114 protein-coding genes and 1 riboswitch (1 of these 115 only partly in view) are annotated in these 112833 nt (G+C 59.9%); of the genes, 70 read left to right on the top strand and 44 right to left on the bottom strand.

What is annotated here, in order from left to right; translation table 11 throughout:
• From AC13RC_RS22070 to AC13RC_RS22055, 4 genes are all read left to right on the top strand, one after another.
• Positions 1-810 carry the final stretch of an efflux RND transporter permease subunit gene (locus AC13RC_RS22070; protein WP_488558400.1) on the top strand. The gene continues 2388 nt to the left of window position 1, outside the view, so the window shows 810 of its 3198 coding nt (coding positions 2389-3198); its start codon lies beyond the left edge, outside the window; it ends in the stop codon at positions 808-810.
• 275 nt (positions 811-1085) lie between these two features.
• Positions 1086-1970 carry an NAD(P)-dependent oxidoreductase gene (locus AC13RC_RS22065; protein ID WP_183813199.1) on the top strand — a complete coding sequence of 295 codons (885 nt, stop codon included), beginning with the start codon at positions 1086-1088 and terminating at the stop codon, positions 1968-1970.
• A 7-nt stretch (positions 1971-1977) separates the two neighbouring features.
• The gene (locus AC13RC_RS22060; protein ID WP_488558466.1) at positions 1978-3762 is read left to right on the top strand and encodes an IlvD/Edd family dehydratase; all 1785 of its coding nucleotides are present in this window, start codon (positions 1978-1980) and stop codon (positions 3760-3762) included.
• 145 nt (positions 3763-3907) lie between these two features.
• On the top strand, positions 3908-5740 hold the full coding sequence (locus tag AC13RC_RS22055) for a bifunctional diguanylate cyclase/phosphodiesterase (RefSeq protein WP_488558399.1): 1833 nt from the start codon (positions 3908-3910) through the stop codon (positions 5738-5740).
• Here AC13RC_RS22055 and AC13RC_RS22050 read toward each other — a convergent pair.
• On the bottom strand, positions 5703-6725 hold the full coding sequence (locus tag AC13RC_RS22050; RefSeq protein ID WP_488558398.1) for a YeiH family protein: 1023 nt from the start codon (positions 6723-6725) through the stop codon (positions 5703-5705). The two genes, AC13RC_RS22055 and AC13RC_RS22050, sit on opposite strands and share 38 nt — an antisense overlap.
• A gap of 115 nt (positions 6726-6840) precedes the next feature.
• Here AC13RC_RS22050 and AC13RC_RS22045 point away from each other — a divergent pair, with 115 nt between their 5' ends.
• The gene (locus AC13RC_RS22045) at positions 6841-7722 is read left to right on the top strand and encodes a LysR substrate-binding domain-containing protein (protein ID WP_488558397.1); all 882 of its coding nucleotides are present in this window, start codon (positions 6841-6843) and stop codon (positions 7720-7722) included.
• Between the two features lie 16 nt (positions 7723-7738).
• Here the strand turns inward: AC13RC_RS22045 and AC13RC_RS22040 are convergent, their stop codons facing one another.
• Entirely contained in the window at positions 7739-8548 is an 810-nt protein-coding gene (locus AC13RC_RS22040) for a DeoR/GlpR family DNA-binding transcription regulator (RefSeq protein WP_488558396.1), read from the bottom strand.
• A gap of 312 nt (positions 8549-8860) precedes the next feature.
• On the opposite strand from AC13RC_RS22040, the gene AC13RC_RS22035 reads away from it, so the two are divergent.
• Positions 8861-9739, top strand: a complete 879-nt coding sequence (locus AC13RC_RS22035) for a phosphotransferase (protein ID WP_488558395.1) — start codon at positions 8861-8863, stop codon at positions 9737-9739.
• A gap of 9 nt (positions 9740-9748) precedes the next feature.
• On the top strand, positions 9749-12196 hold the full coding sequence (locus tag AC13RC_RS22030) for a GcvT family protein (RefSeq protein ID WP_488558394.1): 2448 nt from the start codon (positions 9749-9751) through the stop codon (positions 12194-12196).
• A 12-nt stretch (positions 12197-12208) separates the two neighbouring features.
• Here the strand turns inward: AC13RC_RS22030 and AC13RC_RS22025 are convergent, their stop codons facing one another.
• Positions 12209-12748: a P-loop NTPase family protein gene (locus AC13RC_RS22025; RefSeq protein WP_488558393.1), complete on the bottom strand. Its 540-nt coding sequence runs from the start codon at positions 12746-12748 to the stop codon at positions 12209-12211.
• 229 nt (positions 12749-12977) lie between these two features.
• Here AC13RC_RS22025 and ung point away from each other — a divergent pair, with 229 nt between their 5' ends.
• Positions 12978-13679: a uracil-DNA glycosylase gene (ung, locus tag AC13RC_RS22020; RefSeq protein ID WP_488558392.1), complete on the top strand. Its 702-nt coding sequence runs from the start codon at positions 12978-12980 to the stop codon at positions 13677-13679.
• Here ung and AC13RC_RS22015 read toward each other — a convergent pair.
• Both AC13RC_RS22015 and AC13RC_RS22010 read right to left on the bottom strand, forming a co-directional pair.
• Entirely contained in the window at positions 13673-14083 is a 411-nt protein-coding gene (locus tag AC13RC_RS22015) for a type II toxin-antitoxin system VapC family toxin (RefSeq protein WP_113351623.1), read from the bottom strand. The two genes, ung and AC13RC_RS22015, sit on opposite strands and share 7 nt — an antisense overlap.
• Entirely contained in the window at positions 14083-14337 is a 255-nt protein-coding gene (locus AC13RC_RS22010) for a type II toxin-antitoxin system Phd/YefM family antitoxin (protein ID WP_113351622.1), read from the bottom strand. Before AC13RC_RS22010 ends, AC13RC_RS22015 begins: the two co-directional genes overlap by 1 nt.
• Positions 14338-14559: 222 nt before the next feature.
• Here AC13RC_RS22010 and AC13RC_RS22005 point away from each other — a divergent pair, with 222 nt between their 5' ends.
• Together AC13RC_RS22005 and AC13RC_RS22000 are read left to right on the top strand one after the other, a co-directional pair.
• Entirely contained in the window at positions 14560-15492 is a 933-nt protein-coding gene (locus AC13RC_RS22005) for a VOC family protein (RefSeq protein ID WP_113330273.1), read from the top strand.
• A gap of 15 nt (positions 15493-15507) precedes the next feature.
• Positions 15508-16119, top strand: a complete 612-nt coding sequence (locus tag AC13RC_RS22000) for an alpha/beta hydrolase (protein ID WP_488558391.1) — start codon at positions 15508-15510, stop codon at positions 16117-16119.
• A 50-nt stretch (positions 16120-16169) separates the two neighbouring features.
• On the opposite strand, the gene AC13RC_RS21995 is transcribed toward AC13RC_RS22000, so the two are convergent.
• Positions 16170-16595: a hypothetical protein gene (locus AC13RC_RS21995; RefSeq protein ID WP_183813214.1), complete on the bottom strand. Its 426-nt coding sequence runs from the start codon at positions 16593-16595 to the stop codon at positions 16170-16172.
• Positions 16596-16841: 246 nt separating this feature from the next.
• Here AC13RC_RS21995 and AC13RC_RS21990 point away from each other — a divergent pair, with 246 nt between their 5' ends.
• From AC13RC_RS21990 to rutF, 5 genes are all read left to right on the top strand, one after another.
• Entirely contained in the window at positions 16842-17738 is an 897-nt protein-coding gene (locus tag AC13RC_RS21990; protein ID WP_113330429.1) for a DMT family transporter, read from the top strand.
• 61 nt (positions 17739-17799) lie between these two features.
• On the top strand, positions 17800-18189 hold the full coding sequence (locus AC13RC_RS21985; RefSeq protein WP_488558390.1) for a RidA family protein: 390 nt from the start codon (positions 17800-17802) through the stop codon (positions 18187-18189).
• A complete protein-coding gene (locus AC13RC_RS21980; protein ID WP_488558389.1) occupies positions 18189-18695 on the top strand; it encodes a VOC family protein in 507 nt (168 codons plus the stop codon). The genes AC13RC_RS21985 and AC13RC_RS21980 overlap by 1 nt, the downstream gene beginning before the upstream one ends.
• Before the next feature lie 120 nt (positions 18696-18815).
• Positions 18816-19544: a class I SAM-dependent methyltransferase gene (locus AC13RC_RS21975; RefSeq protein ID WP_488558388.1), complete on the top strand. Its 729-nt coding sequence runs from the start codon at positions 18816-18818 to the stop codon at positions 19542-19544.
• 181 nt (positions 19545-19725) lie between these two features.
• A complete protein-coding gene (gene rutF / locus AC13RC_RS21970) occupies positions 19726-20265 on the top strand; it encodes an NADH-dependent FMN reductase RutF (RefSeq protein ID WP_113330267.1) in 540 nt (179 codons plus the stop codon).
• A 74-nt stretch (positions 20266-20339) separates the two neighbouring features.
• Here rutF and AC13RC_RS21965 read toward each other — a convergent pair whose 3' ends face one another.
• Genes AC13RC_RS21965 through AC13RC_RS21955 form a run of 3 tightly spaced genes read right to left on the bottom strand, consistent with a single transcriptional unit; the run spans position 20340 to position 23459 of the window.
• Positions 20340-21113 (bottom strand): alpha/beta fold hydrolase, encoded by a 774-nt coding sequence (locus tag AC13RC_RS21965; RefSeq protein WP_488558387.1) that lies wholly within the window; start codon positions 21111-21113, stop codon positions 20340-20342.
• Positions 21114-21117: 4 nt separating this feature from the next.
• Entirely contained in the window at positions 21118-22122 is a 1005-nt protein-coding gene (locus tag AC13RC_RS21960; protein WP_113420436.1) for an NAD-dependent epimerase, read from the bottom strand.
• 14 nt (positions 22123-22136) lie between these two features.
• Positions 22137-23459, bottom strand: a complete 1323-nt coding sequence (locus AC13RC_RS21955) for a UDP-glucose dehydrogenase family protein (protein ID WP_113395477.1) — start codon at positions 23457-23459, stop codon at positions 22137-22139.
• A gap of 327 nt (positions 23460-23786) precedes the next feature.
• Between AC13RC_RS21955 and AC13RC_RS21950 the strand changes: the two genes are divergently transcribed.
• The 4 genes from AC13RC_RS21950 (at position 23787) to AC13RC_RS21935 (ending at position 29557) form a co-directional block, all read left to right on the top strand.
• The gene (locus tag AC13RC_RS21950; RefSeq protein WP_488558386.1) at positions 23787-24644 is read left to right on the top strand and encodes a GNAT family N-acetyltransferase; all 858 of its coding nucleotides are present in this window, start codon (positions 23787-23789) and stop codon (positions 24642-24644) included.
• A gap of 190 nt (positions 24645-24834) precedes the next feature.
• On the top strand, positions 24835-25632 hold the full coding sequence (locus AC13RC_RS21945; protein WP_488558385.1) for a class I SAM-dependent DNA methyltransferase: 798 nt from the start codon (positions 24835-24837) through the stop codon (positions 25630-25632).
• Between the two features lie 204 nt (positions 25633-25836).
• The gene (locus tag AC13RC_RS21940; protein WP_112720775.1) at positions 25837-27132 is read left to right on the top strand and encodes an adenylosuccinate synthase; all 1296 of its coding nucleotides are present in this window, start codon (positions 25837-25839) and stop codon (positions 27130-27132) included.
• A 61-nt stretch (positions 27133-27193) separates the two neighbouring features.
• Positions 27194-29557, top strand: coding sequence for a hypothetical protein (locus AC13RC_RS21935; RefSeq protein ID WP_488558384.1), 2364 nt, complete (start codon positions 27194-27196; stop codon positions 29555-29557).
• An 81-nt stretch (positions 29558-29638) separates the two neighbouring features.
• Here the strand turns inward: AC13RC_RS21935 and rpoH are convergent, their stop codons facing one another.
• Positions 29639-30547 carry an RNA polymerase sigma factor RpoH gene (gene rpoH / locus AC13RC_RS21930; protein WP_069611726.1) on the bottom strand — a complete coding sequence of 303 codons (909 nt, stop codon included), beginning with the start codon at positions 30545-30547 and terminating at the stop codon, positions 29639-29641.
• A 366-nt stretch (positions 30548-30913) separates the two neighbouring features.
• Complete coding sequence (locus AC13RC_RS21925) at positions 30914-31939, bottom strand: RluA family pseudouridine synthase (RefSeq protein ID WP_145316287.1); 1026 nt, start codon at positions 31937-31939, stop codon at positions 30914-30916.
• Positions 31940-31988: 49 nt separating this feature from the next.
• On the opposite strand from AC13RC_RS21925, the gene AC13RC_RS21920 reads away from it, so the two are divergent.
• Positions 31989-32366: a hypothetical protein gene (locus AC13RC_RS21920; protein WP_113389067.1), complete on the top strand. Its 378-nt coding sequence runs from the start codon at positions 31989-31991 to the stop codon at positions 32364-32366.
• A gap of 10 nt (positions 32367-32376) precedes the next feature.
• Positions 32377-33207 carry a TrmH family RNA methyltransferase gene (locus AC13RC_RS21915; RefSeq protein ID WP_113389306.1) on the top strand — a complete coding sequence of 277 codons (831 nt, stop codon included), beginning with the start codon at positions 32377-32379 and terminating at the stop codon, positions 33205-33207.
• A gap of 19 nt (positions 33208-33226) precedes the next feature.
• Here the strand turns inward: AC13RC_RS21915 and AC13RC_RS21910 are convergent, their stop codons facing one another.
• Both AC13RC_RS21910 and AC13RC_RS21905 read right to left on the bottom strand, forming a co-directional pair.
• Positions 33227-34438 carry a hypothetical protein gene (locus AC13RC_RS21910; protein WP_488558383.1) on the bottom strand — a complete coding sequence of 404 codons (1212 nt, stop codon included), beginning with the start codon at positions 34436-34438 and terminating at the stop codon, positions 33227-33229.
• Positions 34439-34625: 187 nt separating this feature from the next.
• Positions 34626-35237 (bottom strand): DUF1134 domain-containing protein, encoded by a 612-nt coding sequence (locus AC13RC_RS21905; RefSeq protein ID WP_113330258.1) that lies wholly within the window; start codon positions 35235-35237, stop codon positions 34626-34628.
• A gap of 303 nt (positions 35238-35540) precedes the next feature.
• Here AC13RC_RS21905 and chpT point away from each other — a divergent pair, with 303 nt between their 5' ends.
• Both chpT and AC13RC_RS21895 read left to right on the top strand, forming a co-directional pair.
• Positions 35541-36197, top strand: coding sequence for a histidine phosphotransferase ChpT (gene chpT / locus AC13RC_RS21900; RefSeq protein ID WP_113351612.1), 657 nt, complete (start codon positions 35541-35543; stop codon positions 36195-36197).
• 201 nt (positions 36198-36398) lie between these two features.
• Positions 36399-36761, top strand: a complete 363-nt coding sequence (locus AC13RC_RS21895; RefSeq protein ID WP_112334930.1) for a response regulator — start codon at positions 36399-36401, stop codon at positions 36759-36761.
• Positions 36762-36897: 136 nt separating this feature from the next.
• Here the strand turns inward: AC13RC_RS21895 and ctrA are convergent, their stop codons facing one another.
• Positions 36898-37599: a response regulator transcription factor CtrA gene (gene ctrA / locus AC13RC_RS21890; RefSeq protein ID WP_069611718.1), complete on the bottom strand. Its 702-nt coding sequence runs from the start codon at positions 37597-37599 to the stop codon at positions 36898-36900.
• Between the two features lie 441 nt (positions 37600-38040).
• On the opposite strand from ctrA, the gene AC13RC_RS21885 reads away from it, so the two are divergent.
• A complete protein-coding gene (locus AC13RC_RS21885; protein WP_075851407.1) occupies positions 38041-38397 on the top strand; it encodes a flagellar export protein FliJ in 357 nt (118 codons plus the stop codon).
• A 242-nt stretch (positions 38398-38639) separates the two neighbouring features.
• On the opposite strand, the gene AC13RC_RS21880 is transcribed toward AC13RC_RS21885, so the two are convergent.
• The 3 genes from AC13RC_RS21880 to cysQ all read right to left on the bottom strand — a co-directional run bounded on the left by AC13RC_RS21880 (position 38640) and on the right by cysQ (position 40536).
• Complete coding sequence (locus AC13RC_RS21880; RefSeq protein ID WP_113395470.1) at positions 38640-38921, bottom strand: GNAT family N-acetyltransferase; 282 nt, start codon at positions 38919-38921, stop codon at positions 38640-38642.
• 243 nt (positions 38922-39164) lie between these two features.
• Entirely contained in the window at positions 39165-39440 is a 276-nt protein-coding gene (sciP, locus tag AC13RC_RS21875; protein ID WP_004107124.1) for a CtrA inhibitor SciP, read from the bottom strand.
• A 301-nt stretch (positions 39441-39741) separates the two neighbouring features.
• Positions 39742-40536: a 3'(2'),5'-bisphosphate nucleotidase CysQ gene (cysQ, locus tag AC13RC_RS21870; RefSeq protein ID WP_488558382.1), complete on the bottom strand. Its 795-nt coding sequence runs from the start codon at positions 40534-40536 to the stop codon at positions 39742-39744.
• Positions 40537-40865: 329 nt separating this feature from the next.
• Here cysQ and AC13RC_RS21865 point away from each other — a divergent pair, with 329 nt between their 5' ends.
• From AC13RC_RS21865 to ureG, 24 genes are all read left to right on the top strand, one after another.
• Positions 40866-42119: a sarcosine oxidase subunit beta family protein gene (locus tag AC13RC_RS21865; RefSeq protein WP_113330426.1), complete on the top strand. Its 1254-nt coding sequence runs from the start codon at positions 40866-40868 to the stop codon at positions 42117-42119.
• Positions 42120-42132: 13 nt separating this feature from the next.
• Positions 42133-42411 carry a sarcosine oxidase subunit delta gene (locus tag AC13RC_RS21860; RefSeq protein WP_113389063.1) on the top strand — a complete coding sequence of 93 codons (279 nt, stop codon included), beginning with the start codon at positions 42133-42135 and terminating at the stop codon, positions 42409-42411.
• Positions 42408-45365: a sarcosine oxidase subunit alpha family protein gene (locus tag AC13RC_RS21855; RefSeq protein WP_488558381.1), complete on the top strand. Its 2958-nt coding sequence runs from the start codon at positions 42408-42410 to the stop codon at positions 45363-45365. Before AC13RC_RS21860 ends, AC13RC_RS21855 begins: the two co-directional genes overlap by 4 nt.
• Positions 45366-45372: 7 nt before the next feature.
• Entirely contained in the window at positions 45373-45927 is a 555-nt protein-coding gene (locus AC13RC_RS21850; protein WP_488558380.1) for a sarcosine oxidase subunit gamma, read from the top strand.
• Positions 45928-46145: 218 nt separating this feature from the next.
• Entirely contained in the window at positions 46146-48572 is a 2427-nt protein-coding gene (locus AC13RC_RS21845; RefSeq protein WP_488558379.1) for a GcvT family protein, read from the top strand.
• A 307-nt stretch (positions 48573-48879) separates the two neighbouring features.
• On the top strand, positions 48880-49782 hold the full coding sequence (locus AC13RC_RS21840; protein ID WP_069611711.1) for a branched-chain amino acid ABC transporter permease: 903 nt from the start codon (positions 48880-48882) through the stop codon (positions 49780-49782).
• Positions 49783-49786: 4 nt separating this feature from the next.
• Positions 49787-51211 (top strand): high-affinity branched-chain amino acid ABC transporter permease LivM, encoded by a 1425-nt coding sequence (gene livM, locus AC13RC_RS21835; protein ID WP_113330250.1) that lies wholly within the window; start codon positions 49787-49789, stop codon positions 51209-51211.
• Complete coding sequence (locus AC13RC_RS21830; RefSeq protein ID WP_069611709.1) at positions 51211-52083, top strand: ABC transporter ATP-binding protein; 873 nt, start codon at positions 51211-51213, stop codon at positions 52081-52083. The genes livM and AC13RC_RS21830 overlap by 1 nt, the downstream gene beginning before the upstream one ends.
• Entirely contained in the window at positions 52083-52811 is a 729-nt protein-coding gene (locus AC13RC_RS21825) for an ABC transporter ATP-binding protein (RefSeq protein WP_069611708.1), read from the top strand. The genes AC13RC_RS21830 and AC13RC_RS21825 overlap by 1 nt, the downstream gene beginning before the upstream one ends.
• 24 nt (positions 52812-52835) lie before the next feature.
• Entirely contained in the window at positions 52836-53189 is a 354-nt protein-coding gene (locus AC13RC_RS21820; RefSeq protein ID WP_095435603.1) for a DUF6867 family protein, read from the top strand.
• Positions 53190-53375: 186 nt separating this feature from the next.
• Positions 53376-54497 carry a branched-chain amino acid ABC transporter substrate-binding protein gene (locus tag AC13RC_RS21815; RefSeq protein WP_095435602.1) on the top strand — a complete coding sequence of 374 codons (1122 nt, stop codon included), beginning with the start codon at positions 53376-53378 and terminating at the stop codon, positions 54495-54497.
• A gap of 146 nt (positions 54498-54643) precedes the next feature.
• Positions 54644-55612, top strand: a complete 969-nt coding sequence (locus AC13RC_RS21810; RefSeq protein WP_488558378.1) for a 2-hydroxyacid dehydrogenase — start codon at positions 54644-54646, stop codon at positions 55610-55612.
• 121 nt (positions 55613-55733) lie between these two features.
• The gene (locus AC13RC_RS21805; protein ID WP_113351606.1) at positions 55734-56429 is read left to right on the top strand and encodes a class I SAM-dependent methyltransferase; all 696 of its coding nucleotides are present in this window, start codon (positions 55734-55736) and stop codon (positions 56427-56429) included.
• A gap of 225 nt (positions 56430-56654) precedes the next feature.
• Positions 56655-57476, top strand: coding sequence for an urease accessory protein UreD (locus AC13RC_RS21800; RefSeq protein ID WP_488558377.1), 822 nt, complete (start codon positions 56655-56657; stop codon positions 57474-57476).
• A gap of 31 nt (positions 57477-57507) precedes the next feature.
• Positions 57508-57810 carry an urease subunit gamma gene (locus AC13RC_RS21795; RefSeq protein ID WP_092712060.1) on the top strand — a complete coding sequence of 101 codons (303 nt, stop codon included), beginning with the start codon at positions 57508-57510 and terminating at the stop codon, positions 57808-57810.
• Positions 57811-57817: 7 nt separating this feature from the next.
• Positions 57818-58072, top strand: coding sequence for a DUF1272 domain-containing protein (locus AC13RC_RS21790; RefSeq protein ID WP_488558376.1), 255 nt, complete (start codon positions 57818-57820; stop codon positions 58070-58072).
• Between the two features lie 10 nt (positions 58073-58082).
• Positions 58083-58388, top strand: coding sequence for an urease subunit beta (locus AC13RC_RS21785; RefSeq protein ID WP_112503616.1), 306 nt, complete (start codon positions 58083-58085; stop codon positions 58386-58388).
• Positions 58389-58404: 16 nt separating this feature from the next.
• On the top strand, positions 58405-58836 hold the full coding sequence (locus AC13RC_RS21780) for a lysozyme inhibitor LprI family protein (protein WP_488558375.1): 432 nt from the start codon (positions 58405-58407) through the stop codon (positions 58834-58836).
• A 17-nt stretch (positions 58837-58853) separates the two neighbouring features.
• Positions 58854-59477, top strand: coding sequence for a Urease operon accessory protein (locus AC13RC_RS21775; RefSeq protein ID WP_113330245.1), 624 nt, complete (start codon positions 58854-58856; stop codon positions 59475-59477).
• A 3-nt stretch (positions 59478-59480) separates the two neighbouring features.
• Positions 59481-61193, top strand: coding sequence for an urease subunit alpha (gene ureC / locus AC13RC_RS21770; protein WP_113330244.1), 1713 nt, complete (start codon positions 59481-59483; stop codon positions 61191-61193).
• A 272-nt stretch (positions 61194-61465) separates the two neighbouring features.
• Positions 61466-62326: a GGDEF domain-containing protein gene (locus AC13RC_RS21765; protein ID WP_113395461.1), complete on the top strand. Its 861-nt coding sequence runs from the start codon at positions 61466-61468 to the stop codon at positions 62324-62326.
• A gap of 78 nt (positions 62327-62404) precedes the next feature.
• The gene (gene ureE / locus AC13RC_RS21760) at positions 62405-62920 is read left to right on the top strand and encodes an urease accessory protein UreE (protein WP_113389054.1); all 516 of its coding nucleotides are present in this window, start codon (positions 62405-62407) and stop codon (positions 62918-62920) included.
• Between the two features lie 6 nt (positions 62921-62926).
• Complete coding sequence (locus AC13RC_RS21755) at positions 62927-63613, top strand: urease accessory protein UreF (protein ID WP_488558374.1); 687 nt, start codon at positions 62927-62929, stop codon at positions 63611-63613.
• 106 nt (positions 63614-63719) lie between these two features.
• Positions 63720-64331: an urease accessory protein UreG gene (gene ureG / locus AC13RC_RS21750; RefSeq protein ID WP_145316311.1), complete on the top strand. Its 612-nt coding sequence runs from the start codon at positions 63720-63722 to the stop codon at positions 64329-64331.
• 37 nt (positions 64332-64368) lie between these two features.
• Here ureG and AC13RC_RS21745 read toward each other — a convergent pair whose 3' ends face one another.
• From AC13RC_RS21745 to AC13RC_RS21715, 7 genes are all read right to left on the bottom strand, one after another.
• Positions 64369-67713: an efflux RND transporter permease subunit gene (locus AC13RC_RS21745; RefSeq protein ID WP_488558373.1), complete on the bottom strand. Its 3345-nt coding sequence runs from the start codon at positions 67711-67713 to the stop codon at positions 64369-64371.
• Between the two features lie 14 nt (positions 67714-67727).
• Positions 67728-68918, bottom strand: coding sequence for an efflux RND transporter periplasmic adaptor subunit (locus tag AC13RC_RS21740; protein ID WP_113389052.1), 1191 nt, complete (start codon positions 68916-68918; stop codon positions 67728-67730).
• Between the two features lie 394 nt (positions 68919-69312).
• Complete coding sequence (locus AC13RC_RS21735) at positions 69313-70281, bottom strand: ABC transporter substrate-binding protein (RefSeq protein ID WP_113330237.1); 969 nt, start codon at positions 70279-70281, stop codon at positions 69313-69315.
• A 55-nt stretch (positions 70282-70336) separates the two neighbouring features.
• A complete protein-coding gene (locus tag AC13RC_RS21730; protein ID WP_113389051.1) occupies positions 70337-71470 on the bottom strand; it encodes an ABC transporter permease in 1134 nt (377 codons plus the stop codon).
• Positions 71467-72354: an ABC transporter permease gene (locus AC13RC_RS21725; RefSeq protein ID WP_113330235.1), complete on the bottom strand. Its 888-nt coding sequence runs from the start codon at positions 72352-72354 to the stop codon at positions 71467-71469. Before AC13RC_RS21725 ends, AC13RC_RS21730 begins: the two co-directional genes overlap by 4 nt.
• Positions 72355-72356: 2 nt before the next feature.
• Positions 72357-72692, bottom strand: coding sequence for a hypothetical protein (locus AC13RC_RS21720; RefSeq protein ID WP_113330234.1), 336 nt, complete (start codon positions 72690-72692; stop codon positions 72357-72359).
• Positions 72693-72998: 306 nt separating this feature from the next.
• Positions 72999-73790 (bottom strand): ABC transporter ATP-binding protein, encoded by a 792-nt coding sequence (locus AC13RC_RS21715; protein ID WP_488493457.1) that lies wholly within the window; start codon positions 73788-73790, stop codon positions 72999-73001.
• Positions 73791-73914: 124 nt separating this feature from the next.
• Here AC13RC_RS21715 and AC13RC_RS21710 point away from each other — a divergent pair, with 124 nt between their 5' ends.
• Positions 73915-74328: a cupin domain-containing protein gene (locus tag AC13RC_RS21710; protein ID WP_113389049.1), complete on the top strand. Its 414-nt coding sequence runs from the start codon at positions 73915-73917 to the stop codon at positions 74326-74328.
• Positions 74329-74463: 135 nt separating this feature from the next.
• On the opposite strand, the gene hydA is transcribed toward AC13RC_RS21710, so the two are convergent.
• Together hydA and AC13RC_RS21700 are read right to left on the bottom strand one after the other, a co-directional pair.
• The gene (gene hydA / locus AC13RC_RS21705) at positions 74464-75918 is read right to left on the bottom strand and encodes a dihydropyrimidinase (protein ID WP_488558372.1); all 1455 of its coding nucleotides are present in this window, start codon (positions 75916-75918) and stop codon (positions 74464-74466) included.
• 48 nt (positions 75919-75966) lie between these two features.
• A complete protein-coding gene (locus AC13RC_RS21700; RefSeq protein ID WP_113389047.1) occupies positions 75967-77220 on the bottom strand; it encodes a Zn-dependent hydrolase in 1254 nt (417 codons plus the stop codon).
• A 307-nt stretch (positions 77221-77527) separates the two neighbouring features.
• Here AC13RC_RS21700 and AC13RC_RS21695 point away from each other — a divergent pair, with 307 nt between their 5' ends.
• On the top strand, positions 77528-78172 hold the full coding sequence (locus tag AC13RC_RS21695; protein WP_113330229.1) for a TetR family transcriptional regulator C-terminal domain-containing protein: 645 nt from the start codon (positions 77528-77530) through the stop codon (positions 78170-78172).
• Between the two features lie 92 nt (positions 78173-78264).
• Here AC13RC_RS21695 and preA read toward each other — a convergent pair whose 3' ends face one another.
• The 4 genes from preA to AC13RC_RS21675 form a co-directional block, all read right to left on the bottom strand.
• A complete protein-coding gene (gene preA, locus AC13RC_RS21690) occupies positions 78265-79578 on the bottom strand; it encodes an NAD-dependent dihydropyrimidine dehydrogenase subunit PreA (protein WP_488558371.1) in 1314 nt (437 codons plus the stop codon).
• Between the two features lie 13 nt (positions 79579-79591).
• Positions 79592-80950, bottom strand: coding sequence for an NAD(P)-dependent oxidoreductase (locus tag AC13RC_RS21685; protein WP_488558370.1), 1359 nt, complete (start codon positions 80948-80950; stop codon positions 79592-79594).
• A gap of 478 nt (positions 80951-81428) precedes the next feature.
• A complete protein-coding gene (locus AC13RC_RS21680; protein WP_113395452.1) occupies positions 81429-82460 on the bottom strand; it encodes a sensor histidine kinase in 1032 nt (343 codons plus the stop codon).
• Positions 82461-82607: 147 nt separating this feature from the next.
• On the bottom strand, positions 82608-83402 hold the full coding sequence (locus AC13RC_RS21675) for a response regulator (RefSeq protein ID WP_069611680.1): 795 nt from the start codon (positions 83400-83402) through the stop codon (positions 82608-82610).
• 261 nt (positions 83403-83663) lie between these two features.
• On the opposite strand from AC13RC_RS21675, the gene AC13RC_RS21670 reads away from it, so the two are divergent.
• Both AC13RC_RS21670 and AC13RC_RS21665 read left to right on the top strand, forming a co-directional pair.
• Positions 83664-83870, top strand: a complete 207-nt coding sequence (locus AC13RC_RS21670; RefSeq protein ID WP_113395451.1) for a NepR family anti-sigma factor — start codon at positions 83664-83666, stop codon at positions 83868-83870.
• Positions 83871-83881: 11 nt separating this feature from the next.
• Entirely contained in the window at positions 83882-84433 is a 552-nt protein-coding gene (locus tag AC13RC_RS21665) for an RNA polymerase sigma factor (RefSeq protein WP_004107036.1), read from the top strand.
• Positions 84434-84578: 145 nt separating this feature from the next.
• Here AC13RC_RS21665 and AC13RC_RS21660 read toward each other — a convergent pair whose 3' ends face one another.
• The 7 genes from AC13RC_RS21660 to hemP all read right to left on the bottom strand — a co-directional run bounded on the left by AC13RC_RS21660 (position 84579) and on the right by hemP (position 89592).
• A complete protein-coding gene (locus AC13RC_RS21660; protein ID WP_113330224.1) occupies positions 84579-84983 on the bottom strand; it encodes a hypothetical protein in 405 nt (134 codons plus the stop codon).
• 9 nt (positions 84984-84992) lie between these two features.
• Entirely contained in the window at positions 84993-85343 is a 351-nt protein-coding gene (locus tag AC13RC_RS21655) for a glycine zipper domain-containing protein (protein WP_113330223.1), read from the bottom strand.
• A 156-nt stretch (positions 85344-85499) separates the two neighbouring features.
• Positions 85500-86291: a heme ABC transporter ATP-binding protein gene (locus AC13RC_RS21650; RefSeq protein WP_488558369.1), complete on the bottom strand. Its 792-nt coding sequence runs from the start codon at positions 86289-86291 to the stop codon at positions 85500-85502.
• Positions 86292-86298: 7 nt separating this feature from the next.
• Positions 86299-87390 (bottom strand): FecCD family ABC transporter permease, encoded by a 1092-nt coding sequence (locus AC13RC_RS21645; RefSeq protein ID WP_488558465.1) that lies wholly within the window; start codon positions 87388-87390, stop codon positions 86299-86301.
• A gap of 19 nt (positions 87391-87409) precedes the next feature.
• A complete protein-coding gene (locus AC13RC_RS21640; RefSeq protein WP_488558368.1) occupies positions 87410-88345 on the bottom strand; it encodes a heme/hemin ABC transporter substrate-binding protein in 936 nt (311 codons plus the stop codon).
• An 8-nt stretch (positions 88346-88353) separates the two neighbouring features.
• Positions 88354-89409: a hemin-degrading factor gene (locus AC13RC_RS21635; RefSeq protein WP_488558367.1), complete on the bottom strand. Its 1056-nt coding sequence runs from the start codon at positions 89407-89409 to the stop codon at positions 88354-88356.
• Between the two features lie 9 nt (positions 89410-89418).
• Complete coding sequence (gene hemP / locus AC13RC_RS21630; RefSeq protein WP_047629363.1) at positions 89419-89592, bottom strand: hemin uptake protein HemP; 174 nt, start codon at positions 89590-89592, stop codon at positions 89419-89421.
• Positions 89593-89784: 192 nt separating this feature from the next.
• Here hemP and AC13RC_RS21625 point away from each other — a divergent pair, with 192 nt between their 5' ends.
• From AC13RC_RS21625 to hmuQ, 5 genes are all read left to right on the top strand, one after another.
• Positions 89785-90240, top strand: a complete 456-nt coding sequence (locus AC13RC_RS21625; protein WP_488558366.1) for a hypothetical protein — start codon at positions 89785-89787, stop codon at positions 90238-90240.
• 55 nt (positions 90241-90295) lie between these two features.
• Complete coding sequence (locus AC13RC_RS21620; RefSeq protein WP_488558365.1) at positions 90296-91492, top strand: TonB family protein; 1197 nt, start codon at positions 90296-90298, stop codon at positions 91490-91492.
• 121 nt (positions 91493-91613) lie between these two features.
• On the top strand, positions 91614-92003 hold the full coding sequence (locus AC13RC_RS21615) for a DUF2325 domain-containing protein (protein WP_488558364.1): 390 nt from the start codon (positions 91614-91616) through the stop codon (positions 92001-92003).
• Positions 92000-92278, top strand: coding sequence for a hypothetical protein (locus AC13RC_RS21610; RefSeq protein WP_113330216.1), 279 nt, complete (start codon positions 92000-92002; stop codon positions 92276-92278). The genes AC13RC_RS21615 and AC13RC_RS21610 overlap by 4 nt, the downstream gene beginning before the upstream one ends.
• An 18-nt stretch (positions 92279-92296) precedes the next feature.
• Entirely contained in the window at positions 92297-92611 is a 315-nt protein-coding gene (gene hmuQ, locus AC13RC_RS21605) for a heme-degrading protein HmuQ (protein ID WP_113395443.1), read from the top strand.
• Positions 92612-92645: 34 nt separating this feature from the next.
• Here the strand turns inward: hmuQ and AC13RC_RS21600 are convergent, their stop codons facing one another.
• The 3 genes from AC13RC_RS21600 to AC13RC_RS21590 all read right to left on the bottom strand — a co-directional run bounded on the left by AC13RC_RS21600 (position 92646) and on the right by AC13RC_RS21590 (position 94553).
• The gene (locus AC13RC_RS21600; RefSeq protein ID WP_113351720.1) at positions 92646-93023 is read right to left on the bottom strand and encodes a DUF423 domain-containing protein; all 378 of its coding nucleotides are present in this window, start codon (positions 93021-93023) and stop codon (positions 92646-92648) included.
• A gap of 7 nt (positions 93024-93030) precedes the next feature.
• The gene (locus AC13RC_RS21595) at positions 93031-93420 is read right to left on the bottom strand and encodes a group II truncated hemoglobin (protein ID WP_113351721.1); all 390 of its coding nucleotides are present in this window, start codon (positions 93418-93420) and stop codon (positions 93031-93033) included.
• Between the two features lie 89 nt (positions 93421-93509).
• The gene (locus tag AC13RC_RS21590) at positions 93510-94553 is read right to left on the bottom strand and encodes a substrate-binding domain-containing protein (protein WP_488558363.1); all 1044 of its coding nucleotides are present in this window, start codon (positions 94551-94553) and stop codon (positions 93510-93512) included.
• 135 nt (positions 94554-94688) lie between these two features.
• Between AC13RC_RS21590 and AC13RC_RS21585 the strand changes: the two genes are divergently transcribed.
• From AC13RC_RS21585 to olsC, 13 genes are all read left to right on the top strand, one after another.
• Complete coding sequence (locus AC13RC_RS21585; protein ID WP_488558362.1) at positions 94689-95732, top strand: Gfo/Idh/MocA family protein; 1044 nt, start codon at positions 94689-94691, stop codon at positions 95730-95732.
• Between the two features lie 4 nt (positions 95733-95736).
• The gene (locus tag AC13RC_RS21580; RefSeq protein WP_285201973.1) at positions 95737-96630 is read left to right on the top strand and encodes a sugar phosphate isomerase/epimerase family protein; all 894 of its coding nucleotides are present in this window, start codon (positions 95737-95739) and stop codon (positions 96628-96630) included.
• Between the two features lie 236 nt (positions 96631-96866).
• A complete protein-coding gene (locus tag AC13RC_RS21575; RefSeq protein WP_488558361.1) occupies positions 96867-98135 on the top strand; it encodes an ABC transporter substrate-binding protein in 1269 nt (422 codons plus the stop codon).
• Between the two features lie 71 nt (positions 98136-98206).
• Positions 98207-99112, top strand: a complete 906-nt coding sequence (locus tag AC13RC_RS21570) for a carbohydrate ABC transporter permease (RefSeq protein WP_113330209.1) — start codon at positions 98207-98209, stop codon at positions 99110-99112.
• Position 99113: 1 nt separating this feature from the next.
• Positions 99114-99989, top strand: coding sequence for a carbohydrate ABC transporter permease (locus AC13RC_RS21565; protein ID WP_113395439.1), 876 nt, complete (start codon positions 99114-99116; stop codon positions 99987-99989).
• Positions 99990-100081: 92 nt separating this feature from the next.
• On the top strand, positions 100082-101170 hold the full coding sequence (locus tag AC13RC_RS21560) for an ABC transporter ATP-binding protein (protein WP_113330207.1): 1089 nt from the start codon (positions 100082-100084) through the stop codon (positions 101168-101170).
• 95 nt (positions 101171-101265) lie between these two features.
• Positions 101266-101829: a TetR/AcrR family transcriptional regulator gene (locus AC13RC_RS21555; protein WP_488558360.1), complete on the top strand. Its 564-nt coding sequence runs from the start codon at positions 101266-101268 to the stop codon at positions 101827-101829.
• Between the two features lie 19 nt (positions 101830-101848).
• Positions 101849-102190 carry a DMT family transporter gene (locus AC13RC_RS21550; RefSeq protein ID WP_113330205.1) on the top strand — a complete coding sequence of 114 codons (342 nt, stop codon included), beginning with the start codon at positions 101849-101851 and terminating at the stop codon, positions 102188-102190.
• Between the two features lie 164 nt (positions 102191-102354).
• Positions 102355-103140, top strand: coding sequence for a ThuA domain-containing protein (locus AC13RC_RS21545; protein ID WP_488558359.1), 786 nt, complete (start codon positions 102355-102357; stop codon positions 103138-103140).
• Between the two features lie 8 nt (positions 103141-103148).
• Positions 103149-104192, top strand: a complete 1044-nt coding sequence (locus AC13RC_RS21540; RefSeq protein ID WP_113389033.1) for a Gfo/Idh/MocA family protein — start codon at positions 103149-103151, stop codon at positions 104190-104192.
• Positions 104193-104233: 41 nt separating this feature from the next.
• The gene (locus AC13RC_RS21535; protein ID WP_488558358.1) at positions 104234-105061 is read left to right on the top strand and encodes a class I SAM-dependent methyltransferase; all 828 of its coding nucleotides are present in this window, start codon (positions 104234-104236) and stop codon (positions 105059-105061) included.
• Positions 105062-105104: 43 nt separating this feature from the next.
• Positions 105105-105193: riboswitch (Fluoride riboswitch) on the top strand.
• Between the two features lie 212 nt (positions 105194-105405).
• Entirely contained in the window at positions 105406-105795 is a 390-nt protein-coding gene (gene crcB / locus AC13RC_RS21530) for a fluoride efflux transporter CrcB (protein ID WP_113389031.1), read from the top strand.
• Between the two features lie 299 nt (positions 105796-106094).
• The gene (olsC, locus tag AC13RC_RS21525) at positions 106095-106940 is read left to right on the top strand and encodes an ornithine lipid ester-linked acyl 2-hydroxylase OlsC (RefSeq protein ID WP_113330200.1); all 846 of its coding nucleotides are present in this window, start codon (positions 106095-106097) and stop codon (positions 106938-106940) included.
• An 80-nt stretch (positions 106941-107020) separates the two neighbouring features.
• On the opposite strand, the gene AC13RC_RS21520 is transcribed toward olsC, so the two are convergent.
• The 4 genes from AC13RC_RS21520 to AC13RC_RS21505 form a co-directional block, all read right to left on the bottom strand.
• Positions 107021-108739 (bottom strand): flotillin family protein, encoded by a 1719-nt coding sequence (locus AC13RC_RS21520; protein ID WP_488558357.1) that lies wholly within the window; start codon positions 108737-108739, stop codon positions 107021-107023.
• Positions 108736-109389, bottom strand: a complete 654-nt coding sequence (locus AC13RC_RS21515; protein ID WP_488558356.1) for an OB-fold-containig protein — start codon at positions 109387-109389, stop codon at positions 108736-108738. Before AC13RC_RS21515 ends, AC13RC_RS21520 begins: the two co-directional genes overlap by 4 nt.
• A gap of 3 nt (positions 109390-109392) precedes the next feature.
• Entirely contained in the window at positions 109393-110538 is a 1146-nt protein-coding gene (locus tag AC13RC_RS21510; protein ID WP_488558355.1) for a PspA/IM30 family protein, read from the bottom strand.
• Between the two features lie 248 nt (positions 110539-110786).
• Positions 110787-112833, bottom strand: a 2047-nt coding sequence (locus AC13RC_RS21505) for a transketolase C-terminal domain-containing protein (protein WP_488558354.1), incomplete at its 5' end; no start/stop codon positions are given.

The raw sequence follows: 112833 nt of genomic DNA, 5'->3' as shown, positions 1-112833 counted from the left end.
AAGGTTCGTTCGGCATCGGGTCAGATGATCCCGCTTTCAGCCCTGCTGAAGGTCGATGCCACGACCGGTCCGGAACGCACGAACCGCTATAACGGCTTCCTGGCAGCCGACATCAATGGTGGTCCGGCGCCCGGGTTCTCGTCGGGTCAGGCACAGGCGGCGATCGAGAAGATCCTGCACGAGACGCTGCCGCCCGGCATCGACTTCGAATGGACTGATTTGACCTACCAGCAGATCCTGGCGGGCAATTCCAGCGTCGTCGTCTTCCCGCTGGCGCTGCTCCTGGTCTTCCTCGTATTGGCTGCCCAATATGAGAGCCTGACCTTGCCGCTTGCCATCATCATGATCGTGCCGATGGGCGTCTTGGCGGCGCTGACCGGCGTCTGGCTCACGGGTGGAGACAACAATATCTTCACCCAGATCGGCCTGGTGGTGCTGGTCGGCCTGTCGGCAAAGAACGCCATCCTGATCGTGGAATTCGCCCGCGAGCTGGAATTCGAGGGCCGCACGCCGGTCCAGGCCGCGATCGAAGCCAGTCGCCTGCGCCTGCGCCCGATCCTGATGACCTCCATGGCCTTCATCATGGGTGTCGTGCCGCTGGTCACCTCGACCGGTGCCGGTGCCGAAATGCGCGCTGCCATGGGTGTCGCGGTGTTTGCCGGCATGATCGGCGTGACCTTCTTCGGCATCTTCATGACGCCCGTGTTCTACGTGCTGACCCGTCGACTGACGGGCAACCGTCCGCTGAAGCAGCATCCGCACAATGACAACGAGCATTCGGCGGAGGTACTCCCGATCGCCGCCGAATAGGGGCCGTGCCGAACCGACCTCCAGTCCTCGACAGGCCAGGGGCGGGACCATAAGGTCCCGCCTTTTCTTATCTACCGGCCTATTGCGAATTCAGTGCCGAAGAATTTTCGGTCGGGCCACCGATTTTCTTTGCATGCTGGCACCATAGGTTTATCAAGCTCTTGGATGATTTGATTGACGTACATCGGGCATGAGGAGCGGCCCGTTGGCGCAAGGACCCAAAGGGCGATAGCATATAGTCTCGGGGCTGGTGCGCCGCATTCGGAGGATAGTTTATGGGCGGCAGGAAGATCGCTTTTCTCGGCACGGGATTGATGGGTGCGCCGATGGCGCGGCGTCTGCTGGCGGCCGGGTTTGCCGTGACCGTCTGGAATCGCGATCGCAGCAAGGCGGAACCTCTGGCTGCCGACGGCGCAACCGTCGCAGATACGGCGGTGGAGGCGGCGCGAGGCGCCGCGGTGCTTTTCACAATGCTGACGAATGGCGGAGCTGTCGGCGAAGTCCTGTTCGGCAGCGGCGTGGCCGATGTGCTGGAGGCTGGCGCGATCGTTATCGACAACAGCTCGATATCGCCGGCCGTTGCCCGCGAACATGCCTTCAAACTCGCCGAGCGCGGTATCCGACACATCGATGCGCCGGTCTCCGGTGGCGTGGTCGGGGCGGCCGCCGGAACGCTCGCGATCATGGCTGGTGGCGATGCCGGCGTCATCGACAGCGTGCGCGATATCATGGCGCCTCTCGGGCGCGTAACCCGTGTCGGTCCGAGCGGGACAGGCCAGCTCGCAAAGCTCGGCAATCAGCAGATCGTCGCCGTGACCATCGGGGCCGTCGCGGAAGCGATGCTGCTGGTCGAGGCCGGCGGCGGTTCGCGCGAGGCATTTCGTGACGCTATTCGCGGCGGGTTCGCCGAAAGCCGGATTTTGGAACTGCATGGCCAGCGCATGATCGAGCGCAACTTCGAGCCCGGCGGCACCGCCCGCAACCAGCTGAAGGACCTCGATACGGTGCTGGCGGCGGCGCAGAACCTGTCGCTTCATCTGCCGCTGACCGAAGCCGTTCGAGCGGAGTTTGCCGAATTCGTCGAAAACGGCGGTGGCGAGCAGGATCACAGCGGCCTGCTGCAGCATCTGGAAGACAAGAATGCCCGAGGAAAGGCTTGAGGAAGAGATGAGCGATAAGGGTGCATCCAAGCGTCGTCTGCGTTCGCAGGACTGGTTCGACAATCCGGATCATATCGATATGACGGCGCTCTATCTCGAGCGCTTCATGAATTACGGCATCACGCCGGAGGAATTGCGGTCCGGCAAGCCGATCATCGGCATTGCCCAGAGCGGCAGCGATCTGACGCCCTGCAACCGCCATCACCTCGATCTTGCCAAGCGCGTGCGCGACGGGATTCGCGATGCCGGCGGTATTCCGATCGAATTTCCGACCCATCCGATCTTCGAGAACTGCAAGCGGCCGACGGCTGCGCTCGACCGCAATCTCGCCTATCTCGGCCTTGTCGAAGTGCTCTATGGCTATCCGCTCGATGGCGTCGTGCTGACGACCGGCTGCGACAAGACCACGCCATCGGCATTGATGGCGGCCTCGACAGTCAATATTCCGGCGATCGTTCTCTCCGGCGGTCCGATGCTCGATGGCTGGCATGAGGGTGAACTTGCCGGCTCCGGCACGGTGATCTGGCGTTCGCGCCGCAAACTGGCGGCAGGCGAGATCAACGAGGAGGAATTCATGGAAGCCTCGCTCGCCTCGGCGCCCTCGATCGGCCATTGCAACACCATGGGGACTGCCTCGACCATGAACGCCATGGCGGAAGCGCTTGGCATGTCGCTGACCGGCTGTGCCGCCATTCCCGGCGCCTATCGCGAGCGCGGCCAGATGGCCTATCGCACAGGCCGGCGGGCGGTCGAGCTGGTGCTGGAGGATATCAAGCCTTCGGACGTGCTGACGCGTGAGGCTTTCCTCAATGCCATAAGGGTCAATTCAGCCATCGGCGGCTCGACCAATGCGCAGCCGCATCTCGCCGCTATGGCCAAGCATGCCGGCGTCGAGCTTTACCCCGACGACTGGCAGGTGCACGGCTTCGACATTCCGCTGCTCGCCAATGTCCAGCCGGCGGGCGCCTATCTCGGCGAGCGCTTCCATCGCGCCGGCGGTGTTCCGGCCATCATGTGGGAGCTGCTGCAGACCGGCAAGCTGGATGGTAGCTGTCCGACGGTGACAGGCAGGACGATGGCGGAGAATTTGAAGGGCCGGGAGGCGACGGATCGAGAGGTCATTCGTCCCTTCGCCGAGCCGCTGAAGGAGCGCGCCGGCTTCCTGGTGCTCAAAGGCAATCTGTTCGATTTCGCCATCATGAAGATGAGCGTCGTTTCAGAGGAGTTCCGCAGCCGCTATTTGCAGGAGCCTGGCCACGAAGGCGTGTTCGAGGGCAGGGCAGTCGTTTTCGACGGCTCCGAGGATTATCACAAGCGCATCAACGATCCCGCTCTCGGCATCGACGAAAAGACCATTCTCGTCATTCGCGGCGCCGGGCCGATCGGCTGGCCGGGATCGGCCGAAGTTGTCAACATGCAGCCACCGGATCATCTTCTTAAAAGGGGCATCAAGAGCTTGCCGACGATCGGCGACGGGCGTCAATCTGGCACGGCCGACAGCCCCTCCATTTTGAATGCCTCGCCGGAAAGTGCGGCCGGTGGCGGGCTTGCCTGGCTCAGGACCGGCGATATCATCCGCATCGATTTCAATCAGGGGCGCTGCGACATGCAGGTGGACGAGGCGGAGATTGCGCGTCGTAAAGGCGATGGCATTCCAGTGATGCCGCCGGATGCGACGCCGTGGCAGCGCATCTATCGTCGTTCGGTCACGCAGCTTTCCGACGGAGCCGTGCTGGATGGCGCCGCCGATTTTCGCGACATCGCTGCCAATCCGCCGCGGCATAACCATTGACAGGCGTCGGCCGCTGGCAAGGATTGCAGTGCTGCTGTTAATTTGGGTAGCTTGCGCAGCCATTAAAGTTCGCGAAAGGGAGTAGTGCAACTATAATTGGCTGCGGTTAGTTAGTCTCTTCAGTTTCCGAACGGGGTGGTGCTCTTTGGCAGAGACGACATCAGGACGAAGCGAAGAAGAGTTCCAGGACCTTTTAAGGAGGCTGGAGCTGGCGCTCGAGGCGTCTCAAATCGGTGTCTGGCAGCATAATGTCAACGAGCAGGAGCTGCTCTGGGACTCGCAGATGCACAAGCTCTACGGGACCGGACTTCACGAGCATAGGGTTTCCTCCGACGTCTGGATGAATGCGCTGCATCCGGAGGATATCGAAGGGGCCGTCCACGACTTCGATGTCGCGTTGGCCAGGAAGGGTTTCTATAATTCTCAATTCCGCATCATCCTGCCCGGAGGCGAGGTGCGTCATCTGCGCTCGCGCGCACATTATTATGAGGATGCCGAAGGGGCGCCTTCTTTCATCGGCGCGGAATGGGACGTCACCGCCGACGTCCTGCTCAATCGCGAGCTGAGTGGTCAAAAAGCTATCGCCGAAGCGCGTGCCGTTGCATTGGAGCACAGTCGGGCGCGAATAGAACATGCTGCCGATCACGATTATCTCACGGGCCTTCCGAACCGCCGCTATTTCGACCGGCGTCTGGCCGAGTTGCGCAACGATGCGTCTATTGGGAATCTTGCAATCCTCCATATCGATCTCGATGGGTTCAAGGAGATCAACGACAAATGGGGCCATGCGGCCGGTGATGCCACATTGCAAAGCGCCGCCGCCCGCATTTCCGGAGCGATAACTGCCAACGACATTGTTGCCCGCATCGGCGGTGACGAGTTCGTGGCCGTGCTAGTCAATATCGCCAGTGTCGAAAGGCTTCAGGCAATCGCCGGCGATATTCTATCGCGATTGCGCCGCGAAGTGCGTTTCGGCAACGAGATGCTGAAGATCGGCGCGTCCATCGGCGTGGCGATGGGCCAGACGAGTGGCGCAGGCAATCTCCTGGCAGAATCCGACGTCGCCCTTTTTCAGGCCAAGAAACTCGGCCGCAACCGGGTGGAGTTCTTCACGCCACAGCTCCAGTCCGATCTGCATGCAGAACGCCGCCTGGCCGATGAGTTGCGATTGGCGCCGGTGCTGCGGCAGATCGAGCCCTTCTATCAGATTCAAGTGGATGCGCAGAGCCGCCGCATCGTCGGACTGGAGGCGCTGGCACGCTGGCGGCATCCGGGAAGGGGATTGCTAAGCCCCGTAGCCTTCCTCAAGGTCGCCGATGAATATGGATTTACCGCGGAGATCGATGCGGCCGTGCTGAAGCGCGCACTGGCGGATCGGGCAGCCTGGGTTTCGCAGGGTCTTTCACCGCCGCGCATCGCTGTCAATATCTCCGGTCGCCGGCTTGCCGATCCCGACCTGATCGACGGATTGAGGGCGCTCAGAATACCGCGCCACGCCATCGCCTTCGAGCTGGTGGAGACCATTTTCCTGGATGAACCCGACGAGGCGGTGCTTGCCAATATCGCCGGCATCAAGGAGATGGGAATCGATATCGAGATCGACGATTTCGGTTCCGGTCATGCCTCGCTGATTGGCCTCGTCAAACTCAAACCGAAGCGGCTGAAGATAGATCGGCAATTGGTGACTGCGGTTACGGTGTCCGAGGAGCAGCGTCGTCTTGTCGGCTCTATCATCGAAATCGCACGCACATTGAATGTCGAGGTGGTCGCCGAAGGGGTCGAGACCGAGGATCACGCGCTCGTTCTGGCCGAGGTCGGCTGCGATGAACTTCAGGGCTATGCTATCGGCTATCCTTCTTCCGAAAGCGAGACTGCAGCATTGCTGAAATCGGCCGAGGCGTCGAGCTCGGGGCGGTCTTCAGTCAGCGTTGCCGCACATGCTACTGAAGCTGTAGGGCGAGGATCAGACAATAGCTGATGGCGCCCAGCGTCAACAGCGATAGTGTCGCTGCCGCGATCACCCGGCCGCCGGCGTGGGCGACGGAGCGGATGCTGACCGACAGGCCCAGCGCTGCCATGGCGATGACGGTCAGAATACCGGAAACAGTTTCCATCGGTGTCACCAGCATATCCGGGATCAGCCCGAAGGAGCGTAGCGTCATCAATCCCAGGAAGCCGCAGATGAACCAGGGGACCAGAGAATGGTGATGGCCGCTGCTTTCATCGCTGCCTGAGGCTTCAGCCTTGGTGAGGATGCCGAGCAGGAAGATAACCGGGCCGAGCATCAGGACACGGACGAGCTTGACGAGCGTGCCGGTCTGGACAGCGAGCAGGCCGACGGGCGCGGTCGCCGCCAAGACCTGCGGCACGGCATAAACCGTCAGTCCAGCAAGTGTCCCGTATTGCGGTACGCTCATGCCGAAGTGGAAATAGAAAAGCGGCAGCAGGAACACGGCGACAATGCCGAGGACGGCGGTGAAGGCAAGCGCTGCGGCAATCTCCTGCGAGTCGGCCTCGATCACGGGCGCAACGGCCACGATCGCCGAATTGCCGCAGATCGAGTTGCCGCAGGCGATCAAGGTTGCGAGCTTCGGCGGCAGGCCGAGCGCCCGACCGATGAGATAGGTGGCGGCGATCGACAGCACGACGACGAGGGCGATGCCGGCGATCAGCCAGACGCCGGCGCCGCGGATCGCCGAAAGGCTGATGGAGGCGCCGAGAAGCACGATGGCGATTTCCAGAAGGAACTTGGCGCTGAAATCGACACCCGGCTTCATGGCCGGCTTCAGCGGCTTGATCGTGCAGACGGCGATGCCGAGCGCAATGGCAAGCACCAGGCTTTCGATCCACCGGCCACCGAGGAGACCCACTTCAACATGTTCCGCAGCATAGGCCACAAGGGCTACGGCCGAGGTGAGGGCCAGGCCGGGAAGGATCTCGTTTGCGCGTTGAGCGATGGACATGGGTGCCGTCATTCGTTTCTTGTGATTTGGTGACGGCTGGAAAGTCTCATCTGCCGATGTCGACATCCATCGAATATTATCCTATGTTTTATTCGATAAATTAGAATGATTTCCCATGACCTTCGAACAGCTCGCCATTTTCGTCGCCGTCGCGGAGCGAGAGCATCTGACCAATGCCGCCGAAGCGATCCATCTGACGCCATCCGCCGTCAGCTCCGCGATCAAGAACCTTGAGGCCTATTACGGAGTGGAGCTGTTTCATCGCGTCGGCCGTCGGATCGAGCTGACGGAGACGGGACGATCCTTCCTCGGAGAAGCAAGAGCGACGCTCGCACGCGTACGTTCGGCGGAACTGATGCTGTCCGAACTCGGCGGATTGCAGCGCGGTAGGCTCAGTCTCTGCGCAAGCCAGACCATCGCCAGCTATTGGCTACCGCCCTTGCTGATGCGGTTTCGCCGCGATTATCCCGGTATCGAGCTGGATCTGACGATAGGCAATACCCGTACCGTCACCGAAGCGGTTATCGATGGTGCGGCCGAGCTCGGTTTCATCGAGGGGGAAGTGGATGCGCCGGCGCTGTCGATGAAGATCGTCGCACAGGATGCGCTTGTGATCGTCGTGCCGCCACACCATCCCTGGGCGGATGGGCGGCGATTGTCGGCGGCCGATCTTGCTGCGGACACCTCCTGGGTGATGCGGGAGGAGGGCTCGGGTACGCGTTCCGAATTCGAGAATACGGTTGCCAAGCTCGGGGCTTCGCCGCAAGCCCTCAGGGTGGCGCTGGTCCTTCCCTCGAATGAAGCTGTGCTGTCCGCAGTCTGCGCCGGGCAAAGTGCTGCTGCCGTTTCCAGTGCTGCGGCCAAAGCCTATCTCGGGCAGGGATTGCTGGTTCAGGCAAAATTCGATCTGCCCCCTCGCAGCTTCCGCCTGCTGCGCCACAAGGAGCGCCATGCGAGCAAAGCCGCGCAGACGCTTGAGGCGATGTGCAAGGGCTGAGAACCCGGCGAACTCGCTATCGCCGCTCATCCCGTTGCCGGTTGGCGATGACAAGTTCGATTTCGTTGCGCTCCAGCATGGCGCGAATGTCTGCCGGCGGCTGTTCGTCCGTAACCAGAACATTGAAGTTTTCCGGTTCACTCAGAACGATCGGCGCGCTGCGCCCGAACTTGGCACTATCAGCAACGACGATGCGGTTTTCGGCGCGGCTAGCTGCCTCCCGCGAATATTCCGCTTCTTCCAGATCGTGCAGCATGAAGCCCGAGGCGGCGTTGATGGCGCCGACCGAGAGGATGGCGTGGCGCACATTGAAGCGGCGCAGGAAATTGGCCGCTTCCATGCCGAAGGTGCCGCCATCATGGCCGCGCAGTTCACCGCCGGCGAAGAAGACGCGATTGCTGTTGCGGGTCGCGAGCGCATGGGCGACAGCGACCGCATTGGTGACGACGAAGAGGTTCTGATGCTTCTGCAGCGCGACGGCGATGAAGGCGGTGGTCGAGCCGACATCGAGGAAGAGCGCATCACCATCCTCGATCATCGCGGCGACCGAGGCGGCGATCATCCGCTTGGCTTCGGCATTCTCGTTCATGCGCAGATGCAGCGGCGGCTCGATCATCGAGTCCTTGATATGGACCCCGCCATGCACCTTGGTCACAAGGCCGTTGGCTTCCAGGCTGCGGATGTTTCGGCGGATGGTTTCTTCAGAAACGCCGAGCCGTTCGGCCAGAAATTGTATACGGCTTGCGCCTCCTGCCAGACGCAGCTCTTCCAGTATTTCGCGCTCGCGATGATTGGAGTGAAGCGGTGGCTGGGATATGCCCGACATGGTTCCTGATCCTGTTATGGGTTTTGATCCCAAACTTGCGTGGCTTTCGACTGGCCGGTTCCGTTGCCGCCGGAGGCGTTAATGCACGCAACCTCAATCTGGTTGCTTCGCGCCTGAGTTTTTAAGACAAATCTCACCTACGGTGAAGCGCAGTCTTTAGGATATCCATAGCTCATCCGATTGGAGACGACTCTTCGATTCCAACAAAAAACCAAATATTCGTTTCATTTTGTGGGGAAGTTCTTGACAGCTTTACGTTTGTGAGGAACTTTTCAGATCGGAAAGATGCTCAGCAGCAGGACCGGAGGGGGAATGACTGCGACGGCGGAAGACAGGATACATTCTCTCAGCATCTGGCGCGGGCCGATCGACATCGAACCGCTGGTGGGCGGCATTACCAATCGCAACTATCTGGTTGGCGATAATGGTCGCCGCTTCGTCGTGCGGCTTGGATCGGACATTCCGGTTCATCACATCAGCCGCACCAACGAAGTGGCCGCAAGCAGGGCGGCCCATGCAGCCGGTCTTTCACCTGCTGTGATCCATCATGAGCCCGGCATACTGGTGCTGGACTATATCGACGCAAGCCCGCTATCGGCCGATGATATAAGAAAGCCGGCCATGATGAGCCGGGTCGTGCCGCTCGTCCGGTCCTGCCATCGGGACGTCGCCAGGCATTTTCGCGGACCGGCGGCCATCTTCTGGGTCTTTCACGTGGTCAGGGACTATGCGGCTCTCCTGGAGACTGGCGACAGTCGCCACAAGCCGAGGCTGCGTTCCTTTCTTGAGATCGCCGAGCGGCTCGAACGCGAAGCCGGTCCTTTCGAAATCGCCTTCGGACACAACGATCTGCTAGCGGCGAATTTTCTCGATGATGGCAAGCGGCTCTGGCTGATCGATTGGGATTATGCCGGCTTCAACACGCCGCTTTTCGATCTTGGTGGCCTTGCCTCCAACAATGAATTTTCCGAGGCGCAGGAAGAGGCGATGCTGGAGGCCTATTTCGAGGCTTCTGTCAGCGATGATCTGCGCCGGCGCTATCAGGCGATGAAATGCGCCTCACTCCTGCGCGAGACGATGTGGAGCATGGTTTCGGAAATCCATTCCGACATCGAATTCGATTATTCTTCCTATACAGCTGAAAACCTGCGGCGGTTCGAGAGCGCCTGGCAGGATTTTCGCAATTCTTGAGGTGACGTCATGAAGGAACTGCCGGCTACAGCAAAGACCGTCGTCATCGGCGGCGGCATCATCGGCTGCTCGACCGCCTACCATCTCGGCAAGCTCGGCTTCACCGATACCGTGCTTCTGGAGCGCAAGAAGCTGACCTCGGGCACGACCTTCCACGCCGCCGGCCTTGTCGGCCAGCTGCGCACCAGCGCCAATATCACGCAGATGCTCGGCTATTCCGTGGATCTCTATAAGAAGCTCGAGGCGGAGACGGGGCTTGCCACCGGCTGGAAGATGAATGGCGGGTTGCGGCTTGCCTGCAATGAGGAGCGCTGGACGGAGGTGAAGCGGCAGGCGACGACGGCGCAATCCTTCGGCCTGCAAATGCACCTGCTGACGCCGCAGGAGGCGCGCGATCTCTGGCCGCTGATGGATGTCGACGACCTCGTCGGCGCCGCCTTCCTGCCGACGGACGGACAGGCCAATCCTTCCGATATCACCCAGGCGCTGGCAAAGGGCGCCCGCATGAGCGGCGTGTCGATCTTCGAGGATACCGAAGTTCTCGATCTGGAGATCGACAAGGGCCGGATCCGTGCCGTCATCACCGAGAAAGGCCGTATCGAATGCGAGCGCGTCGTCGTCTGCGCCGGGCAATGGACTCGGACCTTTGCCGGCCGCTTCGGCGTCAACGTGCCGCTCGTCTCCGTCGAGCATCAATATCTCATCACCGAATCCTTCGGCGTGCCTTCCAACCTGCCGACGCTGCGCGATCCGGACCGGCTGACCTACTATAAGGAGGAGGTCGGCGGGCTTGTCATGGGCGGCTATGAGCCCAATCCCATCCCCTGGGCGCTCGACGGTATTCCGAAAGATTTCCACTACACGCTGCTCGACAGCAATTTCGACCATTTCGAGCAGACCATGGAGCAGGCGCTGGTGCGCGTGCCGGCGCTGCAGACGGCCGGCGTCAAGCAGCTGCTTTGTGGGCCGGAGAGCTTTACCCCGGACGGCAATTACATTCTCGGCGAGGCACCGGAGCTGAGGAATTTCTTCGTCGGCGCCGGCTTCAACGCCTTCGGCATCGCCTCTGCCGGCGGTGCCGGTATGGCGCTTGCCGAATGGGTCGCCAAGGGCGAGCCACCTTACGATCTCTGGCCGGTTGATATCAGGCGCTTCGGCCGCCCGCATTTCGACACTGATTGGGTACGCACGCGCACGCTGGAAGCCTATGGCAAGCACTACACCATGGCCTGGCCTTTCGAGGAGCATTCGAGCGGCCGCCCCTGCCGCAAGTCGCCGCTCTACGATCGGCTGAAGGCGCAGGGCGCCTGCTTCGGGGAGAAACTCGGCTGGGAGCGGCCGAACTGGTTTGCCGATCTCTTTGCCGGCGAGGAGCCGAAGGACGAATACACGTATGGACGGCAGAACTGGTTCGATGCCGTCGGCCGGGAGCACAGGGCAGTGCGCGAAGCGGCCGTCATCTTCGACCAGACCTCCTTCGCCAAATTCGTCCTGAAGGGCAGGGATGCCGAGGCGGCAATCTCATGGATCGCTTCCAATGATGTCGCCAAGCCTGTCGGCGCCCTGACCTATACTCAGATGTTGAACGACCGCGGCGGCATCGAATGCGACGTTACCGTTGCCCGCACCGCCGAGAACGAATTCTACATCACGACAGGCACCGGCTTCGCCACCCATGATTTCGATTGGATCGCCCGCAATATTCCATCCGAGATGCATGCGGAGCTGGTGGATGTGACCTCCGCCTATTCCGTGCTGTCGCTGATGGGGCCGAAGTCACGCGAGATATTGCAGGCCGTGACCTCGGCCGACGTTTCGAACGCCGCATTCCCCTTCGGCAAGGTGAAGACCGTCGGCATCGCCGGCTGCCCCGTCCGGGCGCTGCGCATCACCTATGTCGGCGAACTCGGCTATGAGCTGCATGTGCCGGTGGAATATGCCACGACCGTTTATGACGTGCTGATGGCCGCCGGCCGCGAGCACGGCCTCGTCAATGCCGGCTATCGCGCCATCGAGAGCTGCAGGCTGGAGAAGGGCTATCGCGCCTGGGGCTCGGATATTGGGCCGGATCACACGCCCGTTGAAGCCGGGCTTGCCTGGGCGGTGAAGACGAAGAAGGACATCGCATTCCGTGGGCGCGAGGCGATCGAGCGGCAGTTAGCCTCTGGCGTCAAGAAGATGCTTGCCTGCTTCGTACCCGACGATCCCGAAATCGTGCTTCTCGGCCGCGAGACGATCTATCGCGACGGCCGGCGCGTCGGCTGGCTATCGAGCGGCGGCTACGGCTACACGATCGGAAAGGCAATCGGCTACGGCTATGTCCGCGACCCCGGCGGCGTAACGGAGGATTTCGTGCTTTCGGGGCGTTACGAGCTGGATGTCGCGCAGAGCCGCGTGCCTTGCCAGGTGTCGCTGAAGCCGCTTTATGATCCGCGGATGGAGCGGATCAAGGGGTGATTGATATGAGGCCTATCGCCTGCTCGGCAGATCCCAGGCCTGATAAAGGTTATTCAGAGCCTTCGCCGTATGGCATTCTACCGTTGGCAACCCGGATTCCTGTAAGATTTTTGCGTATTTGGCGCCGCTGTTGCGGGTCTTCACGAGTATCCAGTGAATCATCTCCCATTTGATGCTGTCCTTGGCGCCTTCGAGATGCCCTGCTCGATCTGAGCGGTTGATCAGGGTCCGCTTGAGATAGCGGGAAAAGCGCAGCCAATGATTGGAGGTGATGAGGATCGCGCCGGTAGCGCGGGCGAAGCGCTGTGGCATGAGGCGCGTATAATTGCCTTCCATGATCCACTGGTCGCCAAGAATTGCCACGTCGTGAAGCGCAGCGAATTCCACTTCAGAGCGCTGTTGCCAATCGGTATGAGGCAGATGATGGAGCTGATCGAGATGTACCGTCGGAAAACCCAACTTATTGGAAAGGGCGACCGCCAGGGTTGATTTGCCGGCATTGGAAGGGCCGAGCACAACGATGCGCTCGCCAAGGGAATGCAAGGGAAGCATGAGACACCGGTCAGAAAATTGGGATGGCTTCCATTGGCGGAAGTGAGCGGCCTTGTCAACGCTGGCGTGTCCTGCTGCTATTATACGTCATTTACGAGATAAGCCCGGAGGCAGGCTGCGCTATCTTCCAAAACCTGTGATCTCCCCATCCCAGCCCCCGCCATTTTCTTGACACGCCTGCTCTTTCATCCTCAATCGGCATGCTGACAACTGACGGAGGCCGGAGACGATGGCGGAAGCGAGCATCAAGCTGGAGGAGAGCTGGAAAGAGGCGCTGTCTTCGGAGTTCGAAAGCCCCTACATGCAGCAGCTCAAATCTTTTCTCGTTGAGGAGAAGCAGCGCGGCAAGGTGATCTTTCCCCGTGGCAGCGAATATTTCCGGGCGCTTGATCTGACGCCGCTCGACGAGGTGCAGGTCGTCATTCTCGGGCAGGATCCCTATCACGGTTTCGGGCAGGCGCATGGGCTCTGCTTCAGCGTGCGCCCCGGCGTGCGCATTCCGCCATCGCTGGTCAATATCTACAAGGAGCTGGAGACGGATCTCGGCATTCCGCCGGCTCGCCACGGCTTTCTGGAGAGCTGGGCGAAGCAGGGCGTCCTGCTGCTCAACAGCGTGCTGACGGTGGAGGAATCGCAGGCCGCATCACATCAAGGCAAGGGGTGGGAGCGCTTCACCGATGCGGTCATCCGCAGAGTCAACGACGAATGCGATGGCGTCGTCTTCATGCTCTGGGGCTCCTACGCACAGAAGAAGGCTGCTTTTGTCGATACCGAGCGCCACCTGGTGCTGAAGGCGGCACATCCGTCGCCGCTCTCGGCCCATAACGGCTTCCTCGGCTGCCGGCATTTCTCCAAGGCCAATGCCTATCTGGTCGCGCATGGCCGGGATCCGATCGATTGGGCGCTGCCGAGCAATCCGGATGCTCAGTAAGGCGTTTGATCCCAGGGATTGACGATTGAAGCGCCGGTGTCGTCGAAATCGCCGATGTTGCGAGTAACGACGATAAGGTCATGAACGATCGCCGTTGCTGCGATGAGCCCATCGGCGTCACCACGCGGTCGTTGTGCTGCGATACGTCCCCATTCGACCGCAATCTGATCGGTAATGGGAAGAATGCGATTGCGGTGGTCGTGCCGGAGCTTGCGCAACCATTCCTCCAGATGAGTTGCGGTACGCGGGTCCGATCTTCGCTTGAGCGCAATCCCGCGCATGATCTCTCCAAGTGTGATGACACTCAGATAAATGGTGGAGGGATCGACTGAGCGCAGCCACGCAATCGCTTGGGAATTACCGCGCCGGATTTCCGAGACGACATTGGTATCCACGAGATACATCAGAAAAGAACATCCCGGCTTGGCGTTTTATCTCGCTTAGATACGGCTTCGGCCATTTCGTCGTCCCAAACCGGCCCTGACAGCAAGTCATCGGCAAGGCTCGGTTTGCCAGCCAGAAGTGCATCGTAGTCTTCGGCAGACAGAACGACCGCCGCGGGCTCGCCGCGCAAGGTGACGATTTGCGGCCCTTCGCTGCGTGCTTTCTGTACGACTTTGGAAAACTGGTTCTTTGCATCCTGCAATGGCCAATTCATCGAAATCCTCGCTAGCTAGACTGTCTAGCTTAAGAGTAATGCTGCTCTTGTTTAGAATCAAGAGATGAGGGCGACATGGTCTTGGTGTGAACGATCAGAATTTATTGTTCACTCATTGAAGACAATCCGTTTGGCTATTCGGGACTATCGAAACGCGGCCGACAAGACCATCTTCTGCCCATGAGAAACGCCTGCCGGTGCAGGCGAGCAAAGGGGTTAGAGATGCTCAACCAGATCAAAGGTCTTCACCACGTTACCTCGATGGCGGAAGACGCCCGGACTAACAACAAGTTCTTCACCGATACGCTCGGCCTTCGCCGCGTTAAGAAGACCGTGAATTTCGACGCTCCCGATGTCTATCACCTCTACTATGGTGACGAGATTGGCACGCCCGGCACGATCATGACCTACTTCCCGTTCCCGAAGATGGCGCGCGGTCGCCCGGGTACCGGCGAAGTCGGGAATACGGTCTATTCCATTCCCGAAGGTTCCATCGGCTACTGGACCGAACGGCTTGGCCAGCGCGGCGTCGAGGGCCTGAAGACCGACGAATCCTTCGGCCAGAAGCGCCTGCATTTTGCCGGTCCGGATGGCGATGGCTTCGCGCTTGTCGAGGTTAAGGATGACAAGCGTCAGCCCTGGACTCATGGCGGCGTCGATGCCGAGCATGCCATCCGAGGCTTCCACTCCGTCGCTATGCGGCTCAGGGACGAAGGTGCCACGGCCGAGTTGTTGAAGTACATGGGTTACGAGGTGGTCGATACGCATGACGGCATCAAGCGGCTTGCCATTCCCGGCGGCAACGGCGCTGATTATGTTGACCTCGAAACCATGCCGAATATCAACCGGGCGCTGCCGGGTGCCGGCTCCGTCCACCATGTCGCCTTCGCGGTCGAAAACCGCGCAAAGCAGCTGGAAGTGCGCAAGGCGCTGATGGATACGGGTTATCAGGTGACGCCGGTCATCGACCGCGATTACTTCTGGGCAATCTACTTCCGCACACCAGGCGGCGTGCTGTTCGAAGTCGCCACCAATGAACCCGGCTTCGATCGTGACGAGGATACGGCCCATCTCGGCGAAGCGCTGAAGCTGCCGGAACAGCATGCGCATCTGCGTGGGCTGATCGAACAGCATCTCGAACCGTTGGAAGGCTAAGCCAGGAGAGATATCATGACCGATACGACTTATGTGCACCGGCTGAAGGCCGGTGCACCCGGAAAGCCTATCTTCTTTACCTTCCATGGTACCGGCGGCGACGAAAACCAGTTCTTCAATTTCGCCACTCGCCTATTGCCGGACGCTACCATCGTCTCGCCGCGCGGCGATGTCTCGGAATATGGCGCAGCGCGCTTCTTTCGCCGAACGGGCGAGGGCGTCTATGACATGGCCGATCTTGCCCGCGCCACGGAAAAGATGGCAACCTATGTCTCGGAGCTGGCGGCGGAATACGGCGCATCGCAGGTACTTGGACTGGGCTTTTCCAACGGTGCGAACATCCTTGCCAATGTTCTGATCGAGCATGGCAATCTTTTCGACGCGGCCGTGCTGATGCATCCGCTGATCCCGTTCCAGCCGCAGGATAATGCAAGGCTGGAGGGCAAGCGCGTGCTGATTACCGCAGGCGAGCGCGATCCGATCGCACCCGCTCCAGTCACCAAGGCGCTTGCCGATTACTTTACGCGGCAGAATGCCGAGGTCACGCTCGAATGGCATCCAGGCGGCCACGATATCAGGCCCAACGAAATCGAGGCAATCCGCAGTTTCCTAGCGCTCTACGCTTAGGACCTGCGCAAAACACCGGCTGCGCGGCAGAGACTTTGCTGCGCAGCCTGCTATTTGCCGATCAGGCGCATCATCGCCTTCGCTTGAGAGGCAGCCGCGAGTTTTCCCTTCTGGTCGATATAGTCCGTTCCGCAGAAGCGGTTGAGATTGGCAAAATCCATACTGTCCGGTTGGGCATGCCTTGTTTCGACAATGACCATGCGCCAGGCGCAACCGAGCATCTTGTCGGGTTGGATTGCCTGATCGCAGCCTGTGCTCAGGCATAAAGCGACATGTTTCTGCGCTCGATACCCGCCTGCTATGGCTTCCTCGTAATCGGCCTTCCAGCTATCGCGTGTATGTTCGCAGCGCGCCGGATCGCTGCTCTGGCTGCATTGCACCGTCTTGTCGACATAGGTTTGCGCCGGCGGCCATAGCGGACCGTCGACCAGGCTGACGCAGCCGCACGCAAACAAGGTGGCCGACAGCAGGCGCAATTTGATTCTCCTTCGCCAAAGTCGTCAGAATCGTAGAACGATCGTGAGGATGTGCAAGATCGATATGATCCTACCAATACGAATGGGTAGGTAGATGTCTTTCGATTACGCCGGAGCATGTAGCGTGACCTTCCTGCAACCCTTGCCATCTTCCGGCGTCCGCGACACGCGACGGCGCAAGCTTTGCTTGTAGGCATCATTGCCGCCCGCTAATGCTCTGCCGCTATAGGGCGGGGGGATTCCATCGTGACGCTGGCGGAACAGCAGCAATACAGGCTGGGCGTGGCCTATGTGGCGCTTTCGGCGCTCGCCTGGTCGACGTCCGGTCTCTTCGTGCGGGCGATCCACGCCGATCTGATGACCATTCTCTTTTGCCGTGGCATCGTCTCTGGCCTCGGCGTCTTCGCGCTGTTTTTCTATATCGAGCGCCGCAACGCTTTTCGCATCCTGCGTTCCATGGGTGGTCCTTCGCTGGCGGCGACGATCTTTTCCACCGCATCCATGATCAGCGGCATCGGCTCGATCTATTACACGTCGGTCGCCGATGCCATGGTCATCTATGCAACCGTGCCCTTTGTAACCGCGGGCGTCGCCTTCCTCTTCATCCGCGAGCGTCCAAATTTGCGGACGCTGATTGCGAGTGGCATTGCTTTTATCGGCGTGCTCGTCATGCTTTCCGGCCATGCGAGCGATGGCGGCAGCTGGCTCGGCAAGGGGCTTGCTGCCATCATGACGCTGACCGTCGCCTGCCTTGCCGTCGTCATGCGCCAGCATCGCGATGTGCCGATGCTACCGGCCATGGCGCTTTCCGCCTGGCTGTGTTCCTCCATTACCTTCTGGTTCGCCTCGCCCCTTTCGATCTCCGGCCAGGATCTTGGCCTGATCATCGCCTTCGGCATCATCCAGAACGCCATGGGTCTCAGCCTCTATACATTCGGCTCGCGGCTAGTGCCGGCCTCGGATGCGGCGCTGCTGACGGCGCTTGAGGTGCCGCTGACGCCACTCTGGGTCTGGATGGTGTTCGCCGAGCGTCCTTCGACGGCGACGCTCATCGGCGGGCCGATCGTGCTTGCCGCATTGTTCGGACATATCTTGTTGGAAATACGGCGAAATCGGGTGGTGACATCAACACGGACGCACTGACCGTCTTGCCCCTTTCGTCTCAAAATGCTGAAATCGGCCCAGTCATCAGGAGTCGGAATCGATGAAAAAGGTCTTCAATCCCGCATCCGTCCGCCGCCCTTTCGGCAATTACAATCACGGCCTGCTGGTGCCGCCGGGCGCCAGCCTGCTGGTCACATCCGGCCAGCTCGGCATTGGTGCTGACGATCGCATTCCGCCTGACGTCACCGGCCAGGCCGAGCTGTGTTTCAAGGCGATTGGCGCTATCCTCGAGGAGGCGGGCATGGGGTTTGCCGACGTCATCCGCGTCGGTGGTTTCGTGACCACGCGCGAGGATTTTCCCGCCTACATGGCCGTGCGCGATCGCTATGTCCAGACTCCCGCGCCGGTCTCTACGCTGCTGATCGTCGGCGGGTTTACGCGGTCCGAGTTCCTGGTCGAGGTCGAGGTCACGGCAGCCAAGGTGATGTGATGATGATCGGTCATCTCGAGCATTCGGTCGATCCGTCAATCCCCCGCATTCTGGGACTTTATGAGACGCATCTAACGGTTGCCGATCTCCAGCGCTCCATCGCCTTCTATCGCGACGTTCTGAAGCTGGAGGTCGGGACCGTCATCGAGAGCAGGAATGTCGCCTTCCTTTGGATCGACGATAAACGGATGGGCATGTTGGGCCTTTGGGAAACGGGCAGCTCCCCGCTCAAGATGCGCCTTCATATTGCCTTCAGAACCTCTCTCGCTGATGTACTCGGCTCCGCCGCCGCATTGAAGGCTCGTGGCATTCAACCGAAGGGGTTCAATGGCGAGCCGCTCGATGAACCCGTTGTTCTAGGTTGGATGCCGGCCGTCTCGCAATATTTTTCGGATCCCGACGGGCATTCGATCGAATTCATCCATGTGCTTGAGGAGGCGGCCGAACCAGATTTCGGTGTAAAGCCCTATTCGGAATGGTTGTCGCGACCGAAACCGTTAGCATGACAGGCGCTGAACGAGGCTTCCTCATCATCGGCTTCTGCCGGCTCCCTTGTTGTCTATGTGAAGAAATGCCACCGATATTGCCGATCCAATGCATGTTGCGGAGAGGCAAGGAAGACAAATATGACACAAAATATCTACGACGATCCGGGCTTCTTCGAGGGCTATAGCCGCCTTCAGCGTTCCATCAACGGGTTGGCGGGTGCGGCCGAATGGCCGGCGATCCGTGCCTTGATGCCGGACATGAAGGGCCTCGACGTCGTGGATCTCGGCTGTGGTTTCGGATGGTTCTGCCGTTGGGCGGCCGAGCAGGGAGCGGCCAGCGTATTGGGGCTCGACGTCTCGGAAAAAATGCTGGAACGCGCGCGAACGGAAACGGCGGATGCGCGGGTTCGCTACGATCGGGCCGATCTTGAAAGGCTAGAGCTTCCCAAGGCGAGCTTCGATCTGGTCTACAGTTCGCTCGCCTTCCACTATATCGAGGATTTCGCCGGCCTTTTGGCGACCATCCGCCAAGCACTCAAACCGGACGGGCGTCTGATCTTTTCGATCGAGCATCCAATCTATATGGCGCCGCGACGGCCGGAATGGCTCGATGATGCCGAGGGTGGCAAGATCTGGCCGCTCAATGCCTATCAGATCGAGGGACCGCGGTTGACGAACTGGCTCGCCGAGGGCGTCATCAAGCAGCATCGCACGATGGGCACGACGCTCAACCTCCTGATCAAGTCCGGCTTCATCATCGCCCATGTCGAAGAGTGGTCGCCGAGTGATGACGACCTCACCGCGCATCCCGATTGGGCAATCGAGCGCGAGCGGCCGATGTTTCTCCTGATCTCCACCCGGACCTGAGGCATGCTTCAGCATGCCGTGACGGCCTAGAAGGCTGAGCCGATCTATTTTTCTTTTTGTTGATAGATTTTATAGAAAATTAATTGCTCGCAGAAGACTGCTTCCGCAAAATGTCGTTTCTTGAGGCGCATCCTCCCCATCGATAATGTGAGGCTGTCGGCGCGATTTAGGGAAGAGTGCGATGAACATGAAAACGTCCGTGGCAATCGAGAAGGCGGTGCCTGTCGCCGATCCCGACATTGCGCGCACCGAGTTTCGCAATGCCATGGCGCGGATGGCGGCGGCGGTGAACATCGTCACGACCAATGGTCCGGCCGGGCTTGCCGGCTTCGCGGCGACCGCCGTCTGCAGCGTCACGGACAGCCCGCCGACCCTGCTCGTCTGCCTCAATCGCGGCGCTTCCGTTCATCCCGCCGTCACGCAAAATGGCGTGCTCTGTGTCAATGTCCTGTCGGAAGCACATCAGGATCTATCGCGGCTTTTCGGCGGCAAGACCCCGGTTGCCGAACGCTTTGCTGCGGCCGCATGGTCGGAACTCTCGACCGGCGCTCCGGTGCTGGAAGATGCTCTTGTCTCGTTCGATTGTCGCATCGTCCGTCAGGCCGACGGCGGCACGCATGACATCCTACTCTGCGAAGTCGATGCCATCCGTCAACGTGACGAGGGACAGGGGCTTATCTATTTTGACCGGGCCTATCATCCTGCGGGTCAGGCTGAATAGGCTAGTTGTCCAAGCCTCTTCCGAAATTATCCACGCCGCCAAGGTCTTCGTCGTCTTGCGGCGAACAGGTCCGTTCACGCCAGAAAGTCTTCGATCGCCTTTAAGACCAGAGCAGGATGCTCTCGGTGCGGCACATGCCCGGTATCCGGCATGATATAGACCGGACCACGCCCGGCGGCGATCCGGCGCGGATGGGCTTCGGAGCCATATTCGTCGCGGTCTCCATGAATGGCGAGCACCGGACAATGAAGCTTTTCAAGTGCCGGATCGAGCGACCAGCCGGCGCGTTCGGGAGCGAGCCAGGTGTCGATCCAGGCGTGCAGCACCCACTCGGCCTTGCTGCCGTGATATTTGGCAAGCCGGGCGAAGGTTTCGGCCGATTTGAATTCCTGCTGCGCGGTCCGGATGCCCTGAAGGGTCTTTTCCTCCACGAAAGCTTGGGCGGCAATGGTGATCACGGCGTGGCAGCTTTCGCCAAATCTTGCCCCCGTCTCCACCGCCATGCCGCCCCCGACGCTGTGCCCGCAGGCGACGAAGTCCCGAATGGACAATTGCTCGCAAAGAAGCGGTACGAAACGCTTGGCTTCCGATGCAATAAAATCCTGCGTCAGAAGATCGTCGCGAGCATCGGACCGGCCAAAGCCTAGCCGATCATAAGCGATGACCCGGCGACCAAGGGAATGGGCGAGTTGTTCCGGGAAATCCCGCCAGAGCGTGATGCATCCGAGGGAATCGTGAAACAGGATGATCGGTTGCTGCGATCTCAGGACGGTTGGCGTCCATGATTTGGCGTAGAGGCGCCCGCCGGAACTCTCGATCCAATGGCCCGTTTCAGCGATCTCTGCCATTTGGTCAGTAATTTTCCTGATACCACTCGACGAAGCGCTTTACGCCTTCATCGACTTCGATCTGCGGCTTGAATCCCGTCAGCGCCACCAGGAGATCCGGCACGGCATAGGTGTTGTGGACGTCTCCGGGCTGCATGGGCAGCATCTTGCGGATCGCCTGCTTGCCGAGCATCGTCTCGATCGTCTCGACGAATGTCATCAGCCCGACGGGCTGGCCGCCGCCGATATTGACGATCCGGAAAGGGGCATTCTTCGACAGGGTGTCGATGACCGTTTCCGACACGATCCGGTTTTCCTCTGACGGCACGACACCGATGAGACGCACGATGCCTTCGACGAGATCGTCGATATAGGTGAAATCACGGCTCATCTTGCCTTCGCCGTAGATCTCGATCGGCCTGTCGTTCCTGATGGCATCGACGAACTTGAACAGCGCCATGTCGGGGCGGCCCCAGGGGCCGTAGACGGTGAAGAAGCGGAAAGCGGTCGTGGGCACGTTGAAGAGATGGGCGTAGCTGTGCGCCATCAGCTCCATGCTCTTCTTGGTCGCCGCATAGATCGTCATCTGCTCGTCGGCCTTGTCGCTTTCGGCAAAGGGGATCTTCTCGTTGGCGCCGTAGACGGAAGAGGTCGATGCCAACAGCAGGTGCTTCGGCTGCAGGTTTCTTGCCAGTTCCAGAATGTTGAACGAACCGACAAGGTTGGAATCGACGTAGGAACGCGGATTTTCGAGGCTGTAGCGGACGCCCGCCTGGGCGGCGAGGTGGACGATCACGTCGGGCTCGGCGAGTTCGGCGGCATGATCCAGCGCTGCCTTGTCCTCCAACATGCCTGTTACGGCCTTGAAACCATTGGAACGCGCGAGGATGGCGGTGCGCTTCTCCTTGAGCCGAACATCGTAATAGGGCGTCATCCCGTCGAAGCCGACGACAAAATGGCCCTCGTCGAGCAGGCGCTTGGCAAGGTGGAATCCGATGAAGCCGGCAGTGCCGGTGATGAGATAACGCATGATCCCGCCCTTACTTACAATGTTGCGTCGCTGGAAGGTCTGCCGACGCTCGTATAGGCAAAGCCGTGCTTTGTGACCTCGTCATGGCGGTAGATGTTTCTAAGGTCGACGAGAACAGGCGCCTTCATGACGGATTTCAGCCGGGCAAAATCCAGCGCGCGAAACTGGTTCCATTCCGTCACGATGACGAGCGCGTCTGCGTCGCGCGCGGCGCTATAGGCATCCTCGGCATAGGCAATGTTGTCGATGACCAGGCGTGCATTGTCCATGCCTTCGGGATCGTAGCCCGTCACGGTGGCGCCGGCATCCTGCAGTGTCTGGATGATCGAGATCGCCGGGCTGTCGCGCATATCGTCGGTGTTCGGCTTGAAGGTCAGGCCGAGGACCGCGATCGCCTTGCCCCTGATATCGCCGCCCATGGCCGCGATTACCTTGCGGCCCATGGCGCGCTTGCGGTTGTCGTTGATCGACACGGTGGTTTCGATCAGGCGCACGGGGCTATCGTAATCCTGCGCCGTCTTGGCAAGCGCCAGCGTATCCTTCGGGAAACACGAGCCGCCGTAACCTGGTCCGGCGTGCAGGAACTTCGAGCCGATGCGGCCGTCGAGGCCGATGCCGCGCGAGACCTCTTGCACATTGGCGCCGACCTTTTCGCAGAGATCGGCCATCTCGTTGATGAAGGTGATCTTCATGGCGAGGAAGGCGTTGGCCGCGTATTTGATCAGCTCGGACGTGCGGCGGGAGGTGAAGAGCAGCGGCGCCTGGTTGAGGTAGAGCGGCCGGTAGACTTCGGTCATGACGCCGCGGGCGCGCTCGTCATTTAGGCCGATGACAATGCGGTCGGGACGCTTGAAATCCTCGATGGCGGCACCTTCGCGCAGGAATTCCGGATTGGAGACGATGGCGACATCTGCTTGCGGATTGGTTTCGCGCACAATGCGCTCCACTTCGTCGCCGGTACCGACCGGTACGGTCGATTTGGTGACGATGACCGTGAAGCCCTTGACGTGCTCGGCGATCTCGCGGGCGGCGGCATAGACGTAGGAGAGGTCGGCATGGCCGTCGCCGCGTCGCGAAGGGGTGCCGACCGCGATGAAGACGACGTCGCTTGCAGCAACGCTCGCCTCCACTTCCGTCGTGAAGGAGAGACGTCCGGCGCGGACATTGTCTGCCACGAGCTGCTCCAGGCCCGGCTCGAAAATCGGTATTTCGCCGCGCCGCAATGCCTCGATCTTGCTCGTGTCCTTGTCGACGCAAATGACATCATGGCCGAAATCGGCAAAGCAAACACCTGACACAAGCCCCACATAACCCGAGCCGATCATCGTGATGCGCATGAAATCTCAATCCTTTTGCTGGCGCCGGGCTTCGCATGAAAACGCAAAGGCGGCTAGGGCGATTGTCTGCGCTTATACACAGGATCGCAGGTGACGCCTATATGCGATGCTGGGTTTAGGAGGATTGCGACAGAAGTGTCACAAAAGCTTGGTTGATTTCCTGCCGTCCTATTCGCGTGATCGCCTTGTTTTCCAAGTGAAACGAAGCCTTTGCACTTTAAGCTTATCCTCCCATTGCTTGTGATTGGCAGCATGTTGTCACATGATGAATTTGGGCGCGGTCGTTCCATAGGGGCGGCGGTGTAGTGGGCGGTTCGGGACTATTGCATGAAATCGACTTTTGCCGTGCGGACAATGCGGGCTGGCGAGCTGGAGCTTGCTCTGGAATGGGCTCGGCAAGAAGGCTGGAATCCCGGTATTGACGATGCGCCCGCTTTCTGGGAGGCAGACCCTACCGGTTTTCTGATCGGCGCCATCGGCGAGGTGCCTGTCGGTTGTATATCGGTCGTTCGTTATGGTGAGGCCTTCGCTTTTCTTGGTCTTTACATACTGCATCCGGAGTTGCGTGGGCGGGGATACGGCAAGCAGCTCTGGAACAAGGGCATGATGCTTGCCGGCAATCGCATTGTCGGGCTGGATGGGGTCGTCGCGCAGCAGGAAAACTACCGGCGGCACGGTTTCGAGACGGCCTATCGGACACTGAGGTATGGCGGCATCCCCAAAGTGCCTGAGGTGGACGAACAGCAGGCAAGGCAGGTGATGCCGGTCGTGGACGGCAAGCTCGAAGCGCTGGTGCATTATGATGCGGAAATCTTCCCCGGGCTGCGTCATTCCTTCATCCGGGCCTGGTGCGGTGCTCCCGAAAGGCGTGCATCCTTCATCGTCGGTGGTGGCAGCCGGGTTCGCGGCTACGGCACGATCCGCCGCTGTTTCGAGGGTTACAAGATCGGTCCGCTTTTCGCCAACAAGCCGGAGGTTGCGCTTGCGTTGATGAGCAAGCTGCTTGCCAAGACCAATGGGCAGCCTGTGTATCTTGATGTGCCGGTCGATAATGCTCAGGCGATCAGGCTTGCGGAGGATTGCGGTCTGTCTCCGGTGTTCGAGACGGCGCGCATGTATCGCGGCAAGGCACCGGAAATCCCGCTCGATCGCGTGTTCGGTGTCACCACGCTCGAGCTCGGCTAGATCTGGCTCGTCCGACTGCTGGGAGCAGGCGGCAACATTAACGTTAACAAACGAATAACGGTCCCGCCGGAGGTTTAATCAACCTTAACGGCTGCTTCTTCGACCCAGCCGCTATATAAGTCCTGCGGGGGCGCCAAGGGGAAGTTGAACAATGATTGTTCATTTTCTGTTGGAGTCGGCTATGCATGTCATGGAAAGTATTAACCGGCAGACCTGGCGTAATCCCTGGGCCTTGCGCGACTATCGCCGCAGCAGCGGCTATCTCAACGAAGGCGAGCGTGCCGCCTTTGCTATCGCTGCCCCGCAGACGGGCAGGGGACGCATTCTTGATATCGGTGTCGGCGGGGGCCGCACCGCGCAGCTCTTGCGGGATGTCGCCAGCGACTACATAGGCATTGATTACACGCCGGAGATGGTCGCGCTCTGCCGAAAGAACCATCCAGACTTTCGGTTCGAGCATAGGGATGCACGCGATCTCTCGGCATTCCGAGATGCCAGTTTCGATATGGTCGTCTTCAGCTATAACGGCATCGATTCCGTCGATGCGGCAGGGAGGCTAGCCATCCTGAACGAGGTGGCGCGCGTTCTTGTTTCCGGCGGTGCTTTCGTCTTTTCGACGTTCCATCGCGGCTGGGGTGGCTTCGATCATCGCATCGACTATCGCCGGCTGGAATGGACATCCAATCCGGTGCGGCTCGGTTTGCGAACCCTGCGCTATGTCGAGGGCCGCATTTCCGGCACGCTGCGCCAGCGTCGGCTCAGACCGCTCGAAGAGCGAGATGGCGAACATGCGATCCTGCTGCATGGCGCCCATGATTTCGGTGTCATGGTCTATGCGACGACGCCGGCGCAGGTCCAGTCGCAATTGGCTGAGGCCGGTTTTGCCATACCGGTGCTGCTCCTCGATCTCGATGGCAAACCGATCGGTGCGGTGGCGTCGTCAGAGCATGAATATTTCCATGTCGTCGCTCACAAGCCGGGCCTTTGACAGGCAAGGCAATCGGCCAGATAAGGGTAATCTGGAGGCCCTGTCTGGCCGATGGCCGGGAAAATTCCTGTTGGAGGCGCTGATTCGTCATGCAAAAAGCCGAATCTCCTGAGACAACAGGGTCGCTTTCCCAAAAACAAAGCTTTATAGATGCGCGGGTTTGAGCAAGGCGCGCCGCCGCGCGCAGGAAGCGGGAATGGATAAATGACGAATGTTGTAGTGATCGGCTCGCAATGGGGTGACGAAGGCAAGGGCAAGATTGTCGACTGGCTTTCGGAACGCGCCGATGTGATTGTACGCTTTCAGGGCGGCCATAATGCCGGTCATACGCTTGTCGTCGATGGCGTCAGCTACAAGCTCGCGCTTTTGCCTTCCGGCCTTGTGCGCGGCAAGCTCAGCGTCATCGGCAACGGCGTCGTGGTCGATCCCCATCACTTCGTCGCCGAAGTGGAAAAGCTGCGCGCCCAGGGCGTTGCCGTTACGCCTGACGTGCTTCGCATCGCCGAGAATGCGCCCTTGATCCTGTCGCTGCATCGCGATCTGGATGCCATGCGCGAAGATGCCGCTTCCAATAGCGGCACGAAGATCGGCACCACGCGCCGCGGCATCGGCCCGGCCTATGAGGACAAGGTCGGCCGCCGCGCCATTCGCGTCATCGACCTTGCCGAGCCGGAAACGCTGCCGGCCAAGATCGACCGGCTGCTGACGCATCACAACGCGCTGCGCCGCGGCATGGGCGTCGACGAAATCTCCTTTGACGCCCTGCATGAGGAGCTGAGCTCTGTTGCAGAACATATTCTTCCCTATATCGACCAGGTCTGGCGGTTGCTCGATGAGCAGCGCAAGGCCGGTGCCCGCATCCTCTTCGAAGGTGCGCAGGGTGCATTGCTGGACAATGACCACGGCACTTATCCGTTCGTGACCTCGTCCAACACGGTTGCCGGCCAGGCGGCCGCCGGTTCGGGCCTCGGTCCGACGGCGCTCGGCTATGTGCTTGGCATCACCAAGGCCTATACGACCCGCGTCGGCGAGGGGCCGTTCCCCTGTGAATTGCATGACGAGATCGGCAAGCACCTGTCGACGGTCGGCCGCGAAGTGGGCGTCAATACCGGCCGTCCGCGCCGTTGCGGTTGGTTCGACGCCGTGCTGGTGCGCCAGACGGTGAAGACCTCGGGGATCACGGGGATCGCGCTCACCAAGCTCGACGTTCTCGATGGCTTGGACGAGCTGAAGATCTGCGTCGGCTACAAGCTCGACGGCAAGGAAATCGATTACCTGCCGGCAAGTCAGGCCGCGCAGGCCCGCGTCGAGCCGATCTACATCACGCTCGAGGGCTGGAAGGAATCGACCGTCGGCGCTCGTAAGTGGGCCGATCTGCCGGCGCAGGCGATCAAATATGTGCGTCAGGTGGAAGAGCTGATCGGTGCGCCCGTGGCGCTGCTTTCGACCAGCCCGGAGCGCGAGGACACCATACTTGTGACTGACCCCTTTGAGGGCTAAAGTTGCGTATCTATGACGAATCCCGGCCCGGCTGCACACCGGGCATCATGAGAAAGTACTGATGGCGGATTTTGTAGCAGTTATTCGACGGGCCGTTGACGGCCTGACGGACAATACTCCCGAGATGCGGGTCAAGGTTTACGATCGAGCTCGTGGTGCCGTGCAACGGCAGCTCGAGAGCATGAAGCCGCGCCCGCCCGAGGAAATGCTGCGCCGCCAGCTCGACAAGCTTGAGGCCGCGATCGTCGAGGTCGAGGCCGAACATGCAGAGGCCCTGCCGGGCGGCGAGGAGCCGCCGGTTGCCGAAGCGCCCGTGCCGCACGAAGAGGCCGCTGCCGAGTCCGTTCAGGACCATCATGCGAGCGAGGAAGTACATGCGGAAGAGCCTGCGCCGGCTCCCGCCGAGGCGCGTGCCTCTGAAGAACTCAGCGTCGCGCAAGCCGAGCACGAGCAGCATGCCTATGAGGAACCGGCCGCACCTGCCGAGCCGGATCATGCGCATGAGCACCAGCCGGCAGAGGAATGGCGGGAACCGCATCACGAAGAGGAGCCCTATGCTCCGGCCGCTGAACATGCCGGCGTCGAACACCATGCCGAAGTTCACGAGGAGCCGGCTCCTGAGCCGGTTTATCATGAAGAGCCGAAGGGTGATGGCAACGAGCCCCAGCCAGAAGAGGCACCGGCAGTCACTGCCGAGCCTGCCCCCGCGCCGCGCGTGCCGCTGCCGGCTGACGATGTCATAAGCCAGGTTGAGCAGATCTGGGCGGAGGTGGATGCTCCGGCTTCCCATGCTGCGTCCCAGCCGTCCGCCTCCCGCTACAACGAGCCGGTCATGCCGGCCGCAGCCTTTGCGGAAACACCCTTCGGTCAGCCCGTCGAGGGACCTGTCAACGCGAAGGCGGCAGCCACCAATACCGGCTTTGCCTGGGACGCGGATGTTTTCGAGGAAATGCAGCCCGCACCGGCTGCTCCCAAGCCGGCGCAGCAGTCGGCTCCGCAGATGCCGGAAAATGCCTTCGACGATGTCGATCTCTTTGCGGATGTGCATCCGTCCAGGAAGCCGGCGTCCGAGGCCGATGCCGCCAATGACGGCTGGCGCGAGCTCAAGGAGCTTGCGGGTTTCGACAAGCGTGCTGAAGACGAACGAGCCGGCGGCGCTGCTGTTTCGCCCGATCTCGATCAGGCGATGGCAGCGAAGCTACAGGGCCGCAGCTTCCGCATGGAGCCGAAGCGCCGTCGTATCAATGTCACCGGCATCATCGTCACACTCGTCGGCCTCGCAGTCGTCGGAGGCGGCGGTTACGCAGCCTGGCTGAATCGCGATGCGCTCAACAACATGGTGACGAAGCTCGTCAGTTCCGCTCCGAAGAATGCGACACCTGCGACTTCGGATACGGCAAGCAGCAATGCACCGAGCAACGGCAAAGCTGCAGCTGCCGCCCAGCAGGCGGCTGCGCCGCAGCAGACCAACACGGCCGCTCAGCAGCCGGCAGGCGCCGGCAATACGGATGTTGCGGCTTTGGGCAGCGACCCGAATACGGTCAATACGAAGTTCACGCAGCGTCTTCTGGCCAATGGCACGGAAGAGGACGAAGGGCCGGCTCCGAATGGGCAGCCCGGCGTCGTGGAAGGCAAGTCCGTAGCCGAGCAGAATGTTGCCTCTGCAGCACCTGCCGCCGCGGCAACGCAGCCGGCCGCCAACAATGCCGGCACCGCTGCTCCGCAGACCCAGGCGCCCGCAACTGCGGCGCCGAATACGCCATCCGCCTCGACGGATCAGCAGGCACCCGCTGCCAACCAGCAGCAACAGGCGACTGCCAACCAGCCGCCGCCCGTGACGCAGCAGACCGCTCCGGCAACCGATGGGCAGAAGGTTTTCCTTTATGAGGAGCGCCTCGGCCAGACGTCGCCCACGGCTTTCCAGGGCACGGTCACCTGGTCGCTACAGGAAGGCAAGGGGTCTGACGGCCGGCCTGAGCCTTCGGTGCAAGGTCTCATCACCGTCCCGGATCGCGGCTTGACCGCGACGATCACGGTATCGCGGAATTCGGACTCCTCGCTTCCGGCGAGCCATCTGATCGAGCTTGCCTTCCAGGTGCCGCCGAATTTCGAAGGTGGGGCGATCGATAACGTCCAGCGCGTTGCGTTGAAGGCGACCGAGCAGGATCGCGGCGATGCGTTGATCGCGGTACCGGCCAAAGTGACCGACGATGTCTACATGGTCGCGCTCAATGATTTCCCGGATGCACGCAAGACCAATCTCGATCTTTTGAAGAGCCGCAACTGGATCGATATTCCGGTGGTCTATCGCAATGGCCGTCGCGCGCTTCTGACCATGGAAAAGGGGCCGACCGGTACGGATGCCTTCAACAAGGCGATTGCGGAGTGGCAGGCTCTCGGCGGCGTTGCCTCAAGCGGCCAGTAAACCAACCGGACATCGATGACATGCAAAAGGCGGGCTCCAGGCCCGCCTTTTTTATCCGTCAAATCTTCTAAGCGGCAGCTGTTACGCGGTCGCCTCGACGACACGCAACGCCTTGGCGCGTTCCAGCGCATCCTTCTGAACGGCTTCCTGCACCTTTTCGAAGGCGCGAACCTCGATCTGTCGCACGCGTTCGCGGCTGATGTCGAATTCGGACGACAGGTCCTCCAGTGTCACCGGCTCGTCGGCGAGGCGGCGTGCCTCGAAGATGCGGCGTTCGCGGTCGTTCAGGACGCCCATTGCGCGCGCCAGCATGCGGCGGCGCGTGTCGAGCTCGTCCTGTTCGATCAGCACGTCTTCCTGGCTGTCGTGGTCATCGACGAGCCAATCCTGCCACTGGCCGGAATCGCCTTCGGAAGCCTTGATCGGCGCGTTCAGCGAAGCGTCGCCAGAAAGGCGGCGGTTCATCGAAACGACCTCTTCTTCCGAAACGTTCAGCTTGGTGGCGATCTCGGTGACATGCTCGGGCTTCAGGTCGCCGTCGTCGATGGCCTGGATGCGGCCCTTCAGGCGGCGCAGGTTGAAGAACAAGCGCTTCTGGTTGGCGGTCGTGCCCATCTTCACCAGCGACCACGAGCGCAGGATGTATTCCTGGATCGAGGCCTTGATCCACCACATGGCGTATGTTGCTAAACGGAAACCACGTTCCGGGTCGAACTTCTTTACAGCCTGCATCAGGCCGACATTGCCTTCCGAGACGACTTCGCCGATCGGCAGGCCATAGCCGCGGTAACCCATGGCGATCTTCGCCACGAGGCGCAGATGGCTGGTAACGAGCTTGTGGGCCGCCTGACGGTCGGCATGTTCCGCATAGCGCTTGGCGAGCATGTACTCTTCCTGCGGTTCCAGCATGGGGAACTTGCGGATCTCGTCGAGATAACGATTGAGGCCGGCTTCTCCGGCAGCGATGGACGGTAAGGTATTACGGGCCATGATTGTGCACCCTCCTATTCGAGATTTGGTTCCTTCTGGGGGCGTATTTTGCGCGCCTTCTGCGAAGCGGACCAAGGCGTACGGGTCCTGCGACCCCGCACTTAACCAATGTAAAGATAAGTACGGCGAAACGGTGATTCAAGGATGCGGTCACGCAAGTGTTATAGCGGCGTGACCGCAGGTCTCGCCGGAGCATCGCCCTTGGGATTATCCTCCCGAATTGTCCGGTGCCATGTGGCGCGGCCATATCGACCTCCCAAACGCGGTCGCGTTTTCGGCCAGCACAGGCGCTCGGACTTCGGTCCTTCATACACGATATTATAGGGCGGGAGGCGGCAGGCGTCCAGTCATTGTGATGTTCGGCGCCTATTCCCTGAGCGCCGCCGCCAATTCTTCCATATCCTCAGGCAAAGGCGCCTCGAAACGCATGATTTCGCCGGTGCGGGGATGCTCGAATTGCAGCATATAGGCATGCAGTGCCTGGCGCGTGAAACGATGGACGGCCTGTTTTGCGGCTTCCGGCAGGAGATTGGCCTTGGTCTTGAAGCCGCCGCCGTAAACGGCGTCGCCCAGCAGCGGGTGGCCAATATGCGCCATGTGAACGCGGATCTGATGCGTTCGGCCGGTTTCCAGATGGCACTCGATCAATGAGGCGAGGGCGGTTGCGTCCGGTGTCTCATGGAAACGCTCCAGCACCTCGTAATGCGTGATCGCCTCGTCGGCATCCTGCGAATCCGGACGCTTGACGGCGCGGCGCGTGCGGTCGCTGCTCGATCGGCCGAGAGGGGCATCGATCGTGCCGACAAGCTGGCGGGGACGCCCCCAGACGATCGCCTGATAGGCGCGCTCCAGAGAGGTCGTGCGGCCATGATCGGCAAATTGCAGGGAGAGATGCCGGTGAGCCACATCGTTCTTGGCGACGACCATGACACCGGTCGTATCCTTGTCCAGCCGGTGCACGATGCCTGGGCGGCGAACGCCGCCGATACCGGAAAGGCTGTTGCCGCAATGGTGGATCAGGGCATTGACCAGGGTTCCGGTCCAATTGCCGGCGGCGGGATGAACGACCAGTCCGGCCGGCTTGGAGATGACGATGACATCGTCGTCCTCGTAAAGCACGTCGAGCGGAATATCCTCGCCCTGAGGCGTCGGATCTTCCGGTTCGGGCAACATGATCTCATAGACGTCGCCGGGGCGCACCTTGCGCTTGGCGTCTGTTACCGCTGCGCCCTTGAGCGTAACGGCGCCGTCCTTGATGAGGCCTTGCACGCGGCTGCGGGAAAATTCCTCGCCGATCTCCGCTGTCAGCCATGAATCCAGCCGTCCTTCGGCATTTTCATCGGCGGTTAGGACTTTTCTATTGTCCGCGGCTTCTTTAAAGGGGTCGCTCAAACATATTCTCCGGCGCACAAAGCGCTCTACTGGAAGCAAGGACGCATCGATGACGAATCTCGAGCCAGATGATCAAGAGGAAAAGCCCCTCGATCCGGCCTTGGAGAAAGTCCGACGCAAGATGATCCGCCTGCAGATCGTCTCCGCGGCCGTCATGGTGGTGAGCCTTATGGCCGTCTTCGGCGCCGTTGTCTACAAGACGATGAAGCCAGCGGCGAAGCCCGTGGGGCAGGCGGCTTCCGGCATCCCGTCCGATGCCCCGGTTGCCGTGACGGCATTGCTGCCGGCGGGTTTCACGGTACAGTCCACGGCGCTATCCGGCAATCAGGTGCTGTTCTACGGTACGCTTGCCGGCGGCCAGCGCCAGGCTATCGTTTTCGACTATGGTATCGGCCGCATCGTGGCGACCATAGCGCTGTCCAACTGACGGCATGACGATGACGAGCGCGCGGCTCATCGAGATAACGCATCCCGACGATCCGCGCATCGCCGAATTCCGCAATATCCGTGAACGCGATCTGACCGGTCGAGAGAACCGGTTTATCGCGGAGGGGACTGTCGTGCTGCGGCTTCTCGCCGGTGCGCATGCGGCAGCCGGGGATTTCCTCGCTGAGAAAGTGCTGTTGCTCAAAAACCGCGTGGCCGGGTTGAGCGATATCATCGACACCTTCCCAGCGGATGTCCCGATCTATGTCGCCGAAGCCGAGGTGCTCGATGCTATTGTCGGCTTCCATCTCCATCGCGGTGTTCTGGCGCTGGGGCGAAGAACAGCTGAAGACGAGACGAGCGGCCTATTCGACCGCCTCCCAAAGAAGTCGCTGGTGCTCGTCGGCTGCGGCATTTCCAATCATGACAATATGGGTTCGATGTTCCGCAATGCCGCGGCCTTCGGCGCGGCTGCGGTGCTGCTCGACGAAAGCTGTTGCGATCCGCTTTATCGCAAGGCGCTGAGGGTTTCGGTCGGATCGATCCTGACCGTGCCCTATCGCCGGCAATCAAGCGGCGTTCAGCTGCTTGCGGGGCTTGCCGAGCATGGCTTTGCGATCTGGAGTCTGTCGCCGCGAGGTGCGGTCGATATTCGCGATGTCCCGGCTTCGGAGCGCATGGCGCTCGTGGTCGGCACGGAAGGGGAGGGCTTGCCGGAAAGCATTCTCTCCGCCTTCGGCAGTGTGCGGATTCCGCAGGCGCCGGGATTGGATAGCCTCAATGTCGCGACGGCGAGCGGCATCGCCCTTTTCGAGATGGCCGCGAAGAACGGGCGCATCTGAGCGGGTTGCCCCTTGGAGCTTACGGATGCTTCGGCAGTATGGCGGCGACGCGGTCGGCTAGGCTGATGCGCGCGCCGGGTTCGGCGGCCTCCTGATCCTTCGGCAGGAGATCGAAGATCGGCGAGCCGTCGCCTTCCTTAAGTGCCGTCAGCGCCACCATGTTGGCGGCGATCTTGGCAATCTCCTCGCGCATGGCATCGTCATGCGCTGGCGTGCGGGCCTTCAGCAGGCGGTCCGATAGGGCCGCCGCGCGATTGCGAACCTCTTCCGTCATCTGGGCGATTTCGTCTTCCACTTTTCGTTCCGGTTCCGCCATCTGCGGCGGCTCGCTTATGGTTCCTTGCTCACCGGCGCTGCCCGCAATTATCGATGCGGCAGCGAGTTTCGGCGTTCTTGTGGCCCTCTTCGGCGGTGTGAGGCCAGCGGCGCGCAGCGCCTTGCCGGCTTCCTTCGATTCCTTGATGGCAGCCTCCAGCCGCTCCCTCAGGCGAACGACATCCTGGGCGTGGCGTTCGATCGCGGTTTCCTTGTCGGCGCTGCCGGCAATCTCGCGGTTGAGGCGTTCCTCAAGCCGCTTGTTCTTGTCGCTTTCCTGGCGTAGCGATTGTTCGGCATCCGCGGCGCGCAGGCTTGCCGCATTCAGCTCCCGGCGCAGCGTATCGCGCTCGTCGCGTAATGTGTTGATGCGCAGCTTCAGACTCTCGATCTCGGTTTCGCGGGCTGCCAGATCGATCCTGAGATTGTCGGCATCGGCACCCATTTTCGTCATCCGTTTGCGCAGGCTGTCAATATCCGCCTCTTTCTCGGCGCTGGCCTGCTCGGCGGCGTGGATGCTCGATTTCAGCTGGCTGATATAGCTCTCTTCCTGGCGCAGACGCGAGCGCAGTTCGCCTGCCTCCACCTCCAGATCGTCGATGCGCGTCTGCAGCTCCCCGCTTGCGGCGGAGAGCCGGCTCGCTTCCTGCTGAAGTTTGCCATTCTGAATCTGCAGCGCAACGGTCTTGTCACGCTCCTGCGTCAGGGCATGTTCGGTTCGCGCGTTTTCGGCTGCGAAGAGCGCGCGCGCCATGTCTTTCTGCGCGCGCACTTCCTGCGGGCTCAAGGGCATAGTCGCCTTCAAGCGTTTCTCGGTGAACCAGACGATGCGACGATGGATTGCCGGCGCGATGAGAAAGACCAGTAGAGCGGCCGTCAGAAAGCCCAATCCGAACAAGAGAGCAAATTGAATCACGACGCAGCCAGTATCCTGGAGTTATGTTCGATATCGATAAAATGATTAATCATGGGTTAGCCATGCGGGCAAGCGTTTAACGCGGATATGGTTTATCGGCGCGGAGCCGGTTTTGCGGAAAGAAAAGGCCCGCAACTGAAGCGGGCCAAGGCGTGGGCTGCTTGGGAGATCGTATCAGAGGATCGGTTCAGAAAGGATTCCAGGTCGGGTTCGGCGTGACTTTGAGATAGCCCATGTTGATGCCGAGGCGTGCGCCAAGGCCGGTGCGGATCGGAACGAGCACGATGTTGTTGTTCTTCAGGACAGTCATGCCGAAGCCGGCAACCACGAATGCCTGGCCGCTGACGCCGCCGAAGCGGGTGTAGACGCTGTTGATGCTCGGCAGATCATAGACCAGCATCATGACGCGGGTGCCCTGGCCGCCGTAGTCGAAGCCGAGCGATGGTCCCTGCCAGTAGAGCGGATGCTCGCCGGCATTCTTGGTGTTGAGCTGGCCTTCGCCGTAGGTCAGGCCTGCGAGGAACGCGCCGGAACCTTCCTGACCGAGGATGTAGCCATTCGGCAGGCCATACTGCTGGAAGGCGCGCTCGACCACCTTGGCAAGGCCGCCGCTGGTGGAGCCGAAGAAGGAGTGGCCGGCATCGACGATTTCCTGGGCCGAATATTGATTGGTGGGCGCGGCAGCGGCCTGACGGGCCGGCAACGCGAAACTCACAAATGCGACAATGGCCAGAATCAGGCCGAGGCCGAGCGTTCTGGTGCCGGGGCTTGGCATTCTCTTCAGGAATTCATAGCGCATGGAAGTCTTCCGTTCATCATGGTCGGTGCAACAGGGACGAATAGGCGACGCATTCGCCTGAATGCGCCATGCATGGCACGCCCCCATTTTTTCAGACCATTTCGCCCATCTCTCGCAGGACGAATCGCGTGCGAAAAAGTCTGATGGTGATGAATGCATTTTGCGTCGATGGTCTTAACAATCGGTTTACCAAATATGGTGTCATTATGGCGCGCGGTACACTGGCTGCGAAACCCTCGAGCAACCTTACCGTGGCAAGGTGGAACTACTCGCTTTGCCCTGTCAGCATTCAGGAGACAATGAATGTCGAAAAATCCCAATCTCACTCTGACCGGACCGGATCTGGCCGCGCTGCTGTGCAGCCGCGTCTGCCATGATGTGATCTCGCCGGTCGGGGCGATCAACAATGGCCTGGAGCTGCTCGACGAGGGTGGTGCCGACGCCGATGCGATGGATCTGATCCGCACCAGTGCGCTCAACGCGTCCGTCCGCCTCAAATTCGCGCGTCTTGCCTTTGGCGCGTCCGGTTCGGTCGGCGCGTCGATCGACACCGGCGAGGCGGAGCGGGCCGCCAAGGATTTCGCCGCCGCCGAGAAGAAGACCGAAGTCAGCTGGGTCGGTCCGCGCGCGATCATCGCCAAGAACCGCGTGAAGCTGCTGCTCAATCTCTTCCTCGTTGCCTATGGCGCCATTCCGCGCGGCGGCAATATAGAGGTGACACTCGAAAATCCCGAATTCGAGGCAAAGTTCACGATCACCGCCAAGGGTCGGCTGATGCGCATACCACCGAAGTTCGCCGAGATTTGCTCCGGCACGCTGGAGGAAGCCATCGATGCTCACTCGATCCAGCCCTATTACACGGTTCTGCTGGCCGAGGAGAGCGGCATGGAGCTCTCCTACAATGCGACTCCGGAGGAATTAACCTTCGTAGCGACCATGGCTGCCCAAGCCGCGGAGTAAGCGGCTCGATCCATTGATGTGTTAGCCCGCAGTCGGTCATCGGCTGTGGGCTTATCTTTTCGTGTATCGAAAATTCTGTGCAATCTTTGAGTTGTCCGCTCAATTGATAATGTAGCGGTAACGAATCCTTAGCTTGCTGCTCCTATCGTTTCAATTTGAAGCCGACATCGATGATGGCGGCTGATGCCAGGGAGCTCACACATGCAGCGGTTCATGATAACGGATACATCGGATGTCGTACGCAAGGTCGGCAAACGAATCCTGTCCGAGCTGGATTTTCTCGTGAGCGAAGCCGGAGATGCGCGCGAAGCGCTGATGCGCTGCCAGGCCGAAATGCCAGATTATCTGATCGTCGATGCCGGCATGGAAGGGGCACTCGAGCTCATCGCCAGCATCCGCGCCATGCCCGATGGCAAGGACGTGAAGATCTATTACTGCGTTATCGAGGCCGACCTTCGCAAGCTGATGGCCGGAAAGCGCGCGGGCGCAACGGATTTTCTGCTGAAGCCATTCGATCGCAAGATCCTGACGGCCATCTTCGGCAATCGCGCCGCGGCCGCCTGATTTCAACGAGACACATAGAAACAGAGATAGCCGCCCTTCGAGGCGGCTATTATTTTGCGCTGCGCTGACGCCAACAAAAAATCCCGCCTCGAAAGACGGGATTTCTGTGTGTCGGCGGTAAAGGCGGGGAGGCGGCTCAGGCGCTTTCGGCGAAATCGCTGCTGTCGGGCTCGCGCAGCACATAGCCGCGGCCCCAGACCGTTTCGATGTAGTTGGCGCCGCCGGCGGCATTTGCCAGCTTCTTGCGGAGCTTGCAGATGAAGACGTCGATGATCTTCAGTTCCGGCTCGTCCATGCCGCCATAGAGGTGGTTGAGGAACATTTCCTTGGTGAGCGTCGTGCCCTTGCGCAGCGAGAGCAGCTCCAGCATCTGATATTCCTTGCCGGTCAGATGCACGCGCTGACCGCCGACTTCGACGGTCTTGGCGTCGAGGTTGACGATGAGCTCGCCGGTCATGATCACCGACTGGGCATGGCCCTTGGAACGGCGGACAATGGCGTGGATGCGGGCGACCAGCTCATCCTTGTGGAAAGGCTTGGTCATATAGTCGTCGGCGCCGAAGCCGAGGCCGCGAACCTTGTCCTCGATACCGGCCATGCCGGAGAGGATGAGGATCGGCGTCTTGACCTTCGAGAGGCGCAGCGTGCGCAGCACTTCGTAGCCGGACATGTCGGGAAGGTTGAGATCGAGAAGGATGATGTCGTAGTCGTAGAGCTTTCCGAGATCGACGCCTTCTTCACCGAGATCGGTGGTATAGACGTTGAAACTTTCGGATTTGAGCATCAGCTCGATGCTCTGCGCTGTCGCGCTATCGTCTTCAATGAGTAGAACCCGCATAATTGTCCCCTTTACCGCCGCCGAAAGGTCGTCAGCCCCTTAACGCGATACCGATCAAATCACTGCTTGATTTGGAAGCTGCCATGCAATGGTTAACAAATTCTGATTCACTCTGGCAAGTCGTATCGAATTTATTAAATAATTTTTCCATTGCACTGTTTTCCAACGACAATCAGTAAAATCGACTCCTAAAGTATTGCATTAACAACCAACGCCAAGTGATTCATCTGACTCACCAATGCCGACATGTCGAATTCCGACCACAACATTTACCGAGCCTTAAATCATTGCGCCTATCATTAACGATGCCCGTAAACGAAAGGTTACCAGCGGTAGGCTTTTATTAAGATCGCTGGAAATTTTTTTAACCAAGCCGTCTCAAAGCGGTTCGGCGAACGGGAATATCGAGAGCCGGGGTCTCGCATCACGGGAGTAATGCGTATGAAGTCACGTGAGAGCCTTGTTCGCCTGAAAGAGTTTCAGGTGAACGAAAAACGCCGTCAGCTGCAGCAGCTGCAGATGATGATGGCGGAATTTGACCGCATGACGAAGGAACTGGAAAGCCAGATCGTCGTCGAGGAGAAGAAGTCCGGCATTTCCGATCCGAGCCATTTTGCCTACCCGACCTTTGCCAAGGCTGCCCGCCAGCGTGCGGACAATCTGCAGGTGTCGATCCGGGAGCTGCAGGTTCAGGAAGAGGCGCTGGAAAATTCGCTTGAGGAAATGCAGGCCGAATATGCCAAGGCCGCAGCGCTTGAAGAGCGTGATGGTTCGGGTCCGGCGCGGGCACGCGCCTGAGATCGCAATTCCGTCTTCTCCTTCGGATCAAGCATGATTGCGTTCCGGTACGGAGCTTATCTTCGGAATGCGAAGAGTATGATGGAAGCGCATGAAGGCTGCGCATGACTGGCCGTGACGGGGCCGGCCATGCGCAGCTTTTGCGTTTTCGAAGATAATCCGACCGATTGGACGGATTTTGTCCCGCTCGGTCATGCGATGCGCGCGTGCGACGCGTGCTACCGTACTTAAAGCACCGCGTTTTAGAGATTAACGACGTCGCGCCAGTCATCATGACGTTGCGCCTGAGCCTTGAAGAAGGGACAGAGCGGGATGATTTTCCAGCCGCCACGGCGCGCCTCTTCGACGGCGTGAAGCGCCAGCGCCTGGCCGACTCCCTTGCCACGCAGGGCATCCGGCACGCCGGTATGATCGACGATGATCAGCTTGGGAGACGTGCGGGAAAAGGTCATCTCCGCCTCGTAGCCTTCGACCGTTGCAACATAACGGCCGCCGGATGCATTGTTTTCGTTGCGGATATCCATGATTTTCTCCCTTGTCGCATCTGATGCAACGAGGATTGCATGTGCTTGGACGTCTGCCAACCGTCGAGATTGTTAACGGATCGTCTCCGTTTAGGTTGATGTCAAAAATATGGAGCGGCCAAGCCCTTTAGCGTAGGCGAGGCGAGCAATGCGCAGGTGCCCTTCAATAAAATAATTCGGGCCTCTTTCGCAAGAAAAGAGGCCCGAACACAAAATAGAATAAAGGTGGTGCTGTCGCTGCTGTCAGTGGCGATACTGCTGTATGCGGGTCGTCCGGAGGCCGGCAAGGCCATGGGTATTGATGGACGACTGCCAGGAGAGGAACTCTTCGACGGTCAACGTATAACGTTCGCAGGCTTCTTCCAAGCTGAGCAGACCACCACGCACGGCGGCGACAACCTCAGCTTTACGACGAATGACCCAGCGGCGCGTATTCGGCGGCGGAAGGTCTGCTATCGTCAGCGGGCTGCCATCGGGGCCGATGACATACTTCACTCGGGGACGTATCATTTCGGTCATTGGACTCTCTACACACACTCAAGACCACGTGTGGCACTCTAGCTTGCCACATTTAAAAATTGCCTAAGCACATGGTAAGACTTTGCTAATAATTTTAATCAATGTGGCGAAGTGCTGATTTGCGTATGTTTCGCCTAAGAAAAATGCGCAAAAGCCCCTGTTATTTCAGGGAAAATCGCATTCATTCTATGATTTTTTGTCAGTGAAAACTTACGCTTTCGGGCCGAAATTAGCCGGTCCGCTCCGCTACTGGCGCGCTCAAGAAAAGCTGCAGGAATTGTTTTTACTTGCAAAAATAAACTTACGCCGAGACGCCGTGCTTCTGTCCGCCCCAGCAGATGAAGTGTGGATTGGCGAAGTCGGCGTCCGCGTACTGGTCGGTCTTGCCGTAGGTCAGAAGGCCACCCTCGACTGTGACGGTCTTGCCGCCCGCCGCCCGCAACACGGCATCGCCGGCTGCCGTATCCCATTCCATGGTCCGGCCGAAACGCGGATAGACATCTGCCTTGCCCTCAGCGAGCAGGCAGAATTTCAGCGACGAACCGATCGATGTACAGCCGGAAACCGCATTGTCGGTGAGAAAGCCTTCGGTTTTCGCATTGCTATTGCAGCGGCTGGCAAGCGCCGTCAGCTTGGCCGGCGGTTCACGCACCGCAATATTGACGCGGCTGGTAATGGTAAAATACTTGTCCACCATCAGCTTGCGCGCCCTGCCGGGCTCGCCAGTAAAGGCGACGCCGAGCGCCGGTGCGTAGACGATGCCGATGAGAGGAATACCGTCTTCGATATAGGCGATGTTGACGGTGAATTCATCGCGATGCTCGATGAACTCTCGTGTGCCGTCGAGCGGGTCGACGAGAAAGAAGGCGCGGCCGCGCACATCCGGAATCTTGCCGGCTGAAACCTGCTCTTCGGCAATGGCCGGGATATGCGGAAAATCGCGCTCGAGGTGTCTGAGAATGATGTGTTCGGCCCGCTCGTCGGCCAGTGTGACGGGGCTCATGTCCTGCTTCAAGGCAACGGAATAGCCGGCACGATAGACCTCCAGGATGGCCCTACCTGCCTCAAGCGCTGCCTTTTCAAATGTTGCAAGCATGTGCTTCTTCGTCTTCCGCGCGCAGTCCGCGCCTAAACTCTCCGGACATTATATATAAGAATATATAAGAAGTTGCGATTGCGAAGTTTAGACTTCCGATGCCCCCGGCTTTCCTGGCCATAGCGCTTGCGCGAGGGTTTAGCAACAGCGGTCCGGAAAGGCAGGCCTTTTGGCAGGCTGGCCATGTATCCCTTCCGCAGCGGATACCGTCCATCACTGCGCATTCGGAAAAGATCATGTTCTGTTTGCGAAGCTTTTTCGCTCTTTCGGGACTTGTCGTTTTTATTGCATATGCGAATGTGCGGCCGGGTAGTGATCAGGATGAATGCATGCGTTATTCGGCTTATCAGCTTCTAAAACAGGCGTTTTCAGGCAATCGCCATTGGCAGCCGGTGTGGCGGACGCCGGAGCCGAAACCACATTATGACGTGATCATCGTCGGCGGCGGTGGACATGGCCTGGCAACTGCCTATTACCTCGCCAAGGAATTCGGCATTACCAATGTCGCAGTGCTGGAAAAGAGCTATATCGGCTCCGGCAATGTCGGCCGCAACACGACGATCATCCGTTCCAATTATTTGCTGCCCGGCAACGAACCCTTCTACGAATTCTCGATGAAGCTGTGGGAAGGGCTTGAGCAGGATTTCAATTATAACGCCATGGTGTCCCAGCGCGGCATCGTCAATCTGTTCCATTCCGATGGCCAGCGCGATGCCTATGCCCGGCGCGGCAATGCCATGCGCATGCACGGCGTCGATGCGGAACTGCTCAATCGCGAGCAGGTCCGCCGGATGATGCCCTATCTGAATTTCGATCATGCCCGCTTTCCGATCCTCGGCGGCCTTTTGCAGCGCCGCGGCGGCACGGCGCGGCACGATGCGGTTGCCTGGGGCTATGCGCGCGGCGCCGACAGCCGCGGGGTCGATCTCATCCAGCAATGCGAGGTGATCGGCATTCGCCGCGACGAGGGCGGTGCTGTGACGGGGGTCGAAACCAACCGCGGCTTCATCGGCTGCAACAAGCTGGCGCTTGCGGCCGCAGGTCATACGTCGATTCTCGGCAATATGGCTGACCTGGAGCTGCCGATCGAAACGCATGTGCTGCAGGCTTTCGTTTCCGAAGGGCTGAAGCCTGTTATCGACAATGTCATCACCTATGGCGCGGGACACTTCTATATATCCCAATCCGACAAGGGCGGCTTGGTCTTCGGCGCCGATATCGATTACTACAGCTCCTATGCGCAGCGCGGCAATCTCGCCACCGTCGAGCATACGATGGAGGAGGGGGTGGCGCTTATCCCCGGTCTGTCGCGCGTGCGCGTGCTGCGCACCTGGGGCGGCGTCATGGATATGAGCATGGACGGCTCGCCGATCATCGATCGCACGCCCATCGAAAATCTCTATCTGAACTGCGGCTGGAACTATGGCGGCTTCAAAGCGACGCCGGCCTCGGGCTTCTGCTTCGCGCATCTGATCGCCAGGGGCGAGAGCCACGATGTCAGCCGCCTTCTGCGGCTTGACCGTTTCGAGCGCGGCTTTGCGATCGACGAAGGCGGCAAGGGTCCGCAGCCGAACCTGCATTGAGGGCACAATACCAATGGCAAGCTTGATCAACTGCCCGCATTGCGGCGTGCGACCCAAGGAAGAATTCTCCATTCGCGGTTCGGCCTCCGTTGTCCGGCCGGCGCCGACCGCGCCGGATGAGGACTGGAACCGCTACGTCTTCATCCGCGATAACGAGCGCGGCCGGATTGAGGAATATTGGCATCATAGCGCCGGATGCCGCCGCTGGCTGGTCGTCGAGCGCAGCAATGTCACGCATGAGGTCTTTTCCGTTACCGATGCCGAGGACAAGGCAAAGGAGGCGGCGCGATGACCTCTTATCGTCTGTCGAGCGGCGGTCTCGTCAATCGCAGCCGCCCACTGTCTTTCCAGTTCGACGGCAAGGAAATGAAGGGTCTGGAAGGCGACACACTCGCCGCCGCCCTGCTCGCCAATGACCAGATACTGGTTGGCCGCAGCTTCAAATATCATCGACCGCGCGGCATCCTGACGGCCGGTTCGGCGGAGCCCAACGCGCTCGTCACCATCGGCAAGGATGGCCGTACCGAGCCAAATACGCGTGCTACCGTCGCCGAACTCTATCAGGGCATGAGTGCGGTGAGCCAGAACCGCTGGCCGTCGCTGAAGTATGATTTTGGCTCGATCAATGGGGTATTCTCACCCTTCCTCGGGGCTGGCTTCTACTACAAGACCTTCATGTGGCCGGCTGCATTCTGGGAAAAGGTCTATGAGCCGCTGATCCGGCGTGCTGCCGGCCTTGGCAAGGCGGTCATGCAGGCCGATCCGGACCGTTACGAGAAGGCCTGGGCGCATTGCGACCTGCTCGTGATCGGCTCCGGTCCGGCGGGCCTGATGGCGGCTCTGACCGCCGCCCGCGCCGGCTTGCGTGTCGTATTGGCCGACGAAGGCTTTAGACTTGGCGGCTCGCTATTGTCGGAAAAGCTGACGATCGGCGGCGCTTCCGCTGATGTTTTCGTGCAGGCAACGCTTGAGGAATTGCAGAGCTTCGAGAACGTCACCTTGATGCCGCGTACCACCGTATTCGGTTGGTATGATGGCAATGTTTTCGGTGCCGTCGAGAAGGTGCAGAAGCATGTGGCGATGCCATCGGCCGACCTGCCGGTGGAGCGGCTCTGGCGCATCGCCGCCAAGCGCGCCATCCTTGCCTCGGGCGCCGAAGAGCGACCGCTGGTGTTCGGCGGCAATGATCGCCCGGGCGTGATGATGGCCAGTGCCATGCGCAGTTATCTCAATCGCTATGGCGTCGTTGCCGGGCAGAAGGTTACCGTCTTCACCAATGGCGGCTCCGGATACCGAACTGCCGCCGATCTCGCCGCTGCAGGCGTGGAGATTTCGGCAATCCTCGACACGCGAGCCGCGTCGGCCGATGTTGCTCCTCAAGGCGTGCGCGTGGTTCATGCGGCAAGCGTCCACGCGACCAAAGGCAAGTATCGCATCAGTGGCGTCATTGCAGACCGCGGCGGGCTGGATGAGCTGATCGCCTGCGATGCGCTGGCCATGTCGGGTGGCTGGTCACCGATCATCCATCTTGCCTGCCAGCGGGGTGCCAAGCCGGTCTGGTCCGACGAGAAGCAGGCCTTCATCGCACCGATCATCTCTGGCGAGCTGGAGATTGCCGGTTCGGCTGCGGGTATCGAGAGCGTTTCCGGCTGCCTCGCCGATGGCGCGCAGAAGGCGCGAGGGGTCATCGAAAGCCTGGGCCGCACGGCTCATGCGGAAGATTTGCTTGAAGTTGATGGCGAGTACGATCCATCCTTCGCGGCGATCTGGCATGTGCCGGGCGCGAAAGACAAGGCATTCGTCGACTTCCAGAACGACGTCCATACCAAGGATCTTGGCCTCGCGCTGCGCGAAGGCTTCGGCCATGTGGAGCATGCCAAGCGCTATACGACAAGCGGCATGGCGACGGACCAGGGCAAGCTTGGCAATGTCAACGCCGCCGGCATCATCGCCGGCATGCGCGGCATCAGCCCGGCCGCCGTCGGCACCACGACATTCAGGCCCTTCTACACGCCAGTGTCCTTCGGTGCGCTGGCGGGAACCGCACGCGACAAGCATGCGCAGCCGGTTCGGGAATCGCCGCTGCATGGATGGGCGAAGAAGAATGGCGCGAGCTTCGTCGAGGCCGGCCTCTGGTATCGTTCGTCTTGGTTTGCCCGACCGGGCGAGAAGGGCTGGCGCGACAGTGTGGACCGCGAAGTCCTCAACGTCCGCAACAATGTTGGGATCTGCGACGTGTCGACTCTCGGCAAGATCGAGATTTTCGGCAAGGATGCGGCTGAGTTCCTCAATCGCCTCTATTCCAACGCCTTCCTGAAACTACCGATCGGCAAGGCGCGCTATGGCTTGATGCTGCGCGAAGACGGCATGGTTTTCGATGACGGCACGACGAGCCGGCTGACGCCTGACCATTTCTTCATGACGACCACGACGGCGATGGCCGGCGAAGTGATGACGCATATGGAATTCTGTGCGCAGACGCTTTGGCCGCAACTCGACGTTCGCTTCGTGTCCTCGTCCGATCAATGGGCGCAGATGGCGATTGCCGGCCCGAAGGCGCGGCTGGTGCTGGAGCAGATCGTGGAAGACGATATCTCCGACGCGTTCTTTCCCTTCCTTGCTGCAGCCGAAATCATGCTGAAGGGTGGGCTCAGGGCACGCCTGTTCCGCATCTCTTTCTCGGGCGAGCTCGCCTATGAACTAGCGGTGCCGGCCGGCTATGGCGAGGCGGTGGCTGATGCCATCATGGAAGCCGGCAAGGCGCATGGCATCTGCCCCTATGGCGTCGAAGCGCTCAACGTGCTGCGTATCGAGAAGGGGCATGTCACCCATAACGAACTCGATGGCCGCACCACGCCTGACGATGTCGGGCTTGGCCGCATGATGTCGACGCAGAAGCCGGATTTCATTGGCAAGCGGCTATCTACCCGCTTCGGCCTGACTGCCGCCGACCGCGGCCAGCTTGTGGGCTTGAAGCCGATCGATACGGCCAAGGAAATTCACGCCGGCGCGCATATTTTGAAGGAAGGCGCGAGACCTTCGACGGTGAACGATCAGGGGCATGTTTCCTCAGCGTGCTTCTCGCCGACGCTCGGCCATTCCATCGCGCTCGCTTTCCTGAAGTCGGGCCGGGAACGCATCGGCGAGCGCGTGGTCGTCTGGGACGGATTGCGGGGTGAGGAAGTGGCGGCGGAGGTTTGCAGCCCTATTTTCGTTGATCCCGACAACAAGAAGCTTTTGGGGTGATGGATTGATGAGCGTCGCGTTTCAGAACAGGCATGTACTGGAAGATCATATTTCCGGCTTCGAGGCTGCCGCAAATCCGAATCATCTCGCCGTCGTGCGTCATCCGGCCATCTTCTCTGTGCTCGCCAGGGCCGGCGATCAAGACGGTATTCTGGCAAGCCTGAAGGCATTGAAGGATGTATCGGTTCGCGATGTCGGACCGAGGGAATGGTTCGTGGTATCGGAGACGCTCAGCGCCGATAGCGTCGCGCGGGATCTCTTCACGCTCGATCCCGCCCGGACCTCCTTCTTCGAGCAGAGCGACGGTCGCGTGCTGCTTCGCATCTCCGGCCCGAGCGTTCGCCGTATCCTTGCCAAATGCGTGGCTGTCGATCTGCATCCGCAGGTCTTTGCCGAGGGGCAGTCGGCCAACATGCTGTGCTGCCATGTCAGCGTCAATGTTGCCCGGACCGGTCCGGATCATTTCGAAATCATCGTGCCGCGCTCCTATGCCGGCAGTGTCTTCGAAGAGATCATGGAGATGGGGCGGGAGTTCGCGCTCACGGCCGGTTTCGCCGACTGAAAAGCCTCGTGGCGGCGGAGGTCGAGCGCCTTGCCGACCGGCCGTTGCCGTCGATAGCCGATGGCGCGATCCGAACAATTGCGATGGCGCAAACAGACATATTGGTTTCGCAGTTCGGGCTATTTGGTCTCTCGGATAGTCTCTAGGTTTCCTCTCAAATACGGTCGGTCGCGCGGGAAGACACCCGGCGGCTTCGTGCCGAAAACAGGGGATTCCCAATGAAAAGCCATGCCAAGGTCGTCGTCATCGGTGGCGGTGTCGTCGGATGTTCGGTGCTCTATCACCTGACGAAATTCGGCTGGACCGATGTCGTTCTGCTGGAGCGCTCCGAGCTGACATCCGGCTCGACCTGGCATGCGGCCGGCGGCATGCATACGATCAATGGCGATCCGAACGTGGCTAAGCTGCAGAAATATACGGTCGAGCTCTATAAGGAGATCGAGGAATATTCCGGCCAGGACATCGGCCTGCACCTCACCTCCGGCCTGATGCTGGCGGCCACCCCGCAGCGCTTCGACTGGCTGAAATCCATTCTCGCCAAGGGCCGCTACAATGGCCTGGAAGCGACGCTGCTGACGCCGAAGGAAGCGCATGAAATGATGCCGCTTCTCGATCCTGATCAGTTTGTCGGCGCGCTTTACGACCCCGTCGAAGGCCATCTCGACCCCTATGGCACCACGCATGCCTATGCTCGCTCGGCCAAGAAGAACGGTGCGGAAATCTACCTGCATACCAAGGTGGAAGAGCTGGTACAGCGCGAGGATGGTTCCTGGCGTGTCATCACCAACCAGGGCGAGATTATCGCCGAGCATGTCGTCAACGCCGCCGGTCTCTGGGCGCGCGAAGTCGGCCGTATGGTCGGGCTGGAGCTGCCGGTGCTCGCGATGGAGCATATGTATCTGATCACCGAGGACATGCCCGAGGTCATCGACTTCAACAAGACGACGGGCAAGGAGCTGATGCACTGCGTCGACTTCGACGGCGAGATCTATCTGCGCCAGGAGCGGCAGGGCATGCTGATGGGCACCTATGAAAAGGCCTGTCGCCCATGGTCGCCGGTAACGACGCCCTGGGATTTCGGTCACGAGCTGCTGGCCGAGGATATCGAGCGGATCACGCCGGAACTGGAAGTCGGCTTCCGCCATTTCCCGGCCTTCAACAATGCCGGCATCAAGAAGATCATCAACGGCCCCTTCACCTTTTCGCCTGATGGCAATCCGCTTGTCGGCCCCGTGCGTGGCTTGAGGAACTATTGGTCGGCCTGCGCCGTCATGGCCGGCTTCAGCCAGGGCGGCGGTGTGGGGCTCGCACTCGCCAACTGGATGATTTACGGCGATCCGGGCTTCGACGTCTTCGCCATGGACGTTTCGCGCTATGGCGACTACGCGACGCTCGCCTATACGAATGCCAAGGTACGCGAGAACTATGCTCGCCGCTTCTCGATCCGCTATCCCAACGAGGAGCTGCCGGCAGCACGTCCGCTGCTGACAACGCCGATCTACGACAAGCTGAAGCAGGCCGGCGGCGTATTCGGCGCTTATTATGGTCTCGAGCAGGCCCTGTGGTTCGCGCCGCAGGGCGAGGTCGACCAATTCTCCTGGCGCCGCTCCAACGACTTCGATGTCGTCGGGGCCGAAGCAAAGGCGGTGCGCGAGAGCGTCGGCCTGATGGAGACCTCCGGCTTTGCCAAATATTCGATTAAGGGACCGGGGGCGGAAGCTTTCCTCGATCGGCTGTTGAGCTGCCGCATTCCGGCCATTGGCCGGATGACGCTGGCACCGATGCTGAAGCACGACGGCAAGCTGATCGGCGATTTCACGCTGGCGAAGCTGGGCGAGGGGGATTTCCTTCTCATCGGCTCCGGCATTGCCGAAGCCTATCACATGCGCTGGTTTGAAGGACTGCTGCCGAAGGACGGCTCGGTTCGGCTCGAAGCACTCGGTCTTTCGCTCCTCGGCCTGTCGATCGCCGGTCCGAACGCCCGCAAGCTGCTGCAGAAGCTGACCCATCAGGATCTCTCGACCGCCGCCTTCCCGTTCATGTCCATTTGCCGCATGGATATCGGCATGGCGCCTGCGATCGTCGGCCGCGTTTCCTATACGGGCGACCTCGGCTATGAAATCTGGATGAAGCCGGAGCATCAGCGCTATATCTTTGACCTTCTGATGCAGGAAGGTGCCGAGTTCGGCATCCGGCTCTTTGGGCTGAGAGCGCTGAATGCGCTGCGCCTCGACAAATCCTATGGCAGCTGGGCGCGTGAATACCGACCACTCTATGGGCCGTTCGAGGCCGGCCTCAACCGATTCGTGGCGCTGTCCAAGGAGGCCGATTTCATCGGCAAGGCGGCCGCCGCCAAGGAAAAGGCGCAGGGCGGCACGTTGCGCCTGCGGACCTTCATCCTCTCGGCCAGGGATGCCGATGTCATCGGCGATGAGCCGATCTATCACAACGGTGCGGTCTGTGGCTGGGTGACGTCAGGCGGCTATGCGCATGCTTCCGGTCTTTCCGTCGCTGTGGGCTACGTGCCGAAGGAAATCGCCGGCGAGGTGCAAGGCTGGTCGATCGAACTGCTCGGCGAGCTCTTGCCGGCAAGGCTGCAGGCCGAGCCGCTGTTTGATGCGGATGGTGCCAGGATGCGGGCGTAAAGTCGCGGTTCAGGCGATCACTATGGCGGGCCTGACGAGGCCTGCCTCTGACAAGAGCTCTTCAGAGTGCAGGCGCCGCTTCACGGTTTTGGCTAATTTTGAGCCATGGCCTGCCGCTTTCGTGTCATTTTTGGTCGGATTCGCATCAGCGCACGGCGATTTGAAAAGAATTTGTCAATTTCTCGCCTTTTTGGCTTCACATTTCCTTCGAAACCAGTATGGAATCGCGCCCATAGGCCTCTAGAAGGAACCTAAAAAAGCAATAAGAGATGCGGTCGTATGACGCCGCATCCAGGGGAAATGATATATGGATTATTTTATCCAGCAGCTCTTAAACGGGCTGACTCTCGGGTCGATCTACGGCCTGATCGCCATTGGTTACACCATGGTTTACGGCATCATCGGCATGATCAACTTTGCCCACGGTGATGTGTTCATGCTCGGCGGTTTCGCCGCTCTTATCACATATCTCGTTCTCATTTCGCTCTTTGCTGGCCTGCCGGTCGCGATCATGCTGCTTGTCATGCTGATCGTCGCCATGCTGATGACGAGCCTGTGGAACTGGGTGATCGAGCGGGTAGCTTATCGGCCGCTGCGCGGATCGTTCCGCCTCGCGCCGCTCATCACGGCAATCGGCATGTCGATCGTTCTGTCGAACTTCATCCAGGTTGCACAGGGCCCGCGCAACAAGCCGATCCCGACGCTGGTGGGCGATGTCTACAATTTCGGCGGCGTCTCGCTGTCCCTGAAGCAGATCATCATCTTCATCATCACCGTCGTGCTGCTCGCCGCCTTCTGGTACATCGTCAACAAGACGGCGCTTGGGCGTGCCCAGCGGGCGACCGAGCAGGATCGCAAGATGGCGGCGCTGCTCGGCATCAATGTCGACCGCACCATCTCCATCACTTTCATCATGGGTGCGGCACTCGCTGCTGTCGCCGGCACGATGTATCTGATGTATTATGGTGTCGCCAACTTCACGGACGGTTTCGTGCCGGGCGTCAAGGCTTTCACGGCGGCGGTTCTGGGCGGCATCGGCTCGCTTCCGGGCGCTGTTCTCGGCGGCCTGATGATCGGCTTCATCGAGTCCTTCTGGTCTGGCAATTTTCCCATCGCGTATAAGGATGTCGCCACGTACGGCATCCTTGCCTACGTGCTGATCTTCAAGCCGACGGGTATTCTCGGTCGGCCGGAAGTCGAAAAGGTATAACGCCATGGCAAATTCAAACTTCGTTGCAGGCAAGACCGCGCCCGGTCTTGTCCAGAAGGGGATTACGGACGCCCTCTGGACCGCTGTCATATCCTTCGGCATGTTCGTCCTCTATATCGGTCTCAAGACCGATCAGAATATGGACAACAAGCTGATTATCGTGCAGCGCTGGGGTCTTCTGGCGATCATTGTCGCGATCGCTACCGTCGGCCGCTTCATCATGACGGTCTTCGTCCAGCCTTATCTGGCAGCGCGAAAGGCAGCCAAGGCCAAGGTCGTGCAGGTAGAGGGCGAACAAAGCTTCGTCTCCAAGCATTTCAACAAGATCGCCCTTGTGTTTCTGCTGATCTATCCGATAGCGGCGGTGGCAATCCTCGGCCCGCAAGGGGCGCTGACCTATGTCGACAATTTCGGCATCCAGATCCTCATCTACGTGATGCTTGCCTGGGGTCTGAACATCGTCGTCGGCCTCGCCGGTCTGCTCGACCTGGGATATGTCGCCTTCTATGCGGTCGGCGCCTATTCCTATGCTCTACTGTCGATGCATTTCGGCCTATCCTTCTGGCTGCTTCTGCCGATTTCGGGCATTCTGGCAGCGCTTTGGGGGATGGTCCTGGGCTTTCCGGTGCTGCGCCTCAGGGGTGATTACCTGGCAATCGTGACGCTTGCCTTCGGTGAAATCATCCGCATCGTGCTGACCAACTGGACCGATGTGACGCAGGGAAGCTTCGGCATCTCCAACATCACCAAGGCATCGCTTTTTGGCCTGTATACCTTCGATATGAAGGATCCGCACAACTTCGTCCGCAGTTTCGGTCTGCCGATCTCGTCGGCCTGGTACAAGGTTTTCCTGTTCTACGTGATCCTGCTGCTCTGCATGCTGACCGCCTATGTCACCATCAGGCTGCGCCGCATGCCGATCGGACGTGCGTGGGAAGCATTGCGTGAGGATGAAATCGCCTGCCGTTCGCTTGGCATCAATACGGTGACGACGAAGCTGACGGCTTTTGCCACCGGCGCCATGTTCGGTGGCTTTGCCGGCTCCTTCTTCGCGGCACGTCAGGGTTTCGTCTCGCCGGAATCCTTCGTGTTCCTCGAATCCGCTGTGATCCTCGCTATCGTCGTTCTCGGCGGCATGGGGTCGCTGAAGGGCATCGCGATTGCCGCGATCGCCATGGTTGGCGGCACCGAATTGCTGCGCAACATGAGCTTTCTCAAGACCGGGCTGGTCTTCGGCGATACGACGATCATTCCCGGTTTCGGGCCGGACTTTACACCGGAACTCTACCGCATGCTGATCTTCGGCCTCGCTATGGTGGTCGTTATGATCTTCAAGCCGCGCGGCTTTGTCGGCACGCGCGAGCCGACCGCTTTCCTCAAGGAGCGAAAAGCGGTTTCAGGCAGCTTTACCAAGGAGGGCCACGGCTGATGAACGCTGTGACCGCAAACCCCAGCGACGTCCTCTTGAAGGTCGACCACCTGTCAATGAAGTTCGGCGGCCTGATGGCGATCAACGACTTCTCGTTCGAGGCCAAGCGTGGCGATATCACCGCGCTGATCGGGCCGAACGGCGCCGGCAAGACGACCGTGTTCAACTGCATCACCGGCTTCTACAAACCGACGATGGGCATGCTTACGCTGCAGCAGAAGAGCGGCAAGGAATATCTCCTGGAACGGCTGCCGGATTTCCGGATCACGCGCGAAGCCAAGGTGGCGCGTACCTTCCAGAATATCCGTCTGTTTTCGGGCCTCACGGTGCTCGAAAACCTGCTGGTGGCGCAGCACAACAAGCTGATGCGTGCCTCCGGCTACACGATCCTCGGCCTGCTCGGCATTGGTCCCTATCGAGCCGAAGCGAAGAATGCGATCGAATTGGCGCGCTTCTGGCTCGAAAAGGCCGATCTCATCGATCGCGCTGACGATCCTGCAGGCGACCTTCCCTACGGCGCGCAACGCCGCCTGGAAATCGCTCGTGCCATGTGTACGGGGCCGGAACTGCTTTGCCTGGACGAGCCGGCTGCCGGTCTCAATCCTCGCGAATCTCTGGTTCTCAACGAATTCCTTCGCAGCATCCGCAAGGACACCGGCACATCGATCCTGCTGATCGAACACGACATGTCCGTGGTCATGGAAATTTCCGACCATGTCATCGTGCTCGAATATGGGCAGAAGATCGCCGATGGCACGCCGGATGAGGTCAAGAATGATCCTCGCGTGATTGCCGCCTATCTGGGCGTCGAGGATGAGGAAGTGGAAGAGGTGATTGCCGAAGTCGAGCACCTCCAAGAGGGTGAACATTGATGGCGGGGCAACCACTTCTCAAAGTTGCGGGTGTCGAAACCTATTACGGCAATATCCGCGCCCTTGCCGGCGTCGATATCGAAGTCAATAGCGGCGAGATCGTCAGCCTGATCGGCGCCAACGGCGCCGGCAAATCGACGCTGATGATGACGATCTGCGGCAGCCCGCAGGCGCGCACCGGTTCGGTCACCTTCGACGGCCGCGATATCACGCGCATGCCGACGCATGAGATCGCGCGGCTTCGCATCGCGCAGTCGCCCGAGGGTCGGCGCATCTTTCCGCGCATGACCGTCTATGAAAACCTCCAGATGGGCGCGAGTCTCGACAAGCTCAAATATTTCAACGAGGACGTCGAGAAGATCTTCACGCTCTTCCCGCGTCTGAAGGAGCGCCAGTCGCAGCGCGGCGGAACGCTTTCGGGCGGCGAGCAGCAGATGCTGTCGATCGGCCGCGCACTGATGGCGCGTCCCAAGCTGCTGCTGCTGGACGAACCCTCGCTTGGCCTGGCGCCGCTGATCGTCAAGGGCATCTTCGAAGCCATCAAGGTTCTGAACCAGACCCAGGGGCTGACCGTGTTCCTCGTCGAGCAGAACGCCTTTGCGGCGCTCAAGCTTTCCGACCGCGCCTATGTGATGGTCAACGGCCGGGTGACGATGAGCGGTTCCGGCAAGGAACTGCTCGCCAATCCGGAGGTGCGTGCCGCCTATCTCGAAGGCGGTCACCATTGAGTTTCGTTTCGCGGAGAATTTGAGATGCAGGGACTTCTCTTCGACACCGATACCGGCGGGCGCATGGTCATCCGCGCTGTTATCGTCATTCTCGGTTTCTGGACCGCATGGCGCGCTGGCCGCGCCGTTGCATCCAGCTGGGAAACCTATCCGCTTGTCGTCATCTACAGCTTTCTGATCGGCCTTGGCCTGCAGTTTCTGCACCATGCGCTGTTCAATGGCCCGGTTTTCGACGTCACCATCTATATCATCGATGTCGTGCTTCTGCTTGTTTTTGCGACGGCGGGATACCGGTATCGACGTACCGATCAGATGGTGAATAATTATTACTGGCTCTATGAAAAGACCTCGGCCTTTTCGTGGAAGAAGAAGAATTGACAGTGCGCCTAAACTAGGCACAGTCTGCGTACAACCAAGAGCGTCACCCAGCCCCATAAAAACAGACGGGAACGGGCAGGGGTCATGCTTCCAGAGTTCGGAATGCAAGCGTTACCGGCGTGATGATTGGTGGGTATCGCGCAGGGCAGATCAAACGGAACCCGCTTAAAAATTGGGAGTAATAATATGAAGAAGTATCTTCTGTCGGCGGTGGCCTTGTCGGCGATGATCGCTTTCGGCGGCGTTGCGAAGGCCGACATTATTGTTGGCGTCGGTGGTCCGTTGACGGGCCCGAATGCTGCGTTTGGCGCGCAGCTTCAGAAGGGTGCAGAACAGGCAGCTGCAGACATCAATGCGGCCGGCGGTATCAATGGCGAAAAGATCAAGATCGAACTCGGCGACGACGTCTCCGATGCCAAGCAGGGCGTTTCGGTCGCAAACAAGTTCGTCGCTGACGGCGTGAAGTTCGTTGTCGGTCACTTCAACTCGGGCGTTTCCATCCCGGCTTCGGAAGTCTACGCCGAAAACGGCATCCTGCAGATCACGCCCGCTTCGACGAACCCGAAGTTCACCGAGCGCGGCTTGTGGAACACGTTCCGTACTTGCGGTCGTGACGACCAGCAGGGCGAAGTTGCCGGCAAGTATATCGCCGACAATTTCAAGGGCGCCAAGGTTGCCGTCGTTCACGACAAGACCCCGTATGGTCAGGGCCTGGCCGATGAAACCAAGAAGAACCTCAACGCCGCCGGCGTGACGGAAGTTCTTTATGAAGGCATCACCCCCGGCGACAAGGACTACTCGGCCCTGATCGCGAAGATGAAGCAGGCTGGCGTCGACTTCGTCTACTACGGCGGTCTGCACACGGAAGCTGGCCTCATCATGCGTCAGATGGCTGACCAGGGCGTGAAGGCTCACTTCATGTCGGGTGACGGTATCGTCTCGAACGAGCTGGCGTCGATCGCCGGCGACGCCGTCGACGGCACGCTGATGACCTTCGCGCCGGATCCGCGCAAGAACCCGGCTTCCGCCGATCTCGTCGCCAAGTTCCGCGCTGCCGGCTACGAGCCGGAAGGCTACACGCTGTACTCCTACTCGGCTCTGCAGGTTATCGCTGCCGCCGCCAAGGCTGCCGGTTCCAACGATCCGATGGCTGTTGCCGACGCGCTGAAGGCAAAGGGTCCGTTCAAGACCGCAATCGGCGACCTCGGCTTCAACGCCAAGGGCGACATCACCCGTCCGGACTACGTCATGTACAAGTGGTCCAAGGGCTCCGACGGCAAGTACAACTACGCCGAAATTTCGAAGTAAACTTTGCGACGCCGGTTTCCGGCATCAGCAAGATTTGGGAAGCCCGGCCACTGGTCGGGCTTTTTCATATCTGCGATATCGGTTCGCCATTTCCTTCATGCCGAAGCTGCTTTAAGTCTCCCCTGTATCGGCAGGAGGATCACAGCATGAGCAAACCCCGTATTCTCGTGACCCGGCGCTGGCCGGCTGCGGTCGAGGCGGTGCTTTCGGAGCGTTTCGACACCACTTTGAACAGGGATGACGCAGCACTCGATGCGGGGCGGCTGCGCGAGGCGCTGCTCACTTATGATGCGGTCCTGCCGACGGTTTCCGACAAGCTTCCGGCCGCGCTTTTCGAGGGGGCGATCCGCTCAAAGATCCTTGGCAATTTCGGTGTCGGCTTCAACCACATCGATATCGCTGCTGCCAAGGAAAAAGGCGTAACCGTCACCAACACGCCGGGCGTGCTGACGGATTGCACGGCTGATATCGCCATGTTGCTGCTCCTCTCCGTTGCCCGACGCGGCGGCGAAGGCGAGCGCGAGGTTAGAGACGGCGCCTGGACCGGTTGGCGGCCGACGCATCTCGTCGGCACGAAGGTGACGGGCAAGACTGTCGGCATCATCGGCTTCGGCCGTATCGGTCGTGCCTTCGCGCAGCGCTGTCACTTCGGCTTCGGCATGGATGTCGTTTTCTATAATCGCTCGGCAATAGATCCGATGGAAGCTTCGCGCTATGGCGCCATGCAATTGCAAACCGTCGAAGATGTTCTGGAAGTCTCCGACTTCGTCTCGCTGCACTGTCCGGGCGGCGCCGAGAACCGCCATCTCATGAATGCGGCTCGTCTCGCAGCCATGAAGCCCGGCTCTTTCCTAATCAACACGGCAAGGGGCGATGTGGTCGACGAGGCGGCGCTGATATCGGCATTGGAGCAGGGAACGATCCGCGGTGCCGGTCTTGACGTCTATGAAGCGGAGCCGCACGTTCCCGAACAGTTGCGGAAGTTGGAGAATGTCGTGCTTCTGCCACATCTCGGCAGTGCCACTGAAGAGACGCGCACGGCCATGGGCATGAAAGTCGTCGACAATATCACCGCCTTCTTTGCCGGGCGGGAGCCGTCGGACCGCGTAGTCTAGGCAGAAACACAGAAACCCAGACTGTGATACGACGTTGCCGGACAGGCGGCGCGTCCAAGAGGTGGCGGCGTCAATCACTTGAAGTGCTGTCATATGTGCCGTTTTCCGGCAAGGAGGAACAGTGTCTGAGAATGACTATGATGCGTTCGCAGCCGCCTATCAGGCCGACAATGAGAACAATGCCTGGAATGCTTATTACGAGCGACCTGCAATTCTCTCTCTCGCCGGTGACGTTGCCGGACTTCGCGTTCTCGATGCGGGTTGCGGAGGTGGGGCTCACGCCGCCGCCCTCGTCGATCGGGGAGCAGTTCTGACCGGCGTCGATGCGAGCGCGGGCTTGCTCGAAATCGCACGGCGCCGCCTGGAAGGGCGGGCGCGATTATTGCTGGCCGACTTGAACGAGCGATTGCCTTTTGAAGACGGCGCCTTCGATTTGGTCATGGCCTCCTTGGTCATGCATTATCTGCACGATTGGTCGCGGCCTCTTTCGGAATTCAGGCGTGTCTTGTCCGATGGCGGCCGCCTGATTTTTTCGACGCATCATCCGTTCATGGATCATGATCCGGCCAGCGGTGAAAGCTATTTCGAGACCTATAATTTCAGCGAGACGTGGCATCGCGGCGGCAAGGACATCACCATGCGATTTTGGCATCGGCCGCTGCATGCCATGTTCGATGCGTTGAGATCGGCCGGATTTCGGATCGATATCGTGAGCGAGCCGCAGCCAGATCCCAGGGTCAGCACTCTTTTCCCCGACGCCTACAAGAGCCTGACGACCAAGCCGCGCTTCCTCTTCTTCTCGGCCGTGAAAGGGTAGATGCGCTTCGCAGGGAGAGCTTTGTGTCGACCTGCTGCCGATACCTGTTCAGCCCACTGAAACTCACTGCCTTTCTTTTCGGCGTTTGACGAAAAATGCGGCTGATGTGGCCGGTTTCAGGCCGACATCGCGGGAGATCGCATAAGGCACAGGAATTGCTTGCATTTATTCCTTGCCGGGCTTCAATGGCCGGGCTTTGGCATGACGTGATGTGTGGAGAGGCTGATGGCAATGATGGCGGCAGGCACGAGACCGCAGCGGGCGCGGGGTCGCGGCCATCTTGCGGCGAAGTCGCTTGGCGGCCGTACGCGCCTTGCCGAGCTTTTCCAGGAAGGAGCGGCCAAGATCAGGCTGCCGGAAACTTTCGATCATTCGATGGAGGCGGTCATCATCAACACCGCCGGCGGTCTCACCGGCGGCGACCGGATGGATTGGAGTGTCGTTGCCGGGCCGGGCACGCGCATCGACGTGACGACACAGGCTTGCGAGAAGATCTACAAGGCTTCGATGGGCACGGCTGAGGTTGAAACCTCGATCAAGATCGGTAGTGGCGCTCGGGTCGATTGGCTGCCACAGGAAACCATCCTGTTCGATCGCGCCTCGCTTTCACGTGCATTGAATGTCGAGCTTGACGAAACGGCCGAATTCCTTGCTGTCGAGGCGATCCTGCTCGGGCGGAAAGCCATGGGCGAGGCGATGGAGCAGGGGCTGTTTCGCGACCGCTGGCGCATCCGCCGCGGCGGGCGGCTGCTCCATGCCGAGGAGCTGCGGCTGGGTGGTGATGTGGCTGCATTGACGGCGAAAATGGCGGTGCTTGACGATCAGGTGGCCTTTGCGACCTTGCTCTATGTCGGCCCGCTGGCCGAGACCTATCTCGGCCGGATCAGGCCGCTCCTCGAAAACCATATGGCAGGCGCCAGCCACTGGGGCGAGAAGCTCGTCGTGCGGCTCGCCGCCGCCGATGGCTTCGCGCTCAGAAAAATTCTCATTCCGATCATTTCCGCCTTGCGCGACGGAGCGCCCGTGCCGAAAGTCTGGAATCTGTAAATTGAGCAAACAGCAATCACATAGGTAGGCGATGAACCTCACTCCGAGAGAAAAAGACAAGCTGCTGATTTCCATGGCGGCGATGGTGGCGCGGCGGCGGCTGGAGCGTGGCGTCAAGCTCAATCATCCCGAAGCCATCGCGCTGATCACGGATTTCGTGGTCGAAGGCGCGCGCGACGGCCGTCCGGTCGCCGAGTTGATGGAGGCTGGTGCCCATGTCATCACCCGTGATCAAGTGATGGAGGGAGTGGCCGAGATGATCCATGATGTTCAGGTCGAGGCGACATTTCCCGACGGCACCAAGCTCGTGACCGTCCACGAACCCATCCGGTGACGTTGCCATGCTGGAGCTGAGGCCTAATTGCGAATGCTGCGACAAGAGTTTGCCTCCGGAAAGCAAGGAGGCGATGATCTGCACGTTCGAGTGCACCTTCTGCGCCGATTGTACCAATACGGTGCTGGACGGCGTCTGCCCGAACTGCGGCGGTGACTTCGCGCGGCGTCCCATCCGCCCGGCGGCGTTGCTCGCCAAATATCCCGCTTCGACCAAGCGTGTTCTGAAAGCTGAGGGATGCGAGCCCGTCCGGGCCGCATGAGGAGAGAACCATGATCCCAGGTGAAATCATTGCCGCAAGCGGCGACATCGAACTCAATGCCGGAGCGCCGACCGTGACGCTTGAGGTTTCCAATACCGGCGATCGGCCGGTGCAGGTCGGGAGCCATTATCATTTTGCCGAGACGAATGCCGGGCTTTCTTTCGATCGCGACAAGGCAAGGGGCATGCGGCTCGACATTCCCGCCGGAACAGCCGTGCGCTTCGAGCCGGGGCAGACACGCTCGGTAACGCTGATCCCGCTGTCGGGCAAGCGCGAAGTCTACGGCTTCCGTCAGCAGGTCATGGGCAAGCTGTAGCTTCTGGGGGATGTTGATGAAATTGTTTGTGCCCGCCGTAGCTCTTGCTGCAGCTATGATCTGTGGTCCTGCCTTTGCGCAGAACAATTCGGATGAACCGAAGATCGATTGCGCGAAAGCGGAGGCGCAGACGGACCTGAATATCTGCGCCGCGCTCGATTTCGACGCGGCCGACAAGGCGTTGAATGCGCAATACAAGAAGACGCGCGCGGCGATGGTCGCCATCGACGCGGATCTCGACAACAACATGAAGGGCGCCGAAAAGGCGCTTATCAAGGCGCAGCGAGCCTGGGTGGATTATCGCGACGGCGAATGCGAGGCCCAAGGGTTCCAGGCGCGTGGTGGCTCCATGGAGCCCATGCTCGTCTCCGGCTGCAAGGCGGACCTGACGAAGAAGCGGACCAAGGAATTGAAGGACCTCGCCGATGGACCGGAGGGCAACCAGTGAGTTCCAGGCGTAGCGTAATGATTGTCGGTAATGGTGAGGTTGCGGCAGGTGCCTCAGCCGTCATCGATGCCGCCGATCTTGTGATCCGTTTCAACGATTGCCGCTCGATGGGGGCCGGCGGCAGCCGGACCGACGTCGTTGCGGTGTGCAATACCGGCCGGCCGGCGCGCGCCATGCTCGGCTCGGCCGAATGGCGCAAGAGCCCTGCCGTTGCTTCCGCATCCGAGATCTGGAGCGTGCGCGATCCGGTCAAATTCGCGGCGCTGCGCGCGCCGCTGGCGATCTCGCATCCGGAACTCGACGATTTCTGCGACGACTATACCGACCAGTTCACCGCCTTCTGTCAGGCAACCGGCAAGCGGCATGTCGTGATCGGTCAATCCATTCACGAAGGCGTCGATGCGGCACTCGCAGAGCATGATCCCGGCTCCTACGTTGTGCCGAGCAGCGGCATGATCGTGATTGCCGATGTGATGGCGCGTTATTCCGACGACGATATCGCCATTACCGGTTTCAGCCACACGGGCTGGGAAGAACATCCCTTCGCCGCCGAGAAACGGCTGGTGGACGCCTACATATCCCTCGGCCGCCTGAGGCGACTTGCCGACACGAACCTCCTCTCTGCCTCCCAAGGAGATTGATTGATGCCCTACAGGATTTCCCGCGCCGCCTATGCCAACATGTTCGGACCGACCGTCGGCGACAAAGTGCGTCTGGCCGACACCGAATTGTTCATCGAAGTGGAGAAGGATTTCACCACCTATGGCGAGGAGGTGAAGTTCGGCGGCGGCAAGGTCATTCGCGACGGCATGGGGCAAAGCCAGGTGACGCGAGCAAATGGCGCGGTCGATACCGTCATCACCAATGCGCTGATCCTCGACCATTGGGGGATCGTCAAGGCAGATATCGGTTTGAAGGACGGCCGCATTGTCGCGATCGGCAAGGCCGGCAATCCGGACATGCAGCCCGGTGTCAACATCATCGTCGGACCCGGCACGGAAACAATCGCCGGCGAGGGCAAGATCGTCACCGCCGGCGGCATGGACAGCCATATCCATTTCATCTGCCCGCAGCAGATCGAGGAAGCGCTGATGTCGGGTATCACCACCATGCTTGGCGGCGGCACCGGGCCGGCGCATGGAACGCTGGCAACAACTTGCACGCCCGGCCCCTGGCATCTGGCGCGCATGATCGAATCCTTCGACGCTTTTCCGATGAATATCGGCCTCTCGGGCAAAGGCAATGCGTCTTTGCCCGCTGCCTTGGAAGAGATGGTGCTCGGCGGTGCCTGCTCACTCAAGCTGCATGAGGACTGGGGCACGACGCCGGCGGCGATCGACTGCTGCCTCAGCGTTGCCGACGAATACGATGTGCAGGTGATGATCCACACGGATACGTTGAATGAAAGCGGCTTTGTGGAAGATACGATCGGTGCCATCAAGGGTCGCACCATTCACGCCTTCCACACGGAAGGCGCGGGCGGTGGCCATGCGCCCGATATCATCAAGATCTGCGGCCAGTCGAACGTCATTCCGTCTTCGACCAATCCGACGCGGCCCTATACGGTTAATACGATCGCAGAGCATCTGGACATGCTGATGGTCTGCCATCACCTATCGCCGTCGATTCCTGAGGACATTGCCTTTGCCGAAAGCCGTATCCGTAAGGAGACGATCGCCGCGGAGGATATTCTCCACGATATCGGCGCCTTCTCGATCATTTCATCCGACAGCCAGGCCATGGGCCGCGTCGGCGAAGTGGCGATCCGCACCTGGCAGACCGCCGACAAGATGAAGCGCCAGCGCGGCCGCCTGGCGCAGGAGACCGGAGACAACGACAATTTCCGTGCGAAGCGCTACATCGCCAAATATACGATCAATCCGGCGATCGCGCATGGCGTCAGCCACGAGGTCGGTTCGATCGAGGTCGGAAAGCGTGCCGATCTGGTACTCTGGAATCCAGCCTTCTTCGGCGTGAAGCCGGAGATGGTATTGATCGGCGGCTCCATCGCGGCTGCTCCCATGGGCGATCCGAATGCCTCGATCCCGACGCCGCAGCCGATGCATTATCGGCCGATGTTCGGCGCTTATGGCAAGAACCGGACGAATTCCTCTGTGACCTTCGTTTCGCAGGCGGCGTTCGATGCCGGGCTTGCCGGCAAGCTCGGCGTTGCCAAGGCGCTGCTGCCCGTCAAGAACACGCGCGGCGGCATTTCCAAGGCATCGATGATCCACAACAGCCTGACGCCGCATATCGAGGTGGACCCGGAAACCTATGAAGTGCGGGCCGATGGCGAGCTTCTGACCTGCGAGCCGGCAACCGTGCTGCCGATGGCGCAGCGCTATTTCCTTTTCTGAGGATATTTCGGACGCAGATTATCGGCAGATATGAAAACCCCGGTTTTCCGGGGTTTTCTTATGCTGCGCACTGGGCGCAGCAATATCAATGACATGGCATGGTGGCTTGCCATTGCGCATTTCTGCCGGCAAACCGGATTTGGTGGATGTACCTTCCCGTCTGTTCACAACTTGGGAAATGCGCCGCATTTTAATCATTCCATTAAAGACCTGGAAGCGTCTTCACCCCTATCTCACATGATTGAAATAGTGGGCTGAGGAAGGTGAATCGCATGAAGCAATGGATTTCGCTGCAGGCCGAACTCGGTAATTTTCAGCAGCGACGTGCGATTTTTATTTTCGCGCTTAAGATGAGTTTCGTCGCCGTCATCATGTCGCTTGCCATCATCCTGGTGCTGCTTTTTGTGATGCAATGGCTTGATCTTCTGCCATTGCCGATCTTCGAGGCGATGCGTTTTGGTGTCTTGCTGGCATGGATCATCGGGGGCACCGTGTCCGGCGCGCTTGCGGTGCTGGCAGGCTTTTCCATCCACAGGCTCGCGGTCTCCCGTGCTGAGTTCGAGCGGTTGAGCCGCACCGACATGCTGTCCGGCCTGCTCAACCGCCGTGCTTTCACCGAGGCATTGAGTATGGCCGGAGACGGCGCTTCTCTGGCGATTTTCGATCTGGATCGGTTCAAGGCGATCAACGATCGTTTCGGGCATGCATCCGGTGATGCCGTGATCGTTGCGGTCTCGCGGCTATTTTCCGATGCTTTCACCGGAGAAGACGTGATTGCCCGGCTTGGCGGTGAGGAATTCGGCGTCATCATTCATGGCGGCGATACGGCCGAGCGTATCGCGCGCGTTGAGGAGATCAAGGAGCAGATCGCCGAACACTCGATCGCCATTGAAGGCGGGTCGGTGAAGATCACCATTTCCGCCGGGATTGCCGATATCGGCGCGGATCGCAAGACGGAGACCGTCTACGCCGCCGCCGACAAGGCGCTTTATCTTGCCAAGACGCTCGGCCGCAACCGTGTCATGCACGAGCGCGAGCGTCTGTCGCAGGTCTGGCATCGCTGCGCCACGGAGCAGGAACAGGAGGCAACGACGGATGTCAGGGAACTGCAGCGCTATGTGCAGCGGATGTGAGGCTTCCATGCGCCATTGATGCTTGCGCGGGAGGCGACTATTTTGCATGGTCTGATAAAGTATTAAACTGGAACAGTCATGCTACGCGTCACTTCCTATCTGCCGGCCGGCACTCCTTCCTCCAATCCGATCGATCGTGTCGTCCTGCCGCATGATCTCAGGCATCTGCGCCGCAAACTGCTGCATCTCGAAAATGGCGAGATGGTCATGCTCGATCTTAAGGAGCCGGTTCTGTTTGCCAGCGGCGATCTGCTGGTGCGCGAGGATGGCGAGCTGATCGAGATCGTTGCAGCTGATGAAAAACTTTTCGAGATCCGCCCGCGCGATCGCAGGCATCTGATCGAGCTTGCCTGGCATCTCGGCAACCGCCATCTTCCCGCGCAGATCGAGGAGGAGCGTATCCTGATCTTGCGTGACCATGTGATCCGGTCCATGCTTGAGGGGCTGGGGGCTGTCGTGACCGAAGTCAGCGAGCCTTTCCAGCCCGCGCGAGGCGCCTACCACGCCCATGGAGGCCATTCGCACGGCCACGACCATCATCATGGTCACGGGCATGACCACGGACACGATCATCACAACCATTCGCATGATTGAACCGTGATGACCAACGCGGTGGTTTCGGACGATGGCGACCTACAGGCGCTGCTGCGGCTGATGGCGTGGCTATCCCCGGCGTTTCCTGTGGGATCGTTTGCCTATTCCGGCGGTTTGGAGCGTGCGGTGGATGACGGCCTGGTGCGCGACAGCACCGGCCTCAGCAATTGGATTTCTGCAATCATTGAGCATGGTTCCGCGTGGAATGATGCAGTGCTGCTGGTCGAGGCGCACCGGGCGGGCGCGGATGCGCAGCGGCTTGCGACCGTTGCGGAACTTGCCGAGGCGCTGGCTGGCTCGAAGGAGCGGCATAACGAGACCATGCTGCTTGGAGATGCCTTTCTCTCGGCCGCTGCCGCCTGGCCACATGCGATCTTTTCCGGGCTTCCGGCAAGGACGGCCTATCCGGTTGCGGTCGGCGCCGTCGCAGGTGCGCATGGCATTGCCGCCGAGAAGGCGGCTGCCGCCTTCCTGCATGCGCTGGCCTCGCAGATGGTATCTTCCGGCATTCGGCTTGGTGTCAGCGGCCAGAAAGATGGTGTCGCCGTTCTGGCGCGGCTGGAAGGTCTGTTTGCAGATGTCGCGCGTCGCGCTGCTCAATCCAGCCTAGACGATCTTGGCGCTGCGACCATACAGGCCGATATTGCGAGCCTGCGGCATGAGACCCAGGGCACGAGGCTCTTCAGGTCATGATGGGCGTTACAAAGAAGATATTGAAATTGAGGCATCGCCTACGTCATTCGCCTGTGTGCGACCGCCCGACGCTTAGCTATGCTATCACTTTATCGGAGTTGCGAGCATGAAATCGAGACATGGACCCTTGCGCGTGGGGATCGGTGGCCCGGTCGGTTCCGGCAAGACGGCGCTGACGGAGAAGCTGTGCAAGGCGATGCGCGAGGACTATTCCGTCGCCGTCGTCACCAATGACATCTACACGACCGAAGATGCGGAGGCGCTGGTGCGCATGCAGGCGCTGCCTTCGGATCGCATTGTCGGCGTCGAAACGGGCGGCTGCCCGCACACGGCCATCCGTGAAGATGCGACGATCAATCTGCAGGCCATTGCCGGCCTGAACGAGCGGCTTCCTGACCTCGATGTCGTTTTCATCGAATCCGGCGGCGACAATCTGGCGGCAACCTTTTCGCCCGATCTCGCCGATATCACCATCTACGTGATCTCGGTATGCCAGGGCGAGGAAATCCCGCGCAAGGGCGGCCCCGGCATTACCAAATCCGACCTTCTCGTCATTAACAAGAAGGATCTGGCGCCTTTCGTCGAGGTCGATCTCGAGGTGATGGATCGCGATGCCACCCGCATGCGCCAGGCACGCCCCTTCGTCTTTTCCGACATGAAGCGCGGCGACGGTGTCAGCAAGATCGTCGATTTCCTGAAGGAACAGGGCGGCCTTTGAGCCGCCCTGTCATTATCCAGACATCTGCTGAGGTGTTCTATTCTGCTGCGAAGGGCGGCAGCTTTAGTACATTGGTGCCCACCGACCTGTTTCGTCCATCCTTGTTTTCGATGGCCTCCAGACGCTCTTCCAGATTGGTGAGCGACTGGCGGTTTTCGTTGACGGCGACGGCCAGGCCTTCCTTGGTCACGACCTCGTCGTCCGCATCTTTCTTGCCGACAAGCCTGCCGAAGAGGTAGCCGAGCAGGCGCGACAGGTCGTCCATGATCAGGAAGAAGGACGGCACGACCACAAGGCTGAGTACCGTCGAGACAATGATGCCGCCGATCACGGCTATCGCCATCGGTGCGCGGAAGGAGCCGCCTTCGCCGACGCCGAGAGCGGACGGCAGCATGCCGGCCGACATGGCAATCGAGGTCATGATGATCGGGCGGGCACGCTTGCGGCCGGCTTCGACGACCGCTTCCAGCCGCGGCATGCCCTGATGCATCATCTCGATCGCGAAATCGACCAGCAGGATGGCGTTCTTCGTCACGATACCCATCAGCATCAGAATGCCGATCATGACGGGCATGGACAGCGCATTGCCTGTCATAATCAAGGCCAGCGCCACGCCGCCGATCGCCAATGGCAGCGACAGCAGAATGGTGAAGGGCTGGATCACATCCTTGAACAGCAGGATCAGCACAGTCAAAACGAGCATGAGGCCGAGAAGCATGGCATTGCCGAAGCTCTGCTGCATTTCCTTCTGGACCTTGGTATCGCCGCTTTCTGCCAGATGCACGGTTGCCGGGATCTTGGCGTTGTTGACGATATTGAGGAAGTGTTCCGATGCCGTATCCAGCGCCACGCCTTGCGGCAGGTCGGCCCCGATCGCGACGACGCGGAAACGGTTGTTGCGCTTGATGGAGGAAAGGCCCTCCGAATAGTCGATGTCGGCCACGCTCGATAGCGGCACGGTGGTGCCGGTGGATGCCTGTCCGGTGGTGCCCATCGATGTCTTGATGCGCAACGCACGGATCGCGGCCAGATCTCGGCGCATGCCGAGTGAGGCCTGAACGCGGATTGGGATCTGGCGATCATCGAGCGAGATCTTCGCAAGTGAAGCGTCGATATCGCCGATGGTCGCCACGCGAATCGTATCCGAAATCATCTGCGGCGTGATGCCAAGGCGTGCCGCCTCGTCCTTGCGCGGGAAGATCTGCAACTCGGGCCGCGGCAGGGCGCCGTCGGCGCTGACATTGGCAAGCGCCGGATCGGCGCGCAGCTTGGCTTCCAGAATACCGACGGCCTGATTGAGGTCCTTTTCGTTGCGCGAGAGGAAGTTATAGGTCAGGTCGCGGTCGCCGCGATCGTTCAGCTTGGTGATGCGGACGTCGGGTATCGAGCGCAGCTTGGCAAAGACTTCCTTTTCGATCTCCCATTGCGGGCGCACGCGGCCATGGACGGTAACCTTCGGCAGGTGGGGGCCGATGACAGGCAGCGAGCCGAGAACGTCGTTCACGACCTTCTTTGTCAGCGACTGATCGAGCTTGCCGAGTGTCAGCGTCACCGTGGCGCGGCGCAGTTCCAGATCGCCCTTCGGCGAGGCGCCGCCGAGTACGAAGACGCTTTCAACGCCATCGATACCCTTCACGCGCCGATAGATCTCGTTGGTTGCCTGTTCCGTATCATCGAGCCGGGCGTTCGGCGGCAGTTCCGCCGACAGAACGATGCGCGAGGAGTCTTCCGGCGGGATGAAGCTGCCGGGGACGAACATGATGAGAGCGAAGACCGAAGCGATCGAGAAAGCGAAAGCGGCAAGCAGCGTCGGATAACGCGTGTACCACTTCTTCGTCGTCAGCCGCACCAGCCAGCTATAGCCCCGCATGAAGCGGCCGTCATTGTCGTGATGGTCATCGACGCCGTCTTCGGTGCGCATCAGATAGGCGGCCATCATCGGCGTGATCAGACGCGCCACCAGCAGCGAGAAGAACACCGAGAAGGCGACCGTCAGGCCGAACTGGATGAAGTACTGCCCCGGAATACCCGGCATGAAGGAGACGGGCACGAAGACCGCGATGATGGTGAAGGTCGTCGCAATGACGGCCAGACCGATTTCGTCTGCAGCGTCGATGGCGGCGCGATAGGGCGTCTTGCCCATCTTGATGTGGCGCGCGATGTTCTCGATTTCGACGATGGCATCATCGACGAGAATACCGGTTGCCAGCGTCAGCGCCAGGAAGCTGACGAGGTTCAGCGAGAAGCCGATCTGGTTCATGATCCAGAATGTCGGGATCGCGGAGAGCGGCAAGGCAACCGCCGATATCAGCGTCGCGCGCCAGTTCCGCAGGAACAGGAAGACGACGATGACGGCCAGTATGGCGCCTTCGATCAGCGTATGCATCGCCGATTCGTAGTTGCCATAGGTGTAGTAGACGGAGTCGTCGATCATCTCGATCGAGACGTTCGGGTTCTCCGCGCGCACCTTGTCGAGCGTGTCGGCAACCGTCTTGGCGACGGTCACCTCGCTGGCGCCCTTGGCGCGGAATACGCCGAAGGTGACGACAGGGGCACTGTTGAACCGCGAAAAGGACTTCGGCTCCTGATAGGTGTCCTTGATGGCGCCAAGATCGGAGAGTTTTACGAAGCGCCCGTTGGTGAGCGCGATCGTCGTATCGGCGAGCTGGGCGACATTGCGGGCGTCGCCGAGCACGCGGATCGCCTGCTCGCTGCCGGCAACCTGGCCGCGGCCGGAACCAAGATCGATATTGGTGCTGCGGAGCTGCTGGCTCACCGAAAGCGCTGTTATGCCATAGGCATTCAGCTTGTTGGGATCGAGCTCGATGCGCACTTCTCGATCGGCGCCGCCATAGCGGTCCACTCGGCCGATGCCCGCCTTGCCCTGCAGCGCGCGCTTGACCGTATCGTCCACGTACCAGGACAGCTCTTCGAGCGTCATGTTCGGCGAGGACACGGCGAAGCTCTGGATCGCCTGGCCGACGACATCGACCTTGGAGACGATCGGCTCATCGATGGTCGATGGCAGGTTGCCGCGGATGCGGTCGATGGCGTCCTTGGTGTCCTGAACGGCCTGCTCGGTCGGCACCTCCAATCGGAAGACGACGACGGTCTGCGATTGGCCGTCGGTGATCGTCGATTGTATCTCGTCGATGCCGTTGATGCTGGCAACGGCGTCTTCGATCTCCTTCGTCACCTGCATTTCTAGCTCGGCCGGCGAGGCGCCGCTTTGCGTCACGGTGACATTGACAATAGGGACGTCAATGTTCGGGAAGCGGGTGATGGGCAGATTGAAAAAGGCATGCGCGCCCACGACCATCAGCAGGAAGAAGCCGAGGAGCGGGGCGACCGGATTTCGGATGGACCAGGCGGAGAAGTTCATCTTGTCGTTCTCGCTCAGTTGGAGGCTTGCGACGTATCGCGAACCGGCGTGATGTGGTCGCCGTCGCGAACATAGGCACCGGCCTTGGCGACGACATCATCACCGGCTTTCAGGCCCTTGACGATCTCGACATAGCCTGAATCCTGGATGCCGGTTTCGACGCTCACGAACTTGACCACGCCGTTTTCGACCTTGCGGGCGGAAGAACCGTTTTCCTCGCTGTTGACTGCCGTCAGCGGCAGGGCGACGCCATCTTCCTGGCGAATGATGATCTCGGCGCTACCATACATGCCGGCGCGAGCCTTCTCGCCTTCGTCGATCGTGATATGCACCGCGCCGAGGCGGGTGACGGGATCAACGATCGGAGCAACGAGACGGACCGTTCCGGCAAGCTTTTCGCGACGGCCTGAAAGCGCGATCAAGGCCTTCTGTCCGCTCGTGATCTTGGTGATATCGCTCTCGGACACATCGACCACCAATTCGAGCTGGCTGTCGCGGATGATGGTGAAAAGCGGATCGCCATTGCCGTTGGCGATGGCGCCGACGCGGGCATTGCGCGACGCGACGGTGCCGGCGACGGGGGTCTTAATGCCTGTTCTGGCAAGCTTGAGATCGGTATCGGCGATCTGGCTGTCGGTAACCTTCAGATCGGCCTCTGCAACGGCGATCGCCTGCTCGGCGGAAACGACGCGCGCCTTGTTGGCGGCGGCGGCGGCATTCGCCTGTTCCACCGAGGAGGTCGACATCGTGCCCTTGGCGCCCATTGTGACGGCGCGAACACGCTGCAATTCTGCCTCTTCGGCATTGGCGCGGGCTTCGGTGAGCTGGGCGTGCAATTGCGCAAGGCTTGCTTCGCCTTTGGCCCGCGTCGCCTGCATCTGGCTCTTCTGCAGAATAAGAGCATCATCGTTCAGCGTGGCAAGTGTGCTGTTCGCGCTGACCTTGTCGCCGACATCTGCGTTGAGAGAGCGGATGGAGAGGCCATCCACCTGCGGCTGGATGTAAACCTCCTCGACAGCCTTCACCGTGCCGGTCGCGACCACCTTGTCGGTCAGGTGGCGCATCGTGGCTGTGGTGATGACGATTGCGGGCAGGTTCTGTTTCGGCGTGGTAACCGGGGGCTCTTCCGCCAGGGCGGCAGACACGCCCAGCAGGGAAAGCAGGATTGCGGTCGTGCTCAGAAGTCTAAACGGCGTAAGGGCCATGCGTCCGGTTCCAGTTCGGCGTTTGATAAAATGGGATTTCGCTGTTTTCCGTCGCGAACACGGGGATGCGATGCATGTGGGCCGGCTTCTCCGGCGGATCAATATCCGTCTGTCATGCCTTGCAGTTCCCTCATCCTAAAATCGCTCATGTAGATGGGATCGATTTTCAATTCTCGCAAGATCACGAGAAAATGATTTCGCGGGCATTTCTATCGTCTACAACCTTGCGAAGCAATCACGGCATTGTGATGTCAGCATTCGAATAGTTGATGGCTGAGGGCTTTTCAGCCAGACGGCGCGACAAAGCCAGCATTTTGTTGCTGCTGTTACAAAATGAAAAAAAACGCGCAAGGCGGAAACCTCACGCGTTTTAGTCTCTGTGAGTGCTCCGAGCTTATTTCAGAGCAGCGTCCGTGATCTCATGCGTATAGGCGCCATCCGGCTTCTTGTTGATGATCTTCTGATCGAGCAGGGCTTCGACCGTGCGGTTATAGGTCTTCATGTCGAGCTTGCCGCTGCCGATCAGCTTGGCGACTTCGCCCGCCATGCGCTTCTGGTGGTTTTCATCCTGGCCGCCATTGTCCATGACGATTTCGGCGGCTTCATCCGGATGCTCGACGGCATATTTCCAGCCCTTCATCGACGCGCGGACGAATTTCACCATGTCGGCCTTGAACTTCGCATCCTTCAGCTTGTCTTCTTTGACGTAGAGGCCGTCTTCCAGAAGGTCGTTGCCGAGCTTCGTATAGTTGAAGACGGTCAGGTCTTCGGCCTTGAAGCCGGCATCGATCGCCTGCCAATATTCGTTATAGGTCATGACGGAGATGCAGTCGGCCTGCTTCTGGACGAGGGGCTGCACGTCGAAGCTCTGCTTCAGAACGTTGACGCCATCCTTGCCGCCGTCGGTCTTGAGGCCGAGCTTATGCATCCAGGCGAAGAAGGGATATTCGTTGCCGTAGAACCAGACGCCGAGGGTGTGTCCCTTGAAATCCTTCTCCGTCTTGACCGGGCCATCCTTAGGGCAGATCAGCTCCAGACCGGATTTTTCGAAGGGCTGGGCGATATTGATGAGCGGCACGCCCTTTTCGCGGGCAACCAGTGCGCCGCCCATCCAGTCGACGATCACATCGGCACCGCCGCCGGCGATTACCTGCTCCGGAGCGATATCAGGCCCGCCCGCCTTGATATCGACATCGAGGCCTTCTTCCTTGTAGAAGCCCTTGTCCTTGGCAACGAAGTAGCCGCCGAACTGAGCCTGGGCCACCCATTTCAGCTGCAGGGTCAACTTATCCGCCGCCATCGCGCCCTGGGTGGCGGCAAGCGTCATAGCACTTGCCATCAATGCAAACATTATTTTTTTCATGTCTTCACCCTTTCCCTCTGAAGTTATGCCTTGATCCCTTGGAAGGGATCCTGGATTACGTCTGCCCACCACGGATAGACGGATGCCAGAACGTCACCATTCGTTCGATGATGGCGACGATACCGTAGAAGACCGAGCCGGCAATCGCGGCAACCGCGATCTCAGCCCAGACCATATCGAGGTTCAACCGGCCATTTTCGGTTGAGATGCGGAAACCCATGCCCGACATGGGCGTGCCGAAGAACTCCGCCACGATGGCACCAATCATCGCCAGGGTCGAGTTGATCTTCAGCGCATTGAAAATAAAGGGGGCGGCGGCGGGCAGGCGCAGCTTGAACAACGTCTGCCAATAGCTCGATGCGTAGGTGCGCATCAGGTCGCGTTCCATATTGCCGGCCGCGGCAAGGCCCGTCACCGTATTCACCAGCATCGGGAAGAAGGTCATGATGACGACGACGGCGGCCTTCGACTGCCAGTCGAAGCCGAACCACATGACCATGATCGGCGCGACGCCGATAATCGGCAGGGCCGAGACGAAATTGCCGATCGGCAGCAGGCCGCGCCGCAGGAAGGCGAAGCGGTCCGCAAGAATGGCGACGATGAAGCCGCTGGCGCAGCCGATGATATAGCCGATCAGGACGGCGGTGAGGATCGTCTGGCGGACATCGATCCACAATGTCGGAATCGAATTGGCGATCCTGGCACCGATGGCGCTTGGCGGCGGCAGAAGGACCAGGGAGACGCCTGCGCCGCGAGTGACGGCTTCCCAGATGATCAGTATCCATATGCCAAAGATCGCCGGGATCAGCAGCCGCAGCGTATAGTTGCCGGCGGTCGAGTGCGAACGCATCGACGACAGGACGGAAACGCAGCGCCAGGCCAGCAGCCATGAAGCGGCAATCAGAATGAAGAAGGATAGCTGTGCCTTGCCTTCATTGCCGGAAATTCCCGCAAGCAGCAGCCATGCCGCCGCATGCGCGCCGAAGAAGAGGACCGCCGCGCTCAAGTCTGCAGATAGGCGCATGAAGGAGAGGGCGGCCGCCGCAGCAATCAGAATGAAGATGACGAAGGTCGTTCCGCTGCTGACGGGTGCCGCGGCATCCGCTGCAAGCAGCGGCAATGCGGGGATGGCTGCAAGACAGAGAAGAAGTGCAAGAATGCCCTGCCAGGAGAAAAGAAAGGATCTCATGCCGTTCTGCCTCCCATCGAACGGTCGACGATGCGCGCCGCAATGCTGACGATACCGACGAGAACGGCAGCGAGGACGGAGCCGGCGACCAAGGCGGCCCATATATCGATGGTCTGGCTGTAATAGGAGCCTGCCAGAAGCTTCGCGCCGATGCCGGCGACCGCGCCCGTCGGCAGCTCGCCGACGATCGTTCCGACCAGGCTTGCGGCGATCGCGACCTTCATGGAGGTGAAGAGGAAGGGGACCGAAGCCGGCACGCGCAGCTTCCAGAAGGTCTGCCAGCTGCTGGCATTATAGGTGCGCATCAGATCGAGATGCATGATTTCCGGAGAGCGCAGGCCCTTCGTCATGCCGACCGTGACCGGGAAGAACGACAGATAGGTGGAAATCAGCGCCTTCGGGATCAGCCCGTCTATGCCAAGGGCACTGAAGACGACGATGATCGTCGGCGCGATGGCAAGGATCGGGATCGTCTGGGACGCGATGATCCACGGCATGAGGCTGCGGTCGAGCGCGACGAGATGGACGATGCCGACTGCAAAGAGGACGCCGAGAATCGTGCCGAAGGCAAAGCCGACCGCTGTCGGCGCCAGCGTTATCCAGGCATTGTAGACGAGGCTGCGATTGCTTGTCGGCACCCGCAGGAAAGTGTTTTCAAAGACATTCTGCGCTACCTGGTGCGGCGCGGGCAGGGTCGGCTTCGGCTGGGATAGCGTCTTGCCGATGAATTCTACCATCGTCGGTGTTACGTTGCCGCGCCGGTCGAGATCGCGCTGGAATGGCGCATTGAGAATGACGGCGAAGACATACCAGAGCAGGACAATCGCCAGGATGATCGTCGTGACCGGCAGGAACTTGTGCTTGAAGAACTGTTCCTTTTCCATGTTCATGCCCTTCCTTGCGCGGGAAGCAGCATGAGGATCATGGCGATGATGCCAAGACCCACGCCGGCAAGTTGCTGCAGGCTCAGCCGTTCGCCGAAGACGATGAAGGCGATGACATTGACGACGACGAGCTGTGCGATGGAGGAAGCGGAGATCGCCAGGCCAAGTCCGCCCTCGCGCATCAACCGCACCATCATCAGATTGCCGACACAATAGAGCGCAAGCGACAGGATCAAGACCAACATGTTGTTGTTGGCGATATAGGCGCGCGAAGCTGTAGCACCGCCGATGAAGATCGCCATCGCGCCGACAAGCCAGAGGAGGAATTGTGGGTTCATGATATTCCTCCGATTGCGGAGCGGCGTTGTTTTCCCGGCTCCGACAGTACGGCAATTGCATGAGAATGAGGCTGCTTCAGCGCACCTCCTTCTCCCCTCGGGGAGAAGGTGCCGCCAGGCGGATGAGGGGGCTTGCCAAGAAAGCGGAAGCCGATGGCTTTGAAGCGGTTAACCCCCTCATCCGACCCTTCGGGCCACCTTCTCCCCGAGGGGAGAAGGTAAAGACCGCACCGACCTGCTCCTATATGCGATTGCCTTGGGCTCGGTACGGTGAGGGGCCGTCGCGCGACGGAGCCGTCCATCATCCTATTCCTCATAGCTATGCCCTGCTCTCAGCCCTTCCCGGACGCGGTGGGCGATTTCCAGGAATTCCGCCGTTTCGCGAATGTCGAGCGGCCGCTCCGTCGGTAGCGTCGATTCGATGACGTCGGTGACGCGGCCCGGACGCGGTGACATGACCACGATCTTCGTCGAGAGATAGACTGCTTCCGGGATGGAGTGGGTTACGAAGCAGATGGTCTTGTTCGTCTGTTTCCAGAGTTTCAGAAGCTGTTCGTTCAAATGATCGCGGACGATTTCGTCCAGTGCGCCGAAGGGCTCGTCCATCAGGAGAAGATCGGCATCGAAAGCCAGTGCACGGGCGATCGAAGCGCGCTGCTGCATGCCGCCGGAGAGCTGCCAGGGAAACTTGTGTTCGAAGCCGTTGAGATTGACGAGTTCCAGCGTCCGGGCGATGCGCTTGGCCTGCTCTTGCTTGTCATAGCCCATGATTTCGAGCGGCAGGGCGATATTCTTCTCGATCGTCCGCCAGGGATAAAGGGCTGCGGCCTGGAAGACATAGCCATAGGCGCGATTTTTTCGAGCATCTTCCGGCGACATGCCGTTGACGCTGATATCGCCCGATGTCTTACGCTCGAGGTCGGCGATGACACGCAGGAAGGTGGTCTTGCCGCAGCCCGAAGGGCCGATGAAGGAGACGAAATCGCCCTTGCGAACATCGAGATCGACATTGCTCAGCGCATGCACCGGCCCGTCATTTGTATTGTAGGTGAGACAGAGATTCCGCGCAGAGACGACGGAGGAAGCGGATGACGTCATTAACACCTACCAGTCCTGTTTTCGCCGCATGTTTGAGGCGGATTGCGTGTTATCCTGTTTGGCATTGCCGCAGTCCGGAGAGGCGAGAAGCCTTTGGGGCTGCTGAACAGAGGGGAGCAATGCCGTGAGTGTCTCATCGAAGCCCACCTGCCGTGTCGTGCGGCCCGGCAGTACCTATGCCGGAAAACAGGGTCTCAATTATTTTGAAGGGATTGCCGCCGAGACAGTGGGCTCGACGGGGATTTGCATGCATCTTCTGACCATCCCGCCGGGTGCCCGCGCCAAGGCGCATCTTCACGCCTCGCATGAGACGGCGATCTACGCGATTTCCGGAGAGACGCATTGCTGGTTCGGCGACCAGCTGGAAGAGCATGTCATCGTGCGCGAGGGCGAGATGTTCTATATTCCGGCCGGCGTCCCGCATCTTCCCGCGAACTTGAGCGACCGGCCGGCGACAGCGGTCATCGCCCGCACCGATCCGAACGAGCAGGAAAGCGTCGTCCTGCTGCCGGATATGGAACGGTATGTGCCGTGCTAGAGCCGTCTCGCTTTTCTTCGAATCGCGAAAATGCTCTATCTTTTTGTTTTTACACAATTCCGGACGGAAAACTGCTACGCGCTTTTCCTGGAATTGCTCTAGATGGCCGATGAGCCGAAGCGCCGTGCCCAAGCGTCATACCCCGCTTGCGGGGATGCCGCTGCGCTGCACTTTGCGCGGCGCGGTGACTTCTTTCCAGGTGGAAAGTGCCCGGTTGACGGCGGTGAAGGGCTCGCGCTTGACGAACTCGCCGTGGCCTTCTCGGGTCTTGACCGTGCCTTCCTCGATGGCGACGATGCCGCGCGTCAGCGTATAGCGCGGCAGGCCGGTCACTTCCTTGCCCTCGAAGACGTTGTAATCGATCGCCGACTGCTGCGTCTTGGCGGTGATGGTTTTCGAGCGCTTCGGGTCCCAGACGACGATATCGGCATCGGCGCCCACAAGGATCGCGCCCTTCTTCGGATAGACGTTGAGGATCTTGGCGATGTTGGACGACGTGACCGCAACGAACTCGTTCATCGTCAGCCGGCCGGTGTTGACGCCGTAGGTCCAGAGCATGGGCATACGATCCTCAAGGCCGCCGGTTCCGTTCGGGATCTTGGTGAAGTCGTTGAGGCCGAAGCGCTTCTGCTCGGTCGTAAAGGCGCAGTGGTCGGTCGCGACCACCTGCAGAGAGCCGGAGGCGAGACCGGCCCAGAGGCTATCCTGATGCTGCTTGTTGCGGAAGGGGGGTGACATGACACGGCGGGCGGCATGGTCCCAATCTGCATTGGCATATTCGCTTTCGTCGAGTGTCAGGTGCTGGATCAGCGGTTCGCCATAGACGCGCATGCCCTTCTGGCGGGCGCGGCGGATGGCTTCATGCGCCTGTTCGCAGGAGGTATGGACGATATAGACGGGCGAGCCCGCCATATCGGCGATCATGATGGCGCGGTTCGTTGCCTCGCCTTCGACTTCCGCCGGGCGGGAATAGGCATGCGCTTCCGGGCCGTTATTGCCTTCGGCCAGCAGCTTTGCCTGCATCTGCGCGACCACATCGCCGTTTTCGGCGTGGACGAGCGGCAAAGCGCCAAGCTCGGCGCAGCGCTGGAAGGAAGAGAACATCTCGTCGTCATCCACCATAAGCGCGCCCTTATAGGCCATGAAATGCTTGAATGTGTTGATGCCCTTCTCGCGGACGACGGTTTCCATCTCGTTGAAGACCTGTTCGCCCCACCAGGTGATCGCCATGTGGAAGGAATAGTCGCAGGTCGCGCGGGTGGACTTGTTGTCCCACATGGTCAGCGCTTCGAGCAGCGACTGGCCGGGCGAGGGGAGCGCAAAATCCACCACCATCGTCGTGCCGCCGGCAAGGGCCGCGCGGGTGCCGCTCTCGAAATCGTCAGAGGAATAAGTGCCCATGAACGGCATTTCGAGATGCGTGTGCGGGTCGATGCCGCCAGGCATGACATAACAGCCGGACGCATCCAGCACTTCGCTGCCGGAGAGATTCTGCCCGATTTCGACGATCTTACCGCCTTCGATCTTCACATCCGCCTTATAGGTCAGGTCGGCCGTGACGATGGTTCCACCCTTGATGACTGTGCTCATGGTGCATGCTCCAGATGTGTTAGGTTCCGATGCTGGGAGACGCGGCAGTCAAGCCACGATCTCCGCCGTCTCAACGACTGCGTGGAACAGCACATCCGCGCCGGCCGTCGCCCATTCCTTGGAGATTTCTTCGGCCTCATTGTGGGAGAGGCCGCCGACGCAGGGGCACATGACCATGGTGGCGGGGGCAACCTTGGCGGCCCAGCAGGCATCGTGACCGGCGCCGGAGATGATGTTCATATGGCTGTAGCCGAGTTTCTCAGCCGCGTTACGCACGGAAGTCACGAGCTTGGGATCGAAGGTGACCGGCTCGAAATGGCCGATGGCTTCGACAGAGCAGCCGACGCCGAGGGCATCGGCGATCTTCTTGCCTTCGGTTTCGATCTTGGTACGCATGCGATCGAGCTTTTCCTTGTCCGGCGTGCGGATGTCGACGGTGAAGACCACCTTGCCAGGCAGGACATTGCGCGAATTCGGCGAGAAGAAAACCTGGCCGACGCCGCCGACGGCCCCCGGCTGGTTTTCCATGGCGACGCTCTGCACCATCTCGATGATCCGCGACATAGCGAGGCCGGCATTGACGCGCATGGCCATCGGCGTCGAGCCTGTATGCGCTTCCTTGCCGGTCAGCGTGAATTCCAGCCACCAAAGGCCCTGACAGTGCGTGACGACGCCGATCGTCTTGTTTTCGGCCTCCAGGATCGGGCCCTGTTCGATATGATATTCGAAATAGGCATGCATCCTGCGAGCACCGACCTCTTCATCGCCGAGCCAGCCGATGCGCTTCAGCTCCTCGCCATAGGTCTTGCCGTCGGGATCTTTGCGGCCATAGGCATAATCAAGTGTGTGCACGCCGGCAAAGACGCCGGAGGCGAGCATAGCGGGCGCGAAGCGCGCGCCTTCCTCGTTGGCCCAGTTGGTGACCACGATGGGATGTTTGGTCTTGATGCCGAGGTCATTCATCGTGCGCACGACTTCTAGCGCGGCAAGCACGCCGAGCACGCCGTCATACTTGCCGCCGGTCGGCTGGGTATCGAGATGCGAGCCGACATAGACGGGCAGCGCATCTGGATCGGTGCCGGCGCGGGTCGCGAACATCGTACCCATCTTGTCGACGCCGACGGTCAGGCCGGCCTTGTCGCACCAGGTCTTGAAAAGGCTGCGTCCCTCGGCGTCGGCATCGGTCAGCGTTTGGCGATTGTTGCCGCCGGCAATGCCGGGGCCGATTTTCGCCATGTCCATCAGCGTATCCCAAAGGCGATCGCCATTGATACGCATGTTTTCTCCTGGCGCTGCCACCATGATGCAATCCTCACCCGTTTGTCCTGGGGCACGCAAGGCGCATGCCCGAAATTGTTCCCGTTGGTCTTATTTCAAATTCCGGAGCGCCGTCTTGTTTTTCTTGCCCGGAAATCGCCAGTTGCCTTTAGGAGACATCTGACAGATAATTTGACCGATTGGTAAACATTACAACTTCCGTGGCGCGGCTCAAGACGAAAAGCACGAAAAATTCCGATAAAATTTCAGGCGATTGCCAGATCCGATGCATCGACAGGGTGAATGAGGGAACGGCCGAAAGGCTTGGATTTCAAGGAGAAACAGAGCAGATATGGCCATCCCCAGAGCCGCCAGGACGCAGCGCCGCACCCGTATCCAGGAAGAGAAAGAGGAAATCATATTGGAAGCCGCTCTGGACGTATTTTCCGTCAGCGGTTTCCGCGGTTCGACCATCGATCAGATCGCCGAAGTTGCCGGCATGTCAAAGCCCAATCTGCTCTACTATTTCCGCACCAAGGAGGCGATGCATCGGGCCTTGATCGACCGGGTGCTGTTTACCTGGCTGGAGCCGCTGCGCGCCTTCGATGCTAATGGTAACCCCGAAAGCGAGATCCGCTCCTATATCCGCCGCAAGCTCGAGATGGCGCGCGATTTCCCGCGCGAAAGCCGGCTTTTTGCCAATGAAATGCTGCAGGGCGCGCCGCATGTTGAGGACGAGCTGCGTGGGCCGCTGAAGGCGCTCGTGGACGAGAAGGCCGAGGTCATTCGCGCATGGGCAAAAGCCGGCAAGATCGCCAAATGCGATCCCTATCACCTGATCTTTTCGATCTGGTCGACCACACAGCATTATGCGGATTTCGACGTACAAGTGCGCGCGGTGCTTGGCGACGAGCATTCGGGCGAGGGACGTTTCGAGGATGCTGCCCGCTATCTGGAACAGCTTTTCGTCGACGGGCTTCGGATTCGTCAGGGCTGAGCCGCGGCTCGATCCTTCGGGGGATTGCGCCTAAAATAATAGGCGACCGCAGCAAGCTGCGGTCGCCTTTTGAATGATTGCGGACTTTACCGTTATTCCGCCGCCTGACGCGCCATCGGATTGTTCGGATGGGTCGTCCAGTTGGCGTAGTTCGGGTCGACGACCTTGCCGGTGCGCTTGTCGAGGCTGCCGGCCGGCAGTTCTTCCATGGTGATGCAGTTCTCGACCGGGCAGACGTTGACGCACAGATTGCAGCCGACGCATTCCTCTTCCATCACCTCGAAGCGCCTGACGCCATCGACCATTTTGGTGATCGCCTGATGCGAGGTGTCCTCGCAGGCGATGTGACAGCGGCCGCACTTGATGCAGGCATCCTGGTCGATCTTCGCTTTGGCGATGTAGTTGAGGTTCAGATACTGCCAGTCGGAGACATTCGGCACGGCGCGGGCGATAACATCGTCCAGAGTACGATGTCCCTTCTCGTCCATCCAGTCGGAAAGGCCGGTAATCATCTCCTCGACGATCTTGAAGCCATAGGTCATGGCTGCCGTGCAGACCTGCACGTTGCCGGCGCCGAGCGCGAGGAATTCCGCTGCATCGCGCCAGGTGGTGATGCCGCCGATGCCCGATATCGGCAGGCCATAGGTTTCAGGATCGCGGGCTATCTCGGCCACCATGTTGAGCGCGATCGGCTTCACCGCCGGGCCGCAATAGCCGCCATGGCTGCCTTTGCCGCCGACAGTCGGGTTCGGAGCGAAATTGTCGAGATCCACCGAGACGATCGAGTTGATCGTATTGATCAGCGACACGGCATCGGTGCCGCCGGCCTTGGCGGCGCGGGCAGGTTTGCGGATATCGGTGATATTGGGCGTCAGCTTGGTGATGACGGGCATGCGCGTGTACTGCTTGCACCAGCGCACGACCATTTCGATATATTCCGGCACTTGTCCGACTGCGGAACCCATGCCGCGCTCGGACATGCCGTGTGGACAGCCGAAGTTGAGTTCGATGCCGTCGGCTTCCGTTTCCTCGACCAGCGGCAGGATCGCCTTCCAGGCATCCTCGACGCAGGGGACCATGATCGAGGCGATCAACGCGCGATCCGGCCAGTTCTTCTTCACCTGCTTCATTTCGCGCAGGTTAGTGTAGAGGTCGCGGTCGGTGATCAGTTCGATATTGTTGAGGCCGAGCAGACGTCGGTCGGCACCCCAGATCGCGCCGTAGCGCGGGCCGTTGACGTTGACGACTGGTGGACCTTCTTCACCGAGCGTCTTCCAGACGACGCCGCCCCAGCCCGCCTTGAAGGCGCGCTCGACGTTATAGGCCTTGTCGGTCGGCGGCGCGGAGGCCAGCCAGAACGGGTTCGGAGACTTGATGCCAACGAAATTATTGCGGAGATCAGCCATATCGGTTCTCCTTTCAGGCGACTGCAGCGGCCGGCGTGGCGGCAGCGAGCGCACGGTTGATGGATTCGGCCGCATCGCGACCCTGTGCCACGGCCGAAACCGTCAAGTCATCGCCGCCAAGCACGCAGTCGCCGCCGGCCCATACGCCTTCGATCGAGGTCCGGCCTTCGCCATCGATGGCGATACGGCCGGATTCCATGCGCAGCGCGCCGAGGCCTGAGGCTTCGAACGTCTGGCCGATCGCCTTGAAGATCTGGTCGGCAGCAATGACGCCGACATCGCCGGTGCCAACGAGCTTGCCGTCGCGCAGTTCGGTATATTCGACCTCGATGCCGGCGACCTTGCCGTCCTTGTCGAGGATGCGCTTCGGGGCGAGCCAATGGCGGATAATGATGCCCTTGGAGGTGGCCAGATCCTGCTCGAATTCCGAGGCGTTCATGTGCTCCTTGCCACGGCGATAACAGATCGTCACCTCTTCGGCGCCGAGCAGTTTTGCCTGCACGGCTGCGTCGATCGCGGTCATGCCACCGCCGAGAACGACGACGCGGCGGCCGATGGCGATATCGGCCTTGTTGCTGGCCTGGCGCAGTTCGGCGATGTAGGCGACGGCATCAGCTACGCCCTCGAGATCCTCGCCTTCGGCGCGCAGCGCGTTGACGCTGGCAAGGCCGAGGCCGAGGAAGACGGCGTCATATTGCTGAGAGAGGTCGGAAAGGCTGAAATCGCGGCCGAGCGCCTGGCCGTTCTTCACCTCGATACCGCCGATGGCGAGCACGTAATCGACTTCCTTTTGCGCGAAGTCGTCGACGGCCTTATAGGTTGCGATGCCATATTCATTCAGGCCGCCGGCCTTCTCGCGGGCATCGAAGATGGTAACGTCATGACCCTTGACCGCAAGACGGTGTGCGCAGGCAAGACCGGCCGGACCGGCGCCGATGACGGCGATCTTCTTGCCGGTGGATTCGGCGCGCGTATAGAACTGCTTGTTCTCAGCCATCGCCGTATCGGTTGCATAGCGCTGCAGACGACCAATCTCGACCGGGCGCTCTTCGGCAGTGTTGCGCACGCAAGCCTGCTCGCAGAGCTGTTCGGTGGGACAGACGCGGGCGCACATGCCGCCGAGGATGTTCTGATCGAAAATCGTCTTGGCCGAGCCGATGGGATTGCCCGTCGAGATCTGGCGGATGAACATTGGAATGTCGATGGAGGTGGGACAGGCCGTCATGCACGGCGCGTCGTAGCAGAAATAGCAGCGGTCGGATGCGACCAGCGCCTCATGCTTGGTGAGGCGCGGGTGAAGATCGGAAAAGTTTGCATCATATTCGGCGGGCGTGAGCCTGCCTTTATGAATCCCAGTTTCCAGTCGTCCCATTGAAGTTCCCTCTTATAGTAAACGGCTAGTACTGGAACGGTAACTCAGCTTAAAAAATTTATCAAACGGTAAAATTTTGATCGCAAAGCGTGCCTCGATACGCCTTCCTGTGGGAGAACGAGAACGTTTTCGATCACTGGAGCTTTTATCTTAAAGATATGATTTAAATAGTTTTTCTTCTTTTCTGCAGGCTGTTCGGAAAGATTTGAGGCAAGACAATGACTGCGAGCGCCTGTCTGCAATTGGAGGGACGCCATGTCAGAGGCTGTGCTGAAATGTAAAAAGTTGATGAATTTTTTTGGATCTGGGTGGAACCAAGGCTTTGCAGCATCGTTATGTCGATGTCCTGATGATGATCGCATCTCCTGATGCACGCCCAATACGTCTCAGGACTCTACTCACGGTCCCCTCCCGATGAGTGCAAAGCAGCCAGTGCGCCGCCCTCGCACTGGCTGTTTTATTGTGCTCCCGCTGGCCGCTAGCGGCGTCTTAGGATTTCATATTCAGTTTCGGGAATGGTGAGCCGATAGCCGATGCTGCCGTCGTCAATGGCGAAGTCTGCGCGGCCATTCATGGACGTCGGCACGACGCGTTCAAGCACCGTGCGGCTGAAGCTATTGTCCTCGAATTCATGGTCAGCGGGCGCGTAGAAACGCTCAGACCAGGCGACCTCAATCGCCTTCTTGCCGTCGAGCTCGGCTTCCTTGCAATTCAACGTGATGCTGGTGGCGCCGGTCGAGATGGCGCCATGCGAGGCGGAATTGACGATGAGCTCGTGCAGAGCAAGCCCCAGATGCACGGCGGCATTGGGCGTCAGATGTGCGTTGATGCCGTAGATCGGCATGGGCACGCCCGCATCGGGCCAATAGGGGGCGAACTGCTTTTCCGCCAGTTCGAACAAATATGCACCGCGCCAGCTGGAATCCGTGATGAGATCCTGCGAATTCGACAGGGATTGCAGACGGCCGCGGAATTTGATGAGGAAATTGTCGACGGAAAGCGTGTGGCGGGCGGTCTGCGTGGCGATACCCTGAATGATGGCGAGCAGGTTCTTGGAGCGATGCGACAGTTCGCGCAGCAGCGACTTCAGTACTTTTTCGCGGTGGCGGCTCTCGGTGATTTCGGAGATGACAGACAGCACGCCTTGCGGCTTGCGCCCGCCGATGCGTTCCATTTTGAGCTCGTAAATCCGTGCGCCGTCGCCGCTGGCGATCTCAACCTCGGCGGTTGCTGGCTTGCCGCTTTCGAGCACGCCCCGTTTCAAACGCAAGAGGTGCTCGCCATCCTTTTCTCCAAAGAGATGCGAGTCATTGCCGCCCATGACGACAGACGACTGCAGATGGTCCGGCAGATTGTCGGCATAACGGATCGAAAGATTTACATCCTGGAACAGGATGGACACACTGGCGCTCGCAAGCGCCCGCTCCATCAGAGCGGCTTTGCCTTCCAAGCTCAAAGGCGCGCCGGGTAATGGTTCAGACGTATTCACCGGCTTGCCTTTCACACGCATTTCGAGAACCCCGCCGATAGGGCATTCTCACTCGTAACAACTTGAACCGACCTATAGAATCGCCCCGGATAACAGTCGGTAAACCGGCCGTTTCGAACCCAAACGCCCGGTTATGGTCTTTGTTCCGCCATGGGGTTTTCACTTGGATCAGGCGGCCACCTTTGTGGTTTCGTTAAAGAAGAGTGCCTGGCTGATGAGGGCCTTCACCATGTCTGGATTGAAAGGCTTAGTCACGAGGAAGGTCGGCTCCGGCCGCTCGCCGGTCAGCAGCCGCTCGGGGAAAGCCGTGATGAAGATGACCGGGATGCTGGCGGTCTTGAGGATGTCGTTGACTGCATCGATGCCCGAACTGCCGTCGGCGAGCTGGATGTCGGCAAGCACCATGCTCGGCTTCGTCGCATTATAAAGAGCGACGGCTTCGGCGTGGGTGCGGGCAATGCCGGTGACGCGGTGTCCGAGGCTCTCCACCATCTGCTCGATGTCCATTGCGATCAGCGGCTCATCCTCGATGATCATGATATCCGTTGCCACCTGGCGCGAGATTTCCTGGGAGGCGGTATCGAGCAGGTGCATGGCATCGCTTTCAGAGACATCGAGAATATCGGCGATCTCGCCGAGGCGGAAACTTTCGACAGATGCGAGCAGGAAAGCCTGACGCGCAAGTGGCGAGACCTTGGAAAGGTTTACGGATGCGCGCTGTTCCCAGGCGAAAGGTGAGGCCGGTTCAGGAATCTGAAGTGTCACGGAACCGAACAGCTTCGTGAACAGTTTATAGAGTGCGACGCGGTCGCTGTCGGTGTCCGGAAAGATGGATATGTCGGCGATGATGGCTTCCAAAACCGCAGCAACATAGGCGTCCCCCGACGTCTGTGTTCCGGTCAAAGCACGTGAATAACGCCGCAAATACGGAAGATGCGGCGCAATGCGTGTGGAAAGTGTCATCAATGGCTCCCGCCTTTATCAAATTCTAATTAAATACAGCCCGGAGGCCGCAATGACTAACAAACGTCAGTTGAGTAAAAAAGTTCCTCTTTGTCGGAACTTTTTTTAGGCAGTCGCATTACAATGCTTACAATCGGACGACCTCAACCTTTACGATTCGTTAGGCAACTGTTTTGAATGAGGTCAACCGCTCTCCCAAACGGGGAGGCAAGGGCGCGCCTTATCCATGAACGCGAGACAATTGAGAAGCGAGCAGGCCAAATGACCATCCAGAATCATGAGGACGCAGATAAGAAGGCATCGGACCTGCGTGCGATGGATATCCTCGACCCCAACAATCAGATCGGCAACCGGCTCCGTTCGTTCTATTCCGCCATGCAGGACGAAGCCATTCCTGATCGCTTCCTGGATCTTTTGGAGAAGCTCGATCAAGCCGAACGCTTGGCCTCCGCAAAGGTCTCCGAATAGGAGGTGGCGCCATGGAAACGCAAACGAGCTTCAAGCGCGAACTTCTCGCCGCCCTCCCGAGCCTCCGAGCCTTTGCCATTTCTCTGACCGGCCGCCACGATCGAGCCGACGATCTTGTTCAGGACACGATCATGAAGGCCTGGGCGAAGCAGGACCATTTCGAGATGGGCACCAATATGAAGGCCTGGCTCTTCACCATCCTGCGCAACGAGCTCTACAGCCAGATGCGCAAGAGCGGCCGTGAAGTGCAGGACAGCGACGGCGTATTCACCGAATCGATGGCGACGCATCCCTCGCAATATGGCGCCGTCGACCTGCAGGATTTCCGCAAGGCATTGGACCAGCTGCCGCCCGATCAGCGCGAAGCCATCATCCTGGTGGGCGCATCCGGATTTTCCTATGAGGAGGCAGCCGAGATTTGCGGCTGCGCAGTCGGCACCATCAAGAGCCGCGTCAACCGCGCGCGCCAGCGGCTGCAGGAATTGTTGGATATTTCCGGTGAGGCCGATTTCGGCCCGGATGCCACATCGGCGCCGCTTACCTCCAAGGCATTCGCCTTCTGACAAAAGCCCGGTCCTCTGAACTGACCCCTGAAGGTTGCGTCCAACTTTCGGGGGTCAGTTTACTCCGACCGGGCTTTTCATTTAACAATCCGTGCAGCTTCTCTTTTTTCAGTCGCGGCACTTCCGCGCGTCACGTCCCAGCGGCTCAATCGTCTTCGTCGCTCGATGAAAACAGGTTGCCGAGGAGGAGGGCAGCAGCAACGGCGGCGGTCATCAGCGGCTGCTTGCGTACGAGGCCGACGACAGCGGCTGCCATCGATTCCATTGCCAGTCGGCGTTCGCGGACTCTGCGCTGTTCCTGCTTGTCGATGATTGCCATGATGACGAGCACGATCAGGCCAAGCAAGAGCGCGCCTGCCGCTATCAGCAGCGCCGAAACCGCAGCACCGTAGATCGTCGCAAGCCAGATGGCAGCCGCGATCAGGGCGAAGGCATAGGCCGTCAGCAGCAGGAGGACGGCAATGGCAATGAAAATACCGTTGCGCTTGGTCCGCGCAACGGTACGGTTGAACGTGCCCGACAGAAGTAGGCCGAGGATCGGAGCGATCATCCCGCCACCCTAGCGGCGAGACAAAAGCAGGGCGACGGCAAGGCCGAAGGCGGCAGCCGCACCGATGGTGGCGACGGGATGCTGGCGTACAGTTCTGCGCACTTCACGCGAGCCCCTTGCATAGCCGCGCTGCAAATCGTGCAGCAATTCTTCACCGCGGACCGCGAGATCATCAAGTCCCGACTCGGCATTTGCGCGCCATTTCTTGCTTTGCTTTGCGCCATTCTCGCCGATCAGCTTAGCAAAGGCCGCAACTTCTTCGCGGAGCGAGTCGATCTGTTCTTCGATGGTTGCTTCGACATCATGCAGGCTGCTGCCATTGCGCTTGCCGCGCGTCGAATGGAGGAAGGATGTGGCCATGTTCAGCTCCCTTTCGCTTTGGGCGCCCCTTGGGGCACCTGTTTTCGTGATGATCGGAATTTTCCGACACACCAGAACATTCCACGCTCGGAACATCGATTCCGACCGCGTCATCTCAACGCGCGGATGCAACAAAAAGTTCCGGATGTGCGGGCGTCAGTCGACCAGTGCGCTGTGGGCGAGAACGAAGGGAGCACCGTCGGAGGGAACGCGGTTGACGCGCAGGTTGCAACCGAAGACATGCTGCAGGTGCTGGTCCGTCAACACGTCCTTGATCGATCCCGTGGCCTGCAGCCGACCGTTCTTGAGCAGGACCATCCGGTCGGCAAAAAGCGCGGTCAGGTTGAGATCGTGCATGACGGCGATGACGCCGCCGCCACGCCGGCAGAATTGCCGTGCAAGCGTCATGATGGTGAGCTGATGGCTGATGTCGAGGCTGGAAACAGGTTCGTCGAGCAGCAGCCAGCAAGGCTTGCCGTCAACGATGGGCTCGGAAATCTGGCAGAGCACGCGCGCGAGCTGGACACGCTGCTGTTCGCCGCCGGAAAGCTCCTGATAGAAGCGGCCTTCGAAGCCGCCGAGATCGACGGCGGCAAGCGCCTCCGTCGCGATACGATCGGCTTGCTCCGGATGGCTATTGCGGCCGCTGGTCAGGCCCATGCGCACGATCTCGCGGATGGTGAAGGGGAAGGATATCGAGCTTGCTTGGGGCAGGACGCCGCGCATTTCAGCAAGCTGCCATGGCTCCAGGGTCTTGATTTCAACACCGTTCATATGGATGCCGCCGCTATAGGCGAGCTCGCCGGAGATGGCTTTCATCGTCGTGGTTTTGCCGGAGCCGTTCGGCCCGCAAATGGCGGTCAGCGTGCCGGCCTCGGCCGTGAAGGATATATCCTGCACGACCGGTTTGCCGGCAAGCCGGATGCTCAAATTGGAGACATCGATCATCGCGAACTCACAGGTTGAGACGCGAGCGCTGCCTGAGCAGCATCCACAGGAAGAAGGGACCGCCAACGCCAGCTGTCAGAATGCCGATCGGCAGCTCGGCCGGAGAAACGATGGTGCGGGCGACCACATCGGCAGCGACCAGCAACGAGCCGCCCAGCAGTGCCGAAGCCGGCAGCAGGAAACGATGGTCGGGGCCGATGACGATGCGCAGGATATGCGGGACGACGATGCCGACAAAGCCGATGCCGCCACTGACAGCGACGGAGGCGCCGACCGCCGCAGCGACGCTGACGATGGCGATACTCTTCAGCCGCTGCACCGATATCCCCATGTGGAAAGCGGCCGCCTCGCCGAGCGTCAGCGCATTCAGCCCGCGCGCCATGAAGGGAAGGGGCAGAAGCGAAAGGACGATGATCGGGCCGGCACCTGCGACCTTGCTCCAGGTCGAGCCCGCCACCGATCCCATGCTCCAGAAGGTCAGGTCGCGCAACTGCCGGTCGTCGGCCATGTAGATGAGGATTCCCGTTGCCGCCAGCGCCAGCGAACCGAGCGCGATGCCGGCCAGCAGCATGGTCGCGATGGAGGTCTGCCCGTACCGGGTTGCGACTTTATAAAGCAATATCGTCGTTGCCAGACCGCTGATGAAGGCGGCGATGGGAAGAGCGAAGACGCCGAGGATATGCGCAACCGGGGCAAGCACGCCGCCGCCGAGGACGATCATGGCAACCGCACCGAGGCTGGAACCGGCAGATACGCCGATCAGGCCGGGATCGGCCAGCGGATTGCGGAAAAGGCCCTGCATGACAGCACCCGAAACCGCCAGCCCACCGCCGATCAGGAAGCCGAGGACGGCGCGAGGCAGGCGGATCTCGAAAATGACGATGCGGTCGCGGATGCTAAGCGTGCTTTCCGTGCTGCCGGTCAGTATACCCGTTACGACATCGATGACCGAAGCATTCGATGCGCCTGTCGTGATCGAAAACAGAAAGGCCGCTGCCGAAATCACCAAGAGGCTGGCGACAACGAAGATTGCAAGCGTGCTGCGATCTCCCTCGCGTCGGCGTGCCGGGTTTTGCGACATCTGCTTCAGTCCGGCCATGGCATCGTTGAATGCCACGTCAGCCTCCGTAGATCGCCGCGTTCAGCTCGCGAATGGCGCTGGCCGTCCGTGGTCCGAAGCCGAGCAGATGCAGGCCGTCCATGCGCACGATCGCCTTGTGGCTCGCGGCCGGCGTCAGCGAAATGGCCGGCTGCTTCAGGAGGTCCTCGTTCGACATCGACAGCGGCCCCTCGCGATCCATGATCAGGATCACGTCCGGCTTGGCTTCGATGATGGCTTCATCCGTCACCGATTTGTAGCCGGAGAAGCCGCTGATCGCGTTGGTTGCGCCGGTAAGCTTGATGATGCCGTCGGCGGCCGTATTGGTGCCCGAGGCCATGATCTTGCCGTTCTGGTTGCTGAGCACGAAAAGGACGCGCTTGCGCTCGGCCTCCGGGCGCTTGGTTGAATCATTGATGGCCGCATCGAGATCGGCGGCGACCTTGGCTTCCAGGGCCTTGGCCTTGTCCGGCACGCCAAGCAGCGCGCCGACGACTTCGATCTTCTTCAGGATGCCGTCGCGATCGTAGTGTTGCGGCACGGTCTCGAAGGGCAGGCTGGCATTGCGCAACACGGCCAGTGCTTCCGGCGGGCCGGAGCCTTCGACGGCAATGATGGCGGTCGGATTGACGGCCAGAATGCCTTCCGGCGACAGCGCGCGCATATAGCCGACATCGGGAAGCTTGGTCGCTTCCTTCGGATAAAGGCTGGTGGAATCGCGGGCGATGAGCCGCTTTTCCTCGCCGAGCGCATAGACGATCTCTGTCACATCGCCGCCTATGGAGACGAGGCGCGAGGTATCCGGCGTCTTGGCCGTTTCGGTGGCGTGCGCGTGGCGCACGAAACTGCCAAGGCCCGCGATCGGGTTGGCCGGCACGAGCGGTAGGGCCATTACCATCACGGTCAGAGCGACTTCCCACGGCCTGATTCGCTTCAAGTTCTTGAACATCGTCATGACCATCCTCATGCGGCAACGCTGCTGCCTGATCTCGCCAGGCTCTCCAGGATGGCGCGCCAATCGGGGCGCTCATCGAAGCCTTCTTTCCGCTTGCCGAAGAACTGGATAATCATCTCGCCTTGGGTGTTGTAGGCTTCGAGCGAGGTGACATGGCCGTCCTTGGTGGGCTTGCGCACGACCCATGCCTCGGCGATGTGATCCAGCCGCAGGTGCAGATGGAAGGTTGGGTCCATGACATTGATCCAGGGACCCATGGTCTGCACGTTGTAGATCGGGCCGGAGTGGATCTGCACCGTTCCTTCATTGGCGACGAAGCACATGATCGGCAGGCCTTCGCGCACGCAGGCATGCATCATTTCCGCGACGGCACCCGCATCCAGTTTCCACGCATAATCGTCGCCGACGGTGCGGATCGCATCCTGGCGGCCGATTTTCAGCTTCTTCAGCATGCCGAAGAATTCGTGCGTATCGGTCATGCGGCTCCAATGGTCGCGCAGCTCGTCGCGGCTGACGTCGCCATCGGTTGCGCCATTGTCATAGCCGGAACGGTCTTCGATAAATTCCTGTGACTGGTCTTCGATGCGCAGCTCGGCGACCATGGCGTGATAGGCCTCGACATTCGATTCTGGGCGCAGATGCACCTTGTGGACGGCATCGCCGGCCTTGTCGAAGAACTGCAGGCTGAACCTCTTCTGATCGCCATCGGTCTTGGTGACGGCAAAGCCATGAACCCAGCGCTTCGGAAAGATGCGCAGGTCGATATTCTCGCCAAGCACGATCGCCGCCTGCGCGCCGAATTTCATGTTCTCATAGACGCCGATCTTCTCGTGCACGGCGCTTTCGTTGCGCGACAGCGCCATGATTTCGCCGAGCGAGGCGATCCGCTCCAGGAAGCGATCGACGCTGGCATCGATGCGGATGGCCGAAATGCCGACCTCGGCGGCCACGAGCGCCGCTTCGGAAATATCGAGGCGGGCAGCGATGTCGCGCTCGCGCATCTTCGGGTTCTCGGCGCGGAAAGCGCGAATTTCGGCAGGGATCGGGCGAGTCGTCTTATTCATCTGTCATGCCTATTTGTTGAGTATCAACTTGCCTTGGCGCGTAATCTTCATGCGGTAGATGACGCCCTCGTGCTTGATCATGATTTCGGTCTGGCCCCGGAAAATATCCGTGCTCTCGACAATTCTTACCTGCGGTGCGGCCGTGCACTGCACCGGCGGCGTAGGGGTCTTCTCAGCAATCATCCTGTTTAGTTTTGCCTGAAAATTCATCGGGGGCCGAACCGTCGTGCGGCCAAATTTATCTTGACTCTCATACTCATGGTTTCATAAAGACGCAATAGGAGACTGGCAAAGTCAAGTTTAAAAATTTCGACGCTACACGCTAAGGCCTTTGGTCGAGCGAACACGCGTCAAACATATTCAGGAGAGATGTCGATGCTGACGAAAACCATCTTGGCGTTCGCTGCTGCGAGTGTGTTCGCCGCGGCATCTTCCGCTCCTGCTTTCGCCCAGGATGCGACAGCGGCGGCGCCTGCTTCAACGGCGTCTCATAAGCTTAATGTCGAGTTGAATGCGCTGGCTCCTTCGCAGAAGGGATGCATGATGACCTTTGTTGCCGAAAACGACATGGCGACCCCGATCAACAAGATCTCCTTCGAGCTCGCTTTCTTCAACGACAAAAATGCCGTCGACCGGGTTACCGTGCTTGATTTCCGCGACCTGCCGCTCGGCAAGAAGCGAGTGCGGCAATTCGACATGCCGGGCGTCAAGTGCGAAACGGTCTCCCGCATCATCATCAATGACACGCCGGTCTGTGATGGTCCGGCGGCCGGCGAATGCAAGGCCGCCCTAATCACGCGCTCGCAGACATCTGTTCCTTTCGAAGGCTGAAGCCATGGCGATGCGCTCGGCGAAAGTTTCCATAGCACGCCGCGCGGATGGCGGCATGAATGACAACTATCCGAGCGTGCTGCCCGGCCATGAATTGGCGGGCCTCGAGGGCGTGCCGCGACAGCCGGCTGCCGAAGCCGTGGCGCATTACAGCCGTTTCACGCAGATCAGTTCCTATCCGGAGCATCCGAGCGAGGCTGCCCCGGTTGAGATGGCGGAGCATCTGCCGATCGACGCGCTGCCTGAGAGGACGCGAGAAACAGTTGCCGGGCGCAAGACGTCGCTGGTCTTCTCCGGCGTGGGATCCTGCCTGTTTCATGCCGTTATCGTTGTCGTGCTGCTGTTTACCTTTGTCGCCACACCCGAGGACGCGCAGGAAGAGGCGGGCGATACCGTCAGCGTCATCATGATCGGCAATTCCGATGCCGATCAGATGGCTACGGGCGAGGAAAATCCGCAGTCGGAGCCGGAGCAGGTGGCTGCGGAGGCCGTGCAGCCGCAGATGGTGCAGCCGACTGAAATGGCGCCGGAACAGACGCAGCCGCTGCAGCCTGACGTCGTCCAGCCGCAGACAGAGGAAACGCAACAGGCGCAAGCAGCCGAGCCCGTTGAGCCCGTGGAGCAGGCCCAGCCAATGGCAGTCGCATCCGAGCAGCCGCAGATTTTGGCGACGCAGGTACCGGCCGAGACGACGGTCATCCAGCCCGTCGAACCGGTGCAGCCCGTTGATAGCCAGATTGCCGAAGCTCAGCCGACAGAGCCTCCGCCCGAGGTTGTGACGCCGTTGGAGAAGCCGAAGCCAGTTGAGCGGCCGAAGGAAATGAAGAAGCCTGTCGCAAAGGTCGCGAAGGTGAAGTCTGGATCTCGCGGTGAGAGCGAGCAGGATTCCAAGCGCGGGTCCGCCGATGGCACCGAGGCAGCGCAGGCCGATACCAATTCACAGGCAAATGCTCGTCGGACCGGTGCGGGTAGTGCCGCTAGATCTGATTATGCGGGCAAAATACAGACCTGCATCAGGCGCGCAGTTCGAGGCATTTCTGCCAAAGGTAACAATACGACAGTGGTAATGCGATTTAGGGTCGACGCATCCGGTCGCGTGTTGTCTCCTGCAATTTCAAGCAGTTCGGGTAGTCCGGACATCGATCAGGCAGTCCTCGCTGCGCTGCGGCACGTGGGGTCATGCTCTCCCATTCCAAGCGAATTAGGTCTTTCGAGCATGCCATTTACCATTCCGTTCGTGATACGCCGATGATTGGTTTTAAATATGATAAAAATTCTCAACTTTATACTTTACTCCAAAACTCATGTTTACTAAGGTCGCCTCACGCTTGGTGGAATCGAGCGTGGAAGAGCAACCAGCAAACGGGTGATGTATGGCGCGTAAGGGGAAGAGGGATTCTGGCCGTGAGACGCAGACAACGGCGCAGGTTTCCGGGAAATCCACTCTCGATGGGCGCAGCTTCCTCTATGTGGGCGGCCGTGATTGCCAGGTGGCGCATCTTCGCCAGATCGCCAGCAATTTCGGTGCCGAACTGATCCACCATGATGGCGGCCTGCGCGAGGCGGTCTCGCGTATCGATACCGTGCTGCCGTCGGTCGACTGTGTGTTCTGCCCGATCGATTGCATCAGCCATGATGCCTGCCTGCGGGTGAAGACGGGCTGTAAGAAGTTTGGCAAGGCCTTCATTCCCTTGCGCAACGGCAGCAAATCCAGCCTCGAGCGGGCGTTGCAGACCATGAAAGAACGAGACGCATCAAGATGATCGATAACGGCCCTGACGGGTTTATGCTGATCGGCCTCCATAAGCTGGCCGCACAGAACGGCGATGGGTTGGTGCCCGAACTTTATGAATTGCTGATGCGCCGCGCCGAGGAACAACGGCGGGCCGCCAATGTCGCGACATTTCCAGCCTGGAGGACGCGGCAGCCGGGAGAGGCGCCGGAGCAGCCGCTCCATGAAGCAAGCCGCGATGGCGCAAATGTCGTTGCCTTTGCGCCTGCCGTAGATAAGACTGTTGCCCATCGCAAGAAGGTCTGATTGTCGAACGAGGTTGCCATGTACATCGCCATGAACCGCTTCAAGGTCGTCATCGGTTTGGAGGGCGAATTCGAAGAGGTCTGGAGAGGCCGCGATTCTCGCCTATCGGAAGTGCCTGGTTTTCTCGAGTTCCGTCTCCTGCGCGGGAAATCGAGCTTGGAGGAGGGCTATACGCTATTTTCCTCGCACACGACCTGGCATAGCGAAGAAGCTTTCATCAACTGGACGAAATCCGAGCATTTTCGGATGGCGCATCGCAATGCGGCCGATAACAAGCGCCTCTATTGGGGGCCGCCGCAATTCGAAGGCTTCGCTGTCGTTCCGGGGATTTGAGACAGCGTCACCTACCTCGGTAAAATAGCTTCTTTCAGGCCTTGGTCGCACCGGTTCTGAAGAAAGCGCCGAGCGCTATCGCCGCCCAGCCGGCGATCATGCCCATTCCGCCCGTCGGAGCGGCCATCGGAAACAGCGAGCTGCCGCCGAAATGCCTGTTGATGAGATCACCGGCGAAGATCAGGGTTCCCAATCCCAGCAGGACAGCCGCAATCGGTGCGGTGCGGATACGGTCATAGCCGGCATAAAGCGCCAGGAGGGCAGGGGCGTGGGCAAGGCTCATGGTGGAGGCCGCGCCGAGGAAATGCGTGTCGCCGCCATGAGTCGCTGCTGCGGCCAGCGCCACGCCGCCGCCACCGAGGATGCCGGCGATAAACAGGGTGGCCGGACGGATTATGGCGCCGATGCTCATGTTTTCCTCATTCCCTGTTCTGCATATGGAAGGCTAGACGCTCGACGGGCTCCCATATGATCGCCCGCAGTTTTTCGTTTTTGATGGTTTCATCCATGGCGCGGCGGAAGCATAGCAGCCATTCATCGCGCTCTTTCGGGCCGATGGCGGCAACGAAGTGCCGGCTGCGCAGGCGAGGATGCCCGCGCTTCTCGATATAGAGCTGCGGCCCGCCGAGATAGCCGGTCAGATATTCGTAGAATTTCTCTTGCGAGCCTTCGAGGCTCGGCGGATGCACGGCACGGCAATTGGCGGCCTCCGGCAGTGTATCCATCAGTTCGTAAAACCGTGACGTCAGCGCCCGCACCGCGCGGTCACCGCCGATCGCTTCGTAAAGTGTGATGGTTTCTTCGCTCAAGCCCAGGCCCCTGTTTGCGATGTCCTAGATGGCAACTCAGAGACGCTGCCGCAACTGTGGAAGCGGTCGGTGCGGCGTTTCGGCGCTGGTTATTTTACTGTTGTCAGCTGGAACGCGTCGCTTTCGCCGGGAATGAGTTCGAGCGGCCACACCGTCTGGCGTGCCTTCCCGGGGTATTCCTGACTATAGGCGGGCATGCCGGAAAGCAGGATTTCCGCGAGCTCGACGCCAAGATCGTGCACCGAGGTGCGAAAGCAGGTCAGCGCCGGCTGCAGGAATTTGGCGCGGGGCGCCTCGCGGAAGCTGACGACGGCAATGTCGCGGCCCGGAACGATGCCGGCTTCCATGAGGCGACGATAGAGGCCGATCGCCATCAATTCGTAGATCAGGATCACTGCGGTCGGCCTGTCTTGCAGCTTCAGCAGTTCGTCGCCAACCTGGTAACCGCCCTGTTCGCTCGATTTGGCGCGAAGGACCAGCGCAGGGTCATAAGCGATGCCGTGCCGCTCCAGCGCCCGGCGATAGCCTTCCGCGAAGATGAAGCCAAGATTGATCTCGCTTGCCGGCGCGCTGATAGCGATGCGACGATGCCCGTGCGCCACCAGCCGGTCGACGGCGGCATTGGCGACGCCGGCAAAATCGAGGTCGGCCCAGGCATGCTGCGCGCCGGAAAGACTGCGGCCAAGCGCTGCAAACGGGATCTTTGCCTTGGCGAGCAAGTCGAAGCGCTTGTCGACACGCTGCGTCTCCGAAATGATCATCGCATCGGCAATACGCCGCGCCACCATGCGCTTCAGATATTCATAAGGGTCTTCGTCATGCGGGCAGGGGAGCATGATCAAATCGAGATTGTGTCGCGAGAAGACGCTCTGCAACCCGCCCGTCACGGTCAGAAAGAAATTGTCGCTGTTCTCGACCGTTTCCCTGCTGGACTGGATCATCAGGCCGATGACATTTGTTGTGCCCTGTCGCAGGCTGCGCCCCGATTGATTGGCGACATAACCCAGTTGCTCAGCGGCGGCGAGAACGCGCTTGCGGGTTTCCTCGTTGACATCGGGCTTGCCGTTCAATGCGCGTGATACTGTGCCGATCGAAATATCGAGATGCTCGGCAAGCTGACGAATTCCCTTCATCGGCCGCAGTTTTCCTCCATGCGCCATTTTCCAGAGTCCTCCTCTATTGACACAGGAAAATCTTTTCGCATAGTATCGTAAACGTTTACGGAGCGCGTGTCATGAGGGGTAATGCACGGCCCGCAGGAGGACATCGTGAAATTTAATGCCATTTTGTGCGGGTGCGGAGCTATGTCCAAGGGCTGGCTCAGGGCTATCACCTCGACGCCGGAGCTTGCCGAATCCATTCAGATTGTCGGTCTGGTCGATCTCAATCGGGCAACCGCCGAAAGCCTTGCGAAAGAATTCTCTCTCGACGGTGCCGTCATCGGCTCCGATCTCGCCGAGGTCATTGCTGCGACCAAGGCGGATCTGGTCTTTGATATCGTTATTCCGGCTGCGCGTTTCGGCGTGGTTTCGACAGCGTTGAAGGCCGGCTGCCATGTGTTGAGCGAAAAGCCGATGGCGACGTCGCTTGCCGAGGGTGCAGCGCTGATCGATCTCGCCGCCAAAGCTGGCAAGGTCCATGCCATCATCCAGAACCGCCGCTTCATCTCCGGCATCCGTCGCATGCGACGCTTTGTGGAGGAGGGGGCGATCGGCGCGCTGACGGGCGTTCATTGCGATTTCTTCCTGGGTCCGCATTTCGGCGGTTTCCGCGAGGAAATGGACAACGTACTGCTGCTCGATATGGCGATCCATACCTTCGATGCCGCCCGCTTCGTCTCAGGTAAGGTGCCACTCTCAGTCTATTGCATCGAAAAGAATCCGGTGGGCTCCTGGTACAAACATGGCGCCTCGGCGCATGCGCTCTTCGATTTTTCCGATGATGTCGTCTTCAGCTATCGCGGTTCCTGGTGCGCCGAGGGCCGGCGTACGAGCTGGGAGAGCCAATGGCGGCTCACCGGCAGCAAGGGCATGCTGACCTGGGACGGCGAAGAGAATTTCGAGGCCGCTGTCGCCGGCAACGAGCCGGGTCTGTTGCACGGCTTCACGCCGATCGAGGTTCCCGGCCCGAAGCATGAGGAGGAGACGCATGGCCATGCCAGCGTTATCGCCTCCTTCATCGAAGCGATCAAAACGGGCAAGCCGCCGGAAACGGCGAGCTCTGACAACATTCGCAGCCTCGCCATGGTCTTAGGCGCGATCGAGAGCGCCAAGACTGGCCGCCGCGTCGACATTTCAGCACAAGGACAATGACATCATGACAAATCCGGCAAAGGCCATCCGCATCGGCACGATGATCAGGGCGACGAACGAGGATGCCGCCCAGAATATCGCCAAGATCGCCGATCTCGGCTTCGAGAGTTTCGAGCCCTTCTTCTGGCAGACGACTAACGGCCAGAACCTTGCGGAACTCGGCAAGCGTTGCCGCGAGGCCATCGGCGACCGCGACATCACGATCTCGACTCTCGGCATGTTCGGCAATCCGCTCGAAGAACGCGAGATGGACCTGCAGACTCTCCAGGGCTGGAAGGATTGCATCGACAATGCCCATCATTTTGGCGCGACCTGCGTTGCCGGCTTCACCGGCCGTATTCGCAATCAGCCGCTCACCGACAGCCTGCCGCGCTATAAGCAGATCTGGAGCGAGCTTGCCAAGCGTGCCGCCGACAAGGGCATCAAGATTGCCTTCGAAAACTGCGCCATGGACGGCAACTGGGCGACCGGCGATTGGAACATCGCGCATAATCCGGATGCTTGGGAACTGATGTTCAACGAGACTCCGGACGACAATCTCGGCCTGGAATGGGAGCCTTGCCATCAGATGGTCTATCTGATCGAGCCGCTGCCGCAGATCCGCAAATGGGCGAAAAAGATTTTCCACGTCCATGGCAAGGACGCGACGATCCGTTGGGATGTCATCAAGGAACACGGCATCTTCGGCAAGGAGAAGTTCGTCTTCATGCGCACGCCGGGCTTTGGTGACAGCAACTGGACCGACATTATTTCCGAGCTTCGCTTGGCCGGCTGGTCCGGCTCCATCGATATCGAGGGCTGGCATGACCCGGTTTATCGCGATGCGCTCGAAATGACTGGCCAGGTTCACGGCCTGAACTATCTCAAGAGAAGCCGGGGTGGTGATTTCGTCGAGTAAAGCGCGCATTTGCGAATCTGCATCGATTTAGGAGGCGAGTTGTGCGTTAATGAAGTGCCCGGAGCGTCTGATGTTTCGGGCAGGACGGGTACCCAAACGGAGGAACTGCCGAGCGTCCGCTCCTTGTCCCATGTGACAGGCGGGCGCTTGGTGCAGATAAGAGGAAAACGCCGATGGCAGCGCGGGCCATGTCATCGGACAGATACCGTCACGGTTCGCATGGTGGAGGAGAATATATGAATATTTTTTCGAAGCTGGCGATCACAGCCGGCATGTCGCTTCTGTTGGCTGCCGGTGTAGCGCAAGCCCAGAGCAAGACATTTAACGTCTGGTGGTTCGAACTGCCGGATACTTCGCAGGCCAAGGCATGGACCAAGGCGCTCGAAGAGCTGAAAGCCAAGCATCCCGACGTCACGATCAATTTCGAACAGAAGACATTCGAGCAATTGCAGAAGGCTGGCAGCCTCATCCTCAATTCGGATCAGGCGCCGGATGTGCTTGAATACAACAAGGGTAATGCCACCGCAGGTCTCGTTGCCTCACAGGGGCTGCTGACGCCGCTCGACGATCAATTCAAATCGCGCGGCTGGGACAAGATCCTCAATGAAACCAATAGCCAGCTCAGCAAATACGACGGCAACGGCATCTACGGTTCCGGTCCGATTATCGGCATCCCCGTCTATGGCGAATTCGTTTCGGTTTTCTACAATATCGACCTGTTCCAGGCCAACGGCGTGAAAGTGCCGACCACGCTGGACGAGTTCGAAGCTGCGCTGGACACTTTCAAGAAGAAGGGCATTACGCCGCTTGCCTATGGTACAGTGGATTCCAACGCACAGCATCTCGTCTATACGCTTGCTCTGACGCAGGCTGACGACACCTGGGTCAAGAACTATCAGGGGCTCAAGGCACCGCTCGATACCAAACCCTTCCTGTTTGCTGCTCAGAAGATCGCCGACTGGGTGAGCAAGGGTTACATTTCGAAGGATTCGACCGGCCTCAAGGGTACCGGCGGCGCCGACAATCTCTTCTCGTCCGGCACAGCTCCGATGTTTGTCAGCGGCACCTGGAACAACGGCAATTTCGCGAGCTCGATCAAGACCTTCAAGTGGAGCCAGTTCATCTTCCCGACTCCGAAGTACAGCGTGGGTTCGACTGGTAACCTGTTCATGGTGCCGAAGAGCGCCAAGAACAAGGATCTTTCCTACGAGTTCATCGATCTGGTCCTGAGCAAGGAAAACCAGAACATGCAGGCCAATCTCGGTGGCGTTGCCATTGCCGCCGATCCGGCCTCGGTTACCGATGAGGTCGGCAAGCGCAATGTCGAGCTCTTCAACCAGATCTCCAGCAAGGGCGGTCTTGGCTTCTACCCGGACTGGCCGGTGCCCGGCTATTACGAACTGCTCATCCAGGCTACGACCGGTCTGGTCAACGGTTCGACCACGCCTGATCAGTTCGTGGCGCGCCTGAAGAAGGCCTATGACGACGTGCAGGCAGCGCAGTAACACCATCGGCGACAATCACAACGGCAAGACGGCTTTCCTGCCGCCTTGCCGTATCGGACTGGAGGATTTCGATGGATAAGTCGAAGAGCGCCGGCAGGGCGGGGTACTATCTCTATATGATCCCCGGCGTGCTGGGGTTTGTTCTTATCGTGCTTGTACCGCTGATTGCCAATTTCGCGATCAGCTTCACCACGTGGAAGGGCGGCGTCATCCCGCCGCGTTATGTCGGTCTGGAAAACTATGCCAGGCTGCTTCAGGATACCGCTTTCTGGGGCTCCATCCAGCATACGCTTCTGTTCATCATCTCGATGACGATCGTGCCCATCCTTTTGGGGCTGCTGCTGGCGGCAGTGCTGTTTGATTATATCAGTGCGCAATTCGGCGAGACATGGTCGAGCTTCTTTCGGGCAGGCTTCTACCTGCCGCAGATCCTGCCGCTCACCGCTGCCGGCGTGTTGTGGGCCTGGATTCTCAACCCCATCGGCATCATCAATGCCGTGCTGAAGGCGATGGGCCTCGATTTCATGGCGAAGAACTGGCTGGGGGATGCAAGCTATGCGCTCTGGGCGGTTTCGGCCGTCATCGTCTGGGTCCAGGTCGGCTATTGCCTTGTCGTGTTCATGTCCGGATTGGCACGCGTCGATCCTTCGCTCTACGAGGCCGCCGAGCTCGACAATGCGAGCTGGTTCGCGCGTTTCCGCGCCATCACCATCCCGATGCTGATGCCAGAAATTTTCGTCGTCGCGCTGACGACGCTGATTGCGGCGCTAAAGGTCTTCGCACCGATCTATGTTCTGACGTCAGGTGGGCCGGATAATGCGACGACGGTTCCATCCTATCTGTCATATTACCATTTCTTCACGACGAACCGCGTCGGATACGCGGCAGCCATCGCGACGTTGCAGACGGTCATGACCATCATACTCGGCATCGTTTTCCTGCGTATGCAGTCGAAGCAGGCCGAAGGAGGGCATTGAGATGGCAACGGCATCCTCGATTTCCACACACATCGCTTCGACGGATCATCGCGTAAGAAGGGGCTTCGGCCGCTGGGTCGTTCTGGGCATCCTGCTGGTTTTCCTGGCGGGTACCCTCTTTCCGTTCTTTCTTGCGGCAGTCAACGCCATCAAGACGCCCTCCGACTATGCCGCCAATGGTCCGCTTGCTCTTCCGCACAGCTTCGATCTGACGGCACTCAAGAATTTCTGGGCGACCGTCGATTTCCCCCGGAAGCTCTTCAACAGCGTTCTCATCAGCGGATGCACCGCCATTCTGGCCGTCGTCCTTAGTCTGCTGAATGCCTATGCCATCGGCATAGGGCGCGTACGAGGCGGGCAAGGGGTTCTCGTCCTGCTGCTGATTTCAATCATGGCGCCGCAGGAGGCATTGGTCTATCCGCTTTACTATATGTCAAAGCAGGTCGGACTGTTCGACTCGATGCTCTCGGTTATCCTGATCATCGGCGTGCTGCATACCGCATTCGGAACCTATCTTCTGTCTTCGGTGCTGGCGACCTTCCCGCGGGAGATCATCGAGGCGGCGCAGATCGACAATGCCAGCCGCTGGCAGATCCTCTGGATGGTGATCGTGCCGGTGCTCAGGCCGACGCTTGCAGTGCTTGCGACCTTCTTCTTCATCTGGACTTGGAACGAGTTTCTGATCCCGCTGGTATTCCTCGTTTCCAATAACAACCAGACGGTCTCCGTCGCCATGGGCGTGCTGTCGGGCGCCAATACGCAGGACCCGACGGCAATTGCCGCGGCTTCACTGCTCGGCATAACACCTACGATCATCTTCTTCCTGATTTTCCAGCGGACCCTGACGCGCGGTGTCGCGGTAGGTGCCGTCAAATAACCAATGCGGAAGCCCCGTTCGGCGACAGCCGCCGGGCGGGGCGCAATGAATGGCAAGTTCGATGAATTCGATTTTTCCGCAGGAGGCGTAAAGTGGCAGGTATCAATATCAAATCCCTCACCAAGCATTTCGGTGCCGTGCAGGTTCTGAACGACATCGATCTGACGATCGAGCGCGGCGAGTTCGTTGTCTTCCTCGGCGGTTCGGGCTGCGGCAAGTCGACCTTGCTGCGCATGATCGCTGGTCTGGAGACGATCACCAGCGGCGAAATCTGGATCGGCGGAAAGCGGGTCGACCAGCTGCCGCCCGGCGAGCGCGGCGTATCGATGGTCTTTCAGTCCTACGCGCTCTATCCGCACATGACGGTTCGCGAGAACATGTCCTTCGGCTTAAAAAATATCAAAACGCCCAAGCACGAGATCGCAAGGCGCATTGAAGAGGCTGCAAAGATCCTGGAAATGCCGCATCTCTTGGATCGCAAACCCTCGGCACTCTCCGGCGGCCAGCGCCAGCGCGTCGCGATCGGCCGCGCCATCGTGCGCGAGCCTGACGTCTTCCTTTTCGACGAGCCGCTTTCCAACCTCGATGCCGGCCTACGCACACGTACGCGCGTGGAACTGGCGCAGCTGCATGAGCGGTTGGGCGCGACGATGGTGTTCGTGACGCACGACCAGGTGGAAGCGATGACACTCGCCGACCGTATCGTGTTGCTCAACAACAAGAAGATCGAGCAGGTGGCAACCCCCGTCGAGATCTACACGCGCCCGGCGACGCGCTATGTCGCCCAATTCGTCGGCTCGCCCGGCATGAACTTTATCAACATAGCCGGCCTGGATGAAGCGGGCGGGCTGGCAACGGCGACCTTGCCGGATGGCTCTGTCATCAAAACGGCTGTCGCGCTTAACGGCCTTGCTAATTCCGGACTGACGCTTGGTATCCGCCCGGAGCATCTGGTCGTGACGACGGCGGAGAAGGGTGATATCGGCGGCCAGGTCGAGACTGTGGAGCGCCTGGGCGACCGTTCGCTCGTTCATGTCCGGCTCAAGGATGGATCGAAGATCATCGGCACGGATCCCGGCATGACGACGATTACGACCGGCTCGCCGATCGCCTTCGCCGTGGAGGCAACCAAGGTCAGCATCTTCGACGAGAAGGATGCGGCACATCATTCCGTAAACTGAGGAGGAAACAACACGAGATCATCCACAAGCAATTAGGCCTAGACACTACCGATTAGAGCGTTGACGAAACCGTCCAACTGGTATGTTATGTCGCCATGTCCACCGCCCACCATAGAAAGAAGCAGCCCTTGTTCGTCCGCCAGCAGTTGCTGGAGGTGGCGGCGCGGCTTGCTTCCGAAAAGGGGATGACGGCGGTGACGCTGGATGCCGTTTCCGGCGCCTCCGGTGTCAGCAAGGGCGGCTTGCTGCATCACTTCCCCAGCAAGAACATGCTTCTGGAAGCACTGTTCGACAGCCTGCTTGAGCGGCTGGATGCGGCGATCGAGGAAGCGATGCGTGTCGATCCGTTGCCGCATGGCCGCTTTACCCGCGCTTATCTGCATGCCTGTCTGGCGCTGCGCGATCAGCCGCAGGGTACGAAGGACTGGGCACAGGTGACGATGGTGTTGCTCACCGAACCGCAATTGCGGCAGCGATGGCATCAGTGGGTGCGCGAGCGCAGCGAGGAATATGTCGGCACGGACTCCTCGGTGGATGCGGCAATCGTCAGATTGGCGGCCGATGGGATCTGGCTTGCCGACCTGCTCGGCAGTCACGACATGGACGAGAGTGCCCGTCAAAGGCTGATCGACCGGCTGATCGAGCTCACGCAGCTCTAGCCCTATCGGAGATAATGGAATGGCGAACGCATCGGTCTATGCAATGCTGCTGGTTGCGATCGTGCTTGAAGTGATCGGCACGACGGCGTTGCAGATGTCGCAGCAGTTTACGCGCCTCGGCCCGACGGTCGTTCTCGTGGTCTGCTACGCGGCAGCGTTCTATTGCCTTTCGGTAACGTTGCGGGTCATCCCGGTGGGCATCGCCTACGCCATCTGGAGTGCGCTTGGCATCGTGCTGATTTCGATGGTGGGCGTGGTGCTTTTCCGGCAGAAACTCGATCTCGCCGCGATCATCGGTCTCGCATTGATCATCGTCGGTGTGCTTGTCGTGAACCTCTTTTCAAAATCCGTGTCGCACTGAAAACAGAGGTGTTGTTCATGGTTGTTTTTGGCTTTGTCAAATCGCTTTGAACGCATTATGTCTTGCGCTGGATAGGCTGATGGAGGCTGGAAATACGGCGCTTTTCCAAAGCGCTTTGGATCGCATAACCTATTCAATCCTAATGGTATTAGAGGAGTGCCGTAATGACTATTCGTGCCGTCGTTTGGGGCGAGAACATTCATGAGCAAACAAACAAGGTCGTCGCCGAGATCTATCCGGAAGGCATGCATAACACCATCGCCAAGGCGCTGAATGCCGATGCAGGCATCGAGGCTACCACTGCAACGTTGCAGGAGCCGGAGCATGGTCTCAGCGAAGCCCGCCTGAAAGACACCGACGTCCTTCTGTGGTGGGGTCACAAGGATCACGGCGCGGTCAAGGACGAAATCGTCGAGCGCGTGGCAAAGCGGGTGTGGGAAGGCATGGGCCTCATCGTGCTGCATTCGGGCCATTTCTCCAAGGTCTTCAAGCGCCTGATGGGTACGCCCTGCGCGCTGAAGTGGCGCGAAGCCGGTGAGCGTGAGCGCCTCTGGGTCATCAATCCCCGCCACCCGATCGCAGCTGGCCTTGGCGAGCATTTCGAGCTGGAGAATGAGGAAATGTACGGCGAACAGTTCTCCGTTCCGGAGCCCCTGGAAACCGTGTTCATCTCCTGGTTCCAGGGCGGCGAAGTCTTCCGCTCGGGCATGACCTGGCGCCGCGGCGCCGGCAACATCTTCTATTTCCGTCCCGGTCACGAGACCTATCCGACCTATCATAACGGTACGGTTCAGAAGGTTCTGATCAATTCCGTGAAATGGGCCTATAACCCGCTCGGCACCCAGGCCAGCATCCATGATGCGCCAAATGTGCCGGTCGAAAATGCACTGGAGCCGATCGTCGAACGCGGCCCGAAACTGCACCAGGCCGGCGAAGCCGGTTATCGCTGAGGTATCAGATGCGTCTCATAGTAGTTGGCACGGGCGGCATGGCGAAGAACCATGTGGAGCATTTCGCCCGCATTCCTGGCGTCGAAATCGTCGGCGCCGTCGATACGGATGCGACGAGGCTCACCGCCTTTTGCGATACGTTCGATATCAAGAAGCGCTTCTCATCGCTGGACGAGGCGCTGGCCTGGGGTGAGTTCGATTCGGTGACCAACGTCACGCCGGACAAGGCTCATAATCCGACGACGCTTCCGCTGCTCGCTGCCGGCAAGCATGTTCTCTGCGAGAAGCCTCTCGCGGAGAATTATGAAAAGGCTCTGGAGATGACGGAAGCTGCCGAAAGGGCAGGGGTCGTCAACATGGTCAACCTGACCTACCGCAATGTCGCGCAGCTGCAGAAGGCGCGCGAGATGGTGATTTCGGGCGAGATCGGCACGGTCAAGCATGTGGAGGCTTCCTACCTCCAGAGTTGGCTCGTGTCCAAGGCCTGGGGCGACTGGCGCAGCGAGTCCAAGTGGCTTTGGCGCCTGTCGACCGGTCATGGCTCGAACGGCGTTCTCGGCGATATCGGCATCCATATCCTCGACTTCGCCGCCTATGGCGCCGCGACCGATATCGATCATGTCTTTGCCCGTCTCAAGACTTTCGCAAAAGCGCCGGGCGAGCGCATCGGCGAATATACGCTCGATGCCAATGACAGCTTCTCGATGTCGGTCGACTTTGCCAACGGCGCGCTCGGCGTCGTGCATGCGAGCCGGTGGGCGACAGGACATCTGAACGAGCTGAAGCTCCGCATCTATGGCGAGCGCGGTGGCCTGGAGGTGTCCCATAGTCCGAACGGTTCGGAACTGCGGGGTTGCCTTGGCGATGACACGGAAACCGCGACGTGGAGGGTGCTTGAAGTACCGCCGGTTCCGACCAACTATCAGCGTTTCGCCGAAGCTGTCATGAACGGCAGCAGCCAGGACCCAAGCTTCCGTCATGCTGCCAACTTGCAGCGCGTGCTGGATCTTGCCATGGTGACTGAAGTTGAACGGCGCGAACTGAAGGTCTGATATCATAGTCAGCCTTCGGGCAACGCCTTGGGAGTGCACGCATGTCTACCGAGGAAAAAGTTGCCAGCCACTATACGCATGGATCGCTGGAAACGGCGATCCTGCAAGCGCTTGCTGCGGGCGGCAAGGATATTGACAACTTGCGTATCCGTGACCTGGCTGACGTCGATGAATTCCATTTGGGGCGACATGCCGCAACGGTGGATTTCGCGAGGGATCTCGATCTTTCTGCCGGCCTGCGTCTTGCCGATATCGGCTCCGGGCTCGGCGGGCCGGCCCGCCATTTTGCCGACTCCTATGGATGCATCGTATCAGGTATCGATCTCACCGAGGAATTCGTTCAGGTCGCTAATTCGCTGACGGCTCGCTGCGGCCTGGCGGAGCAGGTCTCCTTCCGGCAGGGAAGTGCTTTGGCATTGCCCTTCGAGAGCGGCAGCTTCGATCGCGTCACGCTCATTCACGTCGGCATGAACATAGAGGACAAGGCGAGACTGTTTGCGGAGGTCCGACGCATTCTCAAACCGGACGGCCGTTTCGGCCTTTATGAAATCATGCAGATGCGCGACGGCACGCTCCCCTTTCCCATGCCCTGGGCGATGGAGCTGGAAACCAGCTTCGTCCGTAGCCCGGATGTCTATCGTCAGCTGCTGGAGGAAGCCGGTTTCGCGGTGGAGCTGGAACAGGATCGCAGCGCTCTCGCGATCCGGCTCGCGCATGAGGCGCGCGCCAAGGCGGCCGCGGGCGAGCCGCGAGACCAGGGTTTCCGGACGTTGATGGGGCCACGGGCTGGTGAGCGCATGAGCAACGTCAACGTGTCGGTCGAGGGCGGCCTGCTTGCGCCGATCGAGATGATTGCCCGGGCGGTGTGACGGCTGCTGCCCGTTGACAGCGATGGGCCTGTTTCTATATTGAAAATCCAACGGTAATGGATTTCTGCCGGGCCTTGGTGGCCGAACCGCTGCTCTGATTTTCCCAGGGAAGCTGATGACTCCTACTCAACACGCCCGAAAGGCGAAGGAGTAGAGTCATGTCTTTTTTCTTGCCGTTATTCCATTCAGCTTTCGTAGTCACCGTCTCGATTGGCCTATGGCCGTGTTGGCGGGCGGATCTTGGCGCCGGCATTTTCGATAGCCGATATCGCAATGCCGCTAATTTGGGTCCTTCGATCGGGAATGTTGCGGATAATGACCAATAAACACAGCGGGAGATTGCCGTGATCTATCTTATTGTTTTTATGGGGGCCGGACTCGGCGGTGCATTCCGTCTTGGCGTGAATGAACTCGCCGCACGCGCGGTCGGTGTCGAGTTCCCGTTTGGTACCCTCATCATCAATATTCTCGGGGCCTTCATCATGGGGCTGCTGACGGAGTATTTCGCCTTTCGCGGCGGTATGTCGCAGGAGATGCGGTTGTTTCTGACAACCGGCCTTCTGGGTGGGTTTACGACGTTTTCGACCTTTGCGCTGGAAAGCGTCGTGCTCTGGGAGCGCGGCCAATGGATGCCGGCTATTGCCTATGTCGCCTTGTCCGTTTTTCTCTCGATTGCAGCCCTGATAGCAGGTCTTGCAATTGTCCGGCTAATAATTCAGGCTCAAACGGTATAGTGATGAAGGGTCGGCAAATTTCGCCGCATTTTTGCCGATTCTGAGGTGAATGCCTCTCGAGAATCGCTGGAGTTTCTGTCCACGACATCCACCGCTCGTTGCGAACGGACTCTCTTGCGAAATTCGACTAATCAACTCATATAATCGCCTATTACGATCACCGTATAACAGAGGAGTCGGGCGTCAATCAGGAAGTGCCGGGCGAATATCCCAAGTTTTTAGCCCGTTGCCACTTCGGGAATTGCATGCAGCTTCCCCCAGCAAAGACTTCCTCCCTGGACGGCCCTTAATAGATAGACATGACGGAGAGTCCCTTGAGCGCACCTGCTCCCACTTCCAACCAATCTCCTGCTCCGGAACAGACTTTCGGCACGGCTGGCATCGCACCGATGGATCGCCCCAGCGCCATGACGCGCTTTTTCATGGGCATCGTCGCCTGGGCGGAAGGCCTCAATCTGAAATACGCCAAGCTCGGCAATCCGCCGGTCTATGACACCAAGACTTTCCCCTGGGCCGCAGAGATAGAAAAGGATTTTCCGGCCATCCGAGCCGAGCTGGAAAAGGTGCTGCTGCGCCAGAGCGAGCTGCCGACCTTCCAGGACATCTCGACCGACGTGAAGACCATTTCGACCGATACGCGCTGGAAGACCTTCTTTCTCCTCGGTTTCGGTGTGAAGTCGGAGCAGAACATCAAGGCGTGCCCGAACACCTGGGCGGCCGTACAGAAGATCCCCGGCCTGACGACGGCCATGTTTTCGATCTTCGAACCGGGCAAGCATCTTCCGGCTCATCGCGGCCCCTATAACGGCGTGCTGCGCCTGCATCTCGGCCTTATTGTGCCGGAGCCGAACGAGAAGCTCGCCATCCGCGTCGACAAGCAGGTTTGCCATTGGCAGGAAGGCAAGGCGCTGATCTTCGACGACGCCTATGAGCACGAAGCGTGGAACCATTCCGACAAGACGCGCGTCGTGCTCTTCGTCGACTTCGTCAAGCCGCTGAAATTCCCGGCTCGTTTCGTCAACTGGGCCTTGATGAACCTGGCGATCTTCACGCCCTTCATCAAGGAAGGTCTCGACAACCACAAGGAATGGGAAAAGAAGTTCTACGCCGAAGCCGAGGCGTTCAGAAATCGCCCGAAGCCCTGACCCAATCAGCCAGTAAATTCAACAAAACCCCGGAATCCTTGCAGATTCCGGGGTTTTGTTTTGAACGATCAGCCTAACGCTCAGGCAGGCTTATCCGTCTCTTCCGTGTCCTCATAATATTCCTCTTCCACAGGCTGCGTGGCATTGGTCTTGCCATCCAGATTGCCAAGCAGTGCCGAGATGGCATTGTCGCCGTCGAAGCCGGCTTCCTTCAGCAGGCGGTCGAGGATCGGCTTGTTGGCCTGGTAGGAGAGAAGCTGGCCGGCAAGCCCTTCGCCGAGGCCGACGCCGCTGCCGCTATTGGTCCCGTTGCCGTTGCGGCCGAGCATGCCGCCGGTGTCGAAGATACGGATATCCGAGATTTTCTCGATCGGCTTGACCGCTTCGGCAAGGGCGGCGGGCACGATGCGGATGCGCTCGCGGGTAATCTCGAATTCGATGATGGCGGGGCTGAGCTTGTTGCGCGCTTCGTTGAGCAGCGCTTCGCTTTCAGCCGTTGCTTTACCGGTTTCGAGAATACCCTTGGCCTTGATGATCGCAGCGTCGGCTTCTGCCGTTGCCAGTGTCTTGATGGCGTCGGCCTGGTCGGTCGCGGCCTGCTTTTCGGCCTCTGCCGCAATGGTGACCGCGGTTGCCTGGGTTTGGGCGCGCTTCTGCGCGTCGATCACGGCGATCTGCTTCTCACGTTCGGCGATCTCGACCGCCTTGGCGGTGCCGACCTTTTCCTCGGCTGCGATAGCAAGGGCGCGAGCGGCTTCTGCCTTTGCCTTGGCCTCCGACTCCTCGCGGCTCTTGTTGGCGACCGCGATGGCGCTTTCCTGTGCGACGATCTGGATATCGCGGCGGGCTTCGGTATCGCGCTGCTGCACGGCGCGGGTCGAGTCGATGTTGGCGGATTCGCGAGCTTGTTTCGCAGCTGCCTCGCGTTCGGCGATCGCCTGTTCGGCGGCGATGCGGGCTTCCTCTTCCGCACGCTTGGCCGCCTGTTCCTGCTGTGCGGTCTCAGCGCGGGTGGCGGCGGACTTGTTGGCGATGTCGCGCTGTTGGTTCAGTTCGGCCTCGCGCTTCGTCCGCTCAATGGCGAGCGACTGCTGGCGGGCTTCCAGGTCCTTCTGGGCGATCGCGACTTCGGTATCGCGAACGACTTCGTTGCGCTCCTTCTTGCGCGCCTCGGTGACGCGGGTCAGAGCAGCCAGACCATGGGCGTCGAAGAAGTTGTTGGCGTTGAAGTGTTTGATATCGGTCTGGTCGAGGCGCGTCAGTGACACGGATTCCAGTTCGAGACCGTTCGACTGCAGGTCGGAACCGACTGCATCCTGCACCGCCTTGACGAAATCCATGCGTTGTTCCTGCAGGGCATCGAGGCTCATCGTGGCCGCCACTGAGCGCAGGCTGTCTACGAACTTAGCTTCGATCAGCTGACGTAGCTGTTCGCTGTCGTTGGTGCGGTTGCCGAGCGTCTGGGCGGCGAGAGCGATCGAGGAGCTGTCCGGCTTCACGCGAACATAGAACTCGGCGCCGATATCGACGCGCATGCGGTCCTTGGTGATCAGCGCGTCGTTCTCGCCGCGCTGGACTTCCAGGCGCAGCGTCTTGAGGTTGACGCGGGCGATCGAGTGGAAAATCGGCAGCACGACGGAACCGCCGTCGAGCACGACTTTCTGGCCGCCGAGGCCGGTGCGAACGTAGGCCTCATCGCGGCTCGAGCGCACATAGAGCGAGGCAAGGACGAAGCCGATCCCGAGGATCAGGACGAGACCTATGCCTGCGGGAAGAATAAGGTCGTAAAGGCCGTTCATGAAGGTTGCTCCGTAGAGGATTTGTCATCGGACCTCACAAGGTCCAAGGGGGCGGAAACTGCGATGAAGATGTCGGCCTTGCGGTCGACAAGCAGAACTTGGGCGCCGATCGGCAAGGGGCTTTCATCCTTGGCGGCGCTGGCGCGCAACTGATGCCAGTTGCCGTGCGCATCTTTGACGCTGACGCGGCCGGGCAGACCCTGATCCAGAGGACCGATGGAAACCGTGCCGGTACGGCCGACAAAGTCGTCGGCCTCGACGGCATAGGTCTCGTCGCGCGGCACGATCCTGGCGATCATTCGCGTCGAGCCGCGGACGAGAGGGATCGTGACGGCGAGGGCCGGCACTGCGGCAACGATCGCCGGCAACGGCGCCCGGATCACGTCGGCCACGGTCTGGATGGCAAAGCCCGTCACGGCGAAGATGCCGAGGGCCAGCATGATGAGGATCAACAGCGGCACACCGCCGATATTGATCCAGGACAGCAGGCCGGCGAGCACTCCGTCATGACCTTCGAAATGCGGCTTGCCAATGAGTTCGCTCAGCGAAAAGCCGAGCAGCATCGAAAGGATTTCGATTGCCGTCAGTCCGATCAGGATCATTGCCGCGATGGCAAAGGGCGCACATTCGGGTGCGAGAAACAGGTGCATCGGTTACTGGCCGTTGGCCTTGAAGCGGGCAAGGCGTGCTTCGATAGCCTGCTCCCGGTGCAGGCGATCGAGCTCATCGAGCTCGGCGCTGGTTGCGGGCTTACCCGAGGGTACGCCGGTCAAGCGGGAAACGGCGGCTGCTGCGCGCGCTGCACCGGCGGCCGGTGTCGGCCGTGGATTTCCGCCTGTTGCTTCTTCGGGAGCATGGCGGGCGATGCTACGCTTGAAATCGACAAGCCGCGCTTCCGCCTCGCGACGCGCGGCAAGAACAGCCTGAAGCGCCTTCTGACCCTCGTCAATCCGTGCGTTCGCATCCGCAAGCGCCTTGTCGAGGGCCGCAGTCTGGGCTTCGAGGTCGATCTGGCGCGAGACGCCGGCCTTAGCGAGATCTTCGCGGTCGGCAGAGATCGCAAGCCGGATCTTGGCGTCGAGCGCGTCGAGATCGGCGACGATCTCGCTGCGGCGGCTCTGGATGCGGTATTCCTCGGCGCGCGCCTTGCCGAGATCGGCGCGTGCTTCATCGGCGGCGGCGTCGATCTCGCGTAGCGCCTGCTCGATGACGGCAACCTTGCTGGCGCCTTCTACGGTGTCGACTGCGGCATTGGCGAGGCCTGCAATCAGTCGCCCCATGCGGGAAAGAATGCCTTCATGCATCGTCATGTTATCCTCCGTTCGGGGAGAGTTTGGTGTTACCCCGATGTGAATCGCGTAGTGGCCGCCATCGGCGATCAGATAGGCGGGGATATTGCTGCCCCAGCCTTTGAAATAGCCGGCCACGTCGAAGGGCACGGCAACACGACCGCGCACCGTCGAGATTGTCAGGTCTGACGGACCCTTGATGGCAAAGAGCTTTTCGTCGAGCGGCAGCCGGTTCCAATCGGCAAGCCCGCCTCGATTGGCCGCAAAATCACGCAAGCCCAGCGTCACGAGGCGCGCGGGTAAAGCAGTGCGTTCGCGGATGGTCTCATAGGCAAGATCATGAAGCGTGACGAGATTTGCTCCGGCTCTGTCCGGAACGATTTCGCCCAGGAGTTTCATCATCTGCCCGTATGCGGCAAAGGTCTCGTCCAGAGCCTGCCGCGCTTCGTCATCGGGAGCGAGATCATATCGCAGACGAGAGCGGTGCGTTGGTGCATGTGTCTTTGCCATGACCTTCTAGTAAAGCACCGCTGTGGTGCTTTTCAAGGGAGTATGACGTCAAATATGAATGAATTGTAATGAATGATAGGCAGCACAGGTTGCAAAAATTTGATACTTCTCTCCCCCTATGGGCGATCGCACGCCCTACAAGCTCGCGTATATGTAGTGATTGGCTGTAAAAAAACCATATGCAAAGCGCGGCCAATCGGCCGCGCTGCGTTGGAATTGTGAGTGGAGCGTTGGGGGCGAAGCCGTGGTTACTTCACGGTCCGCACGATTGCGGCACCTGCCGTCATGCCGCCGCCGAAGGCCACGAGACCGAGGTTGAGCGGTTCGGAACGCTCATTGGCGACATGCAGCATGGCGAGCGGAATGCTTGATGAGCTGGTGTTGCCATAGGTCTCGATGACGCTGAGAGCCGGGCGGCCGCTGCGCTTGGCAATCGTGTCGATGATGCGCTGGTTGGCCTGGTGCGGCACGAGCAGATCGAGATTGGCAAGCTCGATGCCGGCGTCGACGCAGGCGTTTTCGATCGAGCGGGTCATCGAATGCACGGCCTCGGTGAAGACCGAGCGGCCGTTCATGGCAATGACGCCATCATCCGGCAGCGGAACATAGAGTAGATCGCCCGGTTCCGGCCGGCCGCTGACGATCGGGCGGCTTGCGGTGAAGAGCGGGTTGCGCGCCATGTCGCGGCTGGTCACGAGGCTGGCGGTTGCGGCATCGCCGAACAGGATCGCGGTGGAGAAATCGTTCATGTCGAGCAGCGGCGACAGAACTTCCGAGGTAATGATGAGCACCTTGGCATCGTTCTGCTGGGCGATGAAATCATAGGCCTGCTGCAGGGCGTAGAGATAGCCGGAGCAGGCGGCACCCATGTCATAGGCGGCCAGCGATGGCCGCACGCCATCTTCGGCGACGGCAACCGCGACGCGGCTTGCGAGCGACGGCGTGGCGATGTCAGGCGTTCCGGTGGCCGCGATCACCAGATCGACATCGTGGATCGACATCTGGTTCTGCTTGAGAAGATCGCGCGTCGCCTTGGCGGCAAGGCTCAGCGTGCCCTCTTCAGGGCCGACCCAGAAGCGGCTCTTGATGCCCGTCAGCGCCAGGATCTCGTCAGCGCGGCGGTTCGGCCAATTATGGATGATCTCTTCGTTGGTGACGCGGCGGGCGCCGGTCGCGATGCCAATGCCGTTGATGACGACTTCCGAGAAGCTGCCGGTATGGCGGCGCAGCGTCGGGATGACATGCGACTTCAGCCGCCGCAGCACGAATTTGTTCTGGATCTCGGAGGCCAGCGCAAAATTCTGTTCGCTGAGATCACGGTTGGCGTCGACGGTCAGAAGCGGGCTGTCCGTGGCGATCTGATCGCCGATCTTGGCGAAGACTTCCTGCACGACACCGCCGATATTGGCGCAGATTTCGACCGAGGCTTTCGTCGCCTCGACAACGGCGACGAGCTGGCCGACCTCGATCTTGTCGCCGGGCTTGACGAGCAGATCCGTCACGAGGACGTTCTCGTCGGCAGGGCCGGAGCCGATTGCCTTGATCGCCGCCGTCGGGCCGCTGTCATCCTCTTCGTGCCAGGTCACCTCGCATTCGAGGACTTCGGCCATCAGATCGACCAGCTTGCGATAGGAGGGCAGTGTCTCGAGCTGATTGCGGAAGTTAAAGGGAATGTGAGCGTCCGAGCGGGCCAGCCTGCGCACGACGACCGGCACATCGGTCTTTTCGGTGACGGTCGCGATGATTTCCGCGCCCATACCGACGGTGCGGTTATCTTCATGGACGACGATCAGGCGGCGGGTGCGCCGTGCGCTCGCCAGCACTTCCTTCTCGTCCCAGGGTGAGATCGAGCGCAGATCGATCACCTCGACGGAGAAGCCCTGTGCCTCGAAGGCGCTTGCAGCATTGGCGCAGAGCGAAACCGTGTTGCCGTAGCTGACGAGCGTGATGTCGCGGCCACGGGCGACATGGCGCGACAGGCCGGGATGGACGAAATGCTTGTCGATATCCTCGGAGGTGCGGCCGTCGGAATTATTGAGCACGGCCTTCGGATAAAGGAAAACCGTGGGGCGCCGCGACTCGAAGGCAGCATTCAGCAGACCGGCCGCATCGCCGGCGCTGGAGGGCATGACGACGTCGATGCCCGGTGTGTGCGCCAGCATCCCCTCGAAGCTCTGGGCGTGGAACGGGCCAAGGCCGGGCTTATAGCCGCCGCAGCTCACCATCAGGATGACGGGTGCTTCCCAGGCGCCATTGCTGCGCCAGAACATGCTGCCCATTTCCGAGACGATCTGA

The organism is Martinezella sp. CNPSo 3890 (assembly GCF_057784455.1).
The sequence above is the reverse complement of the archived record's forward strand: the minus strand, read 5'-3'. Positions and strand labels throughout refer to the sequence as shown.

What these genes read in the sequence shown, in the direction of transcription:
- AC13RC_RS22065 (WP_183813199.1), top strand. Translation starts at nt 1,086, where the DNA reads ATGGGCGGCAGGAAGATCGCTTTTCTCGGCACGGGATTGATGGGTGCG.
- AC13RC_RS22060 (WP_488558466.1), top strand. Translation starts at nt 1,978, where the DNA reads ATGAGCGATAAGGGTGCATCCAAGCGTCGTCTGCGTTCGCAGGACTGG.
- AC13RC_RS22050 (WP_488558398.1), bottom strand. Translation starts at nt 6,725, where the DNA reads ATGTCCATCGCTCAACGCGCAAACGAGATCCTTCCCGGCCTGGCCCTC.
- AC13RC_RS22045 (WP_488558397.1), top strand. Translation starts at nt 6,841, where the DNA reads ATGACCTTCGAACAGCTCGCCATTTTCGTCGCCGTCGCGGAGCGAGAG.
- AC13RC_RS22040 (WP_488558396.1), bottom strand. Translation starts at nt 8,548, where the DNA reads ATGTCGGGCATATCCCAGCCACCGCTTCACTCCAATCATCGCGAGCGC.
- AC13RC_RS22035 (WP_488558395.1), top strand. Translation starts at nt 8,861, where the DNA reads ATGACTGCGACGGCGGAAGACAGGATACATTCTCTCAGCATCTGGCGC.
- AC13RC_RS22030 (WP_488558394.1), top strand. Translation starts at nt 9,749, where the DNA reads ATGAAGGAACTGCCGGCTACAGCAAAGACCGTCGTCATCGGCGGCGGC.
- AC13RC_RS22025 (WP_488558393.1), bottom strand. Translation starts at nt 12,748, where the DNA reads ATGCTTCCCTTGCATTCCCTTGGCGAGCGCATCGTTGTGCTCGGCCCT.
- ung (WP_488558392.1), top strand. Translation starts at nt 12,978, where the DNA reads ATGGCGGAAGCGAGCATCAAGCTGGAGGAGAGCTGGAAAGAGGCGCTG.
- AC13RC_RS22015 (WP_113351623.1), bottom strand. Translation starts at nt 14,083, where the DNA reads ATGTATCTCGTGGATACCAATGTCGTCTCGGAAATCCGGCGCGGTAAT.
- AC13RC_RS22010 (WP_113351622.1), bottom strand. Translation starts at nt 14,337, where the DNA reads ATGAATTGGCCATTGCAGGATGCAAAGAACCAGTTTTCCAAAGTCGTA.
- AC13RC_RS22005 (WP_113330273.1), top strand. Translation starts at nt 14,560, where the DNA reads ATGCTCAACCAGATCAAAGGTCTTCACCACGTTACCTCGATGGCGGAA.
- AC13RC_RS22000 (WP_488558391.1), top strand. Translation starts at nt 15,508, where the DNA reads ATGACCGATACGACTTATGTGCACCGGCTGAAGGCCGGTGCACCCGGA.
- AC13RC_RS21985 (WP_488558390.1), top strand. Translation starts at nt 17,800, where the DNA reads ATGAAAAAGGTCTTCAATCCCGCATCCGTCCGCCGCCCTTTCGGCAAT.
- AC13RC_RS21980 (WP_488558389.1), top strand. Translation starts at nt 18,189, where the DNA reads ATGATGATCGGTCATCTCGAGCATTCGGTCGATCCGTCAATCCCCCGC.
- AC13RC_RS21975 (WP_488558388.1), top strand. Translation starts at nt 18,816, where the DNA reads ATGACACAAAATATCTACGACGATCCGGGCTTCTTCGAGGGCTATAGC.
- rutF (WP_113330267.1), top strand. Translation starts at nt 19,726, where the DNA reads ATGAACATGAAAACGTCCGTGGCAATCGAGAAGGCGGTGCCTGTCGCC.
- AC13RC_RS21965 (WP_488558387.1), bottom strand. Translation starts at nt 21,113, where the DNA reads ATGGCAGAGATCGCTGAAACGGGCCATTGGATCGAGAGTTCCGGCGGG.
- AC13RC_RS21960 (WP_113420436.1), bottom strand. Translation starts at nt 22,122, where the DNA reads ATGCGTTATCTCATCACCGGCACTGCCGGCTTCATCGGATTCCACCTT.
- AC13RC_RS21955 (WP_113395477.1), bottom strand. Translation starts at nt 23,459, where the DNA reads ATGCGCATCACGATGATCGGCTCGGGTTATGTGGGGCTTGTGTCAGGT.
- AC13RC_RS21950 (WP_488558386.1), top strand. Translation starts at nt 23,787, where the DNA reads ATGAAATCGACTTTTGCCGTGCGGACAATGCGGGCTGGCGAGCTGGAG.
- AC13RC_RS21945 (WP_488558385.1), top strand. Translation starts at nt 24,835, where the DNA reads ATGGAAAGTATTAACCGGCAGACCTGGCGTAATCCCTGGGCCTTGCGC.
- AC13RC_RS21940 (WP_112720775.1), top strand. Translation starts at nt 25,837, where the DNA reads ATGACGAATGTTGTAGTGATCGGCTCGCAATGGGGTGACGAAGGCAAG.
- AC13RC_RS21935 (WP_488558384.1), top strand. Translation starts at nt 27,194, where the DNA reads ATGGCGGATTTTGTAGCAGTTATTCGACGGGCCGTTGACGGCCTGACG.
- rpoH (WP_069611726.1), bottom strand. Translation starts at nt 30,547, where the DNA reads ATGGCCCGTAATACCTTACCGTCCATCGCTGCCGGAGAAGCCGGCCTC.
- AC13RC_RS21920 (WP_113389067.1), top strand. Translation starts at nt 31,989, where the DNA reads ATGACGAATCTCGAGCCAGATGATCAAGAGGAAAAGCCCCTCGATCCG.
- AC13RC_RS21915 (WP_113389306.1), top strand. Translation starts at nt 32,377, where the DNA reads ATGACGAGCGCGCGGCTCATCGAGATAACGCATCCCGACGATCCGCGC.
- AC13RC_RS21905 (WP_113330258.1), bottom strand. Translation starts at nt 35,237, where the DNA reads ATGCGCTATGAATTCCTGAAGAGAATGCCAAGCCCCGGCACCAGAACG.
- chpT (WP_113351612.1), top strand. Translation starts at nt 35,541, where the DNA reads ATGTCGAAAAATCCCAATCTCACTCTGACCGGACCGGATCTGGCCGCG.
- AC13RC_RS21895 (WP_112334930.1), top strand. Translation starts at nt 36,399, where the DNA reads ATGCAGCGGTTCATGATAACGGATACATCGGATGTCGTACGCAAGGTC.
- ctrA (WP_069611718.1), bottom strand. Translation starts at nt 37,599, where the DNA reads ATGCGGGTTCTACTCATTGAAGACGATAGCGCGACAGCGCAGAGCATC.
- AC13RC_RS21885 (WP_075851407.1), top strand. Translation starts at nt 38,041, where the DNA reads ATGAAGTCACGTGAGAGCCTTGTTCGCCTGAAAGAGTTTCAGGTGAAC.
- AC13RC_RS21880 (WP_113395470.1), bottom strand. Translation starts at nt 38,921, where the DNA reads ATGGATATCCGCAACGAAAACAATGCATCCGGCGGCCGTTATGTTGCA.
- sciP (WP_004107124.1), bottom strand. Translation starts at nt 39,440, where the DNA reads ATGACCGAAATGATACGTCCCCGAGTGAAGTATGTCATCGGCCCCGAT.
- cysQ (WP_488558382.1), bottom strand. Translation starts at nt 40,536, where the DNA reads ATGCTTGCAACATTTGAAAAGGCAGCGCTTGAGGCAGGTAGGGCCATC.
- AC13RC_RS21865 (WP_113330426.1), top strand. Translation starts at nt 40,866, where the DNA reads ATGCGTTATTCGGCTTATCAGCTTCTAAAACAGGCGTTTTCAGGCAAT.
- AC13RC_RS21860 (WP_113389063.1), top strand. Translation starts at nt 42,133, where the DNA reads ATGGCAAGCTTGATCAACTGCCCGCATTGCGGCGTGCGACCCAAGGAA.
- AC13RC_RS21855 (WP_488558381.1), top strand. Translation starts at nt 42,408, where the DNA reads ATGACCTCTTATCGTCTGTCGAGCGGCGGTCTCGTCAATCGCAGCCGC.
- AC13RC_RS21850 (WP_488558380.1), top strand. Translation starts at nt 45,373, where the DNA reads ATGAGCGTCGCGTTTCAGAACAGGCATGTACTGGAAGATCATATTTCC.
- AC13RC_RS21845 (WP_488558379.1), top strand. Translation starts at nt 46,146, where the DNA reads ATGAAAAGCCATGCCAAGGTCGTCGTCATCGGTGGCGGTGTCGTCGGA.
- AC13RC_RS21840 (WP_069611711.1), top strand. Translation starts at nt 48,880, where the DNA reads ATGGATTATTTTATCCAGCAGCTCTTAAACGGGCTGACTCTCGGGTCG.
- livM (WP_113330250.1), top strand. Translation starts at nt 49,787, where the DNA reads ATGGCAAATTCAAACTTCGTTGCAGGCAAGACCGCGCCCGGTCTTGTC.
- AC13RC_RS21830 (WP_069611709.1), top strand. Translation starts at nt 51,211, where the DNA reads ATGAACGCTGTGACCGCAAACCCCAGCGACGTCCTCTTGAAGGTCGAC.
- AC13RC_RS21825 (WP_069611708.1), top strand. Translation starts at nt 52,083, where the DNA reads ATGGCGGGGCAACCACTTCTCAAAGTTGCGGGTGTCGAAACCTATTAC.
- AC13RC_RS21820 (WP_095435603.1), top strand. Translation starts at nt 52,836, where the DNA reads ATGCAGGGACTTCTCTTCGACACCGATACCGGCGGGCGCATGGTCATC.
- AC13RC_RS21815 (WP_095435602.1), top strand. Translation starts at nt 53,376, where the DNA reads ATGAAGAAGTATCTTCTGTCGGCGGTGGCCTTGTCGGCGATGATCGCT.
- AC13RC_RS21810 (WP_488558378.1), top strand. Translation starts at nt 54,644, where the DNA reads ATGAGCAAACCCCGTATTCTCGTGACCCGGCGCTGGCCGGCTGCGGTC.
- AC13RC_RS21800 (WP_488558377.1), top strand. Translation starts at nt 56,655, where the DNA reads ATGGCAATGATGGCGGCAGGCACGAGACCGCAGCGGGCGCGGGGTCGC.
- AC13RC_RS21795 (WP_092712060.1), top strand. Translation starts at nt 57,508, where the DNA reads ATGAACCTCACTCCGAGAGAAAAAGACAAGCTGCTGATTTCCATGGCG.
- AC13RC_RS21790 (WP_488558376.1), top strand. Translation starts at nt 57,818, where the DNA reads ATGCTGGAGCTGAGGCCTAATTGCGAATGCTGCGACAAGAGTTTGCCT.
- AC13RC_RS21785 (WP_112503616.1), top strand. Translation starts at nt 58,083, where the DNA reads ATGATCCCAGGTGAAATCATTGCCGCAAGCGGCGACATCGAACTCAAT.
- AC13RC_RS21780 (WP_488558375.1), top strand. Translation starts at nt 58,405, where the DNA reads ATGAAATTGTTTGTGCCCGCCGTAGCTCTTGCTGCAGCTATGATCTGT.
- AC13RC_RS21775 (WP_113330245.1), top strand. Translation starts at nt 58,854, where the DNA reads ATGATTGTCGGTAATGGTGAGGTTGCGGCAGGTGCCTCAGCCGTCATC.
- ureC (WP_113330244.1), top strand. Translation starts at nt 59,481, where the DNA reads ATGCCCTACAGGATTTCCCGCGCCGCCTATGCCAACATGTTCGGACCG.
- AC13RC_RS21765 (WP_113395461.1), top strand. Translation starts at nt 61,466, where the DNA reads ATGAAGCAATGGATTTCGCTGCAGGCCGAACTCGGTAATTTTCAGCAG.
- ureE (WP_113389054.1), top strand. Translation starts at nt 62,405, where the DNA reads ATGCTACGCGTCACTTCCTATCTGCCGGCCGGCACTCCTTCCTCCAAT.
- AC13RC_RS21755 (WP_488558374.1), top strand. Translation starts at nt 62,927, where the DNA reads ATGACCAACGCGGTGGTTTCGGACGATGGCGACCTACAGGCGCTGCTG.
- ureG (WP_145316311.1), top strand. Translation starts at nt 63,720, where the DNA reads ATGAAATCGAGACATGGACCCTTGCGCGTGGGGATCGGTGGCCCGGTC.
- AC13RC_RS21745 (WP_488558373.1), bottom strand. Translation starts at nt 67,713, where the DNA reads ATGAACTTCTCCGCCTGGTCCATCCGAAATCCGGTCGCCCCGCTCCTC.
- AC13RC_RS21740 (WP_113389052.1), bottom strand. Translation starts at nt 68,918, where the DNA reads ATGGCCCTTACGCCGTTTAGACTTCTGAGCACGACCGCAATCCTGCTT.
- AC13RC_RS21735 (WP_113330237.1), bottom strand. Translation starts at nt 70,281, where the DNA reads ATGAAAAAAATAATGTTTGCATTGATGGCAAGTGCTATGACGCTTGCC.
- AC13RC_RS21730 (WP_113389051.1), bottom strand. Translation starts at nt 71,470, where the DNA reads ATGAGATCCTTTCTTTTCTCCTGGCAGGGCATTCTTGCACTTCTTCTC.
- AC13RC_RS21725 (WP_113330235.1), bottom strand. Translation starts at nt 72,354, where the DNA reads ATGGAAAAGGAACAGTTCTTCAAGCACAAGTTCCTGCCGGTCACGACG.
- AC13RC_RS21720 (WP_113330234.1), bottom strand. Translation starts at nt 72,692, where the DNA reads ATGAACCCACAATTCCTCCTCTGGCTTGTCGGCGCGATGGCGATCTTC.
- AC13RC_RS21715 (WP_488493457.1), bottom strand. Translation starts at nt 73,790, where the DNA reads ATGACGTCATCCGCTTCCTCCGTCGTCTCTGCGCGGAATCTCTGTCTC.
- hydA (WP_488558372.1), bottom strand. Translation starts at nt 75,918, where the DNA reads ATGAGCACAGTCATCAAGGGTGGAACCATCGTCACGGCCGACCTGACC.
- AC13RC_RS21700 (WP_113389047.1), bottom strand. Translation starts at nt 77,220, where the DNA reads ATGGTGGCAGCGCCAGGAGAAAACATGCGTATCAATGGCGATCGCCTT.
- AC13RC_RS21695 (WP_113330229.1), top strand. Translation starts at nt 77,528, where the DNA reads ATGGCCATCCCCAGAGCCGCCAGGACGCAGCGCCGCACCCGTATCCAG.
- preA (WP_488558371.1), bottom strand. Translation starts at nt 79,578, where the DNA reads ATGGCTGATCTCCGCAATAATTTCGTTGGCATCAAGTCTCCGAACCCG.
- AC13RC_RS21685 (WP_488558370.1), bottom strand. Translation starts at nt 80,950, where the DNA reads ATGGGACGACTGGAAACTGGGATTCATAAAGGCAGGCTCACGCCCGCC.
- AC13RC_RS21680 (WP_113395452.1), bottom strand. Translation starts at nt 82,460, where the DNA reads ATGCGTGTGAAAGGCAAGCCGGTGAATACGTCTGAACCATTACCCGGC.
- AC13RC_RS21675 (WP_069611680.1), bottom strand. Translation starts at nt 83,402, where the DNA reads ATGACACTTTCCACACGCATTGCGCCGCATCTTCCGTATTTGCGGCGT.
- AC13RC_RS21670 (WP_113395451.1), top strand. Translation starts at nt 83,664, where the DNA reads ATGACCATCCAGAATCATGAGGACGCAGATAAGAAGGCATCGGACCTG.
- AC13RC_RS21665 (WP_004107036.1), top strand. Translation starts at nt 83,882, where the DNA reads ATGGAAACGCAAACGAGCTTCAAGCGCGAACTTCTCGCCGCCCTCCCG.
- AC13RC_RS21660 (WP_113330224.1), bottom strand. Translation starts at nt 84,983, where the DNA reads ATGATCGCTCCGATCCTCGGCCTACTTCTGTCGGGCACGTTCAACCGT.
- AC13RC_RS21655 (WP_113330223.1), bottom strand. Translation starts at nt 85,343, where the DNA reads ATGGCCACATCCTTCCTCCATTCGACGCGCGGCAAGCGCAATGGCAGC.
- AC13RC_RS21650 (WP_488558369.1), bottom strand. Translation starts at nt 86,291, where the DNA reads ATGATCGATGTCTCCAATTTGAGCATCCGGCTTGCCGGCAAACCGGTC.
- AC13RC_RS21645 (WP_488558465.1), bottom strand. Translation starts at nt 87,390, where the DNA reads ATGGCCGGACTGAAGCAGATGTCGCAAAACCCGGCACGCCGACGCGAG.
- AC13RC_RS21640 (WP_488558368.1), bottom strand. Translation starts at nt 88,345, where the DNA reads ATGACGATGTTCAAGAACTTGAAGCGAATCAGGCCGTGGGAAGTCGCT.
- AC13RC_RS21635 (WP_488558367.1), bottom strand. Translation starts at nt 89,409, where the DNA reads ATGAATAAGACGACTCGCCCGATCCCTGCCGAAATTCGCGCTTTCCGC.
- hemP (WP_047629363.1), bottom strand. Translation starts at nt 89,592, where the DNA reads ATGATTGCTGAGAAGACCCCTACGCCGCCGGTGCAGTGCACGGCCGCA.
- AC13RC_RS21625 (WP_488558366.1), top strand. Translation starts at nt 89,785, where the DNA reads ATGCTGACGAAAACCATCTTGGCGTTCGCTGCTGCGAGTGTGTTCGCC.
- AC13RC_RS21620 (WP_488558365.1), top strand. Translation starts at nt 90,296, where the DNA reads ATGAATGACAACTATCCGAGCGTGCTGCCCGGCCATGAATTGGCGGGC.
- AC13RC_RS21615 (WP_488558364.1), top strand. Translation starts at nt 91,614, where the DNA reads ATGGCGCGTAAGGGGAAGAGGGATTCTGGCCGTGAGACGCAGACAACG.
- AC13RC_RS21610 (WP_113330216.1), top strand. Translation starts at nt 92,000, where the DNA reads ATGATCGATAACGGCCCTGACGGGTTTATGCTGATCGGCCTCCATAAG.
- hmuQ (WP_113395443.1), top strand. Translation starts at nt 92,297, where the DNA reads ATGTACATCGCCATGAACCGCTTCAAGGTCGTCATCGGTTTGGAGGGC.
- AC13RC_RS21600 (WP_113351720.1), bottom strand. Translation starts at nt 93,023, where the DNA reads ATGAGCATCGGCGCCATAATCCGTCCGGCCACCCTGTTTATCGCCGGC.
- AC13RC_RS21590 (WP_488558363.1), bottom strand. Translation starts at nt 94,553, where the DNA reads ATGAAGGGAATTCGTCAGCTTGCCGAGCATCTCGATATTTCGATCGGC.
- AC13RC_RS21580 (WP_285201973.1), top strand. Translation starts at nt 95,737, where the DNA reads ATGACAAATCCGGCAAAGGCCATCCGCATCGGCACGATGATCAGGGCG.
- AC13RC_RS21575 (WP_488558361.1), top strand. Translation starts at nt 96,867, where the DNA reads ATGAATATTTTTTCGAAGCTGGCGATCACAGCCGGCATGTCGCTTCTG.
- AC13RC_RS21570 (WP_113330209.1), top strand. Translation starts at nt 98,207, where the DNA reads ATGGATAAGTCGAAGAGCGCCGGCAGGGCGGGGTACTATCTCTATATG.
- AC13RC_RS21565 (WP_113395439.1), top strand. Translation starts at nt 99,114, where the DNA reads ATGGCAACGGCATCCTCGATTTCCACACACATCGCTTCGACGGATCAT.
- AC13RC_RS21555 (WP_488558360.1), top strand. Translation starts at nt 101,266, where the DNA reads ATGTCCACCGCCCACCATAGAAAGAAGCAGCCCTTGTTCGTCCGCCAG.
- AC13RC_RS21550 (WP_113330205.1), top strand. Translation starts at nt 101,849, where the DNA reads ATGGCGAACGCATCGGTCTATGCAATGCTGCTGGTTGCGATCGTGCTT.
- AC13RC_RS21545 (WP_488558359.1), top strand. Translation starts at nt 102,355, where the DNA reads ATGACTATTCGTGCCGTCGTTTGGGGCGAGAACATTCATGAGCAAACA.
- AC13RC_RS21540 (WP_113389033.1), top strand. Translation starts at nt 103,149, where the DNA reads ATGCGTCTCATAGTAGTTGGCACGGGCGGCATGGCGAAGAACCATGTG.
- AC13RC_RS21535 (WP_488558358.1), top strand. Translation starts at nt 104,234, where the DNA reads ATGTCTACCGAGGAAAAAGTTGCCAGCCACTATACGCATGGATCGCTG.
- olsC (WP_113330200.1), top strand. Translation starts at nt 106,095, where the DNA reads ATGACGGAGAGTCCCTTGAGCGCACCTGCTCCCACTTCCAACCAATCT.
- AC13RC_RS21520 (WP_488558357.1), bottom strand. Translation starts at nt 108,739, where the DNA reads ATGAACGGCCTTTACGACCTTATTCTTCCCGCAGGCATAGGTCTCGTC.
- AC13RC_RS21515 (WP_488558356.1), bottom strand. Translation starts at nt 109,389, where the DNA reads ATGCACCTGTTTCTCGCACCCGAATGTGCGCCCTTTGCCATCGCGGCA.
- AC13RC_RS21510 (WP_488558355.1), bottom strand. Translation starts at nt 110,538, where the DNA reads ATGGCAAAGACACATGCACCAACGCACCGCTCTCGTCTGCGATATGAT.